The organism is Neorhizobium sp. JUb45 (assembly GCF_004343585.1).
Taxonomy (GTDB): domain Bacteria; phylum Pseudomonadota; class Alphaproteobacteria; order Rhizobiales; family Rhizobiaceae; genus Neorhizobium.
In genome coordinates this window covers 897,097-1,009,265 of the sequence record NZ_SLYW01000002.1, presented here as the reverse complement: position 1 = coordinate 1,009,265, position 112,169 = coordinate 897,097, and the positions used below count along the sequence as shown (strand labels likewise).

Below are 112,169 nucleotides of genomic sequence, written 5' to 3'. Positions count from 1 at the left end.
GAATTCCTGGACTTCGTCGTAGTCTTCCTTGGCAACCGGCACGGCGTAATCGACGCGCAGAGCACCGAAGGGCGAAGCCCAGGTCACACCTGCACCAACCGATGCACGGATGGAATTGTCATCACGTACACCAACAGCCGGCACGTCGTTTCCGTAAAGCACGCCAGCATCAGCAAACGCGTTCAGACGGAGACCAAAGTCTTCAGGCAGGCCCGGAGCCGGGATACTGACTTCCGCCGAGGCGTTGAAGTAGGTCGTGCCGCCGAGAGCATCGCCGTTCGGCATACGCGGGCCGAGACCGTTGTTTTCGAAACCACGAACCTGCTTGCCGCCGAAGGTGAACTGATCGAAAATGTTCAGCTTATCGCCGGTCGCTACGACGTGACCTGCACCGACACCGATCTGACCGATGATATCGGCTTCGTCAGACAGGAGCGTAAAGTAACGGGCACGACCATAGATCTTGTAGAATTCGGAATCGCCACCGAGACCCGCATATTCATGCGTCACCGTCGCATAGATGCCTTCGCGCGGAAGGGTCATGCTGTCGACCGTGTTGTAGGTCAGCGTCTGCGAGATCGAAGACTGCAGGTAATCGCCATGCTGGATCATGTCGATATACGGCTGGGAAAGGTTACCATTGCTCAGGTAATCGTCGTTACCGTCGTAATTGATTTCCTTGTAGGTGTAGCGGAACGTCGTCGCCAGATCTTCGGTGATCGGCGCCGTTACGCGCAGCGTGAAGCCCTGCTCGTTGTAGTCATAGTAGTCTTCGGAAGAAGACTGGCTCTTGAAGACATCGAAACCGGCAGCCAGACGATAACCGAGGAAATAGGGCTCGGTGAAGGACAGCGAGTAGGTACGGGCATCATCGAGACCGCCACCGACTGCAACGCGGATGTACTGGCCGCGGCCGAGGAAGTTCTTTTCTTCGATCGAAGCTTCGAGGATGGCGCTGTCGCTGCTCGGCGAGTAACCGACGCCGATACCGAACGAACCGGTCGACTGGTCTTCAACATCAACGATGATGATGACGCGGTCGGCAGACGTGCCCTGCGTGGTCGAGATATTGACCTTGCCGAAATAGCCCAGAGCCTCGAGACGACGCTTGGCGCGCGTGATCATGGTCTGGTTGAAGGCGTCGCCTTCGCTGATATCGAACTCGCGACGAATGACGTAGTCACGCGTACGGGTGTTGCCACGGATCTCGATACGCTCGACATAGGCGCGCTCGCCCTGGTCGACCAGATAGGAGACGCCGATCGTGTTGTTCTGGAAGTTACGATCGCCGCGCGGCGTAACACGTGCAAACGGGTAACCCGCAGCAGCGACGCGCTCGGAGATGGCTTCCATGGACTTCTGAATGTCCTTGGCGCTGTAGGTGTCGCCCGTATGGGTCTCGACGAGGCCCTGCAGGTCTTCAGCATTGACGCCATCAACCGTCGATTCGACGCGGACATCACCAAACGTGTAGCGCTGACCTTCTTCGACAGTGAAGTTTACCGTGTATGCGTTCTTGGATTCATCCAGAACAGCATCCGAGGAAACGACGCGGAAGTCGGCGTAACCGTGGTTGTAATAGAACTGACGCAGCGCTTCTTCATCGGCGCGGCGCTTGTCGTCGTTATAGACATCCTTGCGGGTCAGGAACGACAGAGGACCGGATTCCTTCGTCGCGATCACATCACGCAGACGGCGATTGCCATAGGCCTGGTTGCCGACAAAGTTGATGGAGTCGATCTTGGTGCGATCGCCTTCGTTGATCTGGAAAGCGATGTTTACGCGACCCTGACCAACCGGAACGACCTGCGTGGTGATTTCGACATCGCTGCGGCCAGTGGCCGAATAGGCCTGCTTGAGGCGCTCGACGTCGGAAGCGAGCAGAGCATCGCTATACGGACCGAGCGGCTGCGTCTGAACGGCGCCAGCCAGCTTGTCGTCCTTGATCTTGCGGTTGCCGTTGAACACGACCTGGTTCACGAGCTGGTTCTCATTGACGGACACAACGAGAGAACGGCCGGAAACGCTGATGCGAACGTCGGAGAAATAACCTGTGGAATACAAACGCTTCACCGACTCGTCGATGTCGGCTTCAGAGAAGCTCACACCTGGACGAATGGTGATGTTGGAGCGGACGGCCTCCTCGCCGGCGCGCTGCGCACCACGGACTTCAACCCGCTGGATGGTGGCGGCCTCAGCAACCGGGGCAGAGGCAAGCACAACGACACCCGCACCCGATGCGACAACACTAGCAGACAGCGCAAACGCCGACACTGCGTTCAAAAACTTTGAACCAGCTTTCATATTCACTTCTTACCTTTTTCCGTTGTCCCTAGACGGGTGGCACCCGACTCCGGCCACGTGTGTCGTTTTACCTTCTTTTGTCCTACAAGCAAGGCATCGCGTTAATTTCTATTTACTTCCTTCGCAGCCGTGGCGCATTCGCCACGCGGACATGCAAACAGGGTAAATAAACGGTTTCTGCACCGTTCTGAAACACTTAACCGATCCACCTGCCGATCGTGTCATTCCATGTGGCGAACACCATCAGCGTCAGAATCAGCGCGAAGCCGAGCCTGAAGACGATCTCCTGAACCCGCGCATTCAGTGGACGTCCTCTCAGTGCCTCAAGCGCGTAAAGCAGCAAGTGACCACCGTCAAGCACCGGAACCGGCAGCAAATTCATCAGACCAAGCGAAACGGAAATGACGGCGGCAAAATTCAGGACGGCAACAAAACCGAGCGTCGCCATCTGTCCCGTCGTTTCGGCGATGCGGATCGGGCCACCGATCTGATCGGCGCGCATGCGGCCGGCAAAGATGTTGGCGATATAACGCCCCGTGCCGGTGATGATATTGCCGGTTTCCTTGAAGCCCTCGATGACGGCGGCGCCCGGCGAATACTGCTGGACACGGAAATTGCCGCGCTGCTCGTTGGTAACGATACCGATGAGGCCAAGCTCGACCTTGTTGCCGAACTGATCGGTGATTTCCTCGCGCTTCGGCACCATCGGCAGATCCAATCGCGAACCTTCGCGCTCGACAGTCACGATGATGGGCACCAGCGGGCGAATACTGACGTAACGGCGCACTTCATCGAAGGTCGCGACCTCATGGCCATCAAGCGCCACCAGCTTGTCGCCAACCTCGACGCCGGCAACCTGTGCCGCGCTATCGGGGCGCACTTCGGCCACGACCGGATCAGCAACGACCTTGCCGTAGACCGTGAACAGAACCGCAAAAATGGCGATTGCAAGGATGAAGTTGGCGATCGGGCCTGCCGCAACGGTCGCGGCCCTTTTCCACAGTTTTGCGCCGGCAAGTGTCTGCGCGCGCTCTGCGTCGCTCATGCCCGACAGCGAATCGGTGCCCGGCATGCTGGCGGCATCCTCGTCGCCATAAAATTTCACATAGCCGCCAAGCGGGATTGCCGAGATCTTCCAGCGGGTGCCGTGGCTGTCGGTATAACCGATCAGTTCAGGCCCGAAACCGACAGAAAATGCCAGAACACGAATGCCGCTCCAGCGCCCGACGAGATAGTGACCCATCTCATGTACGAACACGAGCACCGAAAGGACGAGGATAAACGGGATGATATACCCGGTAAGCACGCCGAAAATTGCCATCACGCCATCCATTCCTGCTTCGCCGGCTCCCTGCCCAATTTTATATGCACGATTTCATGTCTCTGTGACGGTCTTTAAAGACCGAAAAGAAAACCGGCAACAGGGGTCTCGCCATATCCGGTCCAGGCGGCATGCGCCATGGCCAGGAGAAACGCCGCGAAACAGGCGAAAACGAGACCATCGACACGGTCCATCACGCCACCGTGACCGGGAATCAGATGGCCGGAATCCTTGACGCCAAAGCGGCGCTTGATGAAGGATTCGAACAGATCGCCGATCTGGCTGGCCACAGACAGCGCCAGCGCCAGCGCCACGGTGCGCAGCGACACCTGCGAGAAGAACGAAAGCGTGATGGCGCTGCCGAGCGCGACGCCTGACACCGTGCCACCAATGGCGCCGGACCAGGTCTTGCCGGGAGAGATCCGCGGTGCAAGTTTCGGCCCGCCAATCGAACGCCCGAAGAAATAGGCCAGGATATCGGTGCCCCAGACGACGGCGAACAGAAACAGCGTCGCCATCAGCCCGAACTGGTCGCTGCCACGGATCGCGGCAAGCGAAATACCACTCAGGCCCGCATAAAGCACACCACCGGGCATCCAGCCGCTGCCACGCCGCAAAAACTTCAGCAGAAGGGCCGTGATGGCAAAACCGCCCAACAGGGGGGCACCCAGACCAAGATCGCCAAAAGCCAGATTGGCCGCCACGCAGACCACTGCCACCCAGCCGAAAGCGTCGCCGCGCAAATCCACCTCGGGCAGACGCGTCATCTTCGACCATTCGTGATAGATCAGCAGCGACATGCCGGCGGCAAACAGCCGGAAAGGCGTTCCGCCATACCATGTTGCGGCAAGGGTGACCGCGGCCATGACGAGCGCGGAAATCGTACGCTTGCGAAGTTCGCTTGCCATCAGCCGGCAACCGCCGCTGGCTTGGCAGCTAGGCCGCCAAAACGGCGATCGCGCGCCGCATAGATCTTCAGCGCGTCAAAAAACATCTCGCGGTCGAAATCCGGCCAGAAATTCGGCAGGAACAGGAATTCGGAATAGGCGGCCTGCCACAGCAGGAAGTTGGAAAGACGCTCCTCGCCGCTGGTGCGGATGATCAGGTCCGGATCGGGGATGCCGGCGGTATCGAGGCGTTCGTCAACCATCGCCATATCGATATCTTCCGGGCGCAGCAGTCCAGCCGCCACTTCGCTTGCCAGACGTTCGATGGCGCGCAGAATTTCGTTCCGCGAACCGTAATTGAAGGCGATGACAAGGGTGAGGCCGGTATTGCCGCTGGTGGTTTCTTCAGCCTCCAGCAACATCGGCAGCAGATCGCCCTGCAGGTTGCGGCGATCGCCGATGATACGAATCCGGACGTTCGAACGATGCAGTTCGGCCAGATCGCGGCGGATGAACCGCCGCATCAGCCCGAGCAGGTCCGTCACCTCGGCTTCCGGCCGGCTCCAGTTCTCCGAGGAGAATGCGAAGAGCGTCAGGAACTCGACGCCCGCCTCGCCTGCGGCACGCACAGCCTGACGCACGGCCTCGACACCTTTTGTGTGCCCGACGGTGCGCGGCAGGCCGCGCTGGTTTGCCCAGCGACCGTTGCCATCCATGATGATGGCAACATGCTTCGGGATCACGGGTAGATCAGGCTTCACCATGTTCAGTCCGGCGTTTGTGACAGCGACGAGCGGGCTTTGATGCAGGTTCTAGACCTGCATGATTTCCTTTTCCTTCTCCGCAAGCAAGCGGTCCAGCTCGGAAATCGCATCATCTGTCATCTTCTGGATTTTTTCGGACTGCGCACGGCTGTCGTCCTGGCCGATATCGCCGTCCTTTTCAGCCTTCTTCAAGGCGTCCATGCCATCACGGCGAACGTTGCGCACAGCAACCTTGCTCTTTTCCGTGTAGTCGTGCGCAACCTTGACCAGCGACTTGCGGCGCTCTTCGTTGAGCTCCGGCAGCGGGATGCGCAGGTTCTGACCGTCCATGATCGGATTGAGGCCGAGATTCGATTCGCGGATGGCGCGGTCGACAGCATTGACCATCGACTTATCCCAGATGGATACGCCGAGCATGCGCGGCTCAGGCACGGTAATATTGGCAACCTGGTTCAGCGGCACACGCGAACCATAGGCTTCGACCGTGACCGGATCGAGAATGTTGGCAGAGGCGCGGCCCGTACGCAGCGAGGCGATGTCGCTCTTGAAGGCCGTAACAGCGCCGTCCATGCGACGCTTGATGTCGTTGAGATCGATGGCACCGCTCATCTTACACTCCGTATGTTGTTTGAGGTCCGCTGCGGTCGTCCGCGCGGACCTGTCTGAAGATCAATTGTCTGAAACGATGGTCTTGAGACCACCGCCGGTCAAGATATCGGCGAAACCGCCACGCTCGTGGATCGAGAACACAATAATCGGGATCGTGTTCTCCTGCGCAAGCGCAACCGCGGTCACATCCATCACGGCAAGACCCTTTTCCAGAACTTCCGCGTGGGTAAGCTGGTCGAAGCGGGTGGCCGTCGGATCCTTCTTCGGGTCGGCCGTATAGATGCCGTCCACCTGCGTGCCCTTGAACAGGGCTTCTGCGCCGATTTCGGCCGCACGCAGAGCGCCGGCACTATCGGTCGTGAAGAACGGGTTGCCGGTACCGCCGGCAAAAATCACCACCCTGCCCTGCGACAGATGATGCAGCGCCTGGCGCTGAGAGAAGCTTTCGCAAATTTCCGGCATGGAGATCGCCGACAGCACGACCGTATCGACGCCGAGCTTGCGCAGCGATGTCGCCAGCGCCAGTGCGTTGATCACAGTACCGAGCATGCCCATGTGGTCGCCGGTGACGCGGTCGCCACCCTTGGAGGCAACGGCAACACCGCGGAAAATATTACCGCCGCCGACAACGATCCCGACATCGACGCCCATACGGCGTGCATCGGAGATATCGGCAGCGATACGGTCGGCAACGTTGACGTCGATGCCGAAACCCTGGCTACCCATAAGGGCTTCACCAGAGACTTTCAAAAGCACGCGTTTGTAGATTGGCTGGGCAGACATGGATACTCCTTCGAGGCTCGCACCGCCAAGCCCGATACACGAAGGGCACCGCGTTGTCACGCGATGCCCCTGTGATTATTGATATTGTATAGAGATATCAGCCCTTGGAAACGGCTGCGACTTCAGCTGCGAAGTCGGTCTCTTCCTTTTCGATGCCGTCGCCGAGCAGCAGGCGAGCCATGCCGGTGACTTCGATCGGAGCGCCGACTTCCTTTTCGGCAGCCTTGACAGCTTCGCCGACGGTCAGGTCAGGATTGATGACGAAAGCCTGCGACAGAAGGGCGACTTCTTCGAAGAACTTGCGCATGCGGCCTTCAACCATCTTTTCGATGATGGCTTCCGGCTTGCCGGATTCGCGCGACTGTTCGATGAAGACGTTGCGTTCGCGCTCGGCGACAGCAGCATCGACTTCTTCCGAACGGATGGCGAGCGGAGCCGTTGCAGCGATGTGCATGGCAACCTGGCGGCCGATGGCGCTGAGGGCTTCCTTGTCGCCGGTCGACTTCAGGGCAACCAGAACGCCGAGCTTGCCGAGACGATCGGCGGCAGCGTTGTGGATGTAGGTCGCGACAACACCGTCTTCGACTTCAAGGGCAACCGAGCGACGCAGGCTCATGTTCTCGCCGATGGTGGCGATCGCATCCTTGATGGTGTCGGAGACCGACTTGCCGGTTGCCGGATAGGTGGCTTCGCTAACGGCTTCAACGGTGCCATCGGTGGTCAGCGCTACGTCGGCAATGCCGCGAACCATGACCTGGAAAGCGTCGTTACGGGCAACGAAGTCGGTTTCGGAGTTGACTTCGACGACGACAGCCTTGGTGCCGGTCGATGCAACGCCGATCAGGCCTTCAGCAGCCGTGCGGCCCGACTTCTTGTCGGCCTTTGCGATGCCCTTGGCGCGCAGCCAGTCGATTGCTGCTTCGATGTCGCCGTTGTTTTCGGTCAGCGCCTTCTTGCAGTCCATCATGCCTGCGCCAGACTTTTCGCGCAGTTCCTTCACCAGTGCAGCGGTGATTTCAGCCATTGTGAGCCTCTTGTCGGTTCGAGTTGCGTGCCGCCGGAAAAACCTCGGCGAACTCAAGGTCTTGGGAACGAATGTACCCGGAAGTGTGACAGGGTGATGAAGATCATCACCGGCCTGTCGTCTCAACCGCTGACGTCATTGCTGCGGGAGGACAGGTCCTTAAACGGCCAAGGCCAGGGATTGTGATCTCTGGCCTTGGACGAATTCGCAAAGATGGAGCGGTCAGTGCCGCTCCGCCCCAGACAATTAAGCCTGAGCTTCGGCTTCGCCTTCGAGAGCCGGCTCGATCGGAGCTTCGGCCATACCGCCGAGGTCACGACCGGAAGCGCCCTGCTGGCGAGCGATGCCGTCGATGGCAGCGCGAGCGATCAGGTCGCAATACAGCGAGATGGCGCGCGAAGCATCGTCGTTACCCGGGATCGGGTAGTCGATGAGGTCCGGATCGCAGTTCGAGTCGATGATAGCAACGACCGGGATGCCCAGGCGCTTGGCTTCGTCGATAGCGATCTTTTCCTTGTTGGTGTCGATGATCACCATCAGGTCAGGGGTGCCGCCCATGTCGCGGATACCGCCGAGAGCCTTGTCCAGCTTCTCGCGTTCGCGCTCGAGGTTCAGGCGCTCTTTCTTGTTGTAGCCGGACTGTTCCGAAGCCAGGATCTCGTCGAGCTTGCGCAGACGGGCGATCGAGTTCGAAATGGTCTTCCAGTTGGTCATCATGCCGCCGAGCCAACGCGAGTTGACGTAGTACTGGGCAGAACGCTTGGCCGAATCGGCGATCAGCTCGGAAGCCTGACGCTTGGTGCCAACGAACAGAACGCGGCCGCCACGGGCAACGGTGTCCGAGATGACCTGCAGGGCGCGCGACAGCATCGGAACGGTCTGCGCGAGGTCGATGATGTGGATGTTGTTACGATCGCCGAAAATGTACGGCTTCATCTTCGGGTTCCAGCGGTGAGTCTGGTGACCAAAGTGAACGCCTGCTTCAAGCAGCTGGCGCATAGAGAAATCGGGCAATGCCATGCCTTGTTATCCTTTACCGGTTGAACCTCCGCAAGGCGAACAGCACTCTCTTTTGAGAATGCCACCGGGCGGAACTGCCCGGATTTCTCCCGGACGATCCCATGCCTTACGTGTGGAATATTGGTGCCCATACAGCGCTTCGCCCGTCAGATCAAGGCGAAGCGTTAAAAAAGATTGTTCGATGATCAATCGTCAGGGCACGGCCACATTGCCGGCGCACGCAAACCCTTCGGCAATTTCGTCTCCGCATTGCCGCAGGACAGATCGACCTGCGACTGCGCCAGATCAACAGCGCCGGATAGATCCAGCCCCTCGATGCGGGTCAGGAACATGAAAGCCCGATCGAAACGCGGTGCGGTCGTGAATATCGCCTTGCTGAGATCGGCGCGCGACAGGTTTGCGAGCGTGAAATCCACATCGGTCAGATTTGTCTTGTCGAAAGACGTCCGGCCGAGTTCCGCCTTTTCGAAATTGGCGCCGGTCAGATCGGCACCGCCGAAATTGGCGCGCTGCAACTCCGCCGACTCGAAACTGGCACCCTTGGCCGAAACGTTCTGCAAGCCGGCGCGATAACCTTCGGCCCGCGAAAAGTCCGCCTTGTCGGCGGTCGATCCGGTGAACCATGCACGAATGATACGGGTCTTCTGCAGATTGGCGCCCGTCAGGTTGTTGTTCCTGAGGTCGGTCATCGAAAAATCGGCTTCCGAAAGATTGGCGCCCTGAAAGTCGTTGCCCGACATCATCAGGTTTTTCTTGACGCAGCCGCTCCAGTCGACCTTGGCGGCAGCCGATGATCCACAGCTGCCGGCGCCGCTCGCGGCCGGCGCAACGAGGTAACTTGCGCCGGAAATCACCGTCGCCAAGAAAAGACCGGAAAAAACACCTGACTGCCGATACATAGCGCCCGAATTCCAACCCAATTTCGAAATTCTCCCCATATATATGGGGCAAACCAATGACGACGTCATCACTTTCCGCTGATAAACTGTCGTTTATTTACAGTCCGGCGCGCGGTCGAGCACTTCCAGCTTGGCAAGCTGCCCGGTCAGGACGAAATCGCCATAATCCATGGTCAGATCGCGGGTGATGCCGTTGTCGTAGAGCTTGAACGACATGCGGTAGACGGGAACCGCATCGCCTGTGCCGCTATCGTTGAAATAGGCGATCGTCACAGGCCAGTAGGCCTGTTTGGAGAACTGCCCCGCCTGCCCTGCATCGCTGTCATCGGCTTCCGGCGTCTGCTTCTTGCCAACCACCGTCGAGGTCAGAAGGCTCTTGTCGCCGTCTTCGGAACCGTCAAAAATCCGGGCTTCGAAGAAGCGCTTTCCCTTGCGGGCATTGTCGAGAACATCGAGCATATGCTGGGTCGGGAACTGGCTCGGCGTCAGATCCAGCTCGCGCGTATCCGGCTTCTGCAACTCGACCTTGACGCCTGTTGAAACATTGGTTGCCTCGCCGCTGACCTGCTTGTCGAGCTGCTCGTCGGTGAACGACTTGGTCTCGAAACGGAATTCCTTCAGGTCGGCATTTTCGAAGGTCGTCGTCTGCTGATCGGTGGTGCGCTGGTCTTCGCCGGTATCGGTCTTGGTCACGAAGCGGAAATTCGTGGTAAAGCCGGTGCAGGCCGAGCCGGTGAACTCATAGACCATGCGGCCATACATGCCTTCGATACCCGAGCGCTCCGAAACATCCTTGAGCTTGAGATCGTAGACGGCCCGGTGCGGGATCAGTGCGCGCGCACCTTCGACGCCGGCGGCGGCAGATGTGGCGGTCGATGCCATCATCGTCGCTGTGAATGCCAGCCCGAGCGTCAAACGAAACATTCAATCTCTCCTATCGGACTCACGGCGCAATGTTATAAGAACGCCATCGAGTAATGCTTATCGTCCTGCATGCAGGATTTCTGCACATATTACAACAAAAGCCGGAGACCGAAATGTCCGATGCCATCGAAAGCCGCCTGACCGAACTGGGGATCACCCTGCCCGTCGCAGCAGCGCCCGCCGCCAATTACGTATCCTACGTCATCAGTGGCAACCTGCTCTACATCTCCGGTCAGCTACCAACCGAAAATGGCAAGCTTGAGATCAAGGGACTTGTCGGCCAGGACGTCGATGTCGCGGCCGCCAGCCGCGCCGCGGAACTTTGCGCGATCAACATTCTTTCGCAGGCCAAGGCAGCGCTTAACGGCGATCTCGGAAAGATCAAGCGCGTCGTCAAGCTTTCGAGCTTCGTTGCGTCTGCTCCGGGCTTCACCGATCAGCATATCGTCACCAATGGCGCATCGAACCTGATCGCCAACGTGCTCGGCGAAGCCGGCAAGCACGCCCGCGCTGCCGTCGGCATGGCTGCACTTCCGCTCAACGCCGCCGTTGAAATCGAAGCCATTATCGAGATCGACGCATGACTTCTGCAGCCTGGATCAAGGAACTGCCGGTCGCCCATCGCGGCTACCACGACATGAACAACGAGATCTGGGAAAACACGCTGTCCGCCTTCGAGCGGGCAGCGGTCGCCGGATTCGCCATCGAATGCGACCTGCAGCTTTCCGCAGACAGCGAAGTCATGGTTTTCCATGACGACACGCTGGACCGTCTTTGCGGCATCAGCGGTGATGTACGCGAGCGCACCGCCGCAGAACTCGGCATGCTGTCGATCGGCGGCACCAAGGACCGCATCCCGACGCTGAAGCAAATGCTGAAGCTGGTGGATGGGCGCGTGCCTCTGGTCATCGAGATCAAGGGACGCACCGCCGAACTGGATGACGGTTTTGTCGAGGCTGTGCTGGAAGTGCTGGAAGGCTACAAGGGCACGGTTGCCCTGATGAGCTTCGACCACCACATCCTGCGCGACCTGAAACGTGTGGAAGCACCCTACCCGCTCGGTCTCACCGCTATGGGCGACAAGCCGGATGATTTCTTCAAGCACGATGATGCCATGCATCTGGGTTTGGATTTCATCTCCTATCACTGGCCGCACCTGCCCAACAGTTTCATCACTGCACAGCAGAAAGCTGGCATTCCCATCATCACCTGGACGGTGAGGGATGAAAATGCCCGCGAACATACCTATAAGTATGCAGACCAGATGACCTTCGAGGGTTTTGACCCGAGGGAGACTTCTGCGCGTTAACAAGCAGACCTGCCCACATTCGAAGAGACGCATGACCGGAAATCTCACGATCCGCATCGAAAACTCTTTCAAAGCGATCAGCCCTGAGGGCTGGTCGCGCCTTTCCGGTACCCACCGGGGCGGCACCCTGCCCTATAATCCATTCCTGTCGCATGCCTATCTCTCCGCACTGGAAGAGTCGGGCTCGGCAACCGCCAAGACCGGTTGGCACGGCCATCACCTGCTGCTCGAAACCGAAGGCGGCAAGCTGATCGGCGCCATTCCCGGCTATCTGAAAAGCCACAGCCAGGGCGAATACGTGTTCGATCACGGCTGGGCCGACGCTTTCGAGCGTGCAGGCGGGCGTTATTATCCAAAGCTGCAATGCACCGTACCCTTCACGCCCGCGACAGGGCCACGGCTGCTGACGGCCGAGGGCTACGACGCCGATGTGATGCAGGACACGCTGGCAGCCGGCTTGCAGGAAGTCACGCGACAGCTCGGCATCTCATCCGCGCATGTCACCTTCGTGCGGAAAGAGGAACTGCCGGCGCTGGAGGATGACGGTTATCTGCACCGCACCGACCAGCAGTTTCACTTCATCAACAACGGTTATGCCGATCACGCCGCCTTTCTGGACACGTTATCGTCGCGCAAGCGCAAGGACCTGAAAAAGGAACGCCGCGCCGCACTGGAAAATGGCATCAGCATCGACTGGCTAACCGGATCGGACCTGACCGAAGAGATCTGGGATCAGTTTTTTACCTTCTACATGGACACCGGCGGCCGCAAATGGGGCCGGCCATACCTCACACGCCAATTCTATTCTCTGATCGGCGAGCGCATGCCGGACGACATCCTGCTGGTGATGGCCAAGCGCGAAGGCAAATACGTTGCCGGCGCCATCAACTTCATCGGCGAGGATGCGCTTTACGGCCGCCATTGGGGCTGTATCGAGGATCATCCCTTCCTGCATTTCGAGGTCTGTTATCATCAGGCCATCGATTTTGCGCTGGAAAAGGGGCTGAAACGCGTCGAGGCCGGGGCGCAGGGCGAACACAAGCTGGCGCGTGGTTATCTGCCCGTCACCACCCATTCGGCCCATTACATCGCGCATCCGGGCCTTCGAAACGCCATTGCCGATTATCTCGAGCGTGAACGGCGTGACGTCGAGGAGATGAGCGGTTACTTGAGCGAACACAGCCCGTTCCGCAAAGGCGAACGGCACGAACAAGACTGAAGCGCGGAAAAGCGCAACGACGGAGAGGATTTATCCATGAGCGGCATCGCCTATGACGACGGCAACATCTTTGCAAAGATCCTGCGCGGCGAAATTCCCTGCCACCGCGTTTATGAAGATACCGATACGCTGGCCTTCATGGATGTGATGCCGCAGGCGCCGGGACATCTGCTGGTGATCCCCAAGCAGCCTTCGCGCAACATGCTGGATGCCGATCCGGCCGTTCTCGCCAAGACCATTGCGGTCGTGCAGAAACTGGCCCGAGCAGCGCAGGACGCGTTTGATGCCGACGGCATCTACATCGCCCAGTTCAACGAACCGGCGGCAGGCCAGACCGTATTCCACCTGCATTTCCACATCGTGCCACGCCATGAAGGCGAAGCCCTGAAGCCGCATTCCGGCAAGATGGAAGATGGCGAAATTCTCGCTGCAAACGCAGAAAAGATCATCGGCGAACTCGGCAACTGATCAACATCAATTCGGTGACTACGTCATCCTCGGCCTTATGCCGAGGATCTAATCACATCAATGATATCAATCGCTTGCAGATCCTCGGGACAAGCCCGAGGATGACGACGGAGGGGTTTTCGATCTTTGTCGGCAGTTTGAGACGGGCATCACTGAACGACTCTACGGCTGCAGAAACAGCAACCCGGCAATGAGGATGGCGATCGGCACCAGCACGCCGACCGCCACTCTTTTTCCTGTCCCCAGGAAAACCGCAAAACCGATACCGGCGGCGGCGAGACGCAGCCAGAGCGGTGAGTTGGCAAGCGTGCCGGTCGGGAAAACGATCAGCTTGGCGGTGACCGCCATCACCAACGCCGTCGCAACGGCCCTCACCCAATAGAGCGCTTCGGAATCCTCGTTGAGACGATGGCCGATCAGAACGCCCATCCAGCGCCAGATGTCGGTTGCCAGAAAGCCGGCAACCACGATCACCACATACGTCCACCAGCCGTCGGCCATCACACCCGCCCTCCACCGGCCTTGCGACGCCGATAACGATCGATCAGATACGCGACCGTGCCGCCCCCAATTCCGGCGACCAGCACATCAAAACCCGGCACCACCAGCGCCAGCGTCGGCCCTGCAACGATACCGATGACAAAGGCGATTTTCACCACCGGCTGCACCGCGCTCGCCCAGATCGACGCGATGAAATAGACCGGCGTAAGCATGAACAGCGCACCGGCGACCACTGGCGGGAATTGCGACACGACGCCGTAACTGACACCGACGATCAGCGTGTTGGTCAGCGTCAGCGTCATGCCGAAACCAGCGAAATAGGCGACGCGAAAATCCCTCGGCACATCGCGCAGATGCCGCGAGGCAAACACCCAGGATGTGATGGCGATGAAATGCGAAACGAACAGCAGCATCGGCAGCGGCGTCTTTTTCGTGCGCATTTCCGGCATGATAGACGCCACCATCGGCATCATGCGGATCGACGACAGCGTCACCGCAAGGAATGACGCGGCGATATGTGCATTGCCGAGCATGCTGCCGACGAGAATCATCTGCGCGGGCAGAGCCCAGATACCGAGCGTCATCGCCACCGCTTCGCCACGCGTCATGCCCGATTCCAGCGCAAAGGCGCTGAAGCCGACATAGGACGTCATCAGAATGAAGGCCGGCAAGGAAATGATGCCGCGCATGCCTGTGAAGAACCAGCCGAGATTACCGCGAGGTGGAGACATGAGCTGTCCGGTTGTCGTTCATCAACCGGCCTACAAAAACGACGATGCCGGGACAAGCCCGGCATCGCCAACTTTCAACGAACCGTCGGGGAACGGCTCACTTTTTCTTCGGCACCTTCGGTACGGCGCTGCTCTTTTTGGGTACCGGCTTGATCGGCTTTTCCTCGGCAATCACTTCGCCATCATCCGCAGCCTGCGCCTTCGCAGAACTTCCGCCCTTGGTTTTCGGTGCAGCTTTCTTGGCCGCCTTCGGCTTCGAAACCTTGCCCTTTACCTCGTCGGCTGCGTCCTTGACCTCGGCCTCCGGCTTCGGCTTCACCGGCGCGGTCTCGGAAATGCAGTCGAGCTTCAGCGTGCTCTTGCCATCCTCGTCCTTGCCGACAGTGACGTTGACCACACCACCCTTGCGCAGCTTGCCGAACAGGATCTCGTTGGCGAGCGGCTTCTTGATGTGTTCCTGGATGACACGCGACAAAGGCCGTGCGCCCATCTTTTCGTCATAGCCCTTTTCGGCCAGCCAGGCGATCGCATCCTGATGCAGGTCGAACGTGACGTTGCGCTCAGACAGCTGGGTTTCCAGCTGCATCACGAACTTCTGCACGACCTGATGAATGACTTCCGTCGGCAGCGGTGCGAACGGGATGATCGCATCGAGACGGTTGCGGAATTCCGGCGTGAACAGGCGGTTCAATGCCTCTTCGTCTTCACCGGTGCGCTTGGAGGAACCGAAACCGATGGCGGCCTTGGCCATTTCCGAAGCGCCCGCATTGGTCGTCATGATCAGGATGACGTTACGGAAGTCGATCTTCTTGCCGTTGTGGTCGGTCAGCGAACCATGGTCCATGACCTGCAGCAGGATATTGTAGATATCCGGATGCGCCTTCTCGATTTCGTCGAGCAGAACCACGGAATGCGGATGCTGGTCGACGCCATCGGTCAGAAGACCGCCCTGGTCGAAACCGACATAACCGGGAGGCGCGCCGAGCAGTCGCGAGACCGTGTGGCGTTCCATGTATTCCGACATGTCGAAGCGCAGCATTTCCACGCCGAGCGACGAGGCAAGCTGTTTGGCGACTTCCGTCTTGCCGACGCCTGTCGGGCCGGAGAAGACATAGGAGCCGATCGGCTTGTTCGGTTCGCGCAGACCCGCACGGGCAAGCTTGATCGCGGTCGACAGTGCCTCGATCGCCTTGTCCTGACCGTAGACGACGGAACGCAGTTCCTTTTCCAGGTTGGCGAGAACCATCTCGTCATCCTTGGACACCGTCTTTGCCGGGATGCGGGCCATCGTGGCGATCGTCGCCTCGATTTCCTTCTCGGTGATCAGCTTGCGGCGCTTGGAGGCCGTCAGCAGCATCTGCGCCGCACCGGTCTCGTCGATCACGTCGATCGCCTTGTCCGGCAGCTTGCGGTCGGAAATGTAGCGCGCCGACAGTTCGACAGCCGCCTTGATCGCCTCGTTGGTGTAACGCAGCTTATGGTATTCTTCGAAATAAGGCTTCAGGCCCTTCATGATCTCGATCGCATCATCGATCGACGGCTCATTGACGTCGATTTTCTGGAAACGACGGACCAGAGCCCGGTCCTTTTCGAAGAACTGGCGATATTCCTTGTAGGTGGTCGAACCGATGCAGCGGATCTGCCCGGAGGACAGAGCCGGCTTCAACAGGTTGGACGCATCCATGGCGCCGCCGGACGTCGCACCCGCACCAATGACGGTGTGGATTTCGTCGATGAACAGGACGGCACCCGGAAAATCTTCCAGTTCCTTGACGACCTGCTTCAGACGCTCCTCGAAATCACCGCGATAACGGGTACCGGCGAGCAGCGTGCCCATGTCGAGCGAGAAGATCGTCGCGTCGGCCAGCGCTTCAGGCACCTTGCCTTCAACGATACGTTTGGCGAGACCTTCGGCGATCGCCGTCTTGCCGACGCCCGGATCCCCCACATAAAGCGGGTTGTTCTTGGAACGACGGCACAGGACCTGAATGGTGCGGTTGACCTCGGAATGACGACCGATCAGCGGATCGATACGGCCATCCTTGGCCTTGTCGTTGAGGTTGACGCAATAGGCCTTGAGTGCATCTGCCGGCTTCTTGGTCGCACCATCGTCCTGCTCACGCGAGGAGGAGGATTTTGCGTCCGCATCGCCCTCTTCGGCACCACGCGGCGTGCGCGCCTGCGAAGCGCCGGGCCGCTTGCCGATGCCGTGGCTGATATAGTTGACCGCATCATAACGCGTCATCTCCTGCTCCTGCAGGAAGAAGGCGGCATGGCTTTCGCGCTCGGCAAAAATCGCGACGAGCACGTTGGCGCCGGTCACTTCTTCACGGCCGGAAGACTGGACGTGAATGACGGCGCGCTGGATGACGCGCTGGAAGCCGGATGTGGGTTTAGAATCCTCGTCGTAACCGGTGACGAGATTTGCGAGTTCGTTATCGACGTAATCGGAAACCGTCTTGCGAAGGTTATCCAGATTGACATTGCACGCGCCCATGACAGCCGCCGCATCGGAATCGTCGATCAGCGCAAGGAGCAGATGCTCCAGCGTTGCATATTCGTGGTGCCGCTTATTGGCGAAGGTCAGTGCCTGATGCAGCGCCTTTTCGAGACTAGGCGAAAATGTTGGCACGGCGTTACCTCACTTCTTTTCCATAACACATTGCAGCGGATGCTGATGCTGTCGGGCGAAATCCATGACCTGACTTACTTTGGTCTCTGCGACCTCATACGTAAAGACACCGCATTCCCCCACGCCGTGATTGTGAACGTGGAGCATGATGCGCGTCGCCGCGTCGAGGTCTTTCTGGAAAAAACGCTCCAGAACATGAATGACGAACTCCATGGGCGTGTAGTCGTCGTTCAGCAAAAGCACACGGTAGAGACTTGGCTTTTTGGTTTTCGGTTTCGTTCGGGTGATGACCGACGTCCCGCGATTACCGTTGTCGCCGTCTCCGTTTTTCTCGTCCTGCATAAAGATCGGCGTTGCGATCATCGTCTTTTATTCCTCAGTCGTCCAGCAACCGATCCTTGGGAGGTGATCGAACCAGACGTTGGACCTTTAACTTAGTTCATTCGCGAAGGATTTTAAGCCCTCCGCTCGTCTGCGCAATCACAATTCCGAAAAGGAGCAACCCATAGGACGGAAAATCGGGACTGCTGGAAGCATCAGATCACCCCGACAGCGAAGAACATCGCTGATGCGGTGAATATAGGAGCGGCGGCTCATCGAAAAAAGATGCGCCCGCAAGCTTGCGCCGAACCGACGTGCTCACATCGAGAGCCATCAACGAAAAAGCGGGCCTGAAAGCCCGCTCGTATCGTCTTCGATCTGGATATCGATCAGAGATCGACGTCGAGGATAGCCATCGTGAAGTTGTAGGAGCGCTCTTCGTCCTCGTCATCGATGTAAACCACACCGAGGAATTCGTCGCCGGCATAAACTTCGGCCGAGTCGTCCTTGCGCGGGCGCGCCTTGACCACGAAGGTCGGATTGAAAACGCGCTTGAAATAGGCGTCGAGTTTCTTGATTTCGTCCGGTTTCACTGGCGTTTCTCCGTCTGCAGTTCGCGTTGCGGCGCTTGTGGCATGGGTTGGCGGGAAATGTAAAGACGGGAAAAACCGCCATCCTCTACGATGAGAATGGCGAGATAGAGCGCAGGTCCGGAAGCGTCAATCCTCGGAAAGCACCATCTGGTTCATCACGCGCGAAGGCTCCGAGCAGCCGGCGTTACCGACAACCTTTGCGGGAACTCCGGCGACGGTGGTGTTATGCGGCACGGATTTGAGAACCACCGAACCGGCGGCGACACGCGAGCAATGACCGATCTCGATATTGCCGAGGATCTTTGCCCCTGCCCCGATCAGCACGCCATCGGCAATTTTCGGATGGCGATCCGCGCCTTCCTTGCCGGTGCCGCCAAGCGTCACGCCATGCAGGATGGAAACATTGTCGCCGATGATCGCCGTCTCGCCAACGACAAGACCGGTGGCATGGTCGAGAAAAATCCCGCGACCGATGCGCGCTGCGGGATTGATATCAGTCTGGAAAACGCTGGACGACCTGCTCTGCAGATACAAAGCGAAATCACGGCGACCACGGTTCATAAGCCAGTGCGCGAGACGGTGCGTCTGCAGGGCATGAAAGCCCTTGAAATAGAGAACCGCCTCGAGGAAGCGCAGGCAGGCGGGGTCGCGATCGTAAACGGCCTGGATATCCACACGCAGGATACCACCCCATTCCGGCCAGTCCGCCAGCATTTCCTCAAACGTCTGACGCAGCAGAACGGCCTGCAGATCAGGATGATCGAGGCGTTCGCAGATCCGGTGGATGACGCAATCTTCAAGCGATCGGTGGTTCAGCACCGTCGAATAGAGAAATGCGGCCAGCAGCGGATCGTGTTCCGCGCCGGCGCGTGCCTCGTTGCGCAACGTATCCCAGATCGGATCCACCATTGCGACGGCATCCTTCTGCAGGGCCTCGTGACGTGCGGACATGGACACTTCCTCGTTTCTTCAGGCGCTCATTATATAGAACAAGTTTGCGACGATACCAATGCCACCGGAAATGCATTCCGATGAACCATAGGTTCAAAGCCATTCAAAGGCTTGCGTAGAATTCCAGCACGGCCGCCTTGAACACGCGGTCGCCGACGGCCAGCATGTGGTCGCGGTTGGGAATATCCAGCGCGCGGGCATTCGGCATCAGCGCCGCAAGCTCCTGCGGTGAACCGGCGATATCATCCTTGGTGCCGACACCGATCAGGGTCGGGATATCGATCTTCGCCATATCGGACCGTTCCACCAGATCGCGCGAACCGCGAATACAGGCGGCCAGCGCATCGCGGTCACTTTTCGTCTGTTCGGCAAACATGCGGAACATGCGGCCGCGCTCATGAGTGATATCGTCGATCACGGGCGCGACAAGCGCATCGGCGATCGGGTCCCAGTCGCCAACGCCGTCGGTCATGCCGATGCCGAGACCGCCGAGCACCAACGAGCGGATACGCTGCGGATTGGCGAGTGCGGCGAAGGTTGAGATGCGCGCGCCCATCGAATAACCCATGACATGCGCTTGATCGATACCGAGATGATCCAGCAGCGCGATCGCGTCGGTCGCCATCACCCACGGGCGATAAGCTTCGGCATCGCGCGGCTTGTCGCTTGCTCCATGGCCGCGATTGTCGAGCGCGATGACACGGTAGCCCGCCTCGCCCAGCGTTTTCAGCCAGCCCGGATGTACCCAGTTGACGGTGGCCGTCGAGGCAAAGCCGTGAATCAGCAATACCGGATCGCCGGAAGGCTCGCCCTCGTCAAAATACGCGATTTTCAGGCCGTCATGGTCGAACTGGGTAAAGGCGGGAGCATTGAGGTTCATGGCATATCCTGTCTCGGCGGCATATTTTCCACACGGCCCCTCGTCTTGGGAACCGCCCGTCGGTGCTTAAACGCAATTTTTAGTGCAAGTTTCAAGTGCGGCCGATCAAATCCACTTCATCATGGCATCCACGCAGTCTATAAGCGCCGGCAAATCGAAAGGACAGATCTTGGCTGCACGCGACCGATATTCCCGTAAACTCGAATGCTCGCAATGCGGACACAACGGTTATGCCGAGGTTTCCGAGGACGACGATCCGCGCCGCAAGACGCCGGGCTTTCTGGTGGATGAAATGCCGACGGGGTTCGTGACCGAATTCGCCTCGAACGATCCGCGCAAATACATGATCCGATGCCGTTGCGGCCACAAGTTCCGCTTCGAGCAGAAGACGGTTTATGCACCGGGCGGAGAGCCACGGCGCTGACCTGACGAAAGACAGGATGCGACCTTTCAGAGAATGGTCACGTTAGAATTTTTCCTACACAATCAGCGGGCCTCACTATAAGGTCCGTCGCAAAACATCGATCGGAGACGAACATGGCCGGGCATGCAATTCCTCACTTCCAGAACGACGGCGGTCACGCGGCAATCGAAATCGGCGTCAAGGAATTCATGTGCACGGGCGCCAACGTGCCCTTCGACCATCCGCACATCTATATCGACATGGGCGACGACAACGAGAAGGTCTGCTCCTATTGCTCGACGCTCTATCGCTACAATCCGAACCTGAAGGCCGACCAGACCGAGCCGGCCGGTTGCGTTTTCCACGTCAAGGCGGCCTGAGCTTCGGTTCAAGCGCATGACAATCAAAAGAGTAGCGATCGTCGGCGCCGGCATGGCCGGGCTGACGGCGGCGCTGGCATTAGCGCGGCGTGGTATCGCCTGCGACATCATCGAACAGGCCACCCGCCTCGAGGAAGTCGGTGCCGGCCTGCAGGTGTCGCCAAATGCATCCCGCATCCTTGCCGAGCTCGGCGTCTTGAAGACGCTGGAGCCGATCTGGAACGAGCCGGATCACATCGCGCTGGCATCCGGCCTGTCCTTGAAAGTTCTGGCCAATGTGCCGGTCGGGCGTTTTGCGCGCGAGCGCTGGCGTGCGCCCTATGGTGTGCTGCACCGGACCACGCTTCAGCGCGCCCTGCTGTCGGCCGTCGAGCAGCAACCCTTGTGCACGCTTCACCTCAGCGTCCGTCTGGACCACCCCGGAGCCGATGCCTTTGCCGCCATTACCGGCCACCGCCCGGATCTGATCATCGGTGCGGACGGCGTCTGGTCACAGGTACGCACCATCGTGCCGCAAGCGCCAATCCCGACATTTTCCGGAAACATCGCCTGGCGCCTGACTGTGCCCTCCAGCAAGGCGCCGCCGGCCCTGAAGGTCAATGCCGTCACAGCTTTTATGGGGCCTGGCGCGCATCTAGTCTCCTATCCGCTCAAGGAAATAGACGGCTATAACGTCGTTGCCATCTCGACCGGCCTCAATCCAGGCCAGACGTGGCAGGCGCATGCCAACACGAAACAGCATGATCTGCTGATGAGCCAGTTTTCGCTCTGGCATTCGCAAATTCAGGAACTTCTGAGCCACGCGAAGGATGCCACCTTCTGGCCGCTCTACGAAGTCGAGCGCGGCAAATGGCATAACGGTCGTGACACCGTGCTGATCGGCGATTCCGCCCACGCCATGATGCCTTTTGCTGCCCAGGGCGCGTCTATGGCAATCGAGGATGCGGCGCGTCTGGCCGTTCATCTGGCAAGACCCGGCGCGCTTGCCGACAGACTTTCCGCTTTCGAAAAGGAGCGTGTGACGAGAACCGACAAGGTGCGCAATCGCGGCGCCTTCAATCGCTTCGCCTATCACGCCCGCGGCCCGGTTCGGCTTGCCCGCAATGCGGTGCTGTCGTTGCGGTCGCCGCAATCGCTTGCGGCTGACCTAGACTGGCTTTACGGCTTCAACGCCGGCGATCCGTGATCACTTGACTGCCGCTGCGGCGGCAAAACCGGCCTCAAGATCGCGCTTGAGGTCGGCAACGTCTTCCAGGCCGATCTGCAGGCGAATGACCGGACCTTCGCTCGGCGCCTTGCGGATCGTGCGATCGGAAAGGCTGACCGGCACGGCGAGGCTTTCGTAACCGCCCCAGGACCAGCCGATACCAAAAAATTTCAACGCATCGATCAATGCGTGGCTGCGGCGCTTGAACAGCGCGACATCGTCCACCTTCAGCACGAACGAGAACACGCCACTTGCGCCCTTGAAATCGCGCTTCCAGAGATCATGGCCGGGAAAGCTCGGCAAAGCAGGATGAAGAACCCTGGCGACATCATCGCGGCTCTCGAGCCAATGCGCGATGTCCAGCGCGCTCTTCTGGTGATGATCGAGGCGCACACCCATGGTCCGCAATCCGCGCAGAATCTGATAGGCATCATCCGGCGCACCACAGATGCCCATCGCACCATGGGCAGCAAGCAGTTTCGGCCAGTATTTTGCATTGGCGGATACCGACCCCATGACGATATCGGAATGGCCGGACGGATATTTCGTGGTCGCATGGATGGACACGTCAGCACCGAAATCAAGCGGCTTGAAGTAAAGCGGCGTGGCCCAGGTATTGTCCAGCGTCACGACGCAATCATGCCGGTGCGCCGCATCGCTGATGGCGCGGATATCCTGCATTTCCATCGTGTTCGATCCCGGCGCTTCGGTATGCACCAGCTTCGTGTTCGGCCGGATCAGAGCTTCGATACCGGCGCCAATTTCCGGGTCGTAATATTCGATCTCGACACCGAGGCGCGTCAGCATCGTATCGCAGAAATGGCGCGCGGGTTCATAGACCGAATCGACGATCAGCGCGTGATCTCCCGCCGACAGATAGGCCAGGAACGGAATGCTGATGGCAGCAAGCCCCGACGGCACAAGAACCGTTCCTGCCGAGCCTTCAAGTTCATTGAGCGCGTCACAAAGGGCATCCGTCGTCGTGGTGCCGCGGGTACCGTATGTATACTTCTGTTCCCGGCGTTCCATCGTGCCGCAATCGGGGAAAAGCACAGTCGAGGCATGAACGACCGGAGGATTGACAAAGCCATGATAATCGCGGGGATTGTACCCGATATGCGCCAGGCGCGTATTTGGACCAGCATTGTCTAAAAAAGTGTCTTTTGTCATATCCTGCTCACGGCTCTCTTTCAAAGATGTGACGCAATCTTTGGCAGACACGCATGCGCAGGGTCAAGTCGCAGGCAAAGCCGAGAAAATATCGGCGTTACCACAGCTTAGTGCTTACGCAATCGCCGCCTAGCTATTGAGCTTTTGCCCATCGACTGTGCATTTTTTCGTATTTCTGGTGATTTGAGGCAGGATTTAGGCAGCCACATCTTGACCATGACTGCATTTGCGACTGTGATAGGCATTGCTCGCTCTGGGAGGCCTTGCGAGCAGTCAGGGCCGCAACCTGTTTACTGGCGGCCGACTGGGATCCATCACAAGAAAAGATAAGGTTGGGAAAATGAAAAAGACGCTTCTGTCAGCTGCGATTGGCGCGGCAGTTCTGGGCATCAGCTCGGCTGCATCCGCCGCCACGCTCGATGACGTCAAGGCAAAGGGCTTCGTTCAGTGCGGCGTCAACACCGGTCTCGCCGGCTTTGCACAGCCGGACGCATCTGGCGCCTGGAAGGGCTTTGACGTCGATTATTGCCGCGCCGTTGCCGCTGCCGTCTTCGGCGACGCCACCAAGGTGAAGTACACGCCGACCACCGCGCAGAGCCGCTTCACCGCCCTGCAGTCCGGCGAAGTCGACATTCTGGCCCGTAACACGACCTGGACCATCAGCCGCGACACCGCGCTGGGCTTCAACTTCCGTTACGTCAACTACTACGATGGCCAGGGCTTCATGGTTCCGAAGTCGCTGAACGTGAAGTCGGCTCTCGAACTGTCCGGCGCCGCTGTCTGCGTACAGTCCGGCACGACGACCGAACTCAACCTTGCCGACTATTTCAAGACCAACAACCTGCAGTACAACCCGGTCGTCTTTGAAAAGCTCGAAGAAGTGAACGCCGCCTATCAGGCCGGCCGTTGCGACGTCTACACGACCGACCAGTCGGGCCTGTATGCAACGCGTCTGGCGCTGTCCAACCCGGACGATCACGTCATTCTGCCGGAAATCATCTCCAAGGAGCCGCTTGCTCCGGCCGTTCGTCAGGGCGACGACAAGTGGCTCGACGTCGTGACCTGGGCTGGTTACGCGCTGGTTCAGGCTGAAGAATTCGGCATCACCTCGGCCAATGTCGATGAGATGAAGAACTCGACCAACCCGGACATCAAGCGTTTCCTCGGCACCGAAGCCGATACCAAGATCGGTACCGACCTCGGCCTGAAGAACGACTGGGCTTACAACATCGTCAAGAACGTCGGCAATTACGGCGAAGTTTTCGAGCGCAACATCGGTCAGGGCAGCCCGCTGAAGATCGCTCGCGGCCTCAACGCTCTGTGGAGCAAGGGCGGCCTGCAGTACGCACCGCCGGTTCGTTGATCTCATGATCTGAAGTCCGCAGGGTGACGCTGTCGCCCTGCGGACTTTCTCGCATAAAAAAACATAAAAAAATAAAACAAAAACAAAACGTGATCCATGAAGGGTCACAGGGGATTGGCAAAGCATGACGGATAAAGCCGTAACTGCGCCCCCGCCCAAGCGGGGAACCACGTCACTTATCTATGACCCCAAGGCTCGCAGCATCTTCTTTCAGGTGCTCACAGTGGTCATTCTCGTCGTTGTGGTCATGTGGATCGCCCACAATGTCAGCAGCAACCTCGCCCGCTCGAATACGGCTTCGGGCTACGGCTTTCTCGGCGGCCGCTCGGGCTTCGACGTCGGCCAGTCGTTGATCGCCTATTCCAGCGATTCGACCTATGGCCGCGCCATCCTGGTCGGCCTGCTCAACACGCTTCTGATTGCCGCGACAGGCATCATTACAGCCACGGTCGTAGGCTTCATCATCGGCATCGGGCGACTGTCGAAAAACTGGCTGGTGGCAAAGCTCTGCACGGTCTATGTGGAAATCTTCCGCAACATTCCGCCGCTGCTGGTCATTTTCTTCTGGTATTCCGGCGTTCTCGCCATTCTGCCGCAGCCGCGCGACGCCATTCAGGGCCCGCTGTCGACCTTTCTCAGCAATCGCGGCCTGACCTTTCCCTATCCGATCTGGGGTGAAGGCGCCTCGGTCATACCGATCGCATTCGTCATTGCCGTCATCGGCGCCATCGGCTTTGCCGTTTGGCAGAAAAAACGTCAGATGGCGACGGGCAAGCAATTGCCGACCGGCTGGATTTCCGCCGGCATCATCATCGGCCTGCCGCTGATCGCCTTTCTGGCCGTCGGCGCGCCTTTGACGTTCGACTATCCGGTGGAAGGCCGCTTCAACCTTTCCGGCGGCGGCAATATCCGTCCGGAATTCGTGGCGCTTTATCTGGCTCTGTCGCTCTACACCGCAGCCTTTATCGCCGAAATCATCCGTGCCGGCATCAAGGGCGTCGGCAAGGGCCAGACCGAAGCAGCCGCAGCGCTTGGCCTACAGCCGAACAAGACCACGCAGCTCGTCGTCGTGCCGCAGGCATTCCGCATCATCATCCCGCCGCTGACCAGCCAGTATCTCAACCTGACGAAGAACTCGTCTCTTGGCGTGGCAATCGGTTTCCCGGAACTGTTTTCCACCGGCAGTACGACTCTGAACCAGACCGGTCAGGCGATCGAAATGATCTCGATCATGCTGACAATCTATCTGACCATCAGCATTCTCACCTCACTGTTCATGAACTGGTTCAACGCCAAGATGGCACTGGTGGAGAGATAAGCGATGTCCAACGGTAAACTCTCCTACGTCCGCGCCGACATGATCGCGCCGGAACCGCCACCGATCAGCAACAACACCGTTGCCGGCTGGCTTCGCACCAACCTTCTGGCCACGCCGAAAGACGTGGTGCTGACGATTGTCGCGCTGGCCGTGCTGGCACTTGCCCTGCCCGGCATCATCAACTGGCTGTTCATCCAGGCAAGCTGGGTGGGTTCGGATCGTTCGGTCTGCGCCACCATTGCCCAGGGCGGCATCCAGCCTGACGGCTGGAAGGGCGCCTGCTGGGCATTCGTTCAGGACCGTTTCCAGCAGTTCATCTTCGGCCGTTATCCGCTTGAGGAGCGCTGGCGCGTGATTCTCGTCGGCCTGATGATGATCGTGCTGCTAGCGCCGCTGATGATCCCCAAACTGCCGCACAAGACGGTCAATGCCGTTCTGCTGTTCGTGGTTTTCCCGATCGTCGCGTTCTTCCTGCTGCATGGCGGCTTCTTCGGTCTTGACCGCGTCGATACCCCGCTTTGGGGCGGCATGATGGTGACGCTGATCCTGTCCTTTGTCGGGATCGCCGTTTCCTTCCCGTTCGGCATTCTTCTGGCGCTCGGTCGCCGGTCGAACATGCCGGTCGTGAAAATGTTCTGCGTCATCTTCATCGAGGTCATCCGCGGCGTGCCGCTGGTCATGGTTCTGTTCATGGCCAACGTGATGTTGCCGCTCTTCCTGCCCACCGGCTGGACGATCGACAACTTTTTACGCGCTCTTGTGGGCGTGGCGCTGTTTGCCTCGGCCTATATGGCGGAAGTCATCCGTGGCGGCCTGCAGGCCATCCCCAAGGGACAGGCGGAAGGTGCCGATTCGCTCGGCCTCAGCTACTGGCAGAAAACCCGTCTGATCATCCTGCCACAGGCGATCAAGCTGGTCATTCCGGGCATCGTCAACACGTTCATCGGCCTGTTCAAGGATACCTCGCTCGTGTCGATCATCGGCATGTTCGACCTGTTGAACATCATCCGCCTGAACTTCACCGATACGACCTGGATCACGCCGGTCACGCCGCTTACCGGCCTCATCTTCGCCGGTTTCGTATTCTGGATCTTCTGCTTCGGCATGTCGCGCTATTCCGCTTTCATGGAACGGCACCTCGATACCGGCCACAAACGATAATAAGGGGAAAAACATGGCTGACGCCCAACCCAAAAATCTGACCGTCTCCACCACCGACGTCGCTGTCGAGATCATCGGCATGAACAAGTGGTATGGTGATTTTCACGTGCTGCGCGACATCAACCTCAAGGTGATGAAGGGCGAGCGCATCGTCATCGCCGGCCCTTCGGGCTCCGGCAAATCGACGATGATCCGCTGCATCAACCGGCTGGAAGAACATCAGTCCGGCAACATCCTCGTCGACAATATCGAGCTCACCAACGATCTGAAGAAGATCGACGAGGTGCGCCGCGAGGTCGGCATGGTGTTCCAGCACTTCAACCTCTTCCCGCATCTGACGATCCTGGAAAACTGCACGCTCGCGCCGATCTGGGTTCGCAAGATGCCCAAGAAGGAAGCCGAGGAAGTGGCGATGCACTACCTCAAGCGCGTCAAGATCCCGGAACAGGCCCACAAATATCCGGGCCAGCTTTCCGGCGGTCAGCAGCAGCGTGTGGCAATCGCCCGCTCGCTCTGCATGAAGCCAAAGATCATGCTGTTCGATGAGCCGACTTCGGCGCTCGATCCGGAAATGGTCAAGGAAGTGCTAGACACGATGGTGAGCCTTGCCGAAGAAGGCATGACCATGCTGTGCGTGACCCATGAAATGGGTTTCGCGCGCCAGGTCGCCAACCGGGTGATCTTCATGGACCAGGGCCAGATCGTTGAGCAGAATTCCCCGCAGGAATTCTTCGACAATCCGCAGCACGAGCGCACGCGCCTCTTCCTCAGCCAGATCCTGCATTAGGATTGCCGAGGGACGAAAAACACCGAAGGGGCGCCACGGGCGCCCCTTTTTCTATCCGACTATCGAAGAGCCAGCGCTCCGTTCAAGTCACCATTTGAACGTATATCGGGCTCCGATATTGCTGGTCGGTTTGCCGGCGTTCGTCGTCTGATCTATCCTGCCGTTAAGGGACAACCGTTCGCTGATCTTCTGTTCGACCGCAACACCACCTGCCAGTTCCTTGAATGTATCAAGAGCCCTGGCTTCAATAATGACGGCCGTGCCGGTGCCTGATCGTGACACTTTCACAGACTGACTCGCCTCGCCGACCCAGTTATCGGTCCCGCCATCATAGCGAACGCCATACTGCCGGCTAAGCTCGACATCCAGCGCTTCGCTGGCAATGCGCTTTTCAGACATGATGACACCCGCGCCGCTGCTGCCGGTGACTGCATCAAGATTGACACGAATGTCGCGCTTCAACTGATAGGCTGGCGTCTGGATGCTGGACGCCGTGACCTTGCCCCAGAACCGTACGGGCGTGTTCACGACAGCGCCTTTTTGCGAATCCAGGCCAAAATTGATGCCGGCTTCCGGCTGCAGCTCGTTCGGCAGACGAAGGCCAAGCTTGACCGCATAACTCGTATCGGAATTCTTGCTGGGCGCCCAAATCAGCGGCCTGTCCTCGGCCATGGTCTTTCCGGCCGGTATGATCACCATCATGGCCGCGATGACGGCGCCTGCTGTTGAAATAAACTTTACCATGCAACCCTCATCAAGGCTTGGATCTGTGCGCGCGCATCCGCTTTGATGCGCTTCGACGCAGTTCGGGCCTGCACGGGACGATCATGGGCAAAACAGCCCTGCCCTGTGCGACGAAGCTCCAGGACGACAAAGCCGCCCGGAAACGAAATCGATTACGATGTAATGGTGCTTTTCAGCGCAAATACCCCGTCCTTGGACGTGGCTGTTCGCTACTGCATCATGCTGTAGCTGCAACGCATATAAGAATACAAAAGAATGCGGCTTTTACAAAGCCTGAATGCAGCATGAACGGGAATTTACGACCTGACTTATCTCCGATGCGCGATAAATATGTCGCACCGAAGCAAGGACGATGTCGAAAATCGACGCATAATCGCCGACAAACCGGCTGTTTACGCCATAAGATGCCGCGATGCATCATTTTCCGTGGACCTCAACACAGAGGGACCTCCAGTGCTGACGAGTGCCCACAGAAGGACCCAGCCGCGCTGAGGTATGGCACTTGCTATTTCCGTATTGAGGAATAATCTGGAACAAACTTCTGTCGAGACTTCACCATGAGCGAACCAGAAACAAGCATTTTCGCACTTTCATCGGATGATGCCGGCGTCTTCAACTGGAATGTCGACACAAATCTCCTTTGCGCCGACGAACATTTCGCCGACATTTTTGGGCTTGAGCCACAGGATGTTCGCGACGGGCTGCCGATCGAAACCTATCTCGCCGCCGTATGGGAAGGCGATCGCCGCGATGTCGCCAGAACACTACATCAGGCGATTTCCACTGGCGGCTCCTGCTTTCAAGATTACCACGTGGCCCGCCCCGACGGCAGCATCGTGCACATTGTCGGCATCGGGCGCTGCTTTCGCGGCATCGAGGGCGAAGCCACTCGCTATGTGGGCGTGGTTTTTGATGATGTCGAACTGGATGAGCAGCAAAAGAAAAAACTGCTGGCCAGTTATTATCGCAATAGCGAACAGCCGGTATTCGACATTGAGGATGACGACGTCGCCGGCGTTCTCGCTCATGCAGTCAACCGTTTGGAAAATGATGACGAGGATAAAAAGAGACCCGTCGTCGTTTACCACTGACGTTTGTCGTTCGATGCCCTCACCCACGGAGTGCTGACAGACATTCAAACAAGTCCGCTCAGGCTACACTGCCGCGGATGTTGCAGTCATCCGTCCAGACGCAGACTCAGCTGACGACCCGGTTTCAAGGCCGCGACCGGCTGGCGCGTGTTGGCAATCTGTATGCGTTCGAATCGGCTTTTCTTTTCCCGCTCCCAGCGCTCGCGGCGTTCTTTCGATTTTTCGACGGCCGCCAGGGCACGTTCAATGACAACACTGGAACTGACACTACGCTCTGCATGCATGACGTTCTCCTGCATCGAAACAGTTTGTTCTCTTTATGTTCCGTCAAATTGAACAGAAAGTCAAGGGTCGGTTCCGAGCGCTGCGCAATCGGCGCCTTCATGGACAAATCAGCGCAGCCTGCCGCCGAACCAAAAGGCTGTAAACGCAATAAAGGCACCCGATGAAAACCGGACGCCTTTGCAATATTTCTCAGCGATATCAATAATTTGGTGGCGACCCCTGCAGGACTCGAACCTGCGACCTGCTGCTTAGAAGGCAGCTGCTCTATCCAGTTGAGCTAAGGGGCCATCTCCGCGCGCCGTGGATCAGTGAGTCCAGGGCGTCGTGCGATTGAAACGGAAATTATCGGTATAGGAAACGGTCTGGCGTGCCGGCTCCTTCGGCTGGAGCACACGGTATTCGATACCGTTGCGCTCCGCATAGGCGCAGGCCTGTTCCAGCGTTTCGAATGTGAGCTTGAGCTGCTGCTTCATGTCGCCGGTGGAGGTATAGCCAAGGATCGGATCGATACGACGCGGCTCTTCCTGATCGAATTCCAGCAGCCAAAGATGCGTTTTCGCCTTACCGGACTGCATGGCGGTCTTAGCTGGGCGATAGATCTTGGCGGACATGCTGTGCTCGTTCCCCGATATGGGCATAGACCGAGCCCGGTATCGATGGTCGGAGTGGAGAGATTCGAACTCCCGACCCTCTGGTCCCAAACCAGATGCGCTACCAGACTGCGCTACACTCCGTTCCTGCGATGAATGCGAGATACACGGTTCATGCCGTTGCTGCAACAGCAAAAAACGCGATCGGTGCATCAATCTTCACACCCATACAGGTTTATTTCGCATTGCCGATCTGGCGGCTCGTCACCTTGTCGCCGATCTTGATGCCAAGAGCCCTTGTGCGCCCGCCATTCAACTCCAGAACAAATTTTACGGGCCCCCGCGAAGAAATGATCGCGTCCGACTGCGGCTCGGCATTTTCATGAATGTGGGTGATGGTCCCGCCGCCGTCGATAAACAGCATGTCGAGCGGCAGAAGCGTGTTGTGCATCCACATGCTGACATCGCGCGGTTCGATGAAATCAAACAGCATGCCGCTATCCGGCGCCATTTCTCTGCGCAGCATCAGTCCCTGCTGGCGCTGCGCATCGTCGAGAGCAAGTTCCACGCTAAACTGGTGGCTCTTGCCGCCGACAGTCTCGATCGTCAGCGGCTCCTTTTCGAAACGCACCGGTGCAGCTGTAGCACTGCCCACAAACAGAGAGAGCGCCATAACGGCGCTCACGAAGAATGTCTTGGCGGAAGTGCGCATCATCAATGCGCCCTGTTGCCGGGATTGGGATTGTCGGGGTGGATTTCCGCCGCCATCATGCCCTTGTCGCCGGGTCCGAAGCGAACCAGCACCACCTGGCCGGGGCGCAGCTCGGTCAGTCCGAAGCGGCGCAGCGTTTCCATGTGGACAAAAATATCCTCGGTCCCCTCGCCGCGGGTCAGGAAGCCAAAACCCTTGGTGCGGTTGAACCATTTGACGATCGCCCGTTCCAGACCGCTGGTCGGCGTCACCTGAACATGGGTGCGAACCGGCGGCATCTGCGATGGGTGCACAGCCGTCGACTGATCCATGGAGAGGATCCGAAACGCCTGGAAACCACGATCACGCCGCTGGATCATCGCGACGATACGCGTGCCCTCAAGGATCGTCTGGTAACCATCACGGCGAAGGCAACTCACATGCAGGAGAACGTCCTGCATGCCATTGTCGGGAATGATGAAGCCAAATCCCTTGGCAACGTCGAACCATTTTACCACGCCGGTGATTTCGATGAGCTCGACCGGTTCGCCCGAGAGTTCTTCGAATGCGGCAATGTCTTTCGATGACATTCTGTCAGCCATGTTTTCTCAGCCCCTCGATACGCGTCACGAAGTTACGGTTAACTGATTCTTAGAGGTCAGAATAACATTGCGCCGACCGTAGAGCGCAAGCCCCGACTTCTTTTATATTCTGTTAAGCTACATGCCTTGTCCGAGGCTGGCGGGTGAGGCATATCCGCGGGGCTGCCACGCCGACGTAACAAGCACAGGAACACGATATGCGCTATCTTCACACCATGGTCCGCATCAAGGACATCGACGCTTCGCTGAAGTTCTACACCGAGATTTTCGGGCTGCAGGAAGTGCGCCGCACCGAAAGCGAAAAGGGTCGCTTCACGCTGATCTTTCTGGCGGCATCCGAAGACGTGGACGCCGCCCGCGCCAGCAAGGCGCCCTGCCTTGAGCTCACCTATAACTGGGATACGGAAGATTATACAGGCGGTCGCAACTTTGGCCACCTCGCCTACGAAGTCGACAATATCCACGATTTCTGCCAGCAGCTGATGGACAAGGGCGTCACCATCAACCGTCCGCCACGCGACGGCAACATGGCTTTCGTGCGCTCACCAGATGGCATCTCCATCGAAATCCTGCAGAAGGGCGCCGCCCTGACGCCGGCGGAACCCTGGATTTCGATGCCGAATACCGGCAGCTGGTAATTCAAGCACCCGGCATCCAAACGGCTTCCCCGAAAGCCTGACACAGGCTTGCATGTGCATCATGCGGCCTCATGTCATTTAAGAGCGGGGAATGCCGGTGTCCGGTTCGTCCACCTTCAAAACCAGGGGCGTCCTTCCGGCATCCCTGACCATTCTTGCCCTCGCGGTCTCCGGTTGTTCGCTGACGTCGAAAAAACCGGAGGCGGCAGTGGCCACCGCTTCCAGCCCGCGGCCGGCATCGGCTATCGAGGCGATGCAGCAGGCAACGGCTGCCAAACAGCCGCCGCGCGATCAACACGGCGCAACCGCCTATGTGGATCCGCTCGTCAGCGCCCGCCCCGGCCAGAATGCCCAGGCCCAGAGTGCTCAGCCCCAACCTTCTAAGACCCAGACTGCCCAGACCCAGAACGTCAGTGATTTCCGTGCGTCAGGGCGAAGCGCCATGGCCGCCATGCGTCCGGCAGGCGCTATAACGACAAATGCCGGGCCGGCACCGAGCACCGCCGCCATTCCGGTCGGGCCGGAAGCGACCGAGTCGGCGATGGCCGGTGTCGTCACCCAGCCGACCGGAATTCAGGCCGGCCGCAACAGCATCTTTTCCGCGACCGCGTCACCATCTGCCGATATTGCTGGCACCAGCGAATCCACACCGGCACCGCGAGCCTCCAGCGCCTCCGGCTCGATCAGCGCCGATGCCGTCGCTTATGCGCCGGTGCGCCGTATCAGCGGCACCAGCGGCGGCCTGTTTGCCGGCGGACCACAAATGGCAGCCAATTCGGACAGCGCCAACGCATCCACGGCTGCAGCGGCGAACCATGCCCCGCCCGGCATTGCCACGCGCCCATCCGCCCCTGCCGTCCAGCCCGTCGCGCCGGGCCTCTGGTAAACCGCAGGTTCCGATCACCAGCCCGAAGCGGCTGAAATCGCTATATTTTTCAGCAATCTCGACGGCGCCTGTGGGCGCCGTCATTTTTTTGTAAAAAATCATCATTGGGCGCTTGCGGAAAAAAAAACTGCTGACTATAAGGGCGCCACCGCAGCAAACGCGGACACGGCATGCGCCCTTCGTCTATCGGTTAGGACGTCAGATTTTCATTCTGAAAAGAGGGGTTCGACTCCCCTAGGGCGTGCCACTCCCCTCCCTTAAAATGATGTTTTGCCAGTTCTTCGCGAAGCTGTTTTCCACAGCTCGTCAACAGGCTTTCAAGCGCCGGACGCTGTCGTTTACGCGCGTGCCAAACAGCTGTTTTCCTTGCAGAATCCCGAAAAATACGCACCTTCATCCACAGCCGTTCAACGCCAATGACATTTTTACGAATAAATTCGTCAGAATGATCATTTTACCGCTTGCGGCATTTAAAGACCCTGACTATAAGGCAGCCACCGCAGCAAACGCGGACACGGCATGCGCCCTTCGTCTATCGGTTAGGACGTCAGATTTTCATTCTGAAAAGAGGGGTTCGACTCCCCTAGGGCGTGCCACTCCCCTCCTGAAAATCATCAGCAAAACAGACAGACCAACCGCTGGTCCTGTTGCAGCATTCCTGCAAAAAGATCGCCCTTCTCAGAGCGATCTTGCGGCATCCAGAATGCGCAGCTGCACGCGGCGGCTGGACTGCCAGTGATCGGCGCTCAGGTTGCCGGCCACATGCACCTGGCTGCCACGCCCGTTGAGCAGCATCTGCCCGAGCGGCGTGTCGGCAGAGCGGAAACTGATGGCATCGATTCGACTGCCATCGACAGCCTCCAGAACCACCTTCACATGCGACGTCCCGACCGTGCGCGAATCGACGATTCGGTGCGACGGCAGCGCAAACACCGGCTGCGAGTGACCCGAACCATAAGGCCCTGCCTGCTCCATGCGGTCGATCAGCTCCAGCGTCGCGCCGGAGGCCGACAGCGCGCCGTCGATCTTCAGCACATGGTTAGCCACCAGCGCCGGCACATCCTTTTCAGCCCGCGCCTCGAAGAATGCCCGCAGCTTGCCGAGATTGGCGCGGTCGACAGTCAGGCCGGCCGCCATGGCGTGGCCACCACCCTTGGCGAGCAGGCCTTCATCAACGGCTGCCCGCACCATCCTGCCCATATCGAAGCCGGGAATGGAGCGGCCAGAGCCGGTTCCGCGACCAGACGGATCGAAGGCGATGGCGAAGGTCGGCCGCTTGAATTTTTCCTTGATGCGGGCAGCGATCAACCCGACAATGCCGGCATGCCAGTTCTGGTTGGCGGTGACGATGACGGAGGCGTTGTCGCCATTGCCGTATTCGGCCAGCACCTCGCCTTCGGCCTCGGCCAGCATGGCGGCTTCCATGGCCTGTCGTTCGCGGTTGAGGTCGTCCAGACGCTCGGCAATGACATCGGCAGCCGGGCCATCGTCCAGCGTCAGCAGACGGCTTCCCAGCGCCGCATCACCGATACGTCCACCGGCATTAATACGCGGCCCAATCAGGAAGCCGAGATGATACGGCGTGACGGGGCCGGCAAGCCCCGCCTTGCGGAAGAGTGCCGCCAGGCCCGCATTGCCCATATGCCGCGCCGCCAGCAGCCCCTTGACCACATAGGCACGGTTCAGCCCCTTGAGTGGCACGACATCGCAGACGGTCGCCAGCGCCACGATATCGAGCCAGGCCAGCAGATCGAGCGAGCCCGCCTGCGGATGTTTTCGCTCGCGCAAGATCCGCGCCGTCGCCACGAGCACGAGGAACACCACGCCGGCGGCACACAGATGCCCCTGCCCCGACAGATCGTCCTCGCGGTTAGGATTGACCAGCGCCAGACATGGCGGCAGATCCTCGCCGAGCTGGTGGTGATCGATCACCACGACATCACATTTTTCATCGCGCGCCACGCCAAGCGATTCGTGGCTTGTGGAGCCGCAGTCGACCGTCACGATCAATTGCGCGCCATTGGCGATCAGCTGGCGGATCGCCGCCGGGTTGGGACCATACCCTTCAAAGATGCGGTCGGGGATGTAGATTTCGCTCGACAGACCAAAATGGTGCAGAAAGCGCGACATCAACGCCGAGGATGATGCGCCGTCGACGTCATAGTCACCGAAGATGGCGACCCGTTCGCCGCGCATGACGGCATCGGCGAGACGTGCCGCCGCCTTCTCGCAGTCGGTCAACGTAAAGGGATCCGGCATCAGGGAGCGGATTGTCGGATCGAGAAAGGCTGGCGCGTCATCGACACCGACACCACGTCCGGCCAGCACGCGGCAGACGAGTTCCGGTATGCCGTGGATCTGCGACATCGCCAGAGCACGGTTGAGGCCGGCCTGATCGAGGCGCGCCATCCAGCGCTGGTCGCTTGCGGATTTCTCTACGCCTAAAAAGGCGCGCGCGATTGGATCAGCGGGTTCGGAGGCGGTCGGCATGATGGGGCTTGGGCTCATGAGAGCCATCTAGCCTATTCCTATGCCAAGCCACAATATTTTCGCGAACAGAACACGACGATGCTGCACACCGTCGCCGATGAGCCCAAAACTGCAATCAGTGAGATTCGACAGGGGTCAGAATAACCAGACAAGGAACGCGATCACCATCGCGAAAAATGCCGGCACGGACAACAGAACCAGAAGAGCCGCCCAATTGCGCGTCCCCTGGAAATCGTCGTCACTTTCGCTTCCCTTCCAGCCATCGAGCAGTCGAATATCAGCAATCCTGTCTGCTGCAGCGCCGACGATCAAACGTGACAGGTCTTCCGCCACACCCAATGACATTTCAGAGAGCCTCCCATACTTAATTTTTTCAATTCTATACACCAGACCCAAATACAAAACCAGCCCAAGGGTTTCACGGGTAAAATATTACCAAAAATAAACTTAATGCATTTCAGGTCCTCAGCAAAAATGCCGCCAGCGGCGGCATCTCATACTTTAGATCCAGACATTCTTTAAGAGTAAACTATCCGTGATCGGATCAGTATATATCAGAATGCTTTGGGTCGCTCGATGCGGATTACCTGCGGTTCTCCGGCTAGATATGTACCGGACTTGATAGCATCAACCGCCTTGCGGATGGATTGTTCCGTTGTCGCATGGGTGACGAGGATGATCGTCTTCGACCCGGAATCCGCTTCCGAACCCTTGGCACGCTGAACGATCGATTCCAGCGAAATGCCGTTATCTGCCATGCGCGTTGCCACATCGGCGAAAACACCGGCACGGTCGAGCACGGTCAGGCGGATGAAATAACCGCCCTCATGGCTCTGCATCTGCGCGCGGGTGTAAGGTGCAAGCGACGCCGCCGGATTGCCGAGAACCGGCACACGCTGGGCACCCGGACGGCTCTTGGCGATATCGGCAATGTCACCGAGAACGGCCGAGGCCGTGGCGTTGCCACCGGCGCCGGGGCCGACCATCAGCAATTCGCCGAGAATGTCGGATTCGATCGCCACCGCATTGGTGACGCCATCCACCTGAGCGATGACGCTGTCATGCGGCACCATGGTGGGATGTACGCGCTGCTCGATACCGGTATCGGTACGAAGGGCTACACCAAGCAGCTTGATGCGATAACCGAGATCGGCCGCCGCCTGAATGTCTTCGATCGAGATGTTGGAAATGCCCTCGAGGTAAATCTCGTCAGCCGCGATCTGCGTACCGAAGGCAAGCGTCGTCAGGATGGCAAGCTTGTGCGCCGTGTCGTTGCCTTCGATATCGAAGGTCGGATCGGCTTCTGCATAACCGAGGCGCTGGGCTTCCTTGAGGCAGGCTTCGAACGAAAGACCTTCCTTCTCCATCCGGGTCAGGATGTAGTTGCAGGTGCCGTTCATGATGCCGTAGACGCGCGACACAGTGTTGCCGGTCAGTGATTCACGCAGCGCCTTGATGACCGGAATACCACCGGCAACGGCGGCTTCGTAGTTCAGCAACGCGCCCTTGTCTTCGGCCATCACGGCAAGCTCGACGCCGCAACGGGCGAGAAGCGCCTTGTTGGCGGTCACCACATGCAGGCCACGCGAGAGTGCGGCACGGACTGACTGGTCAGCGGCGCCCTCGGCACCGCCCATCAGCTCGACGAACACGTCGATATCAGCGGAATTGGCCATGTCGACAGCCGAATCGAACCACTGGATGGCAGACAGATCGACACCGCGGTCACGGCTCTTGTCGCGTGCGCTGACCGCCGTAATCGTAATCGGGCGTCCACATGTCCTGGCGAGCTCGTTTGCACGTTCGCCAAGAATGCGCACCAGGGACGAACCCACGGTGCCAAGACCCGCAATGCCGATTTTGAGGGCGTCAGCCATCTGTCTTTTCCTGATTTTGTTTTAGAAAGGCGGGGTGGCCGGAACTATCATCCGGCCACGGAAGAGAAGTCTACTCAGCGATGCGCGTTGAGCGAGATCACATTGTGCATGGTCTCGTCGGCGGTCGACATGAACTTCTTGATATTGCGGGCAGCCTGACGGATACGGTGCTCGTTTTCAACGAGTGCGAGGCGAACGTAATCGTCGCCCTGCTCGCCGAAACCAATGCCCGGCGCCACGGCCACATCGGCCTTCTCGACCAGCAGCTTGGAGAATTCAAGCGAACCGAGATGGCGGAATTTTTCCGGGATCTTTGCCCAGGCAAACATGGTCGCTGCCGGCGGCGGCACTTCGAAACCGGCCTTGCCAAAAGTATCGACCATCACATCGCGACGACGCTTGTAGACATTGCGAACTTCGGCAATGTCGGTCCCGTCTCCGTTGAGCGCATGCGTTGCCGCGACCTGGATCGGCGTGAACGCACCGTAATCGAGGTATGATTTCACACGCGTCAGCGCGGCGATCAGGCGATCATTGCCGACGGCAAAGCCCATGCGCCATCCGGGCATCGAAAACGTCTTCGACATCGAGGTAAACTCGACGGCGACATCGATAGCACCCGGAACTTCCAGCACCGACGGCGGCGGAGCGTTCTCGTCGAAATAGATTTCCGAATAGGCAAGGTCCGACAGCACGATCAGCTCATGCTTCTTCGCGAACGCGATCACGTCCTTGTAGAAATCCAGCGAGGCGACATGCGCCGTCGGGTTGGACGGATAATTGATGATCAGGGCCAGCGGCTTCGGGATCGAATGCTTGACCGCACGCTCCAGCGGCGGAAAGAAGCTTTCATCCGGCTCGACCGACATCGAGCGGATCACGCCACCGGCCATCAGAAAGCCGAATGCGTGGATCGGATAGGTCGGGTTCGGGCAAAGGATGACATCGCCGGGCGCCGTGATGGCCTGCGCCATGTTGGCAAAGCCTTCCTTCGAGCCGAGCGTAGCCACAACCTGCGTATCAGGATTGAGCTTCACGCCGAAACGGCGTGCGTAATAGGCGGCCTGGGCACGACGCAGACCCGGAATGCCCTTGGACGACGAATAACGGTGCGTGCGCGGGTCCTGAACCACTTCGCACAGCTTGTCGACGATCGCCTTTGGCGTCGGAAGGTCGGGATTGCCCATGCCGAGATCGATAATGTCCGCGCCACCCGCTCGTGCGCTGGCCTTCAAACGGTTGACCTGTTCGAAGACGTAGGGCGGAAGGCGCCGGACCTTATGAAACTCTTCCATGTCTCTCCCCTTGGAAGGATAAAAGCCTTGAACCGCAACCAATGCGGCTCACATCAGGCTGGAGGCGTGCTTTGCGACCAAATTGGCGCAAACGCAAGCCTAGTTGCCCGAGATTTTCGCGTCAGCGTCGGTTACGTGACCGGTTGCGACGGCCTGCAGTTCGGCAACGCGTTTCTGGTACTCCCGCTCCGAGATCGCACCACTGCTGCGCGCCTTCGCCAGTCGCGACATCTGCGATTCCTGCGTGGTATAATCGGCATCGTCGATCTGGGTGTTGGCAGCCGTCAACTGACCGCCAAAAGTCGGATAGGTATTGGTCTGCTTGCGGAGCACCGGCCCTGGCGCCGGAACGTTGCTCGATGAAACCACGGTGGCCTGCGGTGCCGTGTTGGGAATGCCGTCATCCAGCGCAAAGCAGCCGGACAAGCCTGCCGGAATGGCAATCAGGACAGCCACAAAAGACAGTCTGCCGAACCCGTGCCTCATTTTTTCCATTCCCTGCGTCCACCTTTTATCGAAACGTCCGTTGGCGAACGCCAATCGCCGGACTTGTATTCGCTTTCGAGCACCATGTACAAACGAAAACGGACTTTAATTCAACACAGACCGGACGGCCAGCGTGAGCGCAAAAAAAGACCAGACCGGCAGTGAAAAAAGCCAGGCTTTCCCCGGCTTTGATCCCGCGTCCGTGGAAGACTATCTGGTCAAGGATCCGCATGCTCTCGCCATGAACCTCGCCCGCGCCGCCGAAAATTTCGGCAAGGCCGCGACGGAATGGCTGGGGCCGCGCGAACGTGGCGAGCTTGTGGATACGCTCGATCCGCTGACCGATCTCGTCAAAACGCTGTCGAAAGTGGCCGAATACTGGATGGCGGAACCGCAGCGGACGCTGGAAGCGCAGACCCTGCTTCTTTCCAGCTACATGAGCATATGGTCGCGCTCCGTCGCCCGTTTTTCCGGTGAGCCTGTTCCGCCGGAACCCGACCTGCCCAAAGACAAACGATTCGCTGACGAGGACTGGTCGAAAAATCCGTTCTTCGCGGTTTTGCGGCAGGCCTATGTCGTCACCGCCGCGTGGGCCGAACAGCTGGTGAAGCAGGCGCAGGATCTCGACGAACACACCCGCCACAAGGCCGATTTCTATCTGCGTCAGGTAACGGCAGCGCTTTCGCCCGCCAATTTCGCACTCACCAACCCCGAAGTGTTTCGCGAAACGGTCGCCTCGAGCGGCATCAACCTCGTGCAGGGTATGCGCAGGCTGGCCGAGGACATCGCCGCCGGCGGTGGCGAACTGAAGCTGCGACAAACGGATGAAAGCCGCTATGTCATCGGCAAGGATCTGGCGATCACGCCTGGCAAGGTCGTGGCACGCAGCGAGATCTGCGAAATACTCCAATATGCGCCGACCACGGAAAAAGTATTCAAGCGGCCATTGCTGATCGTGCCGCCCTGGATCAACAAGTTCTACATTCTCGACCTGACGCCGCAGAAAAGCTTTATCCGCTGGTGCGTCGAGCAGGGCCACACCGTCTTTGTCGTTTCCTGGGTCAACCCGGATGCGCAGCATGCAAAGATGGGCTGGGAAAGCTACATAGAAGACGGTATCGATTTTGCGCTGAAGACGATCAACAGCGCCACCGGCGAACGCGATATCAATGCCATCGGTTATTGCGTCGGCGGCACATTGCTGGCCACGGCGCTGGCCTTGCATGCCCAGTCCAGCAACAAACCAAGGTCGCGTCAGCCGCGTATCGTTTCCGCCACGTTTCTGGCCGCGCAGGTGGATTTCACTCATGCCGGCGATCTGAAAGTGTTTGTCGACGAGGAACAGCTGGCCATTCTTGAAAAACACATGGCCGATGTCGGTTACCTCGCCGGTTCGAAAATGGCGACGGCCTTCAACATGCTGCGCGCCTCCGAACTGATCTGGCCTTACGTCGTCAGCAACTATCTCAAGGGTCGCGATCCCCTGCCCTTCGACCTGTTGCACTGGAATGCCGATTCGACCCGCATGACACCGGCCAACCACGCCTATTACCTGCGCAGCTGCTATCTCGAAAACGCGCTGAGCCAGGGGCGGATGGAAGTGGCGGGCAAGACGATCGCGCTGTCCGACATCAAGATTCCGGTCTACAGCCTCGCCACCCGCGAGGATCACATCGCGCCGGCAAAATCCGTTTTCAAGGGCAGCGCATTGTTCGGCGGCCCGACCGAATTCGTGCTGGCGGCTTCCGGCCACATCGCCGGCGTGGTCAACCCGCCCGAGCGCCAGAAATATCAATACTGGTCCGGCGCGCCGCTGTCCGGCACGTTCGACGACTGGCTTTCCGCCGCCTATCCCGAAGACGGATCATGGTGGCCACACTGGCACGCCTGGATTACCGCGCAGGACGACGCCCACGTGCCGGCACGCCAACCGGGCGGCGACAAGCTGAAGCCGCTGGGCGATGCGCCCGGCACTTACGTTCTCGTGCGAAGCTAAGCCCTTTCAAAAAATGCATTTTTCCTCACCCCTCGTGCCGGCCACGCTGATCAGCCGCTACAAACGTTTCCTGTTCGACGCCGTGCTGGAAGACGGCCGCACAATCACCGGCTCCTGCCCCAATACCGGCTCGATGCGCGGCCTGACGACACCCGGCTCACGCATCTGGTTGTCAGAGCACGACAGCCCCACCCGCAAATATCGTCACATGTTCGAGATGATCGAAGCAGACGGCACCACAGTCGGCATCAATACCGGCCTGCCCAACAAGCTCGCGGAAGAAGCCATCCTTGCCGGCATCGTGCCCACCCTTGCCGGTTACGATCTGCTGAAGCGCGAACAGAAATACGGGCTGAAATCGCGCATCGATTTTCTGCTGTCGGGCGAAGGGCGGCCGGATTGTTATGTCGAGGTCAAGAACGTGCATTTCATGCGCACACAAGGTCTTGCCGAATTTCCAGACACGGCCACCATACGCGGCGCCCGCCATCTGGACGAGCTCGGCGACATGGCGCAAGCCGGCCACCGCGCTGTGATGCTCTACGTGATCCAGCGCAACGATTGCGATGCCTTGCGCATCTGTGGCGATCTCGACCCGGTTTATGCCGCCGCTTTCAAGCGTGCGGCGGCGCGAGGCGTTGAGGCCTATGCGCTGGCCTGCGAGGTTTCACCGCAAGCGATTACCGCAACGAGACTCATCGAAGTGGAAGATTTGGCCTAACGATCGGCCGCGGCGCGATAGGCAGCGTTTTTGTCGCGTCGGCCAACCGCCACCACCAGCACAACCAGTTGCGCATCCCGCACTTCATAAACCAGCCGGTATCCCGCCGTCCTCAGCTTGATCTTGTACCGATCCCGCGCTCCATGCAGCCTTGCTGATGGCACGCGCGGATTTTCCAATCGCTCGGCCAGCTTCTTCCTGAATTGCTCACGGATATTGGCGTCGAGCTTTCGCCATTCCTTCAAGGCTGGATCGAGAAAGGCCAGTTCATAGCTCATCCAGACTGACCTTGATCACCGGCTCGCCCGCCCTTTCGTCGGCAATCGCATTCAATTCCAGGTCTTCAAGACGGTCCATCATCACCTCATAAGCCTTGGCCGGAATGCAATAGAATGCCGGCTCATTGCGATTGAGGATGGCAACGGGGGCGCCATCGCCAGCGGCAACGGTTCCCATCGGATTGCGCTTCAGTTCCGAAACACTGGCCGTGACCTCGGCAAGGACAATACTGACCATCGCTCTATTCTCCGCACATTTAAGAGCACCTTAAATAGCACTCGAACAAGCGGGATGAAAGTCCTGTCCGGCGATGCGGCCATCAGATTGCCACTACAAATCCGCATCCCCCAAAATCAAGGTAATGGACGAACCCCGCCCACCTCCTTTATGAACGGGTGGAAATGGTATGAAGGCACGGCAATGGTAAGTTACATCGACGCGGATTCCGCACCCTTGAAGAACAACGGCGCGATCCGGCTTTATTCAGCCGAGGATTTCGCTGGCATGCGCAAGGCGTCGCAACTGACCGCGCGCTGCCTCGATGAACTGGCGTCGCTGGTCAAACCCGGCGTTACAACCAGTGCGCTCGACCGTTTCGTCTTCGAATTCGGCATGGATAACGGCGCGCTGCCGGCCACGCTCGGTTATCGCGGCTACAAATATTCCGTCTGCACGTCGCTCAACCATGTCGTCTGTCACGGCATGCCGGATGACAAGCCGTTGCGCGAGGGCGATATAGTCAACATCGACGTCACCTATATTCTCGATGGCTGGTACGGCGATTCGAGCCGCATGTATCCGGTCGGCCAGATCAAGCGCGCCTCCGAGCGGCTGCTGGAAGTCACCCATGAATGTTTGATGCGCGGTATTGCCGCCGTACGCCCCGGCGCCCGTATCGGCGCCATCGGTGAAGCCATCCAGACCTATGCCGAAGCGCAGCGCTGCTCCGTCGTGCGTGATTTCTGCGGCCATGGTGTCGGCAAGATCTTTCACGATACGCCGAACATCCTGCATTACGGCCGCGCCGACGAAGGCCCGGAAATGCGCGAGGGCATGATCTTCACCATCGAGCCGATGATCAATCTCGGCAAGCCGCATGTAAAGGTTCTGGCCGATGGCTGGACCGCCGTCACCCGCGACCGCTCTCTGTCGGCACAATACGAACACGCCGTCGGCGTCACCGCCACCGGCTGCGAAATCTTCACGCTGTCGCCGGGCGGCCTCGATCGCCCCGGCCTGCCACCAATAAAGGGCTGATATGGCTAAACCTCCCGCCTTCCCTTATCCTGACGGTGAAAATTCCGCAGACAAGGCGGAGGCGGACGGAGGTTTTGTCGACGAACGCGGCTTCTTTTCCGAGCAACCGGGCAAGCGCGACAACATCAAGAAAGCCATCGAGGCGAGCGGCGTGACGGAGCCGCCCGCCCATTATCTCGGACACCGGGAACGGCTGCGCGAAAAATACCGCGACCATGGCGACACGTCGCTTGCCGATTATGAAATCCTCGAACTGCTGCTTTTCCGCTCTATCCCGAGACGCGATACAAAACCGCTCGCCAAAATCCTGATCGCGCGGTTCGGCACGCTTGCCGGTGTGCTGGGAGCACCGCTTGGACTGCTGCAGGAGATAAAGGGCATCGGCGAGAATGTGGCGCTGGACCTGAAACTGGTCGCCACAGCCGGCCAGCGCATGCTGAAAAGCGAGCTGCGTGAGAAGCAGGTACTGTCCTCATGGTCGTCGGTGATCGACTACTGTCATGCCGCCATGGCCTTCGAAAGCCGCGAGCAGTTTCGCATCCTCTTCCTCGACAAGCGCAATACCCTGATCGCCGATGAAATCCAGGGCAAGGGCACGGTCGATCACACGCCGGTCTATCCGCGCGAAGTGGTGCGGCGCGCACTGGAACTCTCCGCTACCGCCATGATCCTTGTCCACAACCATCCGAGTGGCGATCCGACACCGTCCCGCGCCGATATCGACATGACCAAAACGATCATCGACACCGCAAAACCGCTCGGCATTGCGGTGCATGACCACATCATCATCGGCAAGGACGGCCATGCCAGCCTCAAGGGTTTGAGGCTGATCTGACCGTCCGCCCGCATATCGTCAGCCGGTGAAATAGGCATCCTGATCGAGATCGACGAGCAGGCCCGGCTGGGTCGGTTTCCATCCAAGCCAGGCTGCGGTCTTTGCACTCGATGTCGGAGAATCCATGCCTGCAAAATGCGTGAACCAGCCGAAATGGCTCGCGGCCTCGTCACCCGATCTTGAGACGACCGGCAGGTTCAGGCGCCTGCCGATGATCTCGGCAATCTGGCGGAACGGAATGCCTTCCTCCGCCGATGCATGATAGCGCGGTTCCGTTGCACCATGCTCCAGCGCCAGCCGATAAACGCGCGCGGCATCGATGCGGTGCACGGCCGGCCAACGGTTCTGACCTTCGCCGATATAGGCGGCAACGCCTTTTTCGCGCGCCAGATTGATCAGCAGGGGCACGAAACCATGGTCGCCGACCCCGTGCACCGATGGCGGCAGGCGGACGATGGCGGCGCGGACGCCACGTTCGGCGGCGGCCGCCGTCGCTTCGTCGGAGGCGGCCCGCGGAATGACGGAGGCGTCCGCATTCGGCAAATCGTCTTCCGTCGATGGCCGGCCAAGCTGCAGAAGCCCGGTGCCCGAGGTCACCAGCAGGGGACGATCCGATCCGGCAAGTTCATCCGCCAGTGCGGTGATCACCCGCCGATCCGCCTCGCAGTTTTCCTTGAATTTGGAAAAATCGTGGTTGAAGCCGGTATGGATGACACCATCCGCCTTTGCCGCACCGGCCCGCAGGCTGGCATGGTCATCCAGCGAACCACGGTGAACCTGCGCACCCGCTGCCTCAAGCTGTATGGCCCCAGCATCGGAACGGGCCAGCCCCAGAACCTCATGTCCGGCATCCAGAAGATCCCGCACGACGGCCGAACCGACAAAACCCGTTGCACCCGTAACAAAGACACGCATATGAAACCTCATGCTCGCTGTTGATCGGCTTCAACTAGAGCCATGGGTCAGGTGTTAAAAGCCGTGACCTTATACCGGTATCACAACTAACAGGCTGACGCTCATGCCCGGAACAGAGACAGTGCAGGACGACAATCTGCTTGGTGACTATCTGCGCGATCGCCGAGCGAAACTCGATCCGGCCGATTTCGGAATTGTCGCTTCGCGCCGGCGCACACCCGGCCTACGCCGCGAAGAAGTCGCCCAGCGCGCCAATGTCAGTGCCACCTGGTATACATGGCTGGAACAGGGTCGTGGTGGCGCACCCTCGGCTGATGTGCTCGATCGGCTGGCCAAGGCGCTGGCGATGAGCGGCGTCGAACGTGACCATCTGTTCCTGCTCGCCCAGCATAGATTGCCGGCGCTGCGGCAACGGCCATTGGAGCCGGTCTCCGCGCAATTGCAGCGCGTTCTCGATTCGATGGAATTTTCGCCGGCACTGGTGCGCACCGCGCTTTGGGATGTCGTTGCCTGGAACGATGCCGCTGCCGCCATTCTCTACGACTATGCGACATTGCCTGCCGAGCAGCGCAACATCCTGAAACTGGTGTTTTGCAATCCCGACAGCCGCAATCGGGCGATCGACTGGGAGACAACTGCCCGCAACGCCGTGGCGGCTTTTCGGGCGGAAGCGATGCGGACCGGCAGCATGCAGGCGGTGCAGGCCATGGTCGAGGAGATGAGTGCTGCCAGCCCGGAATTTGCAGCGATCTGGAGCGATTACGATCTGCAGAACTACGGCGAAGGTCTCAAACGCATGCGCCATGCCGCAGCCGGCGACCTGTCACTCGAATATTCATCCTTCGCCGTCGATGGCAGGCAGGATCTTGGCCTGATGATCTTTACGCCGGCAACGGCCGCTGACGCGGAGCGCATCAGGGCCTTTCTCAGTGAAAAACGGCGGAAGAACTGACCGTCCGGTTACCCCACCTGCACCATATGGCCTTCCGACACTTCGCGATATTCGCGAACCGGCGGCTGGTAATCCATGCCGCGCACCGGGCTTTTCAGTTCTTCATTGGTGATGCCACGGCGAATGCCGCGACGCGCCGGATCCGGCACCGGCACCGCCGCCATCAGCTTCTTTGTATAGGGATGCTGCGGGTTCTCGAACACCGAGGCACGCGGCCCGATCTCGACGATTTCGCCCAGATACATCACGGCGACGCGGTGGCTCACACGTTCGACGACCGCCATATCGTGGCTGATGAACAGGAAAGCGATGTCGAGGCTCTGCTGCAGATCCAGCATCAGATTGCAGACCTGCGCCTTGATCGACACGTCGAGCGCCGACACGCTTTCATCGGCCACGATCACTTTCGGATCGAGCGAGAGCGCGCGGGCAATGGCGATACGCTGGCGCTGGCCGCCGGAAAATTCGTGCGGATAACGATCCGCCATATCCGGCGACAGGCCAACCTTTTCCAGCAGATCGGCGGTCTTTTCCTTGGCCTGTTTGGCGGTGCCGAGCCTGTGCTTGATGAACGGCTCGGAAATCGCCGAGCCGACGCTCATGCGCGGGTTGAGCGACGAGAACGGATCCTGGAAGATCATCTGCACGCTCTTGCGCAACTGCCGCAGCCCGACCGGGTCCAGCCGCATGACGTCGTAACCGTCCAGTGACACTTCGCCGCTGGTGGGCTCGATCAAACGCATGATCGAACGACCGGTTGTGGACTTGCCGCAACCGCTCTCCCCCACCAGCGACAATGTCTCGCCCTTGAACAGGTCGAACGAGACATTTTCCACCGCATGCACCGCGCCGGTCTGGCGCGAAAACAGGCCGGAGCGCACGGGAAAGCGGGTAATGAGGTTCTTGACCGCCAGAAGCGGCGTCTTGCCCTTGCCGACCGTGTCGGACAATTCGATCGGCTCGGCCGCCTCTCCCGTCTTCACATCGACGATCGGAAAACGTGTCGGGCGCTTGCGTCCTTCCATCGATCCGAGTTTCGGTACGGCCGACAAAAGCGCCCGCGTATACGGATGCTGGCCGCGGAGAAAGATGTCTTCGGTGGCGCCGGCTTCGACCTGATCGCCACGAAACATCACGATCGTGCGGTCAGCAATCTCGGCGACGACGCCCATATCGTGGGTGATGAACAGAACGGACATGCCCTCCTCTTCCTGCAGGATCTTGATGAGGTCGAGGATTTGCCCCTGAATGGTGACGTCGAGTGCGGTCGTCGGCTCGTCCGCGATCAGGAGTTTTGGCTTGGAGGCCAATGCCATGGCAATCATCACGCGCTGGCGCATGCCGCCGGAAAACTGGTGCGGATATTCGTCGAAACGCGACGAAGCGTTCGGGATGCGCACCTTTTCCAGCAGCCGCACCGTCTCGGCGCGCGCCTCGCTCTGGTTCATGCCCTTGTGGCGGATGAGAACCTCGGAAATCTGCCGACCGATCGTAAAGATCGGGTTCAACGAGGTCATCGGCTCCTGAAAGATCATCGCGACATCATTGCCGCGCACGCCGCGCATTTCCTTTTCCGAGAGCGCCAGAATGTTCTGGCCGTTCAGCAGAACCTCGCCCTCGATCTTGCTCGAGCCCTGCGCCAGCAGACGCATGATCGACAGCGAGGTGACGGATTTGCCCGAGCCGGATTCACCAACGATGGCGACCGTTTCACCGGCATGCACGTCGAAGGAAATGTCGCGAACGACGGTCTTCCAGCCATCGCCGGTCTTGAACGAGGTGGAGAGATTGCGGACGGACAGAACGGGAGCGTTGGTCATAGGGGCTTCCATGGAGTTGCGAAGGAGGCGGATGGCAGGCCCTTGGCCACGCGTTCCGCTTCCAGCGCCGCAATCTTGCGGTCGATTTCGGTCCGGTCGGTCAGACCGTGAGGATTGTTGCGTGTCGGCATGGTCTCAGCGACATGCAGGAAACGTTCATGCGCAACGGCCAGCAGCCGCCGCAATTCGGCAAGCGGATCGGTATGGTCGTCGGCGCGAATGTCGAGCCAGGGGTAATCCTGATCACGGTAAAGAACGAGCGCTGCCGACTGTTTGCCGCGCTTGTCGCCGCCGGCCTGTTCGCCGGCATCCATGGCATCGAGCAGGCGTTCGGCCAGCGGCTTGCCCGCCCCTTCGCGGTAAACGCGCATCGTCTCTTCGATGACATGCGGCCCGGCCAGCATGTTGCCGGCCACGGACACGCCGTCCTCGACTAGATGCCCGGCCCAGTCGATGCATTTTTCACCGGTGAAGGCGGCATTGCGGCCGTCTCTATCGATCAGATGCATCTGCCGCTGTTGATGGCCATCATCACGCTGCGTCAGTGCGCTGATGATGGCGTCGGGTGCCAAACCCTCCGCCAGCATTTTCAGGCCGTCCGTACCGTAAAGCGGGCTGACAAAAGCCTGCGTGGCGATCGCGCCGATACTGCCGCGGAGATGCGGCACGGCCGAACCAACCGAAAAGAACCGGCTGGCAACGGCAATGCCGAAATGACCCGTCTCAGCTTCGCGTGCAACGATCGACCACGTCATGGTTTTAGCGTCCGATCGCGTAGGCTTGCATCAGGCGCGGCGTCGCCGCTGCCTTCAGCAGGCCATCGGCCTCGCGCTTGGCGGCGGTCAGGCGGCCGACCGTCCAGGCATCCGAGACGGTGACATCGTGACCACGCTTGCGCAGGTCGCCAAGCGCCGCCTCGCCGACATTGGCTTCCACCATGATATTGCCCGGCTGGCTGGTGCGCGGATAAAACGAACCCGGAAAATGGGTGGTGTGGAACAGCGGCATGTCGATCGTCGCCTGCAGGTTCTTGCCGTGGTGCACGTAGCGCAGGAAGAACGGCAGCTGCCACTGGTCCTGCTGGTCGCCGCCGGGCGTGCCGAAGGCAAGCGTCGGGCGGCCCTGATGCAGCGCCAGAGACGGCGTCAGCGTGGTGCGCGGACGACGGCCCGGTGCCAGCGAGGTCGGCAGGCCTTCCTTCAGCCAGAACATCTGCGCACGAGAGTTGAGGGCGAAACCGAGACCCGGCACGATCGGCGAGGACTGCAGCCAGCCGCCGGACGGCGTGGTCGAGACCATGTTGCCCCAACGGTCGATGACGTCGATATGCACGGTATCGCCGCGCTTTTCGGAAAGATGCGCCATGGTCGGCTCATAGACGGCGCCCTTGCCGCTATAGCTTGCCAGCATCGACATGGTGAGGTCGTGCTGGTTTTCGAAGCCGGGAAGCTTGCCGGGACGCAGTTCGTAAGACGCTTCTGCGCCGATCAGCTTGCGGCGCTCGTCGTTATAGGCGTCCGACAGCAGCGTCTGGATCGGCACCTGCGCGAATTCCGGGTCGCCGTAATAGACTTCACGGTCGGCATAAGCGAGCTTCATCGCCTCGACGACGGTATGCACGAATTCCGGGCCGGTCGGATCCATCGATGCCAGGTCGATCTTGGAGAGCAGCGCCAGCGACTGCAGGAGAACCGGGCCCTGCCCCCAGCTCGGCGTCTTGGCCACGGTCCAGTCGTGATAATCGTAGGTCTGCGGCGCTTCGATCGTGGCGCTCCAGTCGGCCATGTCGGCGGCGGTCAGCACACCCTTGTGCTTTATGCCGCTGGCATCCATCACTTCGGCGGTCTTCAGAAAATCCTCGATCGCTTCAGCAACAAAGCCACGATAGAAAGCGTCGCGTGCTGCATCAACCTGCGCCTCGCGGCCGGTCGCAGCCTCGGATTCGCGGATGATGCGCTTCCAGGTTTCGGCAAGCACCGGGTTCTTGAAGTTCGAATGCGGCTCAGGCGCGGAACCGCCCGGCAGCCATGTCTCGTAAGAGGTCGGCCATTCCTTCTGGAAAAATTCGGCAAGGCCCTTGATGGTGGCCGAGACGCGCGGCAGCACCGGATGACCGTGTTCGCAATAATAGATCGCCGGCTCCAGCACGTCGCGAACGGACATCGTGCCGTAGTCGCGCAACATCAGCATCCAGCCATCGAAGGCGCCGGGAATGACGGTGGAGAGAAGGCCATCGCCGGGGATGAGCTTCAGGCCTTCCGACGTGTAGTGTTCGATTGTGGCGCCAGCCGGCGCCGGCCCCTGCGCGCAGATGACCTCGACCTTGTCCTTCTTCGTCGAATAGATGATCGCCGGCATGTCGCCGCCGGGGCCGCAGAGATGCGGCTCGACAACCTGCAGCACGAAACCGGTCGCGACGGCGGCGTCAAAGGCGTTGCCGCCCTTTTCCAGGATGGCCATGCCCACAGCGGAGGCGATCCAGTGTGTGGAAGTCACGACACCGAACGTGCCGAGGATTTCGGGTCTCGTCGTAAAGTCACTCATGCTTGCATTCCTTGAGAGATTAGCTTTCACGCGGGTCGAGCGCATCGCGCAGACCGTCGCCGAGAAGATTGAAACCAATTACGACGAGGAAGATCGCCGCGCCCGGCCACATCGCCATCCATGGCGCCTGGCTCAAAAAGTTCTTGGCGACATTGAGCATCGAACCCCAGGAGGGTGCCGGTGCCTGCTGACCAAGACCGAGGAAGGAGAGAGAGGCTTCGGCAATGATGGCGGTCGCCACCGTCAGTGTGGCCTGCACGATGATCGGCGCAAAGACGTTGGGCAGGATGTAGCGCGTCATGATGTCGACATGGCCGAGACCGACCGAACGCGCGCCCTCGACATAGTCTTCCGTCTTGACGGCCAAAACCTGGCCACGGGTCAGCCGCACGAAGATCGGCATTGCCGACAGGCCGATGGCAATCATCGCATTGGTGAGGCTCGGGCCGAGGAAGGCTGCAAGCGCGATTGCCGTGATCAGGAACGGCATGGCCAGCAGCGCTTCAGTGACGCGCTGGATGACCTGATCGACCCAGCCGCCAAAGTAACCGGAGAGCAGACCGAAGGGCACGCCGATGGCAACGGCGATGGCGACCGAGACGACACCGGCCATCAGCGAGGCGCGTGCACCCCAGATCATACGGGAGAGGATGTCACGGCCGAGATCGTCGGTACCGAGCCAATGGGCAGCAGACGGCGCCTTGCGGATCGCCCCCCAGCTGGTGGCGATCGGATCGGGGATCGGCAGGATCGGTGCCGCGATGGCGAGGATGGCGAAAAAGGCGATGATCCCCAGGCCGACCAGCGAACCACGGTTGGCCTTCATCTTACGCCATGCCCGGCTTTTTTCACGCGGCTTCAAAATCGGAGCGGTCTGTTCGATCACGGTCATAGCGTTGCCCTCAGACGCGGATTGAGAAGGACGTAGAGCACGTCGGCGATGAGGTTCATGACGATGAAACCGATGGCCGTACACATGACGATGCCCTGTACGACGGCGTAATCGCGGGTAAAGACGGCATCGACGGTCATCTTGCCGAAGCCGGGAATGGTGAAGATCTGCTCGGTCAGCACGGCGCCGGCCAGCAGTTCACCGAACAGCAGCGCCGAAAGCGTGATGATCGGCAGAAGCGCGTTGCGGAACGTGTGGCTGAGAATGACCTCGCGGGGCGAAAGACCTTTTGCACGGGCGGTGCGGATATAGTCGGAACTCAGCACGCCGAGCATGGCGGAGCGCGTGTGGCGCATCAGCTGTGCGGCAAGGGCCGTCGACAAAACGAAGGCCGGCATGATCATGGTTTTAATCGAGCGCACCGGATCGACAAAGATCGATTCGTAACCGGACGCAGGCAGCCAGCCGAGTTGCACCGAGATCAGCAGGATCAGCATGATACCGAGCCAGAAATTCGGCACCGACAGGCCGGAAAGCGCCACGATATTGGCGATGTAGTCGATTGCCCGGTTCTTGTAGACGGCTGCCAGGATGCCGGTCGGAATACCGATCACCAGAGCAAAAATCATCGCCATCACGGCAAGCTGGATGGTGACCGGCAGTTTCTGGCCGATCAGCTCGAGAACGGGCTGGTTGGTGCGCAGCGAAATCCCGAAGTCACCCATCAACATGCTGCCGAGCCATGAGAAATACTGCATGATCACGGGATCGTTGAGGTGATATTTTTCGCGCAGGAACGCGAGTGTCGCCGGATCGCGCTCTTCACCCGCCATGGCGAGAATGGGGTCGCCCGGCAGAAGTTTCTGCAGCGAAAACACGAAGATCGAAATGATCAACAGCGTCGGGATCGCGACCAGAAGCCGCTTGCCAATATAGACAGGCATGTCATCGCCCTCTTTGATAGTGGGAGACCGCGCGGACGTTGTTGTCCGCGCGGCGATCGTATGTCGGGATTACTTCTTGGAAACACCCAGCAGACGCATCATGCCATCCGGCGACGGCGCAAAGCCTTCGACCTTCTTGGAAATGGCATAGGCATAGGGCTGATGGCCGAGATAGATGATCGGCATGTCATCGTTGAGGATGACGCTGACAGCATCATACTTTTCCTTGCGCACGGCTTCATCCGGCGAAGTGCGGGCTTCGTCGAGCAGCTTGTCTACTTCCGGGTTGCAATATTTCACGTCGTTGATGCCGCCCTTGCAGGTGACGAACTGGTGAACATTGCCATCAGGATCAATACGGCCGGACCAGTCGGAACGGCTGAGCTGATAGTTGCCGGCAGTCTGTTCAGACAGCAGCGTTGCGAATTCGGTCGCCTTCAGCGACACGTTGAAACCCGCTTCCGCAACCATCGACTGGATGACCTGCATCATCTGCGTCTGCGTAGTGTTGTTGGCGTGCTGCAGTTCGATGTCGAGCGTCTCGTAGCCCGCTTCCTTCATCAATTGCTTTGCCTTTTCAACATCACGGGCCGGCACCGGAAGGTTCTTGTTGAACCACGGGCTGGTCGACGGGAACGGCTGGTTACCTGCCAGCGACGTGCCTTCAAAAACGATCTGGCCGATTGCTTCGCGGTCGATTGCCAGCGAGAAAGCCTGGCGCAGGCGCTTGTCCTTGCCGAGCGGGTTGTCGGCGCGTGGGCCATTGTTGACGTTGGCGTACATGGCCATGTAGCCCGGGCCGATGACGTCTGCATAGGTCAGGTTCGCATCATCCTTCACGGACTGCGCATCGGAGGCCGAGATACGCTCGGCGATGTCCAGATCACCCGAACGCAGGTTAGCGAGCTTCACCGTTGTGTCCGGGATCGGCAGGAAGGTCAGCTTGTCGACCTTGATCTTGTCCTTGTCCCAGTAGTCGGCAAACTTTTCGAGAACGATACGGTCCTGCTGGATGCGCTCGACGAACTTGAACGGGCCGGCGCAGACCGGCTTGGAACCAAAATTGGCGCCGAGTTCCTTGGCGGCCTTGGGAGCGACGATCATGCCGGCGCGATCGGTCAGCTGTGCGAGCAGCGTAACGTCAGGCGATTTCAGCGTGAACTTCACTTCCAGCGGGCCAGTCGCCTCGACCTTGGCAACCGAGGAAAGCTCGCTCTTGCGGCGCGATTCCGGCAGGGTCAGGTTACGTTCGATCGTGTAGACGACGGCCGCCGCATCCAGGGTTTCGCCGTCGTGGAATTTCACGCCTTCGCGGATCTTCATCGTCAGAACCTTGCCCTCTTCGGACCAGGCCCATTCTGTAGCCAGCTGCGGCACGACCTTCATGTTCTGGTCGATGTCGACCAGCTTGTCGCACATCGAGGTATAGACGATACGACCGACGAAAGTGCGCGACTGCGCCGGATCGAGAACGTCGGCATCGTCATTGAGGCCGATGCGCAATTCGGCAGACATGACTGGTGCGGCCAGGAAGGCGCTGGCCAGCAGTGCCGAGGTGAATGCGGAAAATTTCTTCATGTTCGTTCCTCTGGTCTGATTTATCTCTGTGTCGGCATTGTTCTTTTTGGCCGCCCGAAAAGGTGCGGCAGGCATTTCGACGGTTCAGGATGCGGCGCTGAGACGATCTCCCTCGTCATCAATGATTTCCAACGCAGCAATCTCCTTGTCCGTAAGTCCGGCGGCATCGAGTGAGGTTGCACGGATAAGTCGTTCCTGGTGCATCAAGAGATGCAGCCGCATCGCTTCGCTCGCCTTGCCCGGGTCACGCTCCGCGATCGCATCGACGATGGCATGATGCTGCAGATATGAGGCACGCGGATTCTTCCCGACGCGACGGGCACGCTCGCGGATCGACTGCCACGCCGCATCCTGACGGATGCGGTTGATGACATCGAAGATCGACAGAAAAAGCTGGTTTCCGGCACTCTGGGCGATCTGCCGATGCAGCGCGCCATCCCAAAGCTCCTTGGAATCGGCATCCGTGCTCTGGCCGATTTTTTCCGCCAACGCCCGCATACGCTCAATCTCTGCCGGTTTTGCCCGAAGCGCCGCCAGTTGCGCCAGCTGCGGCTCGATGCGCAGGCGCACCTCCATGATTTCCATGATGTCCGTGCCGGCCACCAGCGCCTCGACATGGCTGCTCCAGCCATCGGGCTTTTCACCAACGAAGGTCCCTGCCCCCTGACGGCGCCAGATCAGGCCTTCCGATTCCAGCACTTCGAGCGCGCGGCGTACGGAGCGACGGCCCACCCCCATCATCTCGGAAAGAGCGCGTTCGGTCGGCAGCTTGTCATCGGCGAGGTCACCACTGGCGATCAGCGCCCGCAGGCGCTCCAGGGCGTAGGCCGAATTGTCATGGGATACTTCGCTCACCGGCGGACCATTTACTGAACCAATCTTGAATTGGTCCCAGACAAAGACATTTTAACGTTTGCGTCAAGCTAGATTTTCATCATTTTTTTGCGCTGCACAAACGATGTGCAGGTGCGTAAAATTTCTGCCGGGCGCAATCAAACGTTCAGAAAAATAGAGTAGATATTGCGACAATTGGTCGCCATATTGCGAACTCGACCGAGCACCAGAAGCCGGAGTTTTTTATGAACCATTATGATCTGATCGTCGTCGGCAGCGGCCCAGCAGGCCGCCGCGCAGCCATACAGGCCGCAAAGCTGGACAAGAAAGTCCTTGTCATCGAACAGGGCAAACGTGTCGGCGGCGTCTCCGTCCACACCGGCACCATCCCGTCCAAGACGCTGCGTGAGACGGCACTCAATCTTTCCGGCTGGCGAGAGCGTGGCTTTTACGGCCTCTCCTACCGCGTCAAGCAGGAGATCAGCGCCGAAGATCTGCGCCGCCGCCTGCTGATCACGCTCGACCACGAAGTCGAGGTCCTTGAGCACCAGTTCTCCCGCAACCGCGTCCATCTCATGCGCGGCAAGGCGACATTCGTCGCCAAGGACACGCTGGCGATCGAAAAGGACGACGGCGAAATCCTGCACGTCAATGGCAACAGCATCCTGCTCGCCGTCGGCACAAAGCCGTTCCGCCCCGATTACATCCCGTTCGACAACGAGACCGTTCTCGACAGTGACGAGCTGCTGGATATCGCGCGCCTGCCGCGCTCGCTGGTGGTTATCGGCGCCGGCGTCATCGGCATCGAATATGCCACCATCTTCTCCGCGCTCGACACCGCCGTCACCGTCATCGATCCGAAATCGACCATGCTCGATTTCATCGACAAGGAAATCGTCGAGGACTTCACCTACCAGCTGCGCGACCGCAACATGAAGCTTCTGCTCGGCCAGAAGGCTGAAAAGGTCGAGCGCCTGCCCGATGGCAAGGTTTCCGTGACGGTCGATACCGGCCGCCGCATCATCGCCGACATGGTCCTGTTTGCTGCAGGCCGCATCGGCGCCACCGACAGCCTGAACCTTGCTGCCGCCGGCCTTGAAGCCGACAGCCGTGGTCGCCTGCGCGTTAACCCGGAAACATTCGAGACCTCCGTGCCCGGCATCTTTGCCGCCGGCGATGTCGTCGGCTTCCCGAGCCTTGCCTCGACCTCGATGGAACAGGGCCGCATTGCCGCCCGCGTTGCCGTCGGCGCCATCACCAAGGAACCGCAGAAATACTTCCCTTACGGCATCTATGCCGTGCCGGAAATTTCCACTTGCGGCCTGACGGAAGAAGAGATGAAGGAACGCGGCATTCCCTACGAATGCGGCATTGCGCGTTTCCGCGAAACCTCGCGCGGCCACATCATGGGCCTCGACAACGGCATGCTGAAGCTGATCTTCTCGCTGAAGACCCGTCGTCTTCTCGGCGTCCATATCATCGGCGAAACAGCGACCGAGCTCGTGCACATCGGCCAGGCCGTGCTCAACCTCAAGGGCACCGTCGAATATTTCGTCGAAAACACCTTCAACTATCCCACACTTGCCGAAGCCTACAAGATCGCCGGCCTCGACGCCTGGAACCGCATGGGCCCACCTGTGCCTAAGGAAGAAATCGTCGCCGGCCAACCCGCTGAAAAGGTGACTGCAGCCGAAACCTCCGAGCCGCAGAAGAAAAAAGCCGCCACCAAGTGAGGCGACCGCTCGGCAAGGAACGTTTGCGTTTTGGCCAGCGCCACCCGGTGCTGGCCTATTTCGCCACTCTGACGGTCATCCTGCTGTTTGCACTGTTCCCGCTGATCTCGGCACTCACCAGCATCTCGGTCGCGGATGCGGCTGGCTGCCGCGTCGATGAAGCCGGCAGCTATCCGTGCATCATCTTCGGCACCGATATCGGAGAACTTCTGGCTTTTCTCTTCGTGCTCGGCTGGCTGGGCATGGCAACGGTGCCGCTCGGGTTCATCTGTTTCCTCGTCTGGACCGGCTTTGTCATCGCCCGGATCATCCGCAAGCGCCGCCTGTCGCAGCAATAGAAAAAACAACACCAACGCAAAAAGCCGCCTCCGAAAGGAAGCGGCTTTTTCGTATGGCAGATACAAAAACGGCCCCTTGCGGGGCCATTTCCGTAAATTTTCGTCGCGATTAACGCGAGTAGAATTCGACGACGAGCGACGGTTCCATGATGACCGCGTACGGCACATCCGAAAGCGACGGTACGCGAGCGAAGGTGGCAACCATTTTGTTGTGGTCGACTTCGATATAGTCCGGAACGTCGCGTTCAGCGAGCGAAACGGCTTCGAGAACCGTTACCAGCTGCTTCGACTTCTGGCGAACTTCGATAACGTCGCCGGCCTTGCAACGGTAAGAACCGATGTTGACGCGAACGCCGTTGACCGTGACGTGGCCGTGGTTGACGAACTGACGGGCAGCGAAGACCGTCGGTACGAACTTGGCGCGGTAGACGATGGCGTCCAGACGCGATTCCAGCAGACCGATCAGGTTTTCACCGGTGTCGCCCTTGCGACGGTTGGCTTCTTCGTAGGTCGCGCGGAACTGCTTCTCGCGGATGTCGCCGTAGTAGCCCTTCAGCTTCTGCTTGGCGCGCAGCTGCACACCAAAGTCCGAAAGCTTGCCCTTGCGGCGCTGGCCGTGCTGGCCGGGGCCGTATTCGCGGCGGTTAACCGGGGACTTCGGACGACCCCAGATGTTTTCGCCCATACGGCGGTCAATTTTGTACTTGGACGATTCGCGCTTGCTCATCGCATTTCCTTTCGAACGGTTACACCGGTCTGTTGCCAAACCGGATGAAGGAAACACGCCCTCCTCTGAACCTCGTTTTAGAAGTTCTGACAGGCTTCTCACGGTAGCGACCGGAGAGTGCCACGGGACATGTCATTAAAACACCGGGCTTTGATACCCGGCGCTGGCGCGGTGTTTATGGGCCTGTCATGGAATTGTCAACTGCGCGATGCGTTGAGGGATCGAAGAGTTGTGCGTATAATCATATGACAGACAGCCCAAAGGTGATCCATGCAGATGAACCTTGACATCGATGACGACGTTTTTGAGGCCGCGAAGAAAATCGCAGAGAGCGAGGAACGGCAAATTGGTGACGTCATATCAGAGCTTGCCCGCAAATCGCTGACGCCATTGCGGTGGGAAATGAGAAACGGGGTTCCGTTAATTCCCAAACAGTTTGGATCAAAGCCGGTGACGATTGATATTGTCAACGCGCTCAGGGACGACGAGTATTGACCTCACTACTGGACGTCAATGTTCTGATCGCTTTGGCCGACCGCCACCATGAAAACCACGATGTTGCTCATCGCTGGCTGGGACGGAACGGGGCCAACGGCTGGGCAAGCTGCGCGATCACAGAAAACGGCCTGGTCAGGATCGTATCCAATCCACGCTATCCCAACAGCACCAAGTCTCCCGCCTTGGTAATACAGATGTTAGCGATGCTGCGACAAATGAGCGGCCATGTCTTCTGGAATGACTGCATCAGCCTGCTGGACGACAGCATTTTTCGGACTGACGAGATGATCTCGCACAAACAGGTAACAGATATCTATCTTCTGGGCCTCGCCCGCAGCTACCGAGGGTATTTCGCCACATTCGACAGGCACATCCGCGCGCAAGCCGTCATCGGTGGACGCGATGCGCTCCACATCATCGAGATCTAAAAACTACTCGGCCGCGATCTTGAGGTCACCCTCGTCAGGCGCTTCGGCGCTGCCCGGTGCCGTTTCGGCCTGCAGATCGGGGAAAGCGACGATACGTTTTCCGGAAAAATCCGCATGCACGACGATCAGCCCCTGCTCCTCGAAATACCCCAGCAGGCGGCGGGCGCGGCGGGCGGAATGGGTGCCGTAAGCACGGGCGATACGGGCGTCGGACGGGCAAGGCTCAGCCCCGAGCGCCGCTTTCGCCATCATCAGGAACACGCCCTGAAGGTCGTCCGAAACGCCGTTGGACAGCGAAAGCACAGTCGCCCAGGCTTCACTCGTTGCCATGGTCGCATCTACGCCTGAACGGGCAATCGCCGTGCGGCGGCGGAAATCGCTGAGCGAGATCGGCGATCCGGGCAGGCGGCGCATGCGGGCGCGCACCAGAAAATCCTGATAGAGAACGGCATCGGTGCGATAGGCCGATTGCGGATCGTCGAGGATTTCCGCCATCACCGCCATAAGGCGCTCTTCCCGCTCCTCCTCCGACAGTTCCGGCACCGGTACACGCGGCTCAGACGGCGAAGGCTGCATCACGGCCGGCGTCGAGCGAGAAAGCTCGGCCAGAATATCGGTTGTCGGGCGCGGCGTAGGCGTCGGGCGGCGCACAGCGGTCAACGGGCGCGAAAATTCTTCGGGGTCGGGCGTAAAGATCAGGTCTTCGACATCCTGCGGCGCATCCGGCAGCGGCATCAGCTTGGGGCTGGACGAACGCGCAGAAGTTTCCACCGTGCCGATGACGATCGGCAACGGACGGCGCGACAGGGCCGGGCCGAGCGCGACAAAATTGCCGCGCTTCAGATCGCGGAACATTTCTGCCTGACGACGATCCATGCCGAGCAGATCGGCGGCGCGCGCCATGTCGATATCGAGAAAGGTACGACCCATCAGGAAGTTGGAGGCTTCAGCCGCGACGTTCTTGGCAAGCTTTGCCAGACGCTGGGTGGCGATGACCCCGGCCAGACCACGCTTACGGCCACGACACATCAGGTTGGTCATCGCGCCGAGCGACATTTTTCGCGCATCTTCGGAGACGTCACCGCCAACCGATGGCGCAAACATCTGCGCTTCATCGACCACGACCAGAACCGGATACCAGAAATCACGGTCGGCATCGAACAGGCCGTTCAGGAAAGCGGCGGCAGCGCGCATCTGCTCTTCGAGATCGAGGCCTTCGAGCGTCAGCACGCAGGAGACGCGGTTCTTGCGGATACGGTTGGCAATGCCGGCAAGCTCAGCCTCGGTGCGCTCACCATCGACCACGACATGGCCAAACTTGTCGGCCAGAGTGACGAAATCGCCTTCAGGATCGATGACGACCTGCTGCACCCAAGGGGCGGACTGCTCCAGAAGACGGCGCAGAAGATGCGACTTTCCGGACCCGGAATTGCCCTGGACAAGAAGACGCGTCGCCAGCAGCTCCTCGATATCGAGCTTGGCGGCGTCCCCTCCTGCCAGGTTGCCCATATCGATGCCGACCTGCAATGCACTGCCCTCGTCTATATCGCTAACGGATTGATATCTTTGTTATCGCTGCACATGGCAGCGCAAGAGCGCCAAACGCTCTCCGTGCCTATAACAGAGATCGGGATTCGTTTCGCGGTGCAAGAGGCGAAATGCACAGTCTTTGCATTTGCAGCTTTCAAGCCGCGCGTTTGAGGCCCAGCGACAACAGCCCTGCCCCGATCATCAGCGAACCGCCGGTGCGATTGACGATCGTCTGGACTTTTGGCTTGCGGATCGTGTCGCGAGCCATCGATGCCAGCAGGCCATAAAGTGCTGCGTTGATTGTGGCCAGCACAAGGAATGTCACTTCGAAGACGGCCATCTGGAACAACAGCGGTTTTGCCAGATCGAGAAACTGCGGCAGGAAAGCCACGAAAAACACGATACTTTTCGGATTGAGCGCGGTGACGGCATAGGTGTGCAGAAACACTTTTAGCGGCCGCACTGCTGGCGCATTCTCTCCCGCATCGACGGCCTGCCCTGCCACGGGCGCACGCCAAAGCTTGATACCGAGATAGATCAGATAACCGGCGCCAACCCATTTCAGCAGCGTGAACAGCATTGCCGAGGTCGCCAGCAAGGCGCCAAGTCCCAGCATCGAGGCGGTCATGGCGGTGAAATCACCGAGCGCCACGCCTGCCACCGTCGCACTGGCGACCTTGCGTCCGTGGCTGAGCGAATAGGAAATGACCAGAAGAATAGTCGGACCGGGAATGGCCAGAAGAACCGCCGAAGCAGCAACGAAAGCAAGCCAGTGTTCGAGCGACATGAAATCCCCTCCCGGAAAACCGCAGCAAGCCACGGAAGCGTCAGGCTGGCAAGATCAATGAATTCACGCGGCCTCGTCATCCAAGCGCCGGATTTCCGGCTGCTCACGCTGCATGGCCTGCGACAGGTCATAATTGGCCTGCATGGCCAGCCACGCACGTGCCGTACTGGCACCAGCCCTTTCCAGACGCACTGCTAGATCCGGGCTGATTGCCGCGCGGCCATGCAATACCCGCGACAGCGCCACGCGCAACATTCCGAGCCTCTCGGCAGCTGCCGTGACGGAAAGCCGGAGCGGCACAAGAACGTCCTCGCGGAGCAGCTCACCGGGATGCGGGGGAGATTTCATCATGATGGCGCTCCTTCAATGATAATCCTGATAGTCCACAAGCTCGACATCCGCTCCAATGAACCGGAATGTCACCCGCCAATTGCCATTGACCCAAACAGACCAATAACCTCGCAAATCCCCTTTGAGCGAATGCAATCCGACACCGGGCAAATTCGATTCGGCAGAAGTTGTTGCGACATCCAGCAAGCCAGAGGATACGTGCGAGCTTTCTGGCATAGGCAACCTGAATGCCCCTGATCGTGCCAGATTTATAAATGGCCTCCAAATCCTTAGGCCGAAAGCTCACGATCATGCGTAACCGTATCGCGTAAAGATACACAGGGCCATATTATCGGCGCCAGTGGTAGAGCATATCCGGTTCGCGCTCATCATTGTCGGCACCGTCTGTTTCTCGCCTCGCGAGAAAGCCATGCGCCTCGTAGAAACGCCGCGCCCCGACATTGCGCTGAAACGTCCAAAGGCTCAGCACGCAATGCGTGGATTTTGCTTGATCCAGCAGGCGCGCACCGATCCCCTGCCCATGTGCGTGCGGAAGGACGTAAAGCTGCTCTATCCAGTTCTCACGAAAGGCGATGACGCCGATAAGTTCGTCCTGCCGCGCGACGCCCCATATGACGCAGTTCGTAAACAGATAGCCCGACCAGAAAGCCAGATCTTCTTCTGAAGTGTGACGGCCTGCAAGCCAGGGAAGTCGCGCATCGAATGCGTTGCGAAACACATTCGATGCGGCAGCCATATCCTTCAACGCCAGCGGACGGTAGGTCAGTTCTTCGTTCACGGGCATGCCCGCCATTGCAGAAATCAGGCATGAAGGGCGCGGTCGACTTCAGGCACGATCTCAGGGGCACCGATATCGCGACGCATGTAGTTGTCCAGATCGTCGATTTTGTTTGCACGCCACGGCGCCTTGCGCCGCAACGACGCGCCAATCAGCCCTTTCAAGATGGCCCAGGGACCATGACGCTGCCACAAGGCCTCCAGCTGGGCATCGAGAACGTCATCAACCATTAATTGTAATTCACGCATAGCTTTTCCGCCCCGACACGCGCGAGCGGTCAGGTCCTTTCGAAAGTCGGCGACGCGCGCGGACATGCGGACGGCAAAAGGCGCCGAACGGATTAGCCGGTTACGTCAGATTGATTGTGAGATAGCTGCCAAAAGGCGGATTCCGGGCTTTATCAGCCCTTGAATGCCACTCGAAGCATGAGGCGCGGATTGCCGCGCATGGTTCGATTGGATCCGCCATGGAGGCGAGTATGTGCGAAAAATACAGTCATGAAGCGCCTCCTTGTGTTTGCGTTGCGGATGCCGAAAACATGCCACGCTCTTTTTGATCGCGCAAGCCTTCGCAATCGAAAATTGCACTCCGCGAAAAACATGTTGCACGATCGCAACAGATAGCACGCGCAGACCTGCCGTCAGTTCGTGCTGAGGCCAAAGCCCTGCATCAGGCGACGTGTTGCAAAATCCGGGTTGCCGGAGGTGAACACGGCAAAATCGAAATCTTCCGGGTGATCGACCCCATCGACCAGCGGCACCTTGCGACGCGCCTGCCGGGCGATTGCCTCGGCGGGATCGAGCCAATCGACCGGCCATGGCGCAAGACGTCTGAACAGGTTGGCCATGAACGGATAATGCGTGCAAGCCAGCACGACGATATCGGTCTTTTTCCCGTCCATCTCCACGAAACAAGGAGCGATCTCGCTGCGGATATCATCATCGGACAGCGACTCGCCGCGGATATAGGCTTCCGCCATGCGGGCGAGGTTTTCAGAGCCGACCAGACGCACATGGCATTGTGTGGCAAAGGACTGGATGAGATCGCGCGTATAGGCGCGCTTGACGGTGCCGGGCGTCGCCAGCACCGACACAAGACCCGACCGCGTCCGCTCCGCCGCAGGCTTGATGGCCGGCACGGTTCCGACGAATGTCATCTCGGGGAATTTTTCGCGCAGCGCCGCACCGGCCAGCGTGAAGGCGGTATTGCAGGCGATAATGCAGATTTCCGGGCGATAGTCGGAGAGCAGCTTTTCGAACAGCGACAGGATGCGCGACGTCAGCGCCTGCTCTTCCCAGCCGCCATAGGGAAAACCGGCATCGTCGGCGACATAGATGAAGCCGCGTTCCGGCATCAGCACGCGCGCCTCACGCAGCACAGTCAGCCCGCCAATGCCAGAATCGAACACCAGCACCGGCCGCGACATGTTATTCGCCGTCATTCCCCTCGATCTCCGCCTTGTCCGTCGCCTTCTGCTGCCTCGGCACGACCTTGCGCGGCCATTGGCGCGGAAAACGGTCGAGCGAGTTGATCACGCCGCGAAACACGCTGATTTCCTGTTCGGAAAATCCGCGGCGCGAGATGACTGCGCGCAGGTTGTCGATCATTCTGGGCTTTTTCGCGGGCGGATGGAAATAACCGCGGGAATCGAGCGCTTCTTCCAGATGTTCGAACAGGCCAAACACCTGCTCCTTGGTCGAAGGCTTCTGCTCCACCGGATCGAACAGCGTTTCGGACAGATCCTCCATGCCGCACTTCATCCATTCATAGGACATCAGCAGCACGGCCTGGGCGATATTGAGCGACGCAAAGGCCGGATTGACCGGAAAGGTGACGATCTCGTCGGCGAGCGCCACTTCTTCATTGGTCAGGCCCCAGCGTTCGCGGCCGAACAGGATACCGGTCTTTTCGCCGCCCTTGAATTTCTGTTGCAGCGTCTGGCAAGCCACTACCGGCGAGCGCACAGGCTTGAAGCCATAACGTTCGCGCGCCGTCGTCGCGTAGACGAAGTTGAGGTCGGCGGTCGCCTCTTCCAGCGTCTCGTAGACCTTGGTGGCGTCGATGACATGGTCGGCCTTGGAGGCTGCGGCACGCGCCTTTTCGCTCGGCCAACCGTCGCGCGGATTGACGAGGCGCAGTTCGGCCAGGCCAAAATTGGCCATGGCACGCGCCACCATGCCGATGTTTTCGCCAAGCTGCGGCTCGACGAGAATGATGGCTGGGCCTTCGGCGATCAGTTCGCGTTCGCTATTGGTGCCTGACATGAATGCTTCCGGTTGGTTCTGTCCGGCGCGTTCGTCCGGATCGTCTCATATATCTGGGCGGGCAATAGCGCGCATGGCGGCGCGCGGCAAGCGTTCAGGCTTTCGGATAGAGCCGGTCCAGCATGGTCGCGACCATATCGACACCCAGCCGCGCGCCGTCCTTGAACACCGGCAGATGCCGCGAAGGCTGGGCGCGCTCCTGCATCCCGGCGAAAAAACATTCGCTGCGCCGGGCTTTTGCCGCATCGAGTTTAACGAGCGCGGTCTCGACAGCCGTTGCCATGCCCGCCGAGCTTTCGCCGGCAACCACATGGCTGCGGGCAAAGGTGCGCGCCCAGTAGGTGGAGGCCAGAAAGATCGCCAGCGTCTGGCGGATTTTGCCCGGTTTCGTCACCACCGACCAGCTGGTGCCGAACGGTCGCGCCGCCGTCGTCACCTCGCGATAGGCGGCGTCGAGCTCGCTGGAAAGCTCCACCATGCGAAAGCCGCCCTGCCCGTCCTTTGCCGCCACAAGCAGAGCCCTCAGAGCGCTGTACCAGCGGTCAAGCGCACCATCGAGGGTCGAGCGCGTGCTGGCCGGAAATACCAGAAAAGACACAAGCGTGCCGGCCGCGGCGCCGATCAGCGTTTCTTCGACACGCAAAATGAGGACCTCCGTTGTCAGCGTGCCAATCAGGCCGTAGACGAGGCAAAGCGTGATCGACACGAAAAATGTCATCACCGCATAGGAAACCTGCAGCGAATAAAAGGCGAAAAACACCCCGAGCGTGGCAAACACCGTCAGCCACAGCATGTGCCCGCCGAGCAGCGTCGCCAGCGCCAGTCCCATGCCGATGCCGAGCAGCGTGCCGATCGACCGCTGCACGGCCCGCAGTGCCGCGTCACCCCGCGACTTGGCATTGGTAAACACCAGAAACGCTGTCAGCACCGCCCAGAACCAGCGGTCGCGCGACAGCATCAGCCCACAGACCATGGCGATCGCCGAGGCGATGGTGATCTGCAACGCCGCCCGCACCACCGGGTTCTTCAGCGAAAAATCGATGGGTGCGGCAGCCGGTGCATTGTCCATCTCCTGCTGCAGCGAACGGAACTGATCGCGACGCCCCTCCTCGATCATCGCGGACAGCGTCAGACGCGCCTTGTGCAGCCATGTCAGCGCCCGCACGCTTTCGTCGGCGGGCGTGTCGCCGGTATGCAGCCTTTCGAAACCTTCGACGGTTTCGGAATCCTGCTCCAGCACGGCATGCACGAGCGAAAACGGCGGCAGGCTTTCCAGACCGATGACGACCGCACCTTCAGCCGCCAGATGCACGTCGAAAATGGCAGTCGCCATCGCCGCGATCCGTTCCTGGCCGGCATCGATCGCGCCATCAGCGGGACGCGGCAGAAACCCTTCCGCCGTCATCGCCACATCCTTCAGGCGCTCTTCCAGATGCTGCAATTCGCGGCGATCCGCAGGGCTCCATTCGCGCGCGGCAGACAGCACGGCAAGCTTGATCAGGATGGTGTTGACCCGTCCCTGAATACCGATCAGCGACTGCAACAGATCACGCCGGCGATCATCGGTGATCAGCCAGGTGCGCACGACGTGGCCGATGGCAACCGCCACGATCGGCCCCAGCGCTGCAAGCGGCAGGTCGGCAAAGCTTGGACGCAGATAGGCGCCGATGAAATAGGAGGTGAAGGCAAACATGCCGATGGCAAAACCGCGCGGCCCATAAACGCGGGCAAGCGTCGCCAAAAGGATCACGCCCAGAAACACCACGTCGGAAACGTAGCGATTGTCTTCCAGAATGGCCGCAACGCCGACTGCGCAAAGGCTGGCAAGGCAGCCGAGCAGTCTGGTGATCAGCTGATCGCGCGGCTTGCGGTCACGCACCGCCACCCCGCCTTCGATCGACAGGATGATGGCCAGACCGTAGGAGATCGGCGGCAATGGCAGAACCAGCGTATGAAAGGCGATCAGCAGCCCGATCGACAGCAGCATGGTCAGCGTCACGCGGGCCCCCATGCGCAACCGCGAAAAGGCCGGATCCTGCGCCAAAAGCCAGTCGATGATGGAAAAGCGGGCGCGGGTCAGGAAACTGGCAGCCATGTGTCGTCCTTCGGGCGGCATCCCGTCATGTCATCCATAAACCGGATAGTCAGGCAATCACTGGCCCTTGGCCAGTTCCTGCATCTCCGCATAGACGCTGTCGCTTTCGTCGTCGTCATACCGATGGATATCGTCGATGACCGGATGACCGTCTTCGCTGATCACATCGAAATGCACTTTTTCGACGGAATTCTTGATGTCGTCGTCATCCATGCAGGTCCAGAATTTGAAGCTGACGCCGACATCGGTGGCGCCGTCCTTGCCCGGTTTCTGCTCCAGCTTCATGTCCTGAAGCGGACAGCCGTCCTGCGAATTGGTGATCACGTCATAACCGAAGGGATCGCCCGGCTGGCCATTATCCGTGTCATAGGCCGGGTGTTTCGCCGCCTCGTGATAGGCCGCCTGAAAGCGCTTGCTGAACAGCTTTTGCAAAGGCTCGGCATCGAAGATGAACTTCCAGTCGCTTTCGGCACTCTTCCAGTTTTCCGAGGTGATTCGCATCACCTCCTTCACCGGATCGGCGGGGTCGGCAGCCTGGCAAACAGAGGCTGCGACAGAGAAAAGCAGCGCGAGCGAGAGGGTGCGCATCAAAATCAGTCCTTGAGGTGAAAGCGTCGGCAGACCTTAGCCCCGATCCGCATTTTGGCAATAATATTCCTGCAAAAGATCGCGGCTCAAACTCTTTGCGTCACGTCAATGCGATGTTATAGCGCATGCGCAAAGACCATTTTTCCATCCGGGTGTGACCGTTTTTCAACGGCCATTCCATCCAATCTCTCGAACGAGGCAGATATATGAAAAAGATCAAGGTCGCCAATCCCGTTGCAGATCTCGACGGCGATGAAATGACACGCATCATCTGGCAGCTTATCAAGGACAAGCTGATCCATCCGTATCTGGACCTCGAAATCGACTATTTCGACCTTTCCGTCGAAAACCGCGATGCCACCAACGACCAGGTCACGGTCGATGCCGCCCACGCCATCAAGAAGCACGGCGTCGGCATCAAGTGCGCGACGATCACGCCGGACGAAGACCGCGTCAAGGAATTCAACCTCAAGCAGATGTGGAAGAGCCCGAACGGCACGATCCGCAACATTCTGGGCGGCGTCATCTTCCGCGAGCCGATCATCTGCGAAAACGTGCCGCGCCTCGTTCCGGGCTGGACCAAGCCGATCGTTGTCGGCCGTCACGCTTTCGGCGACCAGTACAAGGCAACCGATTTCAAGTTCCCGGGCAAGGGCAAGCTGTCGATCAAGTTCGTCGGCGAAGATGGCCAGGTCATCGAGAAGGACGTCTTTGACGCTCCGAGCGCCGGCGTCGCCATGGCCATGTACAACCTCGACGAATCGATCCGCGAATTCGCCCGCGCTTCGATGATGTACGGCCTGATGCGCAAGTGGCCGGTCTACCTGTCGACCAAGAACACCATTCTCAAGGCCTATGACGGTCGCTTCAAGGACATCTTCGAAGAGATCTACCAGACCGAGTTCAAGACCAAGTTCGACGAAGCCGGCATCACCTACGAACACCGCCTGATCGACGACATGGTCGCCTCGGCCCTGAAGTGGTCCGGCGGTTACGTCTGGGCCTGCAAGAACTACGACGGCGACGTTCAGTCCGACACGGTTGCGCAGGGCTTTGGCTCGCTCGGCCTGATGACCTCGGTTCTGCTGTCGCCGGATGGCCGCACGGTCGAAGCCGAAGCCGCTCACGGCACGGTCACCCGTCACTACCGCCAGCACCAGAAGGGTCAGGAAACCTCGACCAACTCGATCGCTTCGATCTTCGCCTGGACGCGTGGCCTCGCGCACCGCGCCAAGCTGGACGACAACGAGGAACTGGCGAAGTTTGCAGCGACCCTGGAAAAGGTCTGCGTCGACACAGTTGAGGCCGGCTTCATGACCAAGGATCTGGCGCTGCTCATCGGCCCGGATCAGCCTTGGCTGTCGACCACCGCCTTCCTCGACAAGATCGACGAAAATCTTCAGAAGGCCATGGCGTAAGCCCTGGTTTTCGGAATAGATTTGAACGGCGGGGTTTTCCCCGCCGTTTTCTTTTGCGCCGGAGGCAAGCATGAGCAATACCCCGATCGAGATCCGTCCTCTGGTGCAGTCCGACCGTGCGGGCTGGGAGCCGTTGTTCGAAGCCTATCTGCGCTTCTACGAGTCGGAGCTTCCCAAAGACCAATACGACATCACCTGGGCGCGGTTTCACGATGATGCTGAACCTATGTATGTGCTCGGTGCCTTCGATGATGGCAAGCTGGTCGGCATCGTTCACGCCATCTTCCACCGCTCCACTTGGCTGCCGGACACGACCTGCTACCTGCAGGACCTTTATGTCGATGGCAGCCAGCGCGGCCGTGGCGTCGGCGAGGCGCTGATCGAAAAGGTGGCGCTTCTCGCGCGCGATAAAAATGCCGGCCGCCTCTACTGGCTGACACAGGAAGACAATGCCAAGGCGAGACGCCTTTACGACCGTGTGGCGGTTGCGCCCGGCTTCATCCAGTATCGCAAGCCGCTGTAGCGTCATCGCGTAGCCTTCAAGCCGGACGGAGGAGAGAATGGCTGAGAAGATCCTATTTTACACCCACCCGATGTCACGCGGACGCATCGTCCGCTGGATGCTGGAGGAAGTCGGTGTTCCCTATCAGGCGGAAATCCTGCAATTCGGCACAACGATGAAGGATGCCGAATACCGGGCCGTCAACCCGATGGGCAAGGTGCCGGCCATCGTGCATGGCAAGACGGTGGTGACCGAATGCGCCGCCATCTGCGCCTACCTCGCCGACGCCTTTCCAGAGGCCAATCTCGCGCCTCCGCTGAAAGAACGCGGTGATTATTACCGCTGGATGTTCTTTGCCGCCGGCCCGCTGGAAGCTGCCGTCACCAACAGGACCCTTGGTGTGGAAATCGCCAAAGATCGTGAACGCATGGTCGGTTATGGCAATTATGCCGAGGTCATGGCGACGCTTGAACGCGCCGTCGGCGCCCACGACTTTGTCGGTGGCTACCGTTTTTCCGCAGCCGATGTCTATGTCGGCTCACAGATCGGCTGGGGTTTGCAGTTCGGCACGATCGAAAAGCGTCAGGCCTTTGTCGATTATTACGGCCGTCTGTCGGAACGTCCGGCTTACAAACGCGCCACCGAAATCGACGACGCGCTGGTGCGGGAAATCAAGGCTGCAGGTTAAGACCTGCCGCCCTACTGGATCGACGGCTTTTTCAAAAAGCTGTTGCGATCGGCGGAATTGATGCGTAGCCACGCTTCCCGGCCATCGCGCAACACGCGCATCGGGATCTGCGCACCCGCCGGACCACTGCTCCATACTTTTCGATAGAAATCGGCCAGACCGTCGACCTCGCCATCGCGGATCTCCGAGATCACATCGCCGCGTTTCAATCCTGCCTGCGCCGCCGGGCTGCCCTCGGCAACGCTCATGACAACGACCTCGCCATCGCTTTCGGCGGAAAAGGCGCCAAGCCAGGGGCGCGGTTCGCGGTCGATCTCGCCACGGTTCAGGAGATCGTCGAGAATTGGCCGCAGAATGTCGATCGGCACGACCATGTTTATGTCGGTGACTTCGTTGCGCTGGCTCATCTGCAGCCGCAGCGAGCCGACACCAAGCAGCGTGCCTTCCGCATCGAACAGGCCGGCGCCGCCCCAGGACTGATGTGCGGGCGCGATAAAGATTGCCTCTTCCAGCAGATATTCCCAGTAACCGGCAAATTCCTGCTTGGCGACGATCGCCGCCTGCACATAATCACCCGTGCCATCGACGATCACCACCGGTTCGCCAACCTGCGCCTTGGCGGACTCGCCAAGCGGCACTGCGGGCAAATCGAGCGGCCCGAGCGCTTGTACGATGCCAAAGCCGCTTTCCTGATCGTAGGCCAGCGCATGTGCCGGCACCACGCGGCCGTCCTGCAAGGTCAACCAGACATCTTCCGCTTCGGTGATCAGGTAACCGATGGTCAGGACAAGCCCGTTTTCCCGGATGACGATACCACTGCCTTCACGACGCGTTCCGAGAGACCCGGCAGTGAAGGCATCTTCGGGAATGGTTGTGCGGACGGCCACAACGGACCGCAAGATTCTTTCGATATCCATGGTTTTGACCCCGATGAATGGGCCGGGCACCTGATACGGCGCCAGCCAATATGTATGGCCCTAAACGTATGAACTCGTGCTGCGGCGCGCAAGGGTCGGATGTCGCACCACAACCGCAGCAATCGGCAATTATTAAGCATTCGCTCACAGATATATTGCGGGCAATCACGCTTATGTTACTTATCATCAATCCAGTTCCGGACCCGGGAGACCTCCAGTGACTAAAAAACTCGTTTCCGTCGCGGCGATTATTGTCGGCATCGCGGCGTCGGTCAGTCATGCGCATGCAGAAGACCTTGTCTTCACCCTGAAAAATGCCACCAGTTCGACGCTGGAGCGTTTTTACACTTCGCCAAGTGGTGTCGATGACTGGGAAGATGACGTGTTTGGCCAGGACGTGCTGGAACCCGGCCAGAGCATAAAAATCACCATCGCCGACGGCCGAAGCGTCTGCAAGTATGACATGCGTTTCGAGTTTACCGAGGATTCCAACCTCGACACGACCGAGGATACGCAGGATCTCTGCAAGATGGGTTCCTACACGATCCACGAGTGAGACGGCACCGGTGCCGGTGAGAGGCCAAACCATCACCGGCACTATGCCAATATCTGGGCATTCCCGACCGCGCCCGCGGCCGCTATATCTTTGCCATCACAGGCAATGATGGATTCCCCCGATATGACCGACACCGTCCTCGACCGTTTTCTCCGCTACGTCGTTATCGACACCCAGTCCGACGCCTCTTCGCCCACCCAGCCATCGACCGCCAAACAGCTGACGCTCGGCAAACTGCTGGTGGAGGAATTGCAGGCAATCGGCATCACCGATGCGCATCTCGACGAGCATGGTTATGTCTATGCGACGATCCCGGCCACCTCGACCAAGAACAATGTGCCGGTGATCTGCTTCTGCTCGCATATGGACACCGCACCCGATTTTTCCGGCACCGGCGTCAAGCCACAGGTCATCACGAATTATCAGGGCGGCGACATCGTCCTTCCCGGTGACAAGAGCCGCATCATCAAGGCCAGCGAAAACCCGGAACTGGCCCAAAACATTGGCAATACGATCGTCACTTCGGACGGTACGACGCTGCTCGGCGCCGATGACAAGGCGGGCCTGGCCGAAATCATCACCGCCGCCGAAATACTGATGAACAACCCGGATATCAAACACGGCGCCATCCGCCTTCTGTTCACGCCGGACGAGGAAATTGCGCGAGGCGTCGAAAAAGTCGACCTTGCCAAGCTGGGTGCCGATTTCGGTTATACCGTGGATGGTGAAACACCCGGCCATATCGAGGACGAGACGTTTTCCGCCGACAGCGTCGATATCGCCATCAAGGGCGTCGCCATCCATCCCGGTTTCGCCTTCGGCAAGATGGAAAACGCCATCCGCATCGCCGGCGACATCATCGCAAAACTGCCGCGTGACATGGCGCCCGAGAGCACCAAAGGCAAGCAGGGCTTTATCCACCCGACCGGCGTGTCCGGCGCCATGGAAGGTGCATCAATCCACTTCATCATCCGCGATTTCGTCGATGCAGGCCTGATCGAAAAGGAAGAATTGCTGGAAGGCATGGTCAAGGAGGTCATGGCGACCTACCCCGGCTCGACCTACACATTCAAGGTCACCGAACAGTACCGCAACATGAAAAACGTGCTCAGCGAACATCCACAGATCATGGACTATGCGCTGGAAGCGGTGGAACGCGCCGGCATGAAGGCCGTGCGCGGCAGCATTCGCGGCGGCACCGACGGCTCGCGCCTGACCGCCATGGGCCTGCCCTGCCCTAACATCTTTGCCGGCGGCCATGCTTTTCACTCGCCGCTGGAATGGGTCAGCCATCAGGACATGGACAAGGCCGTCGCAACGCTGGTGGAACTGGCAAAGATCTGGGAAGAGCGCGCCTGAGGGCGACCGGAAAATAAACGCAAAAGGCGGCCTCGACAGCCGCCTTTTCCTCATCCGCCATGGACGCCAATCAGGCCTGCAGGCCGGGAGCTTCGTAACCGGTGCGCTCCACATATTCCGTATAACCGCCGCCATACTGGTGAATGCCATCCGGCGTCAGTTCCAGCACGCGGTTAGATAGTTCGCCGAGGAAATGGCGATCATGGCTGACGAACAGCATCGTGCCTTCATATTCCGACAGCGCCCTGATCAGCATTTCCTTGGTATCGAGATCAAGGTGGTTGGTCGGCTCGTCGAGGACCAGAAAGTTCGGCGGATCGAACAGCATCGCCGCCATAACCAGACGGGCCTTTTCGCCACCCGAAAGCACGCGGCACTTCTTTTCGATGTCGTCACCGGAAAAACCGAAACAGCCCGCCAGCGCCCTGAGCGATCCCTGCCCGGCGCGCGGAAACTCGCTTTCCAGCCATTCGAACACGGTCTGCTCGCCATCCAGCAGGTCCATTGCGTGCTGGGCAAAATATCCCATCTTGACGCTGGCGCCGAGCGCCACCGAGCCCTGATCCGGTTCGGTTGAGCCGGCAATCAGCTTCAGCAGCGTCGATTTTCCGGCACCGTTGATGCCCATGATGCACCAGCGTTCCTTGCGGCGGATCATGAAGTCCAGACCTTCATAGATCGTGCGGCTGCCGTAAGCCTTGTGAACACCCTTGAGGTTGACCACGTCCTCGCCCGAACGCGGTGCCGGCTGGAACTCGAAAGCCACCGTCTGGCGACGCTTCGGCGGCTCGACTCGCTCGATCTTGTCGAGTTTTTTCACGCGGCTCTGCACCTGCGAGGCGTGGCTGGCGCGAGCCTTGAAACGCTCGATAAACTTGATTTCCTTGGCAAGCATCGCCTGCTGGCGCTCGAACTGCGACTGCTGATGTTTTTCGTTGAGAGCGCGCTGCTCCTCGTAAAATCCGTAATCGCCGGAATAGGAGTTGAGCGAGCCGGCATCGATTTCGATAATCTTGCCAACGATGCGGTTCATGAACTCGCGGTCATGCGAGGTCATCAGCAATGCACCGTCATATCCCTTGAGAAATGCTTCCAGCCAGATCAGGCTTTCGATGTCCAGGTGGTTGCTAGGTTCGTCGAGCAGCATCACGTCCGGGCGCATCAGCAGAATGCGGGCCAGCGCGACGCGCATCTTCCAGCCGCCCGAAAGCTTGCCGACATCGCCGTCCATCATCTCCTGACTAAAGCTCAGGCCATCCAGCACTTCGCGGGCGCGGCCTTCCAGACCATACCCGTCCAGTTCCTCGTAACGGGCCTGCACGTCGCCGTAACGCTCGATGATCTGATCCATCTCGTCCATGCGGTCGGGATCGACCATGGCGGCTTCCAGTTCGCGCAGTTCCGCAGCCACGATACTGACCGGGCCGGCCCCTTCCATGACTTCCGCCACGGCGCTGCGGCCGGACATCTCGCCGACATCCTGGTTGAAATAACCGATGGTGATGCCCTTATCGACCGACACCTGGCCTTCATCCGGCTCTTCGCTGCCGGTGATCATGCGGAACAGCGTCGTCTTGCCGGCGCCGTTGGGCCCGACCAGACCGATCTTTTCGCCGCGGTTGAGTGCAGCGGTCGCCTCGATGAAAAGAATGCGGTGGCTGTTCGACTTGCTGATGTTTTCGATGCGGATCATGGCTGCCGGTTCGGAAAATGGAAATCGGCTGCCTTATGTCATGGGTGCTGAAGAAAGTCGCGAGGGATTCAGCAAGAAAGCTCTCTACTCACCGGCGTGGCGGTTTGGGCGCGTCTTTTTTTCCACATAACGGGAGTAAAAGGCGATCGCCAGGCCGAGCGCGCCGACTAGGGGCGGCAGAATGTACCAGAAAAATATGTATGCGGACGTCATGACCTCAATCCTCCGAGAACAATCCGGCCCGCAAAATGTAATGCAAGAGCGCCAACAAGCCAACTGGCGATATCGATGATGGCGGACCACCCCACATTCATGGCCATCAATGCGGGAAGTTGAGTAACGACACCCACGGCCAGACAAGCGGTGGACAACCGGTCGAAAGAGGCCGCCAAATATTTCGTACGTTCATTATGAATGAGATCCACCGCAATGCCCCCTCAACCCGAAATGCATCAACATTAATGCAACTGCGGTCAGGCAATGCAACCCACCACCAAAACACGAAAAAGGCCGGGCTGTTTCCAACCCGGCCTTCATGATGTCTATCCGAAAAGGATTATTCGGCGCTGTCTTCAGCGGCCTTCTTCTTCGGAGCAGCCTTCTTCTTCGGAGCGGCGTCTTCGCCTTCGGCAGCGTCGTCAGCCTTGGCAGCAGCCTTCTTCTTCGAAGCAGCCTTCTTGGGCTTTTCCGAAGCATCGTCCTCGTCGTCGGCCATCAGCTCTTCCTTGCTGACGGTCTTGTCGGTGACGTCAACTTCGGAGAGCAGCTTGTCGATGACCTTCTCTTCGAAGATCGGAGCGCGCAGCGAAGCGGAGGCGCCCGGCGTGTTGCGGAAGAAATCAAGAATTTCCTTCTGCTGGCCCGGGAACTGCTGCAGCTGGGCGTAAAGCGCGCGCTGCATTTCTTCCTCGGTTACTTCGACGCCGGCCTTTTCGCCGATTTCGGAGAGAACCAGGCCGAGACGAACGCGGCGTTCAGCCAGCTTGGTGTATTCGGCGCGGGCTTCTTCCTCGGTCGTGTCTTCATCGGCAAAGGTCTTGCCGGACTGTGCGAGGTCGGTGTTGATCTGGCGCCAGATGTTTTCGAACTCGGCGTCGACCAGGCCCTGCGGCGCGTCGAACTTGTACATTTCGTCGAGCTGGTCAAGGATCTGACGCTTGACTTTCTGACGGGTCACGTTGCCGTACTGGCCTTCGATCTGACCGCGAACGATTTCCTTCAGCTTGTCAGCCGATTCGAGACCGAGCTTCGAAGCCAGGTCATCGTTGATTTCCAGTTCGGCTGCAGCAGCAACGTCCTTGACGGTGATGTCGAAGGTGGCTTCCTTGCCGGCCAGGTTTGCAGCCGGGTATTCAGTCGGGAAGGTCACGGTGATGACCTTCTCATCGCCAGCCTTGACGCCGACCAGCTGGTCTTCGAAGCCCGGGATGAAGCGGTTGGAACCGATGACCAGTTCGGCATCTTCGGCGGCGCCGCCATCAAAGGCTTCGCCATCGACCTTGCCGAGGTAGTTCATGGTGACACGGTCGCCTTCGGCGGCCTTGCCCTTCTTGGTTTCGTACGAGCGAGCGCTTTCGGCGATCTTGAGGATCTGCTCGTTGACTTCGTCTTCGGCAACTTCGACGACTTCGCGGGTGACCTTGATGCCGCTTGTCGGCTTCAGTTCGATCGCCGGGATGACTTCGTAAGCGAGTGTGAATTCGAAATCGATTTCGGCGTTGAGGATCTTGTCGGCTTCAGCTTCGTCCTCGGTCATGGAGACCGACGGCTGGGTTGCGGACTTTTCACCACGATCCGACAGGATCTGGCTCGGACGCTCACGAACGATCTCGTTGACGAGTTCAGCCATGATCGACTTGCCGTGCATCTTCTTGAGATGCGAAACCGGCACTTTGCCCGGACGGAAGCCGTTGATGCGGACCTTATCCTTGGCGTCTGCGAGGCGCACGTTCAGCTGCGCTTCCATGTCCTTGGCCGGGATGACGACCTTGAGTTCGCGCTTCAGGCCCTCGGAGAGGGTTTCGGTAACCTGCATTGTCTAACCTTCATATCAAACAGCTGTGTGCACACGGCCGTGGTTTCGATCGCACGGTCCCGGAACGCAGCCGGCCGTGGCTTCAGATACAATCTCGGACGCAACCGGAGAGCGTCAGCAATTCTATGGCCCTGATTAGGCTCCAACTGCCAGCTCTGCGGTCCTGGTGCGGGTAGAGAGACTTGAACTCCCACGCCTTGCGGCACCAGAACCTAAATCTGGCGTGTCTACCAATTTCACCATACCCGCGCACCGAACCGCGACGAAAATCCTCAGATCAGAGGCCTTCCGGAGCGCGCGTCTCTATATCACCCGTTTTTCAGCACGCAAAGGAAAAATGACAGGTTTTGCACGGCTGCACGGCGGCGGACTAAAGGCTAGCATAACAAGTAAGCCCAATCGGCGCATCTCGCCCTGAGAACATAAGGCAACAGCCCTGCATCACGGCATTCACGACAGCTCTGCGGGTTTTTGCGGCATTTACCAAAAAGCCATGCAAAAGCTGCAGACCATGCGTTCCGAGTTTGCACTGCACATGCAGCAGGTATCGTCTATAACTCAGCCATGCAGGCAATACATATCGTCTGCAGCGGCAGGCGGCCGGGCAGCAGTGCCAAATCACCCTCAAGCAAAAGCTTGCGAAACAGAATTCGGGGTTGCGCATCTCCTCCTAAGCGCCGCCTCGATAGACTAGCGCCCCTCCTCCTCCCGGTCGCTGGTCGTTTCCTCCAACGCCCACCGGATCTCCTCCCCCGGTGGGCGTTTCTCATTGCGCAAATTCAGCCGGATTGCAGCATCAGTCGCCGCGCGACGGTGCATTTGCCTTTATTTTGTACAGTTCCCTAATGCGATTTAACCAGGCCTGCACAAAACGCATGGGTGACCTCTGGGAAACGCGCTTTTATCGCGCCTAAATCGATTTATATTCCAATTCATGAAATTGACGCCGGTCAAGAACTGAACCGGCAAGCCTCAAAAAAGGAATTCGCCATGAACATCGCTCGCTCGCTCACCAACTGGCGCAAGTACCGTCAGACCGTTACCGAACTCGGCCGCATGTCGGACCGCGAACTGCACGACCTCGGCATCGGCCGTGGCGACATCCGTCGCGTTGCACGCACTGCCGTCGGCAACTAATTCCTCAAGCCCGCGAGGGCTTTGACGGACATCAAAAGAGCGCCCCTCGCCGGGCGCTTTTTTTGTGCTTTGTTCTTGCCACAATTCCGCCCTGCCCTGCACGAGAAAGCATCAAAGCGCTTTTTTTGTTCAACGTGCTGCACATTTGCATGGCAGTCGCCGATTTTTTGCACTGCGTTCTCTTGTTATCTGGCTGTATAAGACCCTCATCCGCTGAAGCAACAACGCGTTCGGCACCAGATCACTCGAGGAAAACCATGAACCCGATCCGCATCGCCAAGAACTGGATCAGCTACCGCCGCACCATGAACGAGCTCGGCAACCTGTCGAACCAGGCCCTGACCGACATCGGCCTGACGCGCTACGACATCCGTAACGTTGCTGCCCGTTCCTACCGCTAAGCATATCCTCGCGGCATGAGGCCGCGTTCATGGGGATGTCGATTGACCGATATCCCTTCGACGGCGCCCACGAGGCGCCGTTCGCATGTCTGGCACATGCTTTTCTTCATCACCTGATCCCTTTGGGAAAAGCTTTCCAGTTGGATGGCGAATGCGCACATGATAATGAGCGCGCCATGACAAACACGCTCCCCTCTCCCATTCACGTTATCGGTGGCGGCCTTGCCGGTTCCGAAGCCGCCTGGCAGATCGCCAGCGCCGGCGTCCCCGTCATCCTGCACGAGATGCGCGGCACCCGCGGCACCGATGCCCACAAGACCGATGGCCTGGCCGAACTGGTCTGCTCCAATTCCTTCCGCTCCGATGACGCGACCGCCAATGCCGTCGGAGTCATCCATGCGGAAATGCGGCTTGCCGGTTCGCTGATCATGTCCTGCGCCGACAAGAACCAGGTTCCGGCCGGTGGCGCACTCGCCGTCGATCGTGACGGGTTTTCCGATGCCGTCACGGCCGCAATCCACGAACATCCGCTGATTACGGTGGTGCGCGAGGAAGTGACTGGCCTGCCCCCGCAAGACTGGGATCTCGCCGTCGTCGCGACCGGCCCGCTCACCTCGCCGGATCTGGCGGCCTCCATCCAGAGCGAGACCGGCAAGGATGCGCTCGCCTTTTTCGACGCCATCGCGCCGATCATCCATCGCGATTCGATCAACATGGATGTCTGCTGGTACCAGTCGCGTTACGACAAGGTCGGGCCCGGCGGCACGGGCAAGGATTATATCAACTGCCCGCTCGACAAGGATCAGTATGACGCCTTCATCGATGCCCTGATTGCCGGCGACACGGTCGGCTTCAAGGAATGGGAAGGCACGCCCTATTTCGACGGCTGCCTGCCGATCGAGGTGATGGCGGAACGTGGCCGGGAAACCCTGCGTCACGGCCCGATGAAGCCAATGGGACTGACCAATGCGCATAACCCGACCGTCAAGGCCTATGCTGTCGTGCAGTTGCGGCAGGATAATGCGCTGGGCACGCTCTACAACATGGTCGGCTTCCAGACGAAGCTGAAATACGGCGCACAGGCGGAGATCATTCGCCTGATTCCCGGCCTCGAAAACGCGGAATTCGCCCGTCTCGGCGGCCTGCATCGCAATACCTACATCCAGTCGCCGGTTCTGCTCGACAATTCGCTGACGCTGAAAAGCCGCAAGGGCCTGCGTTTCGCCGGTCAGATCACCGGCTGCGAGGGTTATGTCGAAAGCGCTGCCGTCGGTCTGCTGGCCGGTCGTTTTGCCGCCGCCGAACGCCATGGTCAGGAGCCATCGCTGCCGCCCGCCACCACCGCACTCGGTTCGCTGCTCAACCACATCACCGGCGGCCACATCATGTCCGATGACGAACCGGGCAAGCGCTCGTTCCAGCCGATGAACATCAATTTCGGGCTTTTCCCGGAACTGGAGCCGGGCTCGATCGTCAAGCCGGAAGGCGTCAAGCGCTTTCGCGGCAAGGACAAGACGATCATGAAGCGGCAGCTGGTCTCGGCCCGCGCGCTGAAAGATTGCGCGGAATGGCTCGGCAAGACGCTCTGATCTTCCACTTGATACCAAGACGAGAAAAAGCCCGCTGATGCGGGCTTTTTCGATAGGTCTCGCACGCTTTTCTCTCAGGCCAGCGGGCGCTCGTCAGCCTTGCCGTCTTCGACAACGGCCTTATCCTCGGCGCTAACATAATTGCCGAGCAGCCACAGGCCGACCTCTGCCGCGATTTCATGGCTTGGAAATACGAATTCGCCATTTTGCGTCGGCGCATCGAGGAACTCGATAACAAAACCCTTGCCATCCGGCGTGCTGGTCGCCCGCGCGCGGCCGGGCTGAATGACGTGGCAGGAATAGTGGCGACCGTAATTGCGCATCACGCCGGCCTTGCCGTCATGCAGGCGAATGAACACTGCCTTGCCATCCACCGTTTCGTGGAGGGCGCGAATGGCTTCCGTCGGAAAGGCGCGGCCGAATTCCAGAATCGCAAGACCGGGATCGTGGCGTTCACCATCTTCGCGATCCTTGGCCATGCGCGTGACGTAATAGGCCAAGGCGATAACGATAACGCCGATGATCAACCAACTGACGAGGCTCATCTTTCCTCCCGAGAACAACCCGCACCGTTGCGGCATACCGCCACTAGAGCATCAGGCTTGCGCGAGCTTGGTCCTGCGACAAAATAGTTTGCAGAGTTTAGCAGATAGACGCAGGCGGAACAAAGGGGTGCCAGCCTCCTAGAGCAGGCCGCAGCTAATATGCACCACTCTGCCGGAGCAGGTTTTCGTCAGGGCAGAGGCGATTGGCGAAGTGCATACCCGAAGGTACGTGCGAGCCGATCGCCTCTGATCCTGGCGCAAAGATGCCCGGCCCCTTCGGGGTTGGCTGATACGGGCCGCCTATTCGTTCGGCCGGCTTGGCCGTATGCTTTGGCTACGACGCGCGCCGGCCGAACGAATATCCGACTCCGTCTAAGCCAACAGAATGGCGCAGATTAGCTGCGACCTGCTCTAGCTCAGATGCTGCGGCGGACGAGCGCCATCACCATGCGCAACTGCCGGCGCCATTGCAGCGGCAACAGAGGTTGATGAACGGCACCAGCGCCCAGTTTGCGCGCTCTTTTCAGCACCGTCTCCGCCGTTGTTGGCGGCAGAAAAGCGGGCATGACGGCCGCCGGGATTTTCCCCAAGGCACGCGCCTTCGTCAGGTGGTCGAGGCCGAGACCCGCAAAAGCCTCGATGGCAGCCGAGATGTGCACCTTGTCGTCACCGGCAAGAAAGGTCTCGCGATCGAGGCCGACAGCTGCCAGAAGATCGAGCGGCACGTAAAGCTGGCCGCGAGCCGAATGGTTCGGCATCAAAAGCAGCGCACCGGCAATCGCGTGTGCGACACCCGCATGGCCTGCCACTTGCGCCGATGCGGCCGCATCCGATGGCGACAGGATAAGGCCTGCCAGTTGGATCAGCGCCGAGGCGGTCTCGCCGGCATATCCTTCCAGCGCATTGCGATCCGGAAACGCGTCATCATAGAGGTCGAAGATACGGGCATCGAGCATGTCGATAAAGGTCTGACGCGGCAGGCGGTATTTTTCGACGGCAGCGAATAGTGCTGCGGCCACCGGATTGGCCTCGGCCTCTTCGTTCGGGCCTTCCTCAAACTGGCCACGCCACCATTGCAGGCGGATTTCACCGGCCAGAGGCTGGCGAATGACATCGCGGATCCTGGCGATTTCGGCATTGAAGGCATAAAGCGCTGCCAGCGCATCGCGCTTGTCCGGCGGCGAGAGCAGGCAGGCGAGATAACGGTCGCGGTCGGTGGCACGCAACGTCGACAGGCAGATGTCTGAAATGGTTTCGCCCGATGCGCTCACGGAGCGTTCATCCTTGGATGCGCTTCAGTCGACCGCGATCAGGGCAGCCGCCACCGGTCGCGATTCCATCAGCATGATATTGTAGGTGCGAACTGCCGCCCCGGTACTCATCGGGTCGGACGCGATACCGTGTTCCTTGAACACCGCTTTCAGCGCAGCCGGAATGGGCCGCATATCATTGCCGGTACCAAGAAGCAGGAATTCGATCTCACCGGCATCAGCCAGAACCTTTTCGAAGGCGGCAACATCAAGCGCATCGCCTTCGGAAAAATCCCAACCATAGATGCCGGAAGGAAGACAAAGGATCGAGCCGCGATGCGACATGTCGGCGAAGCGAAAACCGCCATTGCCATAAACGTCGATCTCGGCCCGGCCCGGAAAATGTGCGTCGCGGATCTGTAGAGGTTTCATCGGAAAGGATGCCCTTTATCGGATATCGCGACGCGCGGGTTTCAAACGTTATTACTTGGCAGCTTCGGTCTTGACCGGCTCGCCCTTGACGCGGACTTCGGCAACGTAAGAGCGCAGGACGCGAACGCGGACGTTTTCGGCGATTTCGACTTCGACTTCGTTGTCGTCGATGACCTTGGTCACCTTGCCGGAAATGCCGCCGCCGAGAACGACCTGGTCACCACGGCGGATCGCCGACAGGGTTTCCTGACGCTTCTTCATCTGGGCGCGCTGCGGGCGGATCAGGAAGAAGTACCAGACAACCATCAGCGGTGCGAAAAGGAAAAGCATTTCAAGGCCGGAGCCGAATGCGCCACCGGCTGCGGGGGCTGCACCACTGGCTTGGGCAAATGCCTCAGTAATAAACATCGAAAACTCCCAGATTGACGCTATACGCGTAGAAAGCCGTAAAGGCCGCCGAAATATAGTAACCGCTGCCCCGAATGCAACAGAGACACCGGGTCGCGGGCTTGTTCGGCGTACCGTTTCAAAGCCTCCTACCCTTTCGAGCCATCAAAGGCCATGCTACCGCCGGTCGAATACACAAAAAACCCGCACCACGAGGCCGATATGACCGACGAAAACACCGCTCTTCTGCTGGCCGAAATACGCCGCCTTGCCGATGCGCTGGATCGGCTCGCCGGCCCGCCACCGGCGGTAAACGACTGGAATGCCGCGGATTGTTTCGTCTGGGTACCGTCGAACCAGTATCTTCAGCCCGTTCCTCGCCCCAATCGTGTGGCGCTGACGCTGATCCGCGGCGTCGATCACGTACGCGATATCCTGCATGAAAACACGCAGCGTTTTGCCGAAGGTTATCCGGCAAACAATGTGCTTCTCTGGGGCGCGCGCGGCATGGGCAAGTCGTCGCTGGTGAAGGCCGTTCACGAAGATGTGCGCGGCCAGACCGGCGTTGCACTGAAGCTGATCGAGGTCCACCGCGAGGATATCGCCACTCTGCCGGCGCTTCTCGAGGTTCTGAAAAAGTCCGGCCAGCGCGTCATCCTGTTCTGTGACGACCTTTCCTTCGACCATGACGACACCGCCTACAAGTCTCTGAAGGCAGCACTCGACGGCGGCATCGAGGGCCGGCCGGACAATGTGCTGTTCTACGCCACCTCCAACCGCCGCCACCTTCTGCCACGCAACATGATGGAAAACGAGCAGTCGACGGCCATCAACCCGTCCGAGGCTGTGGAAGAAAAAGTATCGCTGTCGGACCGGTTTGGTCTGTGGCTCGGCTTCCACAAATGCAGCCAGGACGATTATCTGACGATGATCGACGGGTATGCCGATCATTTCGACCTCGGCCTCGATCGGGAGACGCTGCATCATCAGGCACTGGAATGGGCAACAACGCGTGGCGGCCGCTCCGGCCGTGTCGCATGGCAGTATATCCAGGATCTCGCCGGGCGCCTGCGCAAGCCGCTCACCGGCAAATAATCACCAGACAACCAGACGCAAAAAAGCCCGGCATGACCGGGCTTTTTCGTACAACCTTGAAACGCACTACATTATTCAAGGAAAGTGATCGGGTTGACCGGGGTTGCATCCTTGCGAACCTCGAAGTGGACCTGCGGACGCTTGGCATCACCGCTCATGCCGGAAGAGGCGAGCGTCTGGCCGCGCTGGATTTTCTGTCCACGCGTGACATTGATGCTGCCGGCATGGCCGTAAACGGTGACCTTGCCGTCGTCGTGGCGGACGAGAACCGTGTTGCCGAGCTGCTTTAGGCCGTTGCCGGCATAGATGACCACGCCGTTTTCGGCGGCCTTGATCGGCGTGCCTTCCGGAACCGAAATGTCGATACCGTCATTGCGGCTGCCGTTGACGTTGGCGCCGTAACCGGCAACCACCGCACCACTCACCGGCCAGCGGTACTTGCTGATGCCCGTGGAGGCGGGAGAGACCGAAGCGACATCGGACTTCTTTTCGACATCCGACACGCTGGCCGTGGCAGCGGGTGCTTGTTCGGCGGACTTTGCAGCCTGCTGCGGGGCAACCGATGCGGTCTCAGCCTTGGCAGGCGCCGTGGGCTTGGCGACAGCCGGCTGAGCCGGAATCGAAGCGGTTTTCAGCGTGTCCGAACCTGCGCCCGGAAGCGTCAGCGTCTGGCCGATGCGGATATTTTCGGTCGAAAGGCCATTGGCAGCTTTCAACTGATCGATCGGGGTGCCGGTTGCGCGTGCAATCTTGGCAAGCGAGTCACCCGGCTTCACCGTGTAGGTGCCGCCTGCGGGCTTGCCGCCGCCAGCCGGCGGAACCAGCTTGCCGGTTTCGCTCTGCGCCTTGTCGCGCGCCATCTGGGCGCCGGGAAGAACGGCAACCTTCTGCTCGGACTGCTGCTGCGGTGCCGGCATCTGGCCTTCGCGGGCAAGATCGGTACCGTCTGCAGCAGCCTTGGCAGCGTTACGCGGCGTGCCATAGGTCGGGATGATGGCGATCTGGCCAGACTGAACCTTGCCACCGTTCGCCTTGAGAATTTCCTTTTCCGGAACGCCGTAACGCTTGGAGAGCGATGCAGCGCTTTCGCCGGGACGCACCGTTACCTTCGGCGCATTGGCTGTCGTCCAGCCGGACGCGGACTTTGTCGTGTTGGTGACGACATTGTCGGAAGACGGCACCGAAAGCGGGCGCGGGGCAAGACCTGCAGTCTGCTGACGTGCCGGCATCGGCTGCGCCATGGCTTCCTGACGCGTTGCAGGTTCCATGCCGCCCGAAGGTGCAGCCAGTTCAGCACGCTGAATGCTGCTCGGTGCAGACGCTGCCCGCGCAGGCGACATTCCGCCACCGTATCCACCACCATTGTTCTGGTAGCCGGCGTTGTTCTGGTAACTACCATTATTCTGATAGCCGCCATTGCCGTTCTGGTAGGAACCCTGATTGTTGCTCGCCATCGGTGCCGACATGCCGCCATTCAGGTCGCCATGCGGGATCGGCGCCTGACCGTAAGCACCACCACCCTGCCGTTGCGGGATGGATGCCGTCGTCATGTTGTCCGATTTGGAGAACAGATTATCGAAGCGCGTTGCATCCGAACTGCAGCCTGTTGCGGCACTTGCCAGCAAGGCCAAAGCAGCAAACCGCAGGCTCGATTTTCCGACTTTGTATGAACTCTGAAAACGCATGACCCGACCTAACTCGTGACGCAACCAAGTGAGATTGATTAAAGCGCGTTAGTCTTACCGTCGGGTTAAAGCCGGCCTTAAGCGGCTTTTATTTTTGTCAAATTGATAACCATGTCATCGCTGTTGCGATAATGACTCACCTGGTCATTCCACCGGCGTCAGAGCTGGGCGGCGATATGCGGAACGATAGGCAGATAAGGAACTGCGAAAAGATCCTCGCGCTCGAAACGGCTGCCGGTCTTGGTCAGACGCACCATCATGCAGGTCTCGTCATCGATCATCAGGGGCGCCAGCATCGAGCCGCCATGGGTCAACTGATCCGCATAAAATCTCGGCATTGTCGGGAAAGCGGCCGTCACCAGAATGCGATCGAACGTTCCCTCGCCCGGCATGCCATTGCCGCCATCCGCCTGACGCAGAACGACGCCGCGAATGCCGAGCGCATCAATGCGAGCCTGCGCCTGCGTGACCAATGTCTTGTAACGTTCGACGGAAAGCACGCGCTCGGCCATGCGACCGATGACAGCGGTCATGAAGCCACTGCCTGTGCCGATTTCCAACACCCGCTGCCCGGGCTTGACCTGGAGGCGCGCCAGAATGCGCAGCGCCATATCGGCACCTTCCATGAAGGAACCGCATTCGATCGGAATGGTGCGGCTGGAATAGGCGGAAGCGGAAAATTGCGCCGGCACGAATTGCGACCGCGGCGTCTGTTCCACCGCGGTCAGGAGATCGAGATCGGAAATACCCTCGGCCCTGAGACGCAGGACGAGCGCCGCAAAACCTTCCTTCTCGACCATTCCCGGTTTCAAGCGGCTACTCCGTTACCAAGCAAGCAAAAGGGCCTCAGCCCAGAACCTTCGTCAACTGATCCTGCACCGAATAGTCGGTCAGGTCCAGCTTCAGCGGCGTCACCGAAATGCGGTTTTCGCGGATGGCATTCAGGTCGGTTCCCTCGCCCGGACGACCGGTACGCGATGCGAAATACAGCCAATAATAGGGAAAACCGCGACCATCCTTGCGCTCGTCGACGGCGAGATCGAAATCGGTCTTGCCCTGCGCCGTCACTTCGATGCCGGCAACTTCGTCCGGCGCACAGGCCGGGAAATTGACATTGAGCAGCGTGCCAGCCGGCAGTTCGGCTTCAAGCAGCTTGCGGATCACGCCGACGGCATGGGCTTCCGTCGTTTCCCACGGAACGATCTTGGCGCCATCCTGTTTCACATAGGCCTGGCTGAGCGCAATCGAACGCACGCCCTGCAGCGTGCCTTCCATGGCACCGGCAACCGTGCCGGAATAGGTGACGTCGTCGGCCAGGTTCGCACCGACATTGACGCCGGAGAGAACCAGATCGGGCTTTCCGCCCATCACCTGACGCATGCCCATGATGACGCAATCGGTCGGCGTGCCGCGCAGCGCGTAATGCTTGTCGCTGATCTTGCGCAGCCGCAGAGGCTCCGACAGCGTCAGCGAATGAGCAAAACCACTCTGGTCGGTTTCCGGCGCTACGATCCAGACGTCGTCGGAAAGCTGGCGAGCGATCCGTTCAAGGACCGCCAGCCCTTCCGCGTGAATGCCGTCGTCATTGGTCAGGAGAATGCGCATGTAAAGGCCTTATGCTTTTTCGATTTTCGTAAGGCCGCCCATATAGGGCAGGAGCGCATCCGGAATTGTGACAGAACCGTCTTCGTTCAGGTAATTTTCCAGAACCGCGATCAGGCAGCGGCCGACGGCAGTGCCCGAACCGTTCAGCGTGTGAACGAAGCGCGTCGCCTTGTCTTCCTTGCCGCGATAACGGGCGTTCATGCGACGGCCCTGGAAATCGCCGCAGACCGAGCAGGACGAGATTTCGCGATAGGTGTTCTGGCCCGGCAGCCAGACTTCAAGATCGTAGGTCTTGCGCGCGCCAAACCCCATGTCGCCGGTGCACAGCGTCATGGTGCGGAAATGCAGGCCAAGGCGCTTCAGCACTTCTTCGGCGCAGGCCGTCATCCGCTCATGCTCTTCCAGCGAGCTTTCCTGATCGGTGATCGATACGAGTTCGCACTTCCAGAACTGGTGCTGGCGCAGCATGCCGCGCGTATCGCGACCAGCCGAGCCGGCTTCCGAGCGGAAGGATGGCGTCAGCGCCGTAAAGCGCAGCGGCAGCTTTTCCTGATCGAGGATTTCGGCAGACACGAGGTTGGTCAGCGTCACTTCGGCAGTCGGGATCAACCAGCGGCCGTCGGTGGTCTTGAACAGGTCTTCCGAAAACTTCGGCAGCTGGCCGGTGCCATACATGGCCTCGTCACGCACCATCAGCGGCGACGATACTTCCGTATAGCCGTGTTCGCCGGTGTGCAGGTCGATCATGAACTGACCGAGCGCGCGCTCGAGGCGGGCCAACTGGCTGGTCAGCACCGTGAAGCGCGAGCCCGACAGCTTTGCGGCGCGGTCGAAATCCATGTAGCCGAGGGCTTCACCGATTTCGAAATGCTCCTTGGCCGTATGGTTCCAACGCGGCTTTTCGCCAACGACGCGAGCGACGATATTGTCGTTCTCGTCCTTGCCGACCGGCACATCGTCATGCGGAATGTTGGGGATGCGCGACAGCATGTCGTCGAGGGCAGCGCTCGTCTCGCGCTCCTCCTGCTCGGCTGCCGGCATGGCGTCCTTGAGGGTCGCGACTTCCGCCTTGAGCTTTTCCGCCAGTTCCATGTTCTTCTGCGCCATGGCGGCGCCGATTTCCTTGGAAGCGGTATTGCGACGGGACTGCATATCCTGCAGGCGGGCGATAACCGCGCGGCGCTTTTCATCCAGCGCTACGAGGGAGGCGGCCTGCGGCTCGGCGCCACGCTTGGCAAGGGCTGCGTCGAGCGCCTGCGGGTTCTCACGGATCCACTTGATATCGAGCATCGTCGTTCCACGTCATCGGTCTGGGTATCGGTATAGGCCGCGCCAGCCGGCTCGGCCGTGAGTTTGCTCCGGCCGAACAAAGATCTTCCGGAACGAATTACGTCTTGTCCGCTTCGGAAACCTCGGAGGATTCGTCGCTCTCGGCGAGTTCATCTTCCTTGCGCCTGCGTTCCACGAGTCGAGCGGTATAGATCGAAATCTCGTAGAGAAGGATGGTCGGCAGTGCAAGGCCGATCTGGGAGAGCGGGTCCGGCGGCGTCAGCACGGCCGCCACCACGAAGGCAATGACAATCGCGAACTTGCGCTTTTCACGCAGCCAGTCGCTGGTCAACAGACCGACGCGGGCCAGAAGCGTGGTCACGACCGGCAGCTGGAAGACCAGACCGAAGGACACGACAAGCGTCATGATCAGGCTGAGATATTCCGAAACCTTTGGCAGCAGGGAAATCGCCACACCGCCTTCAGTCGGTGCCTGCTGCATGGCCAGGAAGAACCACATGACCATCGGCGTGAAGAAGAAATAGACGAGCGCGGCGCCCATCAGGAACAGCACCGGCGATGCCACCAGAAACGGCAGGAAAGCTGCGCGTTCGTTCTTGTAGAGGCCCGGCGCCACGAACTTGTAGAGCTGCGAGGCGATGATCGGGAATGCGATCACCAGCGCGCCGAACATGGCCACCTTCACCTGCGTGAAGAAAAACTCCTGCGGCGCGGTGTAGATCAGTTCGGATTTCGACAGATCGAGGCCAGCCCACAGGACAGCCCATTTGTAGGGCTGAACCAGCAGGTTGAACAAACCCTTGGCGAAGAAGAAGCAGACAAGGAAGGCCAGGAAGAAAGCCGCGAGCGACCAGATCAGTCGCGACCGCAACTCCAGCAGATGCTCCATCAGCGGCTGCGGCTTGTCGTCGATATCGCCGGTCATGCTTCATCCTTCGGCGCGGTCGCTTTTTTGGGAGCGCGCGGTGTTTTTACTGCGGCGGCAGCCGTTTCGGATTGTGCGGCCTTCTTGGCCGGCGCCTTGGTGGCGACAGCCTTTGCCGGAGCAATCTTGGCGGCGGTCGGTTTTGGCGCAGTTGCCTTTGCCGCTGCGGCCTTTGGAGCGGCAACCTTTGTCGCCTTGGCAACAGGCTTCGGCTTAGTCACCACTGGCTCGGCGGTCGCCGGCGCTTCCACCGTCTTGCGCGGAGCACGCGGCTTGCGCACCGGAACCTCCGGCACTGCCGGGGTCGCAGCAGCAGCAGCCTGCTTGGCGGCTACCGCGGCAGCGACAACATCCGCAGCAGGAACGACCGCAGCTGTTGAGGCAGGTGCAGCGGGCTGAACCGGCGCGGTCGCGGTCTGCGGAGTGACGGTATCAGCCGCCTCATCCGCTGCCTCACCCGTCAGCAACGGGTCGTCGGCCGATGTCACGCTTTCCGAAGGCTTGGGAACCGCGGTCGCCTTTTGCAGGTCCTCGCGAATCTCCTGGCCCATCTGGCGCAGCGGATTGATCGCATCACGCAGCGCGTTTGCGGGGTTCAGGCTCTTGGCGTCAGAGATTGTCTTACGCACATCGTCCATGTCCGCTTCACGCAGCGCCTCATCGAACTGGGTGCGGAAATCGCCGGCCATCTTGCGCAGATTGCTCGTCATTTTTCCGAACGCCCGCAACATGGGGGGCAAATCTTTCGGCCCGACCACAACGATCAATACGATCGCTATGACCAAAAGCTCGGTCCAGCCGATATCCAACATTCACGCGGCTCCCGCCGAATCGCGTCTACAAGGAGACGCGTTCAATTATCTGGTCTTTGTCTCTTCGGCCTTATGGTCGACGGTGCGGGCATCAACGGTCTTGTCGTTGTCTGCAGGAGCCTCGTCGTCAGCCATGCCCTTCTTGAAGCTCTTGATGCCCTTGGCAACGTCGCCCATCAGGTCCGGAATCTTGCCGCGACCAAAGAAGATAAGCACGATGACCAGAACGATCAGCCAATGCCATACACTAAAAGAACCCATCACTTGACTCCATAGATTGCGCGTCTGTCGCGCATTAGGCCCGATGTAAGCTTATTGCCATGATTTTTCAAACACCAAATCGCGACATACACCGCGGATCGGGTCTCTATATGAGCAAGTCGATAACGACTGCGTCATCGGCAGGCCGTTCCGCTGCCCTGCCATTGCCTATTCGTCGCCGCCACTTGGCGCCAGCAGCCCCAGTTCCTCAAGATCGAGCTGGGTGATCGGATCCTCGTCCTCGGTCAAATCATCACCCAACGAGGGGATAGGAATATTGAAATTCGGCGGAATACGGCCAGACAACAGCCCTGCCCCCTTCAACTCTTCCAGCCCCGGCAGATCGCGCAGTTCCTCGAGGCCGAAATGGTCGAGGAAACTGATCGTGGTGCCCAGCGTGACCGGGCGACCGGGAGAACGGCGGCGACCGCGAAAGCGCACCCAGCCGGCTTCCATCAAAACATCGAGCGTGCCCTTCGACGTCTGCACACCGCGGATTTCCTCGATCTCGGCGCGTGTTACCGGCTGGTGATAGGCAATGATCGCCAGCACTTCGAGCGCGGCGCGCGAAAGCTTTTTCACTTCCGTCTCGTCGCGGCGAATCATGAAGGACAGGTCCGCGGCCGTGCGAAATGCCCAGCGATCCTCGACGCGCAGAAGATTGACGCCTCGACCGGCATAAAAAGCTGCCAGCTGGTGCATCGCCGCGGCAACATCGGTGCCCCGCGGCAGGCGATCTGCAAGATATGCTTCGGACACAGGTTCGGACGAAGCAAACACCAAGGCCTCGATCGTGCGCTGGATATCGATATCCGACAAGGTGAAGCGAGCGGGTTCGCCCTCCCCGGCCTCATCGTCCGGCTCCGGCGTCAGGAATTCGTCGTCAACCGCCTGCACTGTCGTTCTCCTGTTCGGTCAACTTTACCGCCACCGGCCGCTTCTGGCCCTGCCGCATATAGATCGGCTGGAACGCACCATCCTGGCGCATTTCCAGCTTGCCTTCCCGCACCAGTTCCAGCGAGGCGGCAAAGGCGCTTGCCGTCGCCGTCACCCGTTCTTCGGCGGGCATGTATTGCAGCAGATAATCCTGCAGCGCCGTCCAGTCACCGATTTCACCGAGCATATCGGTGAGCAATTGGCGCGCCTCGACCAGCGACCACACTTTTCGCCGCTCGATCGTCACCTGCGTGATCGCCTGCCGCTGGCGCAGATTGGCGTAGGCCGACAACAGATCGTAGAGGCTTGCATCGAAGGCAGACTGGCTGCTCTGCGGAATATGCTCCGGCGCACCGCGCACGAAAATGTCACGGCCGATGCGGTTGCGGTTGACCAGCATGGTCGCCTGCTCACGCATGGCTTCCAGACGTTTCAGGCGGAAAGCGAGGATCGCCGCCATTTCCTCGCCGCTAGGGCCGTCATCCCCACGGACCTGCTGCGGGATCAGCAGCTTGGATTTGAGAAAGGCAAGCCACGCCGCCATGACCAGATAATCGGCAGCCAGTTCGATGCGCACCTTTCGCGCACTATCGATGAAGAGCAGATATTGCTCGGCCAGCGCCAGCACGGAAATACGTTGCAGATCGACCTTCTGGGTGCGGGCAAGATGCAGAAGCAGGTCGAGCGGGCCTTCGAAGCCGCTGACATCGATCACCAGCGCGGGATCGGTCACCGCGCGGTCGTCGGCATCCTGCCAGAGCTTCTCCATCGGCGTGGCGCTCTTCGATGTGTCCGTCGCCATGCGCCTCTCCTATGCTGCGTCTTTACGAGGTCGGCAGCAGCGACCAGAATTCAGCCCGTATTGTCGCCTCGTCGGCGCCATCAGGCTGCGTGAATCCGGCCTCGACCAGTTCGGCGCGCCGCAAGGCTTCGCCAGCCAGAGACGGCACCTCGGCCACGACCTGCTTCATTTCCTCCATCAGGCCATTGCAATGCAAGACAATATCGCAGCCACCAGCGACAATGTTGGCGGCGCGCTGACTGAGCGTGCCCTTCAACGCGTTCATGGAACTGTCGTCGGAGAGCAGCAGTCCGTCGAAACCGATCGTCCCACGAATGATCTCGTCGATGACCTTCTTCGACGTCGTCGCCGGCCGTTCGGCGTCAAGCGCCGTGAAAACGATATGCGCGCTCATCGCCATCAACTCGTCCTTCATGGCCATGAAGGGACGGAAATCATGCGCTTCCAGCTCCTCGCGCGAAACGGTGACAACCGGCAATTCGTGGTGCGAATCGGCCATGCCGCGGCCATGGCCGGGAATATGTTTCATCACCGGCAGCATGCCGCCGGCCTTCAAACCTTCCGCCGCCGCCTTGCCCATGTCCGCCACCGTCACCGGATCAAATCCATAGGCGCGGTCGCCGATGACATTGCTCGCGCCTTCCACCGGCACATCCAGCACAGGCAGGCAATCGACATTGATGCCGAGCTTCATCAGGTCGAAAGCGTGCAGGCGCGACATCAGCCATGCGGCGCGCAGACCCTGCTGCTTGTCGGCGCGATAGAGATCGCCGAGGACCTGTGCCGAGGGATAACGCTCGATCATCGGCGGGCGTATGCGTTGCACACGGCCGCCCTCCTGATCGATCAGCACCGGTGCGTCCGGCCTGCCAACCGTGTCACGCATGGCCGCAACCAGATCACTGATCTGCTCAGTATCCTGCAAATTGCGGGCAAAGAGGATGAAACCCCAGGGGCGCTCGCCCCTGTAAAGGGCAATCTCTTCTTCGGTGAGGACGGTCCCGGCACAGCCGAGAATCATTGCTTTTGATTCGCTCATGCCCGGCATCATAAAACGCGCGACTGGAATAGCGATAGCTGCTGATCGTGATCCCGCGGGAAGCACAACGAGAAACGGGGCCTTTCGGCCCCGTTCCAGATTGGATTTTCGTCGTTGGAAAACTCAGCGTGCCACGAGGCAGCTGCCACCGGCCGAACGATAGTTTTCGCAAAGCTGCACGGCCTGATCCTTGCTGCCGGCCGGAATGCGGACGCGGTAGAAAGTACCCTTGCCGGCGATCTCTGCGGCCTTGATATCGACGCCTCGACCGCCGATGACATTGCCGAATTTCGACGACAGGCTCTGGTAGGACTTCTGGGCTTCGGCCTGCGAAGGCAACGATGCAACCTGGATGAAGTACCCACCCGGACCGACGGAGGCGACCTGCTGAGGAGCAGCCGACGTCTGCTGAACATTGCCGCGATCGGAAACAGAAGCCACCACGTTGACCGGCTGGTCAGCCGGACGCGATGCCGGAACCGGCCTTGCAGGCGCACTTGCAGTGACCAGCTGGGCCGGTGCTGCAGGTGCCGCCGGAGCGCTCATCGGCGCGGGCTGGACCGGAGCAACATGGGCGGTCTTCGGTGCGACAGTCGGCTCGGCAAGCGCCGGCTGGGCCGGAACCTTTTCCGAAGCGGCAGGCTGTACCGGAGCGGCGGCCTGCTGCACTGGGGCTGCCGGCGCCGTGACTTCCTGTTCGACCAGCGTACCATCAGGGCGGACGACCATGGTGCGCACCTTGCGGGGCATCACGCTGACGGGCTGCTCACCCTGCGGGGCGCCGTTCGCCTGCTGCGGCAGAAGGCGCGGATCCTGCGTATCGAGGCCTTCGGTCATCGCCTCTTCCTCACCCTGCAGAGGCAGGCTGTCGGAGGTCAGCGTGCGCTGGACAACGTCCATCGGCTCTTCATTGCTGGAAATCAGCGTTTCCTGGCGAGGCGCATCGTTAGCGCCGCCGGCAACACGCTCGTAAACAGCCTTGTCCTGGTTCGGCACCGTCTTGCCGCCCGGATTTTCCGGAGCAATCTTGACCGGCTCCTTGTCGGCGGCGATGACAAGCGGCTTGCCGCTCTCAGCCTTGCCCGGCAGACCGCTGGCATAATAGGCATAGGCCGAAAGCCCGCCCATCAACAGAAAGCCGACGACAGCAACCGGCGCACCCCAGCGAACCTGACGACGCGCGACAGGTGCCGCGTAACCGTCATCATCCTCATCGCTCATGCGGCCGCCATCCGGCAGCGGGTTCGACAGGCTGCGACGGAAATCTTCTTCCAGAGCGCGCTCGAAATCGTCGAGATCGGCATCGTAAGCGGATTTGGCCGGTGCGGGCGCGGCGGCGGGCTGTGCGACAGCGACCGGGGCCTGCGTTGGCGTGGCACGCGACATCGGCTGGCGAGCCTGTGCGTTCTGCATCTGGGCAGCTGCGGCACTGCCGCGCACCAAAGACGGAGCGGCAGGAGCAGAGGCCTGAAGCAGGTTCGCCAGTTCCGCGTCCAGATCGATATCGAAATCCGGATCGTGTTTGGCAGGTGCGACAGGCTCGTCGACCAGAAGTTCCGGAACATCGACTTCGGCCATGCTTTCCACATGCTCTTCGCCATCGGCGATCAGCGTGGGGTCGAAACTGTCGGCATCGAATTCCGGTGCAGCAGCTTCGACAGGCACGGCAGGAGGTGCCGGGGCGAATGCGGGTGCTGCACTCAAAGTCGTCGCCGGCGCATACGCTGCGGTCGGCACATAGGAAGGCTGCGAGGTCGTGACCGGGGCCGGCCTGTAAGCTGGCTCAGGCTGGCGGGCCGCATAAACGGGCTCTGCCGGCACTGGCGCCGCGACAGGCTGGACAACAGCAAGGGTAGCCGCCGGCTTGTCGTCATCGCCAAGCGAGATGTCGGAAAGATCGAGATCCAGATCGTCAAGCGCGAGCTCGAAATCATCGTCGATCAGATCGGCATCCGTCGCCGTCGGCTTCACAGCCACCGGCTGCGGTGCAACGGGTGCTGTAACCGGCTTTTGCGACAAGAAATGATCGACGTCGTAGACCATTTCTTCCAGTTGCGAGAACGTCTCCGATGGAGCCGGCTTCGCCTGGAAGGAAGGTTCGGCGCGAATCGGCTCGACAGGCGCTTGCGCTGCCACCGGCTTCGGCATTTCAAACACCGAAAGCTCGACGGGCTTTTCGACAACCGGAATGATAGCCGGCTTGCTTTCCGTCTGCTGGGCAGCAGCCTCGCCGGTCAGTTCGCGCTCAAGGCTGCTCCAGATCGATTCGTTGGTCTCGACAGGCGCTTCCCTTGCAGGCTCCACCGGAGCCGCCACAGTGACGGGGGCAACGTCCACGGCAACCTGTGCCGACTCGACCGGCGACGGCCGATAGGCTTCGCGCGGCGCAATGTCGGTGCGCTGGAAATTGGCGATCGGCATGCGGAAACCGGGCTTGTAGCCCTTATCCACCGACCGTTCGGTCAGAGACAGTTCTGCAGGCGCCGGGGCCGCTATTGCAGCCGGCTCGACCTGGACCGGCTCGACAGGCTGCGGCTGATAGCGCGGCTGCTCGTATTGGGGCTGAGGCACCGGTGCGAGCGACGATTCAAGCTCTGCGACCAGATCCGCATGAGAGAAAGGTGCTCTCTGCGGAACAGCCTGCTGGATCGGCATGGATGGCGCCGTGGCAGCCAGATCGAATGGAAGGTGCTGCAGCGGCGGATTGCCGTCCGGCAACGGCTGAGCAACAGCCGGCGGCTCGAAGGCCGGTTCAGCACGCTCGACGGAAACCGTGCGCGGCTCATCCATAACCGGCGCTTCAACCGGCTGGCGCACCTGCGCAGGCTCGGCGACTGCACCGATATCGTTGGCGGGATCGAGGCGCGGAGCGTCGTAACGCTCGAATTCGCGCATCAATTCATCTTCGAGATTAAACTCGGGTTCACGGCGCGGTGCCGCAGCCTGAGCCGATGGGCGTGCCGGGCTATCTTCGTAACCGACGATACGGGCGAGTTCCGCCAGCGGATCGTCTTCCGCAAAGATATCCGGACCATCGTGCCGGCCGAGTGCAAGGTTGTTGTCTGCCATTCCCTCGTCCACTTACCTACGCGTAACAATTGCATATGCCAGCGCAATATGGGGAAATGGTGGCAATACTACCGCATTTCTACCGGAGCGTCAGTGCCCGCAATGGCGAGACCTGACTTCAAAACAGAAGCGACGGCATGCACCAACCCAAGTCTGGCTATACTCGATTCTCTATTTTTGTCGTTAATAAATCGTAAGTCCGCATTCTGATTGCCTTTCGCCCAGTGTCCGTGGAAGGCGCTGGCGAGGTCATACAGATAGAAAACAACGCGATGCGGCTCCTGCGCCTGCGCTGCGGCTTCGATCATCCGCGGGTATTCCGACAGCTTTGCAACGAGCTGCAACTCGCTCGGATCGGTGATTCCGGCAACCGAATCGGCCAGATTGAGCGAATCGATATCGAGGTCCGGGAACGCTTCGCGCGCCTGCCGGAACACCGACATACAACGGGCATGTGCATACTGCACGTAGAAAACCGGGTTGTCCTTCGACTGTTCCGTCACCTTGGCGAAGTCGAAGTCGAGCGGCTCGGAATTCTTGCGATAGAGCATCATGAAGCGCACGCTATCGGAGCCGACTTCATCGACCACTTCACGCAGCGTCACGAAATCGCCGGAACGCTTCGACATCTTTACCGGCTCGCCATCGCGCAGCAGCTTCACCAGCTGGCACAGCAGAACGGTCAGCTTGGACTTGCCTTCCGACACGGCCCGCGCCACGGCTTCCAGCCGCTTCACGTAACCGCCATGGTCGGCGCCGAGCACATAGATCATCTCTTCGAAGCCGCGATCGAACTTATCCTTGAAGTAGGCAACATCGGCGGCAAAATAGGTGTAGCTTCCATCGGACTTGATCAGCGGACGGTCGATATCGTCACCCACTTCGGTGGAGCGGAACAGCGTCTGCTCACGGTCTTCCCAATCTTCCGGCAACTGACCCTTCGGTGGCGGCAGCGCACCACGGTAAACGTGGCCCTTAAAGGTCAGGTCGTTGATGGCGGTGCGGATCTTCTGGGCGCCATCTGCGTGCAAGGTCCGCTCAGAGAAGAAGAGATCGTGATGCACATTGAGTGCGGCCAGATCCTCGCGGATCATCGCCATCATCGCATCGACCGCCTTGTCCTTGACGATCGGCATCCACTCGTCCTGCGGCATGTTGTGCAGGCGCGTGCCGTATTCCTTGGCCAGTTCCTGGCCGACCGGCACGAGATAGTCACCCGGATAAAGACCTTCCGGGATCGCACCGATGGTTTCGCCGAGAGCCTCGCGGTAGCGCAGGAACACCGACTTCGCCAGAACATCGATCTGGCCGCCGGCGTCGTTGATGTAATATTCCTTGGTGACGTCGTAACCGGCAAAACCCATCAGGTTGGCCAGCGCGTCGCCGACGACGGCGCCACGGCAATGGCCGACATGCATCGGGCCCGTCGGGTTGGCCGAAACGAATTCGACGTTGACCTTCTTGGACGCGCCAAACTGCGAGCGGCCGTAATAGGTGCCATCAGCGATCATCACCGCCAGCACACGCTGCCAATAACCGGTCGACAGGCGAATGTTGATGAAGCCGGGACCGGCAACCGACACTTCGCTGACATCGGCATCACCGCGCATCGCCTCGGCAATGATATCGGCCAGCGCCCGCGGGTTGGTGCCGAGCGGCTTTGCCAGCACCATGGCGGCATTGGTCGCGACATCGCCATGGCTCTGGTCTCGCGGCGGCTCGATGGTGATGCGGCCGAAATCGAGCTCGGCGCGCTTTTCCTTCACGATATCCAGCGTTTCCAGGGCGGCTTTGATCCGCAGGTCGAAATCGGCAAAAAGGTTCATGGCTAACAATCCGCGCGGCAGGCAAAACCGCCCCCGCGATAGTGGTTCATGTGGCGGGGTGCCTAACGCAATTCGGGAGTGCGGTCAAACAGGCGCTGGTGGGCTTTGACGGCATAGGTGTCGGTCATGCCGGCCAGATAATCGCCGACATGGCGCGCCCTCGCCGCCTCGCTGAGGTTGGGCATCTGACTGACCCAGTAATGGCTCTGCATCTCCTGCGGCGCCGCCATATAGGCGCGAAAAAGGTCGCAGACGATCTCGGCGGCACCGGCGCGGATGCGCATGATATCCGGGTGGCGATAGATACGGCTGAACAACAGTTTCTTGATCTGCCGGTCGGTCTCGGCCATCTCTGTGGAAAAGGTGGCGATCGCAAGATCGGCGCTGCGAATATCCGCCGCACTCTGCGGCTGCAGATTTGCCAGCCGCTCCTGCGCCACGCCGATGACGTCCTCGACCATGTGGGTGATCTGCCGGCGCATGATCTCGTGAGCGAACCGGCTCGTCTCGAGGTTCGGGTAACGGTCGCGCACCTCGCGCATCATGGCAGCCAGAAACGGCACGTCCTCCAGCATGTCCAACGTCAGGAAGCCGGACCGCAAGCCGTCATCGATGTCATGAGTATTGTAGGCGATATCGTCGGCAATCGCCGCCACCTGCGCCTCAAGACTGGCAAAGCTGGCGATTTCCAAATCGTGGATCTCGCAATAATCAAGGATCGGTTGCGGCACCGGGCCCTTGATACCCTCGCCCGCCTTGGTCATCATCGGGCCATTGTGCTTGACCAGTCCCTCAAGGCTCTCCCAGGTCAGGTTCAGCCCGTCGAAATCCGCATAACGACGCTCCAGCTTGGTGACGATGCGCAGCGACTGGGCATTGTGGTCGAAACCGCCATAGGGTTTCAGCATCTCGTCGAGCGCATCTTCGCCGGTATGACCGAAAGGTGTGTGGCCGAAGTCGTGAACAAGCGCCACACCTTCCGCGAGATCCTCATCCACTTTCAGGGCACGCGCCAAGGCGCGGGCAATCTGCGCCACCTCTATCGTATGGGTCAGCCGGGTGCGATAATGATCACCGTCGACGCCGATGAAGACCTGTGTCTTGTGTTTGAGTCGACGAAACGCCGTGGTATGGACGATGCGGTCGCGGTCGCGCTGAAATTCCGAGCGCGTCAGGCTGCCGGTTTCGGGAAAAAGCCGGCCACGGGATGTCCACGGATCGGCGGCGAAAATCGCCCTCTCCCCGCTTCCAAACCCCAGACTGCGTGTATCGATCGTCATTCAAAAGCCTTCCAACACGGCACGAAGCAGTAAACGCATCAACGAAGCATTGACGTGTCATTTAACCCTTCATACCTATAGTGCAACAAGCTGTAATGCTGATGATGACAATCTCGCCGGACCTTTAATCCGGAAGGAGCCCGAAATGCAGAACGATGTCACCCTTTCCGATGCAGCCGCCAAGCGCATCGCCCAGATCGTCAGCGCCGATGCCGGCAAGCAGGCGCTGCGCGTTTCCGTGGAAGGCGGCGGCTGTTCCGGCTTTTCCTACAAGTTCGATCTGGTCGAAGATCAGCTGGACGACGACTTCGTGATCGCCAAGGGCGACGCCAAGGTGCTGGTCGACAGCCTTTCGCTCGTCTACATGGCCGGTTCGGAGATCGATTTCGTCGACAACCTGCTCGGCCAGTCATTTCAGATCAAGAATCCGAATGCCGTCGCAAGCTGTGGATGCGGCACGAGTTTCGCCATCTGACTGGCTTCTGAAAGTCTTTTCCCTTCCAATGCGCGGGCCTTGCGATAAAAAGGCCCGAACGGAAGGAAGATCTGGCCCATGAAAATCGCGACCTGGAACATCAACGGAGTCAAGGCACGTATCGACAACCTGCGCGCATGGCTGACCGAATCTGCTCCTGACATCGCCTGCCTTCAGGAAATCAAATCCGTCGATGAAGGGTTTCCGCGTCTGGAAATCGAGGCGCTCGGTTATCACGTCGAAACCCATGGCCAGAAGGGTTTCAACGGCGTCGCGATCCTGTCCAAGATCAAGCCTGACGAAGTCATCCGTGGCCTGCCCGGCGATGATGGCGACGAGCAGTCGCGTTACATCGAGGCGGTGTTTTCGGTTCCAACGGGGGCCATCCGCGTCGCGTCGATCTATCTGCCGAACGGCAACGCGTCCGACGATCCGGTCAAATATCCTTACAAGCTCGCCTGGATGGAGCGCCTGCGTCTGCACGCTGCCGATCTGCTGAAGCTGGAAGAGCCGTTGATTCTGGCCGGTGACTACAATGTCATCCCCGAACCGCACGACTGTTTTGATCCGGCCGCCTGGGCCACCGACGCGTTGTTCCTGCCGCAGACCCGCGCTGCTTTCCGACGCCTCGAAGCGCTCGGCCTGACAGACGCCGTGCGCGCTACCACCGATGCCGTGAAACTCTATACGTTCTGGGATTATCAGGCCGGCGCCTGGCAGAAGAATAACGGCATCCGCATCGACCATCTGCTTCTGTCGCCGGAAGCCAGCGACTGCCTGAAATCGACAACGATCGAGAAGAGCACGCGCGCCTGGGAAAAACCTTCCGACCACGTGCCGGTATCAGCCGAATTCGATTTCGGCTGATAGGCCATTAAAGGCAAAAGCGGACGGATTTCCTGAAAAATAGAGGCCTCAGTCGCCGCTGCGCTCAAGATTTTGAGCCAGGGCGACGGCATTGCGGCGGTCGTTTTCCGTGGACAGGGAGAACGCGTCTTCCTGCAGCTGCTGCATCCACGGGCAATCCTTCTTGCTGCAGCGATCAAGCGCTGCCGTCATGAAAGCGAGGCCGCGCAGTGTCTGGCCTTCATCGAAGAGGACATTGCCGAACACTGCCATGGCACCGGCATGGCCGCTCTTGCGGGCCTGATTGAGCCACTTCTTGGCCTGCTGCACGTCGGCACGGCCGCCCTCGCCTGCCAGCATCATACGGGCAAGCCGGAACTGCGCCTCGGCCACACCGAATGCGGATGCGGCTTGGAAATACAATTGGCGGGCCTGATAGAGGTCGGCCTTCACAGGCGTTCCAGCAATCCCTTCGCGATAATAGCCGGCCAGCGAAAGCAGAGCATTGACGAAGAAACCGGTATCTTCCGAGCCTGGCTCTACGCCCTGGCTGGCGATATCGCTATAGATCTTGAAAGCCTCGAAATCGTTCTGCACCACGCCGTCGCCATAGGCATACATGTTGGCCAGCGCCCAGCGCGAGCCGGTATGGCCCTTTTCGGCGGCATAACGATAGGCTTCGACAGCATCCTTCTTCTGACCGTTCTTGTAGGCCTTGAAGCCGAACTTGAAGAGATCGAAAGGACCTGATTCCTTGTTGACGCCGGCATTGATGTCGAACGCGAAGGCCGGCACTGCCGCCGTCGACGCAAGAACGAGCCCGATGAAAAGAGCCCTCAGAGAGCGTGTATCAGTCTTCAGCATGGGTCAGACTTCTTCCACCGTGCTGATTTTCGCACGCAGCGAAATTCCGCGCTGCTTTAAAGCGGCGGCTGCACCCAAAGCGGGTCCACAGTCCCATCCCATGCTCATGCCGATACTCCAATACACACTCTGGCCCCTTTGCCCGGGATAGCTACGGTCTTCATCAACCGGCACCTTCCAGGGGAGCTGCAATGCTGTTCGATCGGCAAAACAATAATCATGGTTTTCGGCAAGACTGCGGCCCTGAACCGCATTAGCAAGCATTAAAATGCCCCCACGGCGCGCAGATGCCTGCAAGCCTTGATTCAATGGCATTTCTTTCGAATAACCGCCCATGTTTCCCCGACTACGAGCCCCGCCCCCGAGGTCCGTGAATTCCGTTGCAACTATCGCTGCGCTCTGTTTGTGGCGGGAAATGGACAAATTCCACCACAAAGATGCTGACGATGATCGTCGCAGACAGATGTTGCCAAATCGTCACATTTATACGAGTGATCGCGATTATCTGTCAGCATTTTTTTCACATAAAAAAGGCCCGGCAACGCGCCGAGCCTTTCATTCTTTTCAGACCGATAAGTCCCAGTTTTAGAACTTTACTTTAAGCGAGGTCGAAACAGCGGCAACAAGATCGTTGTCGAAGTCATAGATTGCTTCGTTGCCATAGGTCGCGCCGTTGATCTGAATGGGACCGGAACTGCCGCTGGTCATGATACCCAGCACACCACCGAGCTTGATTTCGACATGCTCTGTCGGCGCGTAGGATACGCCTGCACCGACTAGCCAAGTGTCGGTCTGAGCCATATAGCCGGTCGAGGTGCCGCGATCCCAAGTCAGGCTGACAGCGCCACTCCACTGATCGTTGAACTTGTGGCCAATACCTCCCGTAATCGTCCAGCCATCCTGGTACCCCAGATCAAGCGATGTCACCCGCGCGCCATTGGCGGCATAAAACGGGATTGTCTGGAGCTGGCTCCAGTCGACCCATTTGACCGAACCGAAGGCAAGCCAGTCCGGCGCGATGCCAGACTGAACCTTCAATTCGACCGAATCGGGCATCGCCGTCGATCCGGTCACAGGGATGACAGTTCCAGCACCGGGCACAATGCTGCCAAGCAGGGGGCTTCCGAGTGCAGCCGGCACTCCCCTCAAGTCTACGGCTCCCGTGATGTCATCCAGCTTTACTTCGCTGTAATACATCAAGCTCGCGCGCAACGCGTATTCGGGAATTTCGTAGGCAACACCGGCCCGCCAACCCCAGCCGTCGCCCTCGAGGTCGAGGCGTCCAACACCTGAACCAGAGAGGCCCAACGTCGAAAGAGGAGGCAGACTGAACAATTCCGGAGCGACAACGAGACGCTCTTTGAACCCGTCCATCTTCAGATAGTTGCCGCCGCCGATAACGCGAAACTGTCCGGGTCCCATATCAAAACGATAGGAACAGGTCAGCGCGTAACTATGGCTATTGACCTTCGTTTCGATATTCTGGTTGGCACCAGCCCAACGTGCCCCCGGATTTGTATGGGCACCAAATGGCTGCGAGTAATCGAACATGCAGTCAGCAGCATCGCCGATGCCAGCCTTGATACCGATGCGCGGCGACCAATAATCGTCCGTTTCATCGGCTGAGTTGGAATAACCGAGCGTATTCAGCGGACCATCGCCGGCGACCGTATCGCGGACATTTTTAACCTTACGATTTGGCATAACGAAGGTAGCCGTTGTCTCCGCAGCCACTGAAGACGGATCGAAAAGCAAATCGATATTATAACCACCTCGTTCAAGGCCGCTCGCAAAAGCAGGTGCCTGCACGGCCAGCAAACCGCTGGCAGCAAGAACGATCGTGGCAGTTTTTTTATTGAACGTCATGAGAACCCGCTCCTCCCAGCAAGTGATGGGAATCAGTGTGATGCAGTCTCTGCCAAATAACAACTTTCCGTGACATTAGGAATATCGCCGCTTACGCCCAAAAATTGACGTAAGCTTTTCAACAGAGCGCCATATCGACACATTCTGCGGAATTTAGTTTTAACATTCAGCAAATTTCACCTGTTACGTTAGAATGATTTCACGCAACCAAAGGTGGACGTGTCATTGCGGCAACAGAATGCTCATTTCACGCCTTCCATGGAACGCAAAAGGCGCGCTGCCTGGCAGCGCGCCTTTTTTCACTCAAAACCAAGGGGTTGCTGAACCGACTCAGTCAGCCTCGTTCAAACGCTGCAACGCCGTCAGCAGGCTCGCACGCTGCATCTCAAGCTCGGCCAGACGCTCGCGTTCCGCTGCAACCACTTCCGGATCTGCATTGGCGACAAACTTCTCGTTGGACAGCTTGCCCTTGGCGCGGGCGATATCTGCATCGACCTTGCCAAGCGTCTTTTCGATCCGTGCGCGTTCCGCAGCAAAGTCGATCAGGCTGCCAAGCGGCAGGCAGGCGGTCGCCTCGCCGATCACGACCTGTGCAGCGCCCTTCGGCGCCGCGTCCGCCAGCGAAATGGCATCAACACGCGCCAGACGACGGATCGCGGCATCATGGCGCTGCAGGCGGCCCTGTGTCAGCTCGCTCGCACCGACCATGATCAGCGGAGCGGTTGCCGACGGCGGCACGTTCATTTCCGAACGGGCCGAGCGCAGACCGGTAACGAGATCGACCAGCCAGTTGATTTCGGCGGCCGCAGTTGCATCGGCAAATTCCGGCGCCGGCCAGTCCGTGTGGCACAGCAAGTTGTCGCGGCTGTCGGTATGCGCCCACAGCTCTTCCGTCATGAACGGCATGAACGGGTGCAGCAGCTTGTAGATCTCTTCGAGAACATAAGCGGCGCAACCCTGCGCTTCCTTCTTGGCGGCTTCGTCTTCGCCCATGAAAATGGGCTTCAGAAGCTCGAGATACCAGTCGCAGAACTGGTTCCAGACAAAACGGTAGAGCGAAGATGCTGCCTCGTTGAAGCGGTGCGATTCGATCGCCTCGGTGACGTCACGGATGGTGATGCCGAGTTCGGTCAGGATCCAGCGGTTGATCGTCAACGTCGTGGCGTCCGGAATGAAATGCGGATCGCGCTTGACGCCGTTCATCTCGGCAAAACGCGTCGCGTTCCACAGCTTGGTGCCAAAATTGCGGTAACCAGCGATACGGGCCGGGTCCAGTTTCACGTCACGACCCTGCGCCGCCATGATGGCCAGCGTGAAGCGCAGTGCATCGGCACCGTATTCGTCGATCAGTTCCAGCGGATCGATGACGTTGCCCTTGGACTTAGACATCTTCTGGCCGTTCTTGTCGCGAACCAGCGCGTGAACATAAACCGTGTTGAACGGCTCGACCGCATTGCCTTCTTCATCCTTCATGAAGTGCAGGCCCATCATCATCATGCGGGCAACCCAGAAGAAGATAATGTCGAAACCGGTTACGAGCGTGTTGGTCGGGTAATAACGCGCCAGTTCCGGCGTGTTATCCGGCCAGCCGAGCGTCGAGAACGGCCAAAGCGCCGACGAGAACCATGTATCGAGAACATCTTCGTCGCGCGTCAGGATCGAACCCGGCTCGTAGTTTTCGAGCTTTTCCTGAACCCAGGCCTTCCACGGACCTTCATGCGCCAGATAATGCTGAACGGCGGCGTCGAGCGCCTCTTCCTCTGATTTTTCGACGAAGCACTGGCCATCCGGGCCATACCAGGCCGGGATCTGATGGCCCCACCAGAGCTGGCGCGAGATGCACCACGGCTCGATGTTTTCCATCCATTCAAAGTAGGTCTTTTCCCAGTTCTTCGGGACAAAGTTGGTGCGGCCTTCGCGAACAGAGGCGATCGCCGGCTCGGCCAGCGTCTTGGCGTCGGCAAACCACTGGTCGGTCAGCATCGGCTCGATGACGACGCCGGAGCGGTCGCCGAACGGCTGCGTGATCTTCTTCTTCTCGACGTAGGGAATATCGTTGTCTTCGGCATCCTTGACCGTGACGGCAAGGCCTTCGGCATTGATAGCCTCGATGATTTTCGCACGCGCGACCATGCGGTCGAGACCGCGATATTCTTCCGGAACGAGATTGATCTCGTCGACATCGCTTTCGCTTGGCAGTTCGCCGGACTTGGCGATTTCGAGCGCCTTGGCCGCGTAAACGGCATAAGCCTCGCCATCGTCACGCATGGATGCGGTCGTGTCCATCAGACGATAGAGCGGGATCCTGTTGCGCTTGGCGACCTGATAGTCGTTGAAATCATGCGCGCCGGTGATCTTGACCGCACCCGAACCGAAATCCGGCTCGGGATATTCGTCAGCAATAATCGGGATCAGGCGGCGATGTTCTTTCGGGCCAACCGGGATTTCGCAGAACTTTCCAACGATCGGCGCATAACGCTCGTCGGACGGATGAACGGCAACCGCGCCATCGCCCAGCATGGTTTCCGGGCGCGTGGTGGCGATCGAGATATAATTGCGCTCCTCGGACAGGGTTACATTACCGTCGGCGTCCTTCTCGACATAGGTATAGGTCTCGCCGCCGGCCAGCGGGTATTTGAAGTGCCACATATGGCCGTCGACATCCTTGGATTCGACTTCAAGATCGGAAATCGCCGTCTCGAATTTCGGGTCCCAGTTGACCAGACGCTTGCCGCGATAGATCAGGCCCTGTTTGTAGAGCGTGACGAAAACCTCGAGAACGGCCTTGGAAAGCCCCTCATCCATGGTGAAACGTTCGCGCGACCAGTCACAGGAAGCGCCAAGACGCTTCAGCTGGTTGAAGATCAGGCCGCCTGATTCTTCCTTCCATTCCCAGACCTTGTCGACAAAGGCCTCGCGGCCCATCTCGCGACGCCCCGGCAGCTGGCGCTCCATCAACTGGCGCTCGACAACCATCTGCGTGGCGATGCCGGCATGGTCCATACCCGGCTGCCACAACACGTCCTTGCCGCGCATGCGCTCGAAGCGGACCATGATGTCCTGCAGCGTGTTGTTGAGCGCATGGCCCATGTGCAGCGAACCGGTGACATTCGGCGGCGGGATGACGATGGTGAAGGTTTCCGCGCCCGGCTTGGCATTGGCACCGGCACGAAAGGCATTCGCCTCGTCCCAGGCGGTTGCGATCTTTGGTTCGACGGCGGCGGAATCGAAGGTTTTATCGAGCATTTCCTGACCCGTTTTTCTTTTATGAATGAGATGGTGCGGTGTTAGAGCGGTTCATTGTTAAATGGAATCGGTTCTGTTGGCTCAAACGGAGTTGGATGGTCGCATGGCCGGCGCGCGTCGTAGCCAAAGCATACGGCCAAGCCGGCCATGCGATCAGCCGGCCCGTTTCAGCCAACCCGTAAGGGCCGGGCATCTTTCCGCCGGGATCAGCGGCGATCGGCTCGCACGTACCCGGTGGTATGCCCTTCGCCAATCGCCTCTGCCCCGACGAAAACCTGCTCCGGCAGAACCGGTTCCATTTAACAATGAACCGCTCTAAAGAGATGGGGTACCGATAGTCAATAAAAAAGCCGCCCCGTCACCGGAGCGGCCATATTGAATGGCAGGTGCGGCGGATTAACGACGCGGGCCGCGGGCCACGCGCTCGATTTCCTCGCGCACAAGACGCTCGACCAGCGTCGGCAGATTGTCGTCCAGCCATTCCTGCAGCATCGGACGCAGCATGTCCTGCGCGATTTCCTCGACAGACTGCTGATTGAAACCGTCAAGCATGTCGGCCAGTTCGCCAAACGAGCGGGCAACCTGGGCGCCTGCTTCCGCCGACATCAGGTTGGCGGCTGCCTCGATCTTTGCCGGCAGGCTTTCGGCCTTCGGCTCGATAAACGGCTTTTCCGCCTTGGGCTCGGATGCGGGCGCAGGCTCGGCAAAGGTGATTTCCGGCATGGTCGGTTCGACAGCAGACTCCACGATGCGAGGCATCCTTTCAGGTTCGGCGGAAGCTTCATTCGGGTTGAAACCGGCAACACCGAGTTCCGGAATGGGCGGCAGAACGGGACGCGGCAAAGGCCGCGGTGCCGACGAGGCAACCGTCTGTACCGGTGCATGCGCGGCGGGCTGGTCGTCCGACTTCACGGTTTCCCGAGGGGTTTCAGTCGGCACTTCCGGCGCACGACCGGACGCGGCGCGAACGCGCGCGGCAACGTCGGCCAGCGAAAGCGACCGTTCCGGCACCGGTTGAGCAGGCGCGGAAGGTTCGGCGGAGAAATCGAGGGCCTGCGGCGCGGGCCTGGCGGACACAGTCTCGTGAGCAGGGATACCCGGATCGTTCGCAGCCATTTCCGGCACGAAAGCGATATCGCCGGCATCGTCCGTCACGCGATCATCATCGCGATAATCGGCGAAGTCGCGCGGTGTGGCACCCTCGGCCACAGGCTCGTTGCTTTCGATGATCCGGCGAATGGACGCCAGGATCTCTTCCATGGAGGGTTCACGCGCTACGCTTGGCTGAGCCATACTCTTCCCCGATCTGACGGTTCACGATCCCGAGCCTCAGATTACGCGAGGACGAATCACCGGCATTTTAACGGGAAAGCCCGCCTCGAAACAATCGAAGGCGGGCAAGTCATGCTGCGCGTGCACAGATTTGTTCAGCGCTTGCGCGCCGACAATTGATCAGAAAACGAACTCTTTCGCCTTCAGGAAACCCGGCAGCGGACGGATGGAGGAGTTGAACTGCGGGGTTGCAGAAACACCGCCGCTTTCCTTGGTGAACAGGGTGGCGAAGGCAGAATTGCCGTGGCCGACAACGGCGATCAGGCGACCGCCATCGCGCAACTGTTCAAACAGCGCCGCCGGCACTTCTTCGACAGCGCCGCTGATGAAGATCATGTCATAGGGGCTTTCGGCATGATGGCCCTTTGCCATGTCGCCGGCCGCCACTTCGACATTGTCATAACCGGCAAGCGAAGCCTTGGCCTGCTCTACCAGCACCGCGTCGCTATCGATGGTGACTACACTGCCGGCCAGGTGCGAAAGCAGGGCCGCCGTGTAGCCGGTGCAACAGCCGATCTCGAGCACGGCATCTTCGCGGGTGATGGCTGCCATCTGCAAAAGCTTGGCAAGAGGCGAAGCGGCCAGCACATAACGGCCCGACGCCACTTCAATGTCATTGTCGATATAGGAGATCGGCTTGACGGCATCCGGCACGAAAGCTTCACGCGGAACGGCGAGAAACGCCTTGAGAACCGAGTGGGACGTCACATCGGTCGTACGGATCTGGTTATCCACCATGGTGATCCGCGCTTTTTCGTAATCGGTCATGCTTCTGCGCCTCATAAAAGCGGTCCAACTGATCCCCGTATTACTGACGGTGCAGACGGCTTTCAAGCCAATGGTGCGTGGCGGAGCAGAAAAACTCGCCCAATGTGCCTGAACACCACCGCCACCCTCGATCCGACGGTCGCGCGCAAAAGCATATGCCACGCCGTAACAAAGCCCGGCGATGGCACGCCCCGTCGGCATTAACGTAAAATTCACTATGCGCTGGACGGCCACTCAACTTTATGGCGATAGGATGTCATGTTTTCAGGAGATAGAAATGCCAGACGCCGCAGCCCTTCGCGAAAGTTTAGACACAGTAGCGCATCTCAATAATTTCTGGTCGGTGCGTGATGATGGCTCACCGGTCAAGTTCGTCGACATGATCACCGAGTGTCGGCATCACAACAATATTGCCTATATTTCGCTTGGCTCGGCGATCATGGACCTGAATGGATCGCCAATCGTGGAGGTTGCCAGCCGCCTGCGGTTCGATCTCGGCACCGCGAGAAACCTGCACACCATGCTCGGCACGATGATTGCCGAAATGCTGCGGACCGAAGGGAAGACCTAAGCCACGGCCCTATCCGGCGCTGCAGACTATTCTTTCTTTTACTCACATTCTACCTATTGCCGCCATGACCCCGTGAGGGCGGACATGCGAACACGGGGCCGCCACCGGTTTTCGGTGCGGGCCGCCAACCGCACAACGCGAACCAGCTGACAGGCAAAGTAATCCGGGATGCGTGTCATAATGGTGCAGATATCGAAAATCCTGCGTCAAAGCCGAACCGGTGGCGCGCGTGACTGCAACATGAAAAAAGGATGGATGTTCAGAATGAAGGGGCTTGCGCGCCCCATAGATTCGTTCTAAACGCCCCTCACCGCACGCTTTTATCTACCGGATGGCCTCGTGGCGGAGTGGTGACGCAGAGGACTGCAAATCCTTGCACCCGAGTTCGATTCTCGGCGAGGCCTCCAACATTTTCTCAATAAAAATCAAATAGATACCCCTCTCGGGGCGCTCGATGCGAGACATCGTGCGTTACAGGCGTGCTGCAAGCCGGATTCATTCCCGACGACAGTCGCCCTATTAAAAGAACCTGCCCTGCTGCCCATAAAAAAACCGCCCGAAGGCGGCTTTCATTGCAGGCACATACGGGTGCTTATTTCTTGCCGCCGGCTGGCCGCGTTTTGCTGCCGCGGTTGTTGTTCGCGCCTGTGGTCTTGGCGTCGTAGCCCTGGCCGTTATTCGTTCCGCCAAGCTGGCCGCCCGCGCTGGTATTGGCGATCTGTCGCTGTGCTCTCTTGAGAAGCAGGGCCGCATCGGTCTTTTTCATGATTTTCTTTCGGGTCGCCGGAAATGAAAAAAGGCCGGGCGAAACCGCACCGACCTTCCTCATCGTCGCTTCGAACACCGGTGCCAGTACATCCGTGGTCAAAGGCTAAAAGCGACAGCGGCAATTGCGAACTCCGAAAGTTTCGGTGCTCATCAGCAATGCCGATACAAACACATAGACGCTCAATGTGTTCACAAGAAGTCGCTGCCGTCGTATTTTAAAGAATTGCGATTGGCGCTTCGTTACCGCGCATGCGCATCCCATATAGGATGAATGGAAATCAACCACGCGCGCGCCGCCGCCATCCTTGTGCTCATCACCCTCGCCATCTTCGTGTCCGTCTTTGCGACCGAACGATGGATGACCGGCAGGACCGGTGAGATCGACACACATTCGAGCATAACAGAGCCGCCGAAGTGAAGATTTGCGGACAGAACGGCTGCATGTGGTAAAACCCACCTCTCACCGAAAGAACCGATCACCGCATCGAGGCGGGCCTTCCAGTGATCCTGCGGTTTCCCCTGTCCTTTCAGACATGCGGCAGGCATCGCGATTCGAAATGCCACTGGACGCATACGGCCGCTTCTGGCAAAAGCGCCGCAGAACGCGACTGCCGTTAGCTTTAGAACGGGGTCGGGCGACCGATTGACGTCACGTTGCTGCCGCGAGATCACGCAGGCCGTTCTAAATTCTCCTTCGACATTCGATCACGCCGGCCAGTAATTGTCCGAGGCGAAATCGGCCGGGATCTTTACAAAACGCGCGATCGCCTGTGCGGCATACTCGATCTGCATGCGCAGATAGCGGATTTCGATTGGCATCGGCGTACCAGTCGCCAGTTCCCGTACCCGCCAGTCGTCGTAACCGCTGGCATGGATGCGCCGTTCCGCCTCCTTGCGCACATCCTCGGATGTTGGCCGACCGGCCCTGCCCGCTTCATTCGCAGCAAATCTGCCCTTGCCGCCCTCGATCACCATAAATTTCACCATGCCTGCCGCCTTTCCAGTCTGGCGCCCTTGATGAAAAACAAGTGTGGACCCGCTTTCTTGAGCGATCCTGACCATCGGCACTGTCGAAAACCATCGAAGAAAAATCACACGAACACGCGCTCTGGCAGGCAGTCATCAAATCTGCTAACATAACCGTGTGCTGAAGGGCTGAGGAGACCGACGGCACCGCATTGCGCCCTGCGATGCGTGGACCGGGAGGAGCATTTGCGGCGGATCAATGCCGCACCCCCTCCCTGAGGTAAGCTTGTCATGCGGTAAGAGGAGAAACCGTCATGCACTATCTTGAATTTGTCACCGCCATTAATCCGTTTGTACTCGGCGTGCTTGCGCTGGTCATTTGTGTCGGCATGTACGATCATTTCGTGGCGCATAAATAAGACTTCCGCTCGGCGCTCTACCGGCCAGCCTGAATGACGGTTCGCCCGCCGGCGAGCCGCGAGGTCGGTTTTCGCTTGGCATCAAAGCTGCTAGACACATCACAACCGCATCAACACGGAGGTGAATGTGCAGCAATCGGTCGAATTCGAAGATACCTCGCGCTCCCTGACGGAGACTTTGCAGGCGCTTGTCAGCGGCATACGTGGTCAGTCGATCACGCTGCGTGAGCTGATGGATGCCGTCGGCGAGCAGGGGCTTTTGCTGCTGTGCGCCATCGCCTCCCTGCCCTTCCTCATTCCCGTCTCCATTCCGGGCGTCAGCACCGTGTTCGGCGCCGCCATCATCTTGGTCGGCATCGCCGTGTGCATGAACCGCCTGCCCTGGCTGCCAAGACGCATTCTCGACCGCAAGCTCGACACAGCCAAACTGGTGCCGGCGCTGGAACGCGGTATCGGCATCGTCGGGAAGTTCGACCGTTTCGTCAAACCGCGCATGACGCAGCTGACCGGCAGCACCATTGCCAACCGCATCAATGCGCTGGCCATCACGGTCGGCGGCATTCTTCTGATGTTCCCGCTCGGCCTCATTCCATTTTCCAACACGCTGCCGGCAGTCGCCATCCTGCTTCTGGCGGTGGGCATGATCCAGCGTGATGGTCTGGTCGTGCTTGGCGGCTATGCATTTCTCGTCGGCACGAAAATCTATTTCGCCGCGCTCGCCTATGCCGCCTTCAGCGCCGGCCAGGGATTGATGTCGGTCTTCAGTTCGTAAGGACAAAAGTCCGGACGCAAAACGCAGAATCAAATCGCCCGCGAAAATCTCAGAATTTTCGCGGGCGATTCTGTTTATCGGGCATCGCGGGCACGCCGACGCGCCCACCAGACGGCAAAACGCCTCCGCTTGCGTCTGACGAAGGCAATATCGGCGGAAAGAACGAGAAGGCCGAGCGGCACCATCCAGAATCCGAGTATGGGCAGAAAACCGAGGCAGCCGCAGATGACCAGCAGGATGCCCAATGCCATGCGACCGTAGCGAGAACGCGGCATAGGAAGGCGAAAGCGCCCAAGCATCAGCTTTCCGTCCTTTGGATCGATCCCGAACCCGGACCTTTTTTCCTCGTCAGTCGCAGCCATCTGGCCTCCATTTTGGTCGATATTTTCAGGCGCGAAGTGGGAAGTCGCAGTGGATAAAACAAGTTCCTTCATTTTTTTGCAAAAAAGCGCTT

General features: G+C 59.4%; 116 protein-coding genes, 6 tRNA genes and 2 pseudogenes (1 of these 124 running past the window's edge). 41 read left to right on the top strand and 83 right to left on the bottom strand.

Going from position 1 to position 112,169, the window contains the following annotated elements:
• The 10 genes from bamA to EDF70_RS11790 all read right to left on the bottom strand — a co-directional run.
• Positions 1-2,304 carry the 5' portion of an outer membrane protein assembly factor BamA gene (gene bamA / locus EDF70_RS11840; protein ID WP_132273495.1) on the bottom strand. It extends 27 nt beyond the left edge of the window, so the window shows 2,304 of its 2,331 coding nt (coding positions 1-2,304); its start codon is at positions 2,302-2,304; its stop codon lies off the left edge, out of view.
• Positions 2,305-2,500: 196 nt separating this feature from the next.
• On the bottom strand, positions 2,501-3,625 hold the full coding sequence (rseP, locus tag EDF70_RS11835; RefSeq protein ID WP_207908242.1) for an RIP metalloprotease RseP: 1,125 nt from the start codon (positions 3,623-3,625) through the stop codon (positions 2,501-2,503).
• Positions 3,626-3,699: 74 nt separating this feature from the next.
• The gene (locus EDF70_RS11830; RefSeq protein WP_132273493.1) at positions 3,700-4,533 is read right to left on the bottom strand and encodes a phosphatidate cytidylyltransferase; all 834 of its coding nucleotides are present in this window, start codon (positions 4,531-4,533) and stop codon (positions 3,700-3,702) included.
• Positions 4,533-5,276, bottom strand: a complete 744-nt coding sequence (locus EDF70_RS11825) for an isoprenyl transferase (protein WP_132273492.1) — start codon at positions 5,274-5,276, stop codon at positions 4,533-4,535. Before EDF70_RS11825 ends, EDF70_RS11830 begins: the two co-directional genes overlap by 1 nt.
• Positions 5,277-5,324: 48 nt before the next feature.
• Entirely contained in the window at positions 5,325-5,885 is a 561-nt protein-coding gene (gene frr, locus EDF70_RS11820; RefSeq protein WP_112731154.1) for a ribosome recycling factor, read from the bottom strand.
• A gap of 60 nt (positions 5,886-5,945) precedes the next feature.
• Positions 5,946-6,668 carry a UMP kinase gene (gene pyrH, locus EDF70_RS11815; protein ID WP_132273491.1) on the bottom strand — a complete coding sequence of 241 codons (723 nt, stop codon included), beginning with the start codon at positions 6,666-6,668 and terminating at the stop codon, positions 5,946-5,948.
• Between the two features lie 97 nt (positions 6,669-6,765).
• Entirely contained in the window at positions 6,766-7,692 is a 927-nt protein-coding gene (gene tsf, locus EDF70_RS11810; protein WP_132273490.1) for a translation elongation factor Ts, read from the bottom strand.
• 246 nt (positions 7,693-7,938) lie between these two features.
• Complete coding sequence (gene rpsB / locus EDF70_RS11805) at positions 7,939-8,712, bottom strand: 30S ribosomal protein S2 (protein WP_132273489.1); 774 nt, start codon at positions 8,710-8,712, stop codon at positions 7,939-7,941.
• 185 nt (positions 8,713-8,897) lie between these two features.
• Complete coding sequence (locus EDF70_RS11795) at positions 8,898-9,611, bottom strand: pentapeptide repeat-containing protein (protein WP_132273487.1); 714 nt, start codon at positions 9,609-9,611, stop codon at positions 8,898-8,900.
• Positions 9,612-9,704: 93 nt separating this feature from the next.
• A complete protein-coding gene (locus EDF70_RS11790) occupies positions 9,705-10,535 on the bottom strand; it encodes a cell envelope integrity EipB family protein (RefSeq protein ID WP_132273486.1) in 831 nt (276 codons plus the stop codon).
• A gap of 113 nt (positions 10,536-10,648) precedes the next feature.
• On the opposite strand from EDF70_RS11790, the gene EDF70_RS11785 reads away from it, so the two are divergent.
• Genes EDF70_RS11785 through EDF70_RS11770 form a run of 4 tightly spaced genes read left to right on the top strand, consistent with a single transcriptional unit; the run spans position 10,649 to position 13,531 of the window.
• Positions 10,649-11,119, top strand: coding sequence for a RidA family protein (locus EDF70_RS11785; protein WP_132273485.1), 471 nt, complete (start codon positions 10,649-10,651; stop codon positions 11,117-11,119).
• Entirely contained in the window at positions 11,116-11,844 is a 729-nt protein-coding gene (locus tag EDF70_RS11780; RefSeq protein ID WP_132273484.1) for a glycerophosphodiester phosphodiesterase, read from the top strand. The genes EDF70_RS11785 and EDF70_RS11780 overlap by 4 nt, the downstream gene beginning before the upstream one ends.
• 31 nt (positions 11,845-11,875) lie before the next feature.
• Entirely contained in the window at positions 11,876-13,063 is a 1,188-nt protein-coding gene (locus EDF70_RS11775) for a GNAT family N-acetyltransferase (RefSeq protein WP_132273483.1), read from the top strand.
• Between the two features lie 36 nt (positions 13,064-13,099).
• A complete protein-coding gene (locus tag EDF70_RS11770) occupies positions 13,100-13,531 on the top strand; it encodes an HIT family protein (protein ID WP_132273482.1) in 432 nt (143 codons plus the stop codon).
• Between the two features lie 162 nt (positions 13,532-13,693).
• Here EDF70_RS11770 and EDF70_RS11765 read toward each other — a convergent pair whose 3' ends face one another.
• The 7 genes from EDF70_RS11765 to EDF70_RS11735 all read right to left on the bottom strand — a co-directional run bounded on the left by EDF70_RS11765 (position 13,694) and on the right by EDF70_RS11735 (position 20,140).
• A complete protein-coding gene (locus EDF70_RS11765; protein WP_165931996.1) occupies positions 13,694-14,035 on the bottom strand; it encodes an AzlD domain-containing protein in 342 nt (113 codons plus the stop codon).
• The gene (locus tag EDF70_RS11760) at positions 14,032-14,763 is read right to left on the bottom strand and encodes an AzlC family ABC transporter permease (RefSeq protein WP_132273480.1); all 732 of its coding nucleotides are present in this window, start codon (positions 14,761-14,763) and stop codon (positions 14,032-14,034) included. The genes EDF70_RS11765 and EDF70_RS11760 overlap by 4 nt, the downstream gene beginning before the upstream one ends.
• Before the next feature lie 97 nt (positions 14,764-14,860).
• The gene (clpA, locus tag EDF70_RS11755) at positions 14,861-17,395 is read right to left on the bottom strand and encodes an ATP-dependent Clp protease ATP-binding subunit ClpA (protein ID WP_132273479.1); all 2,535 of its coding nucleotides are present in this window, start codon (positions 17,393-17,395) and stop codon (positions 14,861-14,863) included.
• Between the two features lie 9 nt (positions 17,396-17,404).
• Positions 17,405-17,758 carry an ATP-dependent Clp protease adapter ClpS gene (gene clpS, locus EDF70_RS11750; protein WP_132273478.1) on the bottom strand — a complete coding sequence of 118 codons (354 nt, stop codon included), beginning with the start codon at positions 17,756-17,758 and terminating at the stop codon, positions 17,405-17,407.
• A 347-nt stretch (positions 17,759-18,105) separates the two neighbouring features.
• Positions 18,106-18,309, bottom strand: a complete 204-nt coding sequence (locus EDF70_RS11745) for a DUF3126 family protein (protein ID WP_132273477.1) — start codon at positions 18,307-18,309, stop codon at positions 18,106-18,108.
• Between the two features lie 126 nt (positions 18,310-18,435).
• A complete protein-coding gene (gene cysE / locus EDF70_RS11740; protein WP_132273476.1) occupies positions 18,436-19,260 on the bottom strand; it encodes a serine O-acetyltransferase in 825 nt (274 codons plus the stop codon).
• 103 nt (positions 19,261-19,363) lie between these two features.
• Complete coding sequence (locus tag EDF70_RS11735; RefSeq protein ID WP_132273475.1) at positions 19,364-20,140, bottom strand: alpha/beta hydrolase; 777 nt, start codon at positions 20,138-20,140, stop codon at positions 19,364-19,366.
• Positions 20,141-20,309: 169 nt separating this feature from the next.
• Here EDF70_RS11735 and EDF70_RS11730 point away from each other — a divergent pair, with 169 nt between their 5' ends.
• The 3 genes from EDF70_RS11730 (at position 20,310) to EDF70_RS11720 (ending at position 22,109) form a co-directional block, all read left to right on the top strand.
• The gene (locus EDF70_RS11730; RefSeq protein WP_132273474.1) at positions 20,310-20,564 is read left to right on the top strand and encodes a hypothetical protein; all 255 of its coding nucleotides are present in this window, start codon (positions 20,310-20,312) and stop codon (positions 20,562-20,564) included.
• 113 nt (positions 20,565-20,677) lie between these two features.
• Positions 20,678-20,923 (top strand): zinc-finger domain-containing protein, encoded by a 246-nt coding sequence (locus EDF70_RS11725; protein WP_132273473.1) that lies wholly within the window; start codon positions 20,678-20,680, stop codon positions 20,921-20,923.
• Positions 20,924-20,939: 16 nt separating this feature from the next.
• Entirely contained in the window at positions 20,940-22,109 is a 1,170-nt protein-coding gene (locus tag EDF70_RS11720; RefSeq protein ID WP_132273472.1) for an FAD-dependent monooxygenase, read from the top strand.
• On the opposite strand, the gene EDF70_RS11715 is transcribed toward EDF70_RS11720, so the two are convergent.
• On the bottom strand, positions 22,110-23,300 hold the full coding sequence (locus tag EDF70_RS11715) for a cystathionine beta-lyase (RefSeq protein WP_132273471.1): 1,191 nt from the start codon (positions 23,298-23,300) through the stop codon (positions 22,110-22,112).
• Positions 23,301-23,640: 340 nt separating this feature from the next.
• Here EDF70_RS11715 and EDF70_RS11710 point away from each other — a divergent pair, with 340 nt between their 5' ends.
• From EDF70_RS11710 to EDF70_RS11695, 4 genes are all read left to right on the top strand, one after another.
• A complete protein-coding gene (locus EDF70_RS11710) occupies positions 23,641-24,663 on the top strand; it encodes an amino acid ABC transporter substrate-binding protein (RefSeq protein WP_132273470.1) in 1,023 nt (340 codons plus the stop codon).
• A 124-nt stretch (positions 24,664-24,787) separates the two neighbouring features.
• On the top strand, positions 24,788-25,981 hold the full coding sequence (locus tag EDF70_RS11705) for an amino acid ABC transporter permease (protein ID WP_132273469.1): 1,194 nt from the start codon (positions 24,788-24,790) through the stop codon (positions 25,979-25,981).
• Positions 25,982-25,984: 3 nt separating this feature from the next.
• The gene (locus EDF70_RS11700) at positions 25,985-27,142 is read left to right on the top strand and encodes an amino acid ABC transporter permease (RefSeq protein WP_132273468.1); all 1,158 of its coding nucleotides are present in this window, start codon (positions 25,985-25,987) and stop codon (positions 27,140-27,142) included.
• A gap of 13 nt (positions 27,143-27,155) precedes the next feature.
• Entirely contained in the window at positions 27,156-27,929 is a 774-nt protein-coding gene (locus EDF70_RS11695) for an amino acid ABC transporter ATP-binding protein (protein ID WP_132273467.1), read from the top strand.
• A gap of 87 nt (positions 27,930-28,016) precedes the next feature.
• Here EDF70_RS11695 and EDF70_RS11690 read toward each other — a convergent pair whose 3' ends face one another.
• The gene (locus tag EDF70_RS11690) at positions 28,017-28,673 is read right to left on the bottom strand and encodes a hypothetical protein (protein ID WP_132273466.1); all 657 of its coding nucleotides are present in this window, start codon (positions 28,671-28,673) and stop codon (positions 28,017-28,019) included.
• Between the two features lie 557 nt (positions 28,674-29,230).
• Here EDF70_RS11690 and EDF70_RS11685 point away from each other — a divergent pair.
• Positions 29,231-29,764, top strand: a complete 534-nt coding sequence (locus tag EDF70_RS11685; RefSeq protein WP_132273465.1) for a PAS domain-containing protein — start codon at positions 29,231-29,233, stop codon at positions 29,762-29,764.
• 86 nt (positions 29,765-29,850) lie between these two features.
• On the opposite strand, the gene EDF70_RS11680 is transcribed toward EDF70_RS11685, so the two are convergent.
• From EDF70_RS11680 to EDF70_RS11655, 6 genes are all read right to left on the bottom strand, one after another.
• Positions 29,851-30,048 carry a hypothetical protein gene (locus tag EDF70_RS11680; RefSeq protein WP_132273464.1) on the bottom strand — a complete coding sequence of 66 codons (198 nt, stop codon included), beginning with the start codon at positions 30,046-30,048 and terminating at the stop codon, positions 29,851-29,853.
• Positions 30,049-30,259: 211 nt separating this feature from the next.
• Positions 30,260-30,336, bottom strand: a tRNA-Arg gene (locus EDF70_RS11675).
• A gap of 18 nt (positions 30,337-30,354) precedes the next feature.
• Positions 30,355-30,660, bottom strand: coding sequence for an ETC complex I subunit (locus tag EDF70_RS11670; RefSeq protein ID WP_165931995.1), 306 nt, complete (start codon positions 30,658-30,660; stop codon positions 30,355-30,357).
• A gap of 46 nt (positions 30,661-30,706) precedes the next feature.
• Positions 30,707-30,783, bottom strand: a tRNA-Pro gene (locus EDF70_RS11665).
• A gap of 91 nt (positions 30,784-30,874) precedes the next feature.
• Entirely contained in the window at positions 30,875-31,351 is a 477-nt protein-coding gene (locus EDF70_RS11660) for a DUF192 domain-containing protein (RefSeq protein ID WP_245519150.1), read from the bottom strand.
• 2 nt (positions 31,352-31,353) lie between these two features.
• Positions 31,354-31,932 carry a cold-shock protein gene (locus EDF70_RS11655; RefSeq protein ID WP_132273462.1) on the bottom strand — a complete coding sequence of 193 codons (579 nt, stop codon included), beginning with the start codon at positions 31,930-31,932 and terminating at the stop codon, positions 31,354-31,356.
• 197 nt (positions 31,933-32,129) lie between these two features.
• Between EDF70_RS11655 and gloA the strand changes: the two genes are divergently transcribed.
• From gloA to EDF70_RS11635, 4 genes are all read left to right on the top strand, one after another.
• On the top strand, positions 32,130-32,570 hold the full coding sequence (gene gloA / locus EDF70_RS11650) for a lactoylglutathione lyase (RefSeq protein ID WP_132273461.1): 441 nt from the start codon (positions 32,130-32,132) through the stop codon (positions 32,568-32,570).
• A gap of 91 nt (positions 32,571-32,661) precedes the next feature.
• Positions 32,662-33,456, top strand: coding sequence for a hypothetical protein (locus tag EDF70_RS11645; protein WP_132273460.1), 795 nt, complete (start codon positions 32,662-32,664; stop codon positions 33,454-33,456).
• Positions 33,457-33,628: 172 nt separating this feature from the next.
• Positions 33,629-33,703 (top strand) — tRNA-Glu (locus EDF70_RS11640).
• A 274-nt stretch (positions 33,704-33,977) separates the two neighbouring features.
• A tRNA-Glu gene (locus EDF70_RS11635) sits at positions 33,978-34,052 on the top strand.
• A gap of 82 nt (positions 34,053-34,134) precedes the next feature.
• Here the strand turns inward: EDF70_RS11635 and recJ are convergent.
• From recJ to EDF70_RS11610, 5 genes are all read right to left on the bottom strand, one after another.
• Positions 34,135-35,964, bottom strand: a complete 1,830-nt coding sequence (gene recJ / locus EDF70_RS11630; protein WP_245519149.1) for a single-stranded-DNA-specific exonuclease RecJ — start codon at positions 35,962-35,964, stop codon at positions 34,135-34,137.
• A gap of 117 nt (positions 35,965-36,081) precedes the next feature.
• Positions 36,082-36,291 (bottom strand): hypothetical protein, encoded by a 210-nt coding sequence (locus EDF70_RS11625; RefSeq protein ID WP_132273459.1) that lies wholly within the window; start codon positions 36,289-36,291, stop codon positions 36,082-36,084.
• 209 nt (positions 36,292-36,500) lie between these two features.
• Positions 36,501-37,823, bottom strand: a complete 1,323-nt coding sequence (locus EDF70_RS11620; RefSeq protein ID WP_132273458.1) for a homoserine dehydrogenase — start codon at positions 37,821-37,823, stop codon at positions 36,501-36,503.
• Between the two features lie 74 nt (positions 37,824-37,897).
• The gene (locus EDF70_RS11615) at positions 37,898-39,118 is read right to left on the bottom strand and encodes an LL-diaminopimelate aminotransferase (protein ID WP_132273457.1); all 1,221 of its coding nucleotides are present in this window, start codon (positions 39,116-39,118) and stop codon (positions 37,898-37,900) included.
• Positions 39,119-39,217: 99 nt separating this feature from the next.
• On the bottom strand, positions 39,218-39,613 hold the full coding sequence (locus tag EDF70_RS11610) for a hypothetical protein (protein ID WP_132273456.1): 396 nt from the start codon (positions 39,611-39,613) through the stop codon (positions 39,218-39,220).
• 124 nt (positions 39,614-39,737) lie between these two features.
• Between EDF70_RS11610 and phaC the strand changes: the two genes are divergently transcribed.
• Positions 39,738-41,600, top strand: a complete 1,863-nt coding sequence (phaC, locus tag EDF70_RS11605) for a class I poly(R)-hydroxyalkanoic acid synthase (protein WP_132273455.1) — start codon at positions 39,738-39,740, stop codon at positions 41,598-41,600.
• 13 nt (positions 41,601-41,613) lie between these two features.
• Positions 41,614-42,321, top strand: a complete 708-nt coding sequence (gene sfsA, locus EDF70_RS11600) for a DNA/RNA nuclease SfsA (protein ID WP_132273454.1) — start codon at positions 41,614-41,616, stop codon at positions 42,319-42,321.
• Here the strand turns inward: sfsA and EDF70_RS11595 are convergent.
• Both EDF70_RS11595 and EDF70_RS11590 read right to left on the bottom strand, forming a co-directional pair.
• Complete coding sequence (locus EDF70_RS11595; RefSeq protein WP_132273453.1) at positions 42,318-42,599, bottom strand: type II toxin-antitoxin system RelE/ParE family toxin; 282 nt, start codon at positions 42,597-42,599, stop codon at positions 42,318-42,320. The two genes, sfsA and EDF70_RS11595, sit on opposite strands and share 4 nt — an antisense overlap.
• The gene (locus EDF70_RS11590) at positions 42,589-42,837 is read right to left on the bottom strand and encodes a type II toxin-antitoxin system Phd/YefM family antitoxin (protein ID WP_132273452.1); all 249 of its coding nucleotides are present in this window, start codon (positions 42,835-42,837) and stop codon (positions 42,589-42,591) included. Before EDF70_RS11590 ends, EDF70_RS11595 begins: the two co-directional genes overlap by 11 nt.
• A 183-nt stretch (positions 42,838-43,020) precedes the next feature.
• Between EDF70_RS11590 and map the strand changes: the two genes are divergently transcribed.
• Both map and radC read left to right on the top strand, forming a co-directional pair.
• On the top strand, positions 43,021-43,857 hold the full coding sequence (gene map / locus EDF70_RS11585; RefSeq protein ID WP_132273451.1) for a type I methionyl aminopeptidase: 837 nt from the start codon (positions 43,021-43,023) through the stop codon (positions 43,855-43,857).
• Between the two features lies 1 nt (position 43,858).
• Positions 43,859-44,692 carry a DNA repair protein RadC gene (gene radC / locus EDF70_RS11580; RefSeq protein WP_132273450.1) on the top strand — a complete coding sequence of 278 codons (834 nt, stop codon included), beginning with the start codon at positions 43,859-43,861 and terminating at the stop codon, positions 44,690-44,692.
• Positions 44,693-44,710: 18 nt separating this feature from the next.
• Here the strand turns inward: radC and EDF70_RS11575 are convergent, their stop codons facing one another.
• The gene (locus EDF70_RS11575) at positions 44,711-45,607 is read right to left on the bottom strand and encodes an SDR family oxidoreductase (RefSeq protein ID WP_132273449.1); all 897 of its coding nucleotides are present in this window, start codon (positions 45,605-45,607) and stop codon (positions 44,711-44,713) included.
• Positions 45,608-45,710: 103 nt separating this feature from the next.
• On the opposite strand from EDF70_RS11575, the gene EDF70_RS11570 reads away from it, so the two are divergent.
• On the top strand, positions 45,711-46,559 hold the full coding sequence (locus tag EDF70_RS11570; RefSeq protein WP_132273448.1) for a helix-turn-helix transcriptional regulator: 849 nt from the start codon (positions 45,711-45,713) through the stop codon (positions 46,557-46,559).
• Between the two features lie 8 nt (positions 46,560-46,567).
• On the opposite strand, the gene EDF70_RS11565 is transcribed toward EDF70_RS11570, so the two are convergent.
• The 7 genes from EDF70_RS11565 to EDF70_RS11535 all read right to left on the bottom strand — a co-directional run bounded on the left by EDF70_RS11565 (position 46,568) and on the right by EDF70_RS11535 (position 55,192).
• Positions 46,568-48,379 carry an ABC transporter ATP-binding protein gene (locus EDF70_RS11565; RefSeq protein ID WP_132273447.1) on the bottom strand — a complete coding sequence of 604 codons (1,812 nt, stop codon included), beginning with the start codon at positions 48,377-48,379 and terminating at the stop codon, positions 46,568-46,570.
• Positions 48,376-49,134: a DUF1028 domain-containing protein gene (locus EDF70_RS11560; RefSeq protein WP_132273446.1), complete on the bottom strand. Its 759-nt coding sequence runs from the start codon at positions 49,132-49,134 to the stop codon at positions 48,376-48,378. Before EDF70_RS11560 ends, EDF70_RS11565 begins: the two co-directional genes overlap by 4 nt.
• Positions 49,135-49,138: 4 nt before the next feature.
• Positions 49,139-50,923 carry a gamma-glutamyltransferase family protein gene (locus EDF70_RS11555; RefSeq protein WP_132273445.1) on the bottom strand — a complete coding sequence of 595 codons (1,785 nt, stop codon included), beginning with the start codon at positions 50,921-50,923 and terminating at the stop codon, positions 49,139-49,141.
• 19 nt (positions 50,924-50,942) lie between these two features.
• Positions 50,943-51,815: an ABC transporter permease gene (locus tag EDF70_RS11550; RefSeq protein WP_132273444.1), complete on the bottom strand. Its 873-nt coding sequence runs from the start codon at positions 51,813-51,815 to the stop codon at positions 50,943-50,945.
• Complete coding sequence (locus EDF70_RS11545) at positions 51,812-52,759, bottom strand: ABC transporter permease (protein WP_132273443.1); 948 nt, start codon at positions 52,757-52,759, stop codon at positions 51,812-51,814. Before EDF70_RS11545 ends, EDF70_RS11550 begins: the two co-directional genes overlap by 4 nt.
• Positions 52,760-52,828: 69 nt before the next feature.
• The gene (locus EDF70_RS11540; RefSeq protein ID WP_245519148.1) at positions 52,829-54,274 is read right to left on the bottom strand and encodes an ABC transporter substrate-binding protein; all 1,446 of its coding nucleotides are present in this window, start codon (positions 54,272-54,274) and stop codon (positions 52,829-52,831) included.
• 147 nt (positions 54,275-54,421) lie between these two features.
• Positions 54,422-55,192, bottom strand: coding sequence for a FadR/GntR family transcriptional regulator (locus tag EDF70_RS11535; RefSeq protein WP_132273441.1), 771 nt, complete (start codon positions 55,190-55,192; stop codon positions 54,422-54,424).
• A 224-nt stretch (positions 55,193-55,416) separates the two neighbouring features.
• On the opposite strand from EDF70_RS11535, the gene sthA reads away from it, so the two are divergent.
• Both sthA and EDF70_RS11525 read left to right on the top strand, forming a co-directional pair.
• Positions 55,417-56,904 carry a Si-specific NAD(P)(+) transhydrogenase gene (gene sthA / locus EDF70_RS11530; RefSeq protein WP_132273440.1) on the top strand — a complete coding sequence of 496 codons (1,488 nt, stop codon included), beginning with the start codon at positions 55,417-55,419 and terminating at the stop codon, positions 56,902-56,904.
• Entirely contained in the window at positions 56,901-57,242 is a 342-nt protein-coding gene (locus EDF70_RS11525) for a hypothetical protein (protein WP_132273439.1), read from the top strand. The genes sthA and EDF70_RS11525 overlap by 4 nt, the downstream gene beginning before the upstream one ends.
• Before the next feature lie 109 nt (positions 57,243-57,351).
• Here EDF70_RS11525 and rpsD read toward each other — a convergent pair whose 3' ends face one another.
• A complete protein-coding gene (gene rpsD / locus EDF70_RS11520; protein ID WP_132273438.1) occupies positions 57,352-57,969 on the bottom strand; it encodes a 30S ribosomal protein S4 in 618 nt (205 codons plus the stop codon).
• Between the two features lie 276 nt (positions 57,970-58,245).
• On the opposite strand from rpsD, the gene EDF70_RS11515 reads away from it, so the two are divergent.
• Positions 58,246-58,464, top strand: a complete 219-nt coding sequence (locus EDF70_RS11515) for a CopG family transcriptional regulator (RefSeq protein WP_245519124.1) — start codon at positions 58,246-58,248, stop codon at positions 58,462-58,464.
• Positions 58,461-58,895 carry a TA system VapC family ribonuclease toxin gene (locus EDF70_RS11510; RefSeq protein ID WP_132273436.1) on the top strand — a complete coding sequence of 145 codons (435 nt, stop codon included), beginning with the start codon at positions 58,461-58,463 and terminating at the stop codon, positions 58,893-58,895. The genes EDF70_RS11515 and EDF70_RS11510 overlap by 4 nt, the downstream gene beginning before the upstream one ends.
• A 3-nt stretch (positions 58,896-58,898) precedes the next feature.
• Here EDF70_RS11510 and EDF70_RS11505 read toward each other — a convergent pair whose 3' ends face one another.
• The 10 genes and pseudogenes from EDF70_RS11505 to EDF70_RS11460 form a co-directional block, all read right to left on the bottom strand.
• Positions 58,899-60,422: an ATP-binding protein gene (locus EDF70_RS11505; protein WP_165931994.1), complete on the bottom strand. Its 1,524-nt coding sequence runs from the start codon at positions 60,420-60,422 to the stop codon at positions 58,899-58,901.
• Positions 60,423-60,579: 157 nt separating this feature from the next.
• Positions 60,580-61,212: a LysE family translocator gene (locus tag EDF70_RS11500; RefSeq protein ID WP_132273435.1), complete on the bottom strand. Its 633-nt coding sequence runs from the start codon at positions 61,210-61,212 to the stop codon at positions 60,580-60,582.
• A 63-nt stretch (positions 61,213-61,275) separates the two neighbouring features.
• Positions 61,276-61,563 (bottom strand): HigA family addiction module antitoxin, encoded by a 288-nt coding sequence (locus tag EDF70_RS11495; protein WP_132273434.1) that lies wholly within the window; start codon positions 61,561-61,563, stop codon positions 61,276-61,278.
• Positions 61,564-61,575: 12 nt separating this feature from the next.
• Positions 61,576-61,855: pseudogene (locus EDF70_RS11490) on the bottom strand (type II toxin-antitoxin system RelE/ParE family toxin).
• A 36-nt stretch (positions 61,856-61,891) separates the two neighbouring features.
• Positions 61,892-62,341, bottom strand: coding sequence for a GNAT family N-acetyltransferase (locus EDF70_RS11485; protein ID WP_245519123.1), 450 nt, complete (start codon positions 62,339-62,341; stop codon positions 61,892-61,894).
• 23 nt (positions 62,342-62,364) lie between these two features.
• On the bottom strand, positions 62,365-62,589 hold the full coding sequence (locus EDF70_RS11480) for a hypothetical protein (RefSeq protein WP_132273432.1): 225 nt from the start codon (positions 62,587-62,589) through the stop codon (positions 62,365-62,367).
• A gap of 392 nt (positions 62,590-62,981) precedes the next feature.
• On the bottom strand, positions 62,982-63,782 hold the full coding sequence (gene murI / locus EDF70_RS11475; RefSeq protein ID WP_132273431.1) for a glutamate racemase: 801 nt from the start codon (positions 63,780-63,782) through the stop codon (positions 62,982-62,984).
• Positions 63,769-64,605 carry an RNA methyltransferase gene (locus tag EDF70_RS11470; RefSeq protein WP_132273430.1) on the bottom strand — a complete coding sequence of 279 codons (837 nt, stop codon included), beginning with the start codon at positions 64,603-64,605 and terminating at the stop codon, positions 63,769-63,771. Before EDF70_RS11470 ends, murI begins: the two co-directional genes overlap by 14 nt.
• Before the next feature lie 94 nt (positions 64,606-64,699).
• The gene (locus EDF70_RS11465; RefSeq protein ID WP_132273429.1) at positions 64,700-66,700 is read right to left on the bottom strand and encodes an FUSC family protein; all 2,001 of its coding nucleotides are present in this window, start codon (positions 66,698-66,700) and stop codon (positions 64,700-64,702) included.
• 57 nt (positions 66,701-66,757) lie between these two features.
• A complete protein-coding gene (locus EDF70_RS11460; protein WP_132273428.1) occupies positions 66,758-67,288 on the bottom strand; it encodes a hypothetical protein in 531 nt (176 codons plus the stop codon).
• 206 nt (positions 67,289-67,494) lie between these two features.
• On the opposite strand from EDF70_RS11460, the gene EDF70_RS11455 reads away from it, so the two are divergent.
• The 3 genes from EDF70_RS11455 to EDF70_RS11445 all read left to right on the top strand — a co-directional run bounded on the left by EDF70_RS11455 (position 67,495) and on the right by EDF70_RS11445 (position 69,896).
• On the top strand, positions 67,495-68,706 hold the full coding sequence (locus EDF70_RS11455; RefSeq protein ID WP_132273427.1) for an NADP-dependent isocitrate dehydrogenase: 1,212 nt from the start codon (positions 67,495-67,497) through the stop codon (positions 68,704-68,706).
• A 70-nt stretch (positions 68,707-68,776) separates the two neighbouring features.
• On the top strand, positions 68,777-69,229 hold the full coding sequence (locus tag EDF70_RS11450) for a GNAT family N-acetyltransferase (RefSeq protein WP_132273426.1): 453 nt from the start codon (positions 68,777-68,779) through the stop codon (positions 69,227-69,229).
• Between the two features lie 37 nt (positions 69,230-69,266).
• A complete protein-coding gene (locus EDF70_RS11445; protein WP_132273425.1) occupies positions 69,267-69,896 on the top strand; it encodes a glutathione S-transferase family protein in 630 nt (209 codons plus the stop codon).
• Between the two features lie 11 nt (positions 69,897-69,907).
• Here EDF70_RS11445 and EDF70_RS11440 read toward each other — a convergent pair whose 3' ends face one another.
• On the bottom strand, positions 69,908-70,813 hold the full coding sequence (locus tag EDF70_RS11440; protein ID WP_132273424.1) for a S1C family serine protease: 906 nt from the start codon (positions 70,811-70,813) through the stop codon (positions 69,908-69,910).
• A gap of 247 nt (positions 70,814-71,060) precedes the next feature.
• On the opposite strand from EDF70_RS11440, the gene EDF70_RS11435 reads away from it, so the two are divergent.
• A complete protein-coding gene (locus EDF70_RS11435; RefSeq protein WP_132273788.1) occupies positions 71,061-71,369 on the top strand; it encodes a hypothetical protein in 309 nt (102 codons plus the stop codon).
• Positions 71,370-71,492: 123 nt separating this feature from the next.
• Positions 71,493-72,728, top strand: coding sequence for a peptidase T (gene pepT / locus EDF70_RS11430; RefSeq protein WP_132273423.1), 1,236 nt, complete (start codon positions 71,493-71,495; stop codon positions 72,726-72,728).
• Between the two features lie 70 nt (positions 72,729-72,798).
• Here the strand turns inward: pepT and EDF70_RS11425 are convergent, their stop codons facing one another.
• The 5 genes from EDF70_RS11425 to EDF70_RS11410 all read right to left on the bottom strand — a co-directional run bounded on the left by EDF70_RS11425 (position 72,799) and on the right by EDF70_RS11410 (position 76,705).
• Positions 72,799-74,421, bottom strand: coding sequence for an ABC-F family ATP-binding cassette domain-containing protein (locus tag EDF70_RS11425; RefSeq protein WP_132273422.1), 1,623 nt, complete (start codon positions 74,419-74,421; stop codon positions 72,799-72,801).
• An 84-nt stretch (positions 74,422-74,505) separates the two neighbouring features.
• Positions 74,506-74,634 carry a hypothetical protein gene (locus EDF70_RS30640; RefSeq protein WP_281033579.1) on the bottom strand — a complete coding sequence of 43 codons (129 nt, stop codon included), beginning with the start codon at positions 74,632-74,634 and terminating at the stop codon, positions 74,506-74,508.
• Positions 74,631-74,846, bottom strand: a complete 216-nt coding sequence (locus EDF70_RS11420; protein ID WP_132273421.1) for a hypothetical protein — start codon at positions 74,844-74,846, stop codon at positions 74,631-74,633. The genes EDF70_RS30640 and EDF70_RS11420 overlap by 4 nt, the downstream gene beginning before the upstream one ends.
• A gap of 131 nt (positions 74,847-74,977) precedes the next feature.
• Complete coding sequence (tig, locus tag EDF70_RS11415; protein ID WP_132273420.1) at positions 74,978-76,456, bottom strand: trigger factor; 1,479 nt, start codon at positions 76,454-76,456, stop codon at positions 74,978-74,980.
• Positions 76,457-76,620: 164 nt separating this feature from the next.
• Positions 76,621-76,705 (bottom strand) — tRNA-Leu (locus EDF70_RS11410).
• 741 nt (positions 76,706-77,446) lie between these two features.
• Here EDF70_RS11410 and EDF70_RS29990 point away from each other — a divergent pair.
• The 3 genes from EDF70_RS29990 to trmFO all read left to right on the top strand — a co-directional run bounded on the left by EDF70_RS29990 (position 77,447) and on the right by trmFO (position 79,583).
• Positions 77,447-77,593 carry a DUF1127 domain-containing protein gene (locus EDF70_RS29990; RefSeq protein ID WP_165931992.1) on the top strand — a complete coding sequence of 49 codons (147 nt, stop codon included), beginning with the start codon at positions 77,447-77,449 and terminating at the stop codon, positions 77,591-77,593.
• Positions 77,594-77,850: 257 nt separating this feature from the next.
• Positions 77,851-77,994, top strand: coding sequence for a DUF1127 domain-containing protein (locus EDF70_RS30700; RefSeq protein ID WP_132273419.1), 144 nt, complete (start codon positions 77,851-77,853; stop codon positions 77,992-77,994).
• 176 nt (positions 77,995-78,170) lie between these two features.
• Complete coding sequence (gene trmFO, locus EDF70_RS11395; RefSeq protein ID WP_132273418.1) at positions 78,171-79,583, top strand: methylenetetrahydrofolate--tRNA-(uracil(54)-C(5))-methyltransferase (FADH(2)-oxidizing) TrmFO; 1,413 nt, start codon at positions 78,171-78,173, stop codon at positions 79,581-79,583.
• Between the two features lie 74 nt (positions 79,584-79,657).
• Here the strand turns inward: trmFO and EDF70_RS11390 are convergent, their stop codons facing one another.
• The 4 genes from EDF70_RS11390 to yajC form a co-directional block, all read right to left on the bottom strand.
• On the bottom strand, positions 79,658-80,128 hold the full coding sequence (locus EDF70_RS11390; protein ID WP_132273417.1) for a hypothetical protein: 471 nt from the start codon (positions 80,126-80,128) through the stop codon (positions 79,658-79,660).
• A gap of 416 nt (positions 80,129-80,544) precedes the next feature.
• A complete protein-coding gene (locus tag EDF70_RS11380; RefSeq protein ID WP_132273416.1) occupies positions 80,545-81,399 on the bottom strand; it encodes a phytoene/squalene synthase family protein in 855 nt (284 codons plus the stop codon).
• A 24-nt stretch (positions 81,400-81,423) separates the two neighbouring features.
• Positions 81,424-81,810, bottom strand: a complete 387-nt coding sequence (locus EDF70_RS11375; RefSeq protein WP_132273415.1) for an Mth938-like domain-containing protein — start codon at positions 81,808-81,810, stop codon at positions 81,424-81,426.
• A gap of 51 nt (positions 81,811-81,861) precedes the next feature.
• Positions 81,862-82,218, bottom strand: coding sequence for a preprotein translocase subunit YajC (gene yajC / locus EDF70_RS11370; RefSeq protein ID WP_132273414.1), 357 nt, complete (start codon positions 82,216-82,218; stop codon positions 81,862-81,864).
• Positions 82,219-82,419: 201 nt separating this feature from the next.
• On the opposite strand from yajC, the gene EDF70_RS11365 reads away from it, so the two are divergent.
• Complete coding sequence (locus EDF70_RS11365; RefSeq protein WP_132273413.1) at positions 82,420-83,292, top strand: ATP-binding protein; 873 nt, start codon at positions 82,420-82,422, stop codon at positions 83,290-83,292.
• Between the two features lie 71 nt (positions 83,293-83,363).
• Here the strand turns inward: EDF70_RS11365 and EDF70_RS11360 are convergent, their stop codons facing one another.
• The 13 genes from EDF70_RS11360 to EDF70_RS11300 form a co-directional block, all read right to left on the bottom strand.
• On the bottom strand, positions 83,364-84,977 hold the full coding sequence (locus tag EDF70_RS11360; protein WP_132273412.1) for a peptidoglycan DD-metalloendopeptidase family protein: 1,614 nt from the start codon (positions 84,975-84,977) through the stop codon (positions 83,364-83,366).
• A gap of 158 nt (positions 84,978-85,135) precedes the next feature.
• Positions 85,136-85,777, bottom strand: coding sequence for a protein-L-isoaspartate(D-aspartate) O-methyltransferase (locus EDF70_RS11355; RefSeq protein WP_132273782.1), 642 nt, complete (start codon positions 85,775-85,777; stop codon positions 85,136-85,138).
• 46 nt (positions 85,778-85,823) lie between these two features.
• Positions 85,824-86,582, bottom strand: coding sequence for a 5'/3'-nucleotidase SurE (surE, locus tag EDF70_RS11350; RefSeq protein WP_132273411.1), 759 nt, complete (start codon positions 86,580-86,582; stop codon positions 85,824-85,826).
• Between the two features lie 9 nt (positions 86,583-86,591).
• Positions 86,592-87,872 carry a serine--tRNA ligase gene (gene serS, locus EDF70_RS11345; RefSeq protein WP_132273410.1) on the bottom strand — a complete coding sequence of 427 codons (1,281 nt, stop codon included), beginning with the start codon at positions 87,870-87,872 and terminating at the stop codon, positions 86,592-86,594.
• 97 nt (positions 87,873-87,969) lie between these two features.
• Positions 87,970-88,797: a twin-arginine translocase subunit TatC gene (gene tatC / locus EDF70_RS11340; protein ID WP_132273409.1), complete on the bottom strand. Its 828-nt coding sequence runs from the start codon at positions 88,795-88,797 to the stop codon at positions 87,970-87,972.
• A complete protein-coding gene (gene tatB, locus EDF70_RS11335) occupies positions 88,794-89,609 on the bottom strand; it encodes a Sec-independent protein translocase protein TatB (RefSeq protein WP_132273408.1) in 816 nt (271 codons plus the stop codon). Before tatB ends, tatC begins: the two co-directional genes overlap by 4 nt.
• A gap of 45 nt (positions 89,610-89,654) precedes the next feature.
• Positions 89,655-89,870: a twin-arginine translocase TatA/TatE family subunit gene (locus tag EDF70_RS11330; RefSeq protein ID WP_132273407.1), complete on the bottom strand. Its 216-nt coding sequence runs from the start codon at positions 89,868-89,870 to the stop codon at positions 89,655-89,657.
• Positions 89,871-90,038: 168 nt separating this feature from the next.
• Positions 90,039-90,743 (bottom strand): SMC-Scp complex subunit ScpB, encoded by a 705-nt coding sequence (gene scpB / locus EDF70_RS11325; protein WP_132273779.1) that lies wholly within the window; start codon positions 90,741-90,743, stop codon positions 90,039-90,041.
• A gap of 10 nt (positions 90,744-90,753) precedes the next feature.
• Positions 90,754-91,608 carry a ScpA family protein gene (locus EDF70_RS11320; RefSeq protein ID WP_132273406.1) on the bottom strand — a complete coding sequence of 285 codons (855 nt, stop codon included), beginning with the start codon at positions 91,606-91,608 and terminating at the stop codon, positions 90,754-90,756.
• Between the two features lie 22 nt (positions 91,609-91,630).
• The gene (gene nagZ / locus EDF70_RS11315; RefSeq protein WP_132273405.1) at positions 91,631-92,647 is read right to left on the bottom strand and encodes a beta-N-acetylhexosaminidase; all 1,017 of its coding nucleotides are present in this window, start codon (positions 92,645-92,647) and stop codon (positions 91,631-91,633) included.
• A 123-nt stretch (positions 92,648-92,770) separates the two neighbouring features.
• Entirely contained in the window at positions 92,771-95,716 is a 2,946-nt protein-coding gene (locus EDF70_RS11310; RefSeq protein WP_132273404.1) for an SPOR domain-containing protein, read from the bottom strand.
• A 68-nt stretch (positions 95,717-95,784) separates the two neighbouring features.
• A complete protein-coding gene (gene argS / locus EDF70_RS11305; protein WP_132273403.1) occupies positions 95,785-97,542 on the bottom strand; it encodes an arginine--tRNA ligase in 1,758 nt (585 codons plus the stop codon).
• Between the two features lie 62 nt (positions 97,543-97,604).
• Complete coding sequence (locus tag EDF70_RS11300) at positions 97,605-98,822, bottom strand: deoxyguanosinetriphosphate triphosphohydrolase (protein WP_132273402.1); 1,218 nt, start codon at positions 98,820-98,822, stop codon at positions 97,605-97,607.
• Positions 98,823-98,967: 145 nt separating this feature from the next.
• Between EDF70_RS11300 and erpA the strand changes: the two genes are divergently transcribed.
• Together erpA and xth are read left to right on the top strand one after the other, a co-directional pair.
• A complete protein-coding gene (gene erpA / locus EDF70_RS11295) occupies positions 98,968-99,297 on the top strand; it encodes an iron-sulfur cluster insertion protein ErpA (protein WP_132273401.1) in 330 nt (109 codons plus the stop codon).
• A 78-nt stretch (positions 99,298-99,375) separates the two neighbouring features.
• Positions 99,376-100,164, top strand: a complete 789-nt coding sequence (gene xth / locus EDF70_RS11290; RefSeq protein ID WP_132273400.1) for an exodeoxyribonuclease III — start codon at positions 99,376-99,378, stop codon at positions 100,162-100,164.
• A gap of 48 nt (positions 100,165-100,212) precedes the next feature.
• Here the strand turns inward: xth and exoR are convergent, their stop codons facing one another.
• The 4 genes from exoR to EDF70_RS11270 all read right to left on the bottom strand — a co-directional run bounded on the left by exoR (position 100,213) and on the right by EDF70_RS11270 (position 106,119).
• Entirely contained in the window at positions 100,213-101,007 is a 795-nt protein-coding gene (gene exoR, locus EDF70_RS11285) for an exopolysaccharide production regulator ExoR (protein ID WP_132273399.1), read from the bottom strand.
• Positions 101,008-101,010: 3 nt separating this feature from the next.
• Positions 101,011-101,343, bottom strand: a complete 333-nt coding sequence (locus EDF70_RS11280) for a hypothetical protein (protein WP_132273398.1) — start codon at positions 101,341-101,343, stop codon at positions 101,011-101,013.
• A gap of 249 nt (positions 101,344-101,592) precedes the next feature.
• Positions 101,593-102,873 carry an OmpP1/FadL family transporter gene (locus EDF70_RS11275; protein WP_132273397.1) on the bottom strand — a complete coding sequence of 427 codons (1,281 nt, stop codon included), beginning with the start codon at positions 102,871-102,873 and terminating at the stop codon, positions 101,593-101,595.
• A 330-nt stretch (positions 102,874-103,203) separates the two neighbouring features.
• On the bottom strand, positions 103,204-106,119 hold the full coding sequence (locus EDF70_RS11270) for a valine--tRNA ligase (protein WP_132273396.1): 2,916 nt from the start codon (positions 106,117-106,119) through the stop codon (positions 103,204-103,206).
• 95 nt (positions 106,120-106,214) lie between these two features.
• Here EDF70_RS11270 and EDF70_RS30320 point away from each other — a divergent pair.
• Positions 106,215-106,457 (top strand): annotated as a pseudogene (locus EDF70_RS30320) (hypothetical protein).
• Between the two features lie 58 nt (positions 106,458-106,515).
• Here the strand turns inward: EDF70_RS30320 and EDF70_RS11265 are convergent.
• Both EDF70_RS11265 and EDF70_RS11260 read right to left on the bottom strand, forming a co-directional pair.
• The gene (locus EDF70_RS11265) at positions 106,516-107,412 is read right to left on the bottom strand and encodes a DUF2497 domain-containing protein (RefSeq protein ID WP_132273395.1); all 897 of its coding nucleotides are present in this window, start codon (positions 107,410-107,412) and stop codon (positions 106,516-106,518) included.
• A gap of 159 nt (positions 107,413-107,571) precedes the next feature.
• On the bottom strand, positions 107,572-108,219 hold the full coding sequence (locus EDF70_RS11260) for a protein-L-isoaspartate O-methyltransferase (protein WP_132273394.1): 648 nt from the start codon (positions 108,217-108,219) through the stop codon (positions 107,572-107,574).
• Positions 108,220-108,496: 277 nt separating this feature from the next.
• Between EDF70_RS11260 and EDF70_RS11255 the strand changes: the two genes are divergently transcribed.
• Positions 108,497-108,790, top strand: a complete 294-nt coding sequence (locus tag EDF70_RS11255; RefSeq protein WP_132273393.1) for a hypothetical protein — start codon at positions 108,497-108,499, stop codon at positions 108,788-108,790.
• Between the two features lie 333 nt (positions 108,791-109,123).
• Positions 109,124-109,197: transfer RNA gene (locus EDF70_RS11250), tRNA-Cys, on the top strand.
• A gap of 185 nt (positions 109,198-109,382) precedes the next feature.
• Here the strand turns inward: EDF70_RS11250 and EDF70_RS11245 are convergent.
• Positions 109,383-109,658 carry a hypothetical protein gene (locus tag EDF70_RS11245; RefSeq protein ID WP_132273392.1) on the bottom strand — a complete coding sequence of 92 codons (276 nt, stop codon included), beginning with the start codon at positions 109,656-109,658 and terminating at the stop codon, positions 109,383-109,385.
• A 171-nt stretch (positions 109,659-109,829) separates the two neighbouring features.
• Between EDF70_RS11245 and EDF70_RS29985 the strand changes: the two genes are divergently transcribed.
• A complete protein-coding gene (locus EDF70_RS29985; protein WP_165931991.1) occupies positions 109,830-109,976 on the top strand; it encodes a hypothetical protein in 147 nt (48 codons plus the stop codon).
• 287 nt (positions 109,977-110,263) lie between these two features.
• Here the strand turns inward: EDF70_RS29985 and EDF70_RS11240 are convergent, their stop codons facing one another.
• Positions 110,264-110,545, bottom strand: coding sequence for a hypothetical protein (locus EDF70_RS11240; RefSeq protein ID WP_132273391.1), 282 nt, complete (start codon positions 110,543-110,545; stop codon positions 110,264-110,266).
• 525 nt (positions 110,546-111,070) lie between these two features.
• Here EDF70_RS11240 and EDF70_RS11235 point away from each other — a divergent pair.
• The gene (locus EDF70_RS11235; protein ID WP_132273390.1) at positions 111,071-111,715 is read left to right on the top strand and encodes an exopolysaccharide biosynthesis protein; all 645 of its coding nucleotides are present in this window, start codon (positions 111,071-111,073) and stop codon (positions 111,713-111,715) included.
• A gap of 74 nt (positions 111,716-111,789) precedes the next feature.
• On the opposite strand, the gene EDF70_RS11230 is transcribed toward EDF70_RS11235, so the two are convergent.
• On the bottom strand, positions 111,790-112,077 hold the full coding sequence (locus tag EDF70_RS11230) for a hypothetical protein (protein ID WP_132273389.1): 288 nt from the start codon (positions 112,075-112,077) through the stop codon (positions 111,790-111,792).
• Between the last annotated feature and the right edge of the window lie 92 nt (positions 112,078-112,169).

What these genes read in the sequence shown, in the direction of transcription:
- rseP (WP_207908242.1), bottom strand. Translation starts at nt 3,625, where the DNA reads ATGGCAATTTTCGGCGTGCTTACCGGGTATATCATCCCGTTTATCCTC.
- EDF70_RS11830 (WP_132273493.1), bottom strand. Translation starts at nt 4,533, where the DNA reads ATGGCAAGCGAACTTCGCAAGCGTACGATTTCCGCGCTCGTCATGGCC.
- EDF70_RS11825 (WP_132273492.1), bottom strand. Translation starts at nt 5,276, where the DNA reads ATGGTGAAGCCTGATCTACCCGTGATCCCGAAGCATGTTGCCATCATC.
- frr (WP_112731154.1), bottom strand. Translation starts at nt 5,885, where the DNA reads ATGAGCGGTGCCATCGATCTCAACGACATCAAGCGTCGCATGGACGGC.
- pyrH (WP_132273491.1), bottom strand. Translation starts at nt 6,668, where the DNA reads ATGTCTGCCCAGCCAATCTACAAACGCGTGCTTTTGAAAGTCTCTGGT.
- tsf (WP_132273490.1), bottom strand. Translation starts at nt 7,692, where the DNA reads ATGGCTGAAATCACCGCTGCACTGGTGAAGGAACTGCGCGAAAAGTCT.
- rpsB (WP_132273489.1), bottom strand. Translation starts at nt 8,712, where the DNA reads ATGGCATTGCCCGATTTCTCTATGCGCCAGCTGCTTGAAGCAGGCGTT.
- EDF70_RS11795 (WP_132273487.1), bottom strand. Translation starts at nt 9,611, where the DNA reads ATGTATCGGCAGTCAGGTGTTTTTTCCGGTCTTTTCTTGGCGACGGTG.
- EDF70_RS11790 (WP_132273486.1), bottom strand. Translation starts at nt 10,535, where the DNA reads ATGTTTCGTTTGACGCTCGGGCTGGCATTCACAGCGACGATGATGGCA.
- EDF70_RS11785 (WP_132273485.1), top strand. Translation starts at nt 10,649, where the DNA reads ATGTCCGATGCCATCGAAAGCCGCCTGACCGAACTGGGGATCACCCTG.
- EDF70_RS11780 (WP_132273484.1), top strand. Translation starts at nt 11,116, where the DNA reads ATGACTTCTGCAGCCTGGATCAAGGAACTGCCGGTCGCCCATCGCGGC.
- EDF70_RS11775 (WP_132273483.1), top strand. Translation starts at nt 11,876, where the DNA reads ATGACCGGAAATCTCACGATCCGCATCGAAAACTCTTTCAAAGCGATC.
- EDF70_RS11770 (WP_132273482.1), top strand. Translation starts at nt 13,100, where the DNA reads ATGAGCGGCATCGCCTATGACGACGGCAACATCTTTGCAAAGATCCTG.
- EDF70_RS11760 (WP_132273480.1), bottom strand. Translation starts at nt 14,763, where the DNA reads ATGTCTCCACCTCGCGGTAATCTCGGCTGGTTCTTCACAGGCATGCGC.
- clpS (WP_132273478.1), bottom strand. Translation starts at nt 17,758, where the DNA reads ATGATCGCAACGCCGATCTTTATGCAGGACGAGAAAAACGGAGACGGC.
- cysE (WP_132273476.1), bottom strand. Translation starts at nt 19,260, where the DNA reads ATGTCCGCACGTCACGAGGCCCTGCAGAAGGATGCCGTCGCAATGGTG.
- EDF70_RS11735 (WP_132273475.1), bottom strand. Translation starts at nt 20,140, where the DNA reads ATGAACCTCAATGCTCCCGCCTTTACCCAGTTCGACCATGACGGCCTG.
- EDF70_RS11725 (WP_132273473.1), top strand. Translation starts at nt 20,678, where the DNA reads ATGGCCGGGCATGCAATTCCTCACTTCCAGAACGACGGCGGTCACGCG.
- EDF70_RS11720 (WP_132273472.1), top strand. Translation starts at nt 20,940, where the DNA reads ATGACAATCAAAAGAGTAGCGATCGTCGGCGCCGGCATGGCCGGGCTG.
- EDF70_RS11715 (WP_132273471.1), bottom strand. Translation starts at nt 23,300, where the DNA reads ATGACAAAAGACACTTTTTTAGACAATGCTGGTCCAAATACGCGCCTG.
- EDF70_RS11710 (WP_132273470.1), top strand. Translation starts at nt 23,641, where the DNA reads ATGAAAAAGACGCTTCTGTCAGCTGCGATTGGCGCGGCAGTTCTGGGC.
- EDF70_RS11705 (WP_132273469.1), top strand. Translation starts at nt 24,788, where the DNA reads ATGACGGATAAAGCCGTAACTGCGCCCCCGCCCAAGCGGGGAACCACG.
- EDF70_RS11700 (WP_132273468.1), top strand. Translation starts at nt 25,985, where the DNA reads ATGTCCAACGGTAAACTCTCCTACGTCCGCGCCGACATGATCGCGCCG.
- EDF70_RS11695 (WP_132273467.1), top strand. Translation starts at nt 27,156, where the DNA reads ATGGCTGACGCCCAACCCAAAAATCTGACCGTCTCCACCACCGACGTC.
- EDF70_RS11690 (WP_132273466.1), bottom strand. Translation starts at nt 28,673, where the DNA reads ATGGTAAAGTTTATTTCAACAGCAGGCGCCGTCATCGCGGCCATGATG.
- EDF70_RS11685 (WP_132273465.1), top strand. Translation starts at nt 29,231, where the DNA reads ATGAGCGAACCAGAAACAAGCATTTTCGCACTTTCATCGGATGATGCC.
- EDF70_RS11680 (WP_132273464.1), bottom strand. Translation starts at nt 30,048, where the DNA reads ATGCATGCAGAGCGTAGTGTCAGTTCCAGTGTTGTCATTGAACGTGCC.
- EDF70_RS11670 (WP_165931995.1), bottom strand. Translation starts at nt 30,660, where the DNA reads ATGTCCGCCAAGATCTATCGCCCAGCTAAGACCGCCATGCAGTCCGGT.
- EDF70_RS11660 (WP_245519150.1), bottom strand. Translation starts at nt 31,351, where the DNA reads ATGCGCACTTCCGCCAAGACATTCTTCGTGAGCGCCGTTATGGCGCTC.
- EDF70_RS11655 (WP_132273462.1), bottom strand. Translation starts at nt 31,932, where the DNA reads ATGGCTGACAGAATGTCATCGAAAGACATTGCCGCATTCGAAGAACTC.
- gloA (WP_132273461.1), top strand. Translation starts at nt 32,130, where the DNA reads ATGCGCTATCTTCACACCATGGTCCGCATCAAGGACATCGACGCTTCG.
- EDF70_RS11645 (WP_132273460.1), top strand. Translation starts at nt 32,662, where the DNA reads ATGCCGGTGTCCGGTTCGTCCACCTTCAAAACCAGGGGCGTCCTTCCG.
- recJ (WP_245519149.1), bottom strand. Translation starts at nt 35,964, where the DNA reads ATGAGCCCAAGCCCCATCATGCCGACCGCCTCCGAACCCGCTGATCCA.
- EDF70_RS11625 (WP_132273459.1), bottom strand. Translation starts at nt 36,291, where the DNA reads ATGTCATTGGGTGTGGCGGAAGACCTGTCACGTTTGATCGTCGGCGCT.
- EDF70_RS11620 (WP_132273458.1), bottom strand. Translation starts at nt 37,823, where the DNA reads ATGGCTGACGCCCTCAAAATCGGCATTGCGGGTCTTGGCACCGTGGGT.
- EDF70_RS11615 (WP_132273457.1), bottom strand. Translation starts at nt 39,118, where the DNA reads ATGGAAGAGTTTCATAAGGTCCGGCGCCTTCCGCCCTACGTCTTCGAA.
- EDF70_RS11610 (WP_132273456.1), bottom strand. Translation starts at nt 39,613, where the DNA reads ATGGAAAAAATGAGGCACGGGTTCGGCAGACTGTCTTTTGTGGCTGTC.
- sfsA (WP_132273454.1), top strand. Translation starts at nt 41,614, where the DNA reads ATGCATTTTTCCTCACCCCTCGTGCCGGCCACGCTGATCAGCCGCTAC.
- EDF70_RS11595 (WP_132273453.1), bottom strand. Translation starts at nt 42,599, where the DNA reads ATGAGCTATGAACTGGCCTTTCTCGATCCAGCCTTGAAGGAATGGCGA.
- EDF70_RS11590 (WP_132273452.1), bottom strand. Translation starts at nt 42,837, where the DNA reads ATGGTCAGTATTGTCCTTGCCGAGGTCACGGCCAGTGTTTCGGAACTG.
- map (WP_132273451.1), top strand. Translation starts at nt 43,021, where the DNA reads ATGGTAAGTTACATCGACGCGGATTCCGCACCCTTGAAGAACAACGGC.
- radC (WP_132273450.1), top strand. Translation starts at nt 43,859, where the DNA reads ATGGCTAAACCTCCCGCCTTCCCTTATCCTGACGGTGAAAATTCCGCA.
- EDF70_RS11575 (WP_132273449.1), bottom strand. Translation starts at nt 45,607, where the DNA reads ATGCGTGTCTTTGTTACGGGTGCAACGGGTTTTGTCGGTTCGGCCGTC.
- EDF70_RS11570 (WP_132273448.1), top strand. Translation starts at nt 45,711, where the DNA reads ATGCCCGGAACAGAGACAGTGCAGGACGACAATCTGCTTGGTGACTAT.
- EDF70_RS11565 (WP_132273447.1), bottom strand. Translation starts at nt 48,379, where the DNA reads ATGACCAACGCTCCCGTTCTGTCCGTCCGCAATCTCTCCACCTCGTTC.
- EDF70_RS11560 (WP_132273446.1), bottom strand. Translation starts at nt 49,134, where the DNA reads ATGACGTGGTCGATCGTTGCACGCGAAGCTGAGACGGGTCATTTCGGC.
- EDF70_RS11555 (WP_132273445.1), bottom strand. Translation starts at nt 50,923, where the DNA reads ATGAGTGACTTTACGACGAGACCCGAAATCCTCGGCACGTTCGGTGTC.
- EDF70_RS11550 (WP_132273444.1), bottom strand. Translation starts at nt 51,815, where the DNA reads ATGACCGTGATCGAACAGACCGCTCCGATTTTGAAGCCGCGTGAAAAA.
- EDF70_RS11545 (WP_132273443.1), bottom strand. Translation starts at nt 52,759, where the DNA reads ATGCCTGTCTATATTGGCAAGCGGCTTCTGGTCGCGATCCCGACGCTG.
- EDF70_RS11540 (WP_245519148.1), bottom strand. Translation starts at nt 54,274, where the DNA reads ATGTCTGCCGAATTGCGCATCGGCCTCAATGACGATGCCGACGTTCTC.
- sthA (WP_132273440.1), top strand. Translation starts at nt 55,417, where the DNA reads ATGAACCATTATGATCTGATCGTCGTCGGCAGCGGCCCAGCAGGCCGC.
- rpsD (WP_132273438.1), bottom strand. Translation starts at nt 57,969, where the DNA reads ATGAGCAAGCGCGAATCGTCCAAGTACAAAATTGACCGCCGTATGGGC.
- EDF70_RS11515 (WP_245519124.1), top strand. Translation starts at nt 58,246, where the DNA reads ATGAACCTTGACATCGATGACGACGTTTTTGAGGCCGCGAAGAAAATC.
- EDF70_RS11500 (WP_132273435.1), bottom strand. Translation starts at nt 61,212, where the DNA reads ATGTCGCTCGAACACTGGCTTGCTTTCGTTGCTGCTTCGGCGGTTCTT.
- EDF70_RS11495 (WP_132273434.1), bottom strand. Translation starts at nt 61,563, where the DNA reads ATGATGAAATCTCCCCCGCATCCCGGTGAGCTGCTCCGCGAGGACGTT.
- EDF70_RS11480 (WP_132273432.1), bottom strand. Translation starts at nt 62,589, where the DNA reads ATGCGTGAATTACAATTAATGGTTGATGACGTTCTCGATGCCCAGCTG.
- murI (WP_132273431.1), bottom strand. Translation starts at nt 63,782, where the DNA reads ATGACGGCGAATAACATGTCGCGGCCGGTGCTGGTGTTCGATTCTGGC.
- EDF70_RS11470 (WP_132273430.1), bottom strand. Translation starts at nt 64,605, where the DNA reads ATGTCAGGCACCAATAGCGAACGCGAACTGATCGCCGAAGGCCCAGCC.
- EDF70_RS11465 (WP_132273429.1), bottom strand. Translation starts at nt 66,700, where the DNA reads ATGGCTGCCAGTTTCCTGACCCGCGCCCGCTTTTCCATCATCGACTGG.
- EDF70_RS11460 (WP_132273428.1), bottom strand. Translation starts at nt 67,288, where the DNA reads ATGCGCACCCTCTCGCTCGCGCTGCTTTTCTCTGTCGCAGCCTCTGTT.
- EDF70_RS11455 (WP_132273427.1), top strand. Translation starts at nt 67,495, where the DNA reads ATGAAAAAGATCAAGGTCGCCAATCCCGTTGCAGATCTCGACGGCGAT.
- EDF70_RS11450 (WP_132273426.1), top strand. Translation starts at nt 68,777, where the DNA reads ATGAGCAATACCCCGATCGAGATCCGTCCTCTGGTGCAGTCCGACCGT.
- EDF70_RS11445 (WP_132273425.1), top strand. Translation starts at nt 69,267, where the DNA reads ATGGCTGAGAAGATCCTATTTTACACCCACCCGATGTCACGCGGACGC.
- EDF70_RS11440 (WP_132273424.1), bottom strand. Translation starts at nt 70,813, where the DNA reads ATGGATATCGAAAGAATCTTGCGGTCCGTTGTGGCCGTCCGCACAACC.
- pepT (WP_132273423.1), top strand. Translation starts at nt 71,493, where the DNA reads ATGACCGACACCGTCCTCGACCGTTTTCTCCGCTACGTCGTTATCGAC.
- EDF70_RS11425 (WP_132273422.1), bottom strand. Translation starts at nt 74,421, where the DNA reads ATGATCCGCATCGAAAACATCAGCAAGTCGAACAGCCACCGCATTCTT.
- EDF70_RS30640 (WP_281033579.1), bottom strand. Translation starts at nt 74,634, where the DNA reads ATGACGTCCGCATACATATTTTTCTGGTACATTCTGCCGCCCCTAGTC.
- tig (WP_132273420.1), bottom strand. Translation starts at nt 76,456, where the DNA reads ATGCAGGTTACCGAAACCCTCTCCGAGGGCCTGAAGCGCGAACTCAAG.
- EDF70_RS29990 (WP_165931992.1), top strand. Translation starts at nt 77,447, where the DNA reads ATGAACATCGCTCGCTCGCTCACCAACTGGCGCAAGTACCGTCAGACC.
- EDF70_RS30700 (WP_132273419.1), top strand. Translation starts at nt 77,851, where the DNA reads ATGAACCCGATCCGCATCGCCAAGAACTGGATCAGCTACCGCCGCACC.
- trmFO (WP_132273418.1), top strand. Translation starts at nt 78,171, where the DNA reads ATGACAAACACGCTCCCCTCTCCCATTCACGTTATCGGTGGCGGCCTT.
- EDF70_RS11390 (WP_132273417.1), bottom strand. Translation starts at nt 80,128, where the DNA reads ATGAGCCTCGTCAGTTGGTTGATCATCGGCGTTATCGTTATCGCCTTG.
- EDF70_RS11375 (WP_132273415.1), bottom strand. Translation starts at nt 81,810, where the DNA reads ATGAAACCTCTACAGATCCGCGACGCACATTTTCCGGGCCGGGCCGAG.
- yajC (WP_132273414.1), bottom strand. Translation starts at nt 82,218, where the DNA reads ATGTTTATTACTGAGGCATTTGCCCAAGCCAGTGGTGCAGCCCCCGCA.
- EDF70_RS11365 (WP_132273413.1), top strand. Translation starts at nt 82,420, where the DNA reads ATGACCGACGAAAACACCGCTCTTCTGCTGGCCGAAATACGCCGCCTT.
- EDF70_RS11360 (WP_132273412.1), bottom strand. Translation starts at nt 84,977, where the DNA reads ATGCGTTTTCAGAGTTCATACAAAGTCGGAAAATCGAGCCTGCGGTTT.
- EDF70_RS11355 (WP_132273782.1), bottom strand. Translation starts at nt 85,777, where the DNA reads ATGGTCGAGAAGGAAGGTTTTGCGGCGCTCGTCCTGCGTCTCAGGGCC.
- surE (WP_132273411.1), bottom strand. Translation starts at nt 86,582, where the DNA reads ATGCGCATTCTCCTGACCAATGACGACGGCATTCACGCGGAAGGGCTG.
- serS (WP_132273410.1), bottom strand. Translation starts at nt 87,872, where the DNA reads ATGCTCGATATCAAGTGGATCCGTGAGAACCCGCAGGCGCTCGACGCA.
- tatC (WP_132273409.1), bottom strand. Translation starts at nt 88,797, where the DNA reads ATGACCGGCGATATCGACGACAAGCCGCAGCCGCTGATGGAGCATCTG.
- tatB (WP_132273408.1), bottom strand. Translation starts at nt 89,609, where the DNA reads ATGTTGGATATCGGCTGGACCGAGCTTTTGGTCATAGCGATCGTATTG.
- EDF70_RS11330 (WP_132273407.1), bottom strand. Translation starts at nt 89,870, where the DNA reads ATGGGTTCTTTTAGTGTATGGCATTGGCTGATCGTTCTGGTCATCGTG.
- EDF70_RS11320 (WP_132273406.1), bottom strand. Translation starts at nt 91,608, where the DNA reads ATGGCGACGGACACATCGAAGAGCGCCACGCCGATGGAGAAGCTCTGG.
- nagZ (WP_132273405.1), bottom strand. Translation starts at nt 92,647, where the DNA reads ATGAGCGAATCAAAAGCAATGATTCTCGGCTGTGCCGGGACCGTCCTC.
- EDF70_RS11310 (WP_132273404.1), bottom strand. Translation starts at nt 95,716, where the DNA reads ATGGCAGACAACAACCTTGCACTCGGCCGGCACGATGGTCCGGATATC.
- argS (WP_132273403.1), bottom strand. Translation starts at nt 97,542, where the DNA reads ATGAACCTTTTTGCCGATTTCGACCTGCGGATCAAAGCCGCCCTGGAA.
- EDF70_RS11300 (WP_132273402.1), bottom strand. Translation starts at nt 98,822, where the DNA reads ATGACGATCGATACACGCAGTCTGGGGTTTGGAAGCGGGGAGAGGGCG.
- erpA (WP_132273401.1), top strand. Translation starts at nt 98,968, where the DNA reads ATGCAGAACGATGTCACCCTTTCCGATGCAGCCGCCAAGCGCATCGCC.
- xth (WP_132273400.1), top strand. Translation starts at nt 99,376, where the DNA reads ATGAAAATCGCGACCTGGAACATCAACGGAGTCAAGGCACGTATCGAC.
- exoR (WP_132273399.1), bottom strand. Translation starts at nt 101,007, where the DNA reads ATGCTGAAGACTGATACACGCTCTCTGAGGGCTCTTTTCATCGGGCTC.
- EDF70_RS11280 (WP_132273398.1), bottom strand. Translation starts at nt 101,343, where the DNA reads ATGGGCGGTTATTCGAAAGAAATGCCATTGAATCAAGGCTTGCAGGCA.
- EDF70_RS11275 (WP_132273397.1), bottom strand. Translation starts at nt 102,873, where the DNA reads ATGACGTTCAATAAAAAAACTGCCACGATCGTTCTTGCTGCCAGCGGT.
- EDF70_RS11270 (WP_132273396.1), bottom strand. Translation starts at nt 106,119, where the DNA reads ATGCTCGATAAAACCTTCGATTCCGCCGCCGTCGAACCAAAGATCGCA.
- EDF70_RS11265 (WP_132273395.1), bottom strand. Translation starts at nt 107,412, where the DNA reads ATGGCTCAGCCAAGCGTAGCGCGTGAACCCTCCATGGAAGAGATCCTG.
- EDF70_RS11260 (WP_132273394.1), bottom strand. Translation starts at nt 108,219, where the DNA reads ATGACCGATTACGAAAAAGCGCGGATCACCATGGTGGATAACCAGATC.
- EDF70_RS11255 (WP_132273393.1), top strand. Translation starts at nt 108,497, where the DNA reads ATGCCAGACGCCGCAGCCCTTCGCGAAAGTTTAGACACAGTAGCGCAT.
- EDF70_RS29985 (WP_165931991.1), top strand. Translation starts at nt 109,830, where the DNA reads ATGGAAATCAACCACGCGCGCGCCGCCGCCATCCTTGTGCTCATCACC.
- EDF70_RS11240 (WP_132273391.1), bottom strand. Translation starts at nt 110,545, where the DNA reads ATGGTGAAATTTATGGTGATCGAGGGCGGCAAGGGCAGATTTGCTGCG.
- EDF70_RS11230 (WP_132273389.1), bottom strand. Translation starts at nt 112,077, where the DNA reads ATGGCTGCGACTGACGAGGAAAAAAGGTCCGGGTTCGGGATCGATCCA.